Here is a 111,262-nt window from a genome sequence, read left to right as displayed (position 1 = left end):
AGCGCCGGTCGGATCACGAGCGCGACGGCGACGACGATGGCGATGCCGGCCAGACCCACGTCGATGAGCGCGTCGAGGCTGAGCTGGGCCGCCAGCGCGATGAACACGAACGAGAGCACCAGCAGCGTGATGTCGCCCTTGAACGACTCGATGTCCTCCTCGTAGGGGTGATCGACGTTGCCGAGCGCCATGCCGGCGGTGGCCGCCGCGGCCACGCCCGCTTCCGTCGCAATCGTGTTCGCGGCGGCGTAAGCGACCAGGGCCCCGGCGAGCACCAGCAGGCGGGAGTTCCGCGGGGCGTCGCCGGGCGAGAGGTCGATGTACTGGAGGAGGTAGTACAGCGCGCCCGCGACGATGAGACCGACCAGCAGCCCGGTCCCCAACCGGAGCGCGAACGCCTGCAACAGCCCGTCGCTCGTCGCGCCGGGGTTGACCGTCTCGAAGACGACGACGGCGATGATCGCCGCGGTCACGTCGTTGACGATCCCCTCCGTCTCTAAGGCCGTCGCAACCCGGTCTCTGACCGGCACGACGTTGAGGATGGGCGTGATGACCGTCGGACCGGTCGCCACCAGCAGCGCGCCGATGAGGAACGCGAGATTCCACGTCACCGCCGCGTCGGAGAAGGCGAACTTGACCGCGACCGCCGTGCCCACGAGGGCGATAGCCGCTCCGAGCGTGACCAGTCGGAACGTCGCGGTTGGGGCCTCGCGGATGCGCTCGAAGCGGAGGTGGTACGCCCCCTCGAAGACGATGATGGCGACGGCGAGCCCGACGATCGCGGTCAGCGCGGGACCGAAGGTATCGCTCGTGATAAGTCCGAGTCCGGGTTGGCCGATGACGACGCCGACCAGCAGATAGAAGATGATACTCGGTACCCGAAGGCGGGCGGCGAGAACCTGCGCGAGGACACCCAATCCGATGATACCGGCGACCAGCGGAATCAGGAGTCCGGAGCTACCAGCCACTGCTGTCCTCCATCTGTCTCGGACAAAGTATCCACCCCGTATAAACGCACTTACTCCCATCCGCGTTACCGTGTATCGGTACTGTAGGGCTCGGTTTCGAGCACCGGCGCTCAGTCGTCGCCGGCGGCCCGCACTCGCTCCTCGTCGGCGAAAGCCTGTTCGTCGTAGATGCTGCCGATGCGGTCGGCGTGGCGCTCTCTGATGGCCGGTCGTATCTTCTTCATCGTCGGCGTCAGCAGGTCGTTTTCCTCCGTGAACGCCTCCGTAAGTAGTTCGAACCGCTTGACCGTTTCGTGGGCCTCCAAGCTCTCGTTGGCTCGCTGAATCGCTCCCTCGACGACGTCTCTCGCGCCCTCGCTTGCGGGGAGGCGGTCGGGCTCGGCCGGGACCGATACGCCCTCACGTTCGGCCCGGGCCGCCAGCGCATCCTCGTCGGGGACGACCAGCGCACCGACGAACTTCTCGCCGTCGCCGAGTGCGAGTGCTTGGTCGACGACGGGGCGATTCTCCAGCGTCTCTTCGACGGCCTGCGGCGCGACGTTCTTCCCGGTCGAGAGGACGAGCAGTTGTTTGGCTCGCTCGCGGAAGACGAGGTAGCCGTCGGGTCGCTGGGTGACGATGTCGCCGGTCCGGAAGTAGCCGTCGTCGGTGAACGCCTCCTCGGTGGCCCGCTCTAAGTTCCAGTAGCCCTCGGTGACGTTCGGCCCCTGCACGAGCAACTCGCCGGTGTCGCCCATCACGCCGCCGAGGTTCTCCTCGGGCAGGACGTGGGTGTCGAGTTTCCAATCCAGAGCCGGGAGCGCCGTCCCGATGGTGCCGACCTTCGGCTCGGCGACGGGGTTGGTCGTGACCACCGGTGCGGCCTCGGTCAGGCCGTACCCCTCGTAGATGGGCAGGACCATGCCGTGGTACAGTTCGGCGAGTTCCTTCGAGAGGGTGCCGCCGCCGCTGACGAGCATCTCGACGTTGCCGCCAAGCGCCGCCCGAACCTTCGAGAAGACGAGTTTGTCGGCGACGGCGTACTTCGCCCGTAGCGGGACGCCGGGCAGTTCCTCGCGGTGGTAGCGCCGGCCGACGTCGACGGCCCACTCGAAGATTCGCTGGCCGACGGCGGACTCCTCGGCTTCCTCTCGAACGGCGTCGTAGATTTTCTCGTACACACGCGGAACGCTCGTCGCCGCCGTCGGCTGGACCAATTGGAAGTCCTCCTTGAGCGTGTCGACGCTCTCGGCGTAGGCGACGCAACCACCGACGTCGAAGATGAAGAAGTGGCCGGTCAATCGCTCGAAGACGTGGGCGAGGGGGAGATACGAGACGGTCTGCGTCGCCTCGTCGATCCGCGGAGCGCCGGCCGGGAGGTCGGCGTCCGGTCCGTAGCCTTCCGCGACCTGCGCTGCGTTGGCCGCGAAGTTCCGGTGAGTCAACTGGACGCCCTTCGGCTGTCCCGTCGTCCCCGACGTGTAGACGAGGCTGGCGAGGTCGTCCGGGTCGCGCTCGTCCAGCCACGACCGATAGGTCGCCTCGTCGTAGGCGGCGTCGCCGAGCTCGTAGACGTCTGCGAGACTGTGGACGTCATCGCGGTCGCTGTCGGTGTCGTCCATCACGACGAACTGCTCGACCGGCACCTCGTCCTCGACGGCCAGCACCCGCTCCAGCAACTCGTCGTTCTCGACGACGACGGCCGTCGCCGCGGGGTCGGCGAGCAGGTGTCTGGCCTGTTCGGACGAGGAACTCCTGTAGACGGTGGTCACCACCGCACCGGCCGCCAGCAGCGCGAAGTCCGTCTGTGCCCACTCCATGCGCGTCCCGGCGAACAGCCCGACCCGATCGCCCGCCCCGATACCGAGTTCGCGGAACCCGGTCGCCAGGCGGCGAACGACCTCTCGCATCTCGCCGTAGGTGAGCGCCGCGTAGTCGCCGGTCGGTGCCGCGTCGACGGCGACGCCCGCGAGCGACCGGCCGTACGCGCCGCCCTTGTACCGCTGTGCCGGTCGGTCGGTGTGTGACGCCGCGCTGTCCTCGAACAGTTTCGCCAGCGTCCTGTCGCCGACCGCGCGGCCAGCCCCGTCCCCACTGGTTGACATGACTATTATTTATTACAATATTGGTGAAAAGCGTACTGGTCCGCTCACCGCTCGAAATCAGTCGCCGCGGTCCAGCGAGACGAGGACGCCGCGGACGTTCATCGCCACCTCGGCGCCGGCCTTGCGCTCGCCCCATATCTCGGGCGTCTCCACCGTCTCGACGAAGTGGTCGGCGACGGCCTCGTCGTCGCCCAGTTCCGCGCGCTTCTCGGCGACGGCATCGACCCACTCGTCGAGCTTCTCGGCGTACTCGTCGAGTCGGTCAGCGGTCGACGCCGAACCGAAGTGGCCGTACAGCAGGGTCTCGGGGCCGAGCTCTCGAATCGTCTCCACGTCGGCGAGCGCCTGTTCCAGATCGAAGTTCACCGGCGGCGTCGTGACGTGGACCCCGTCGGTCGAGGGCGTGTAGATGCCCGCCGCGTCGGCCGTGAACACGCCGTCGATACTCGGGTCGTAGAACACCACCTGATGGGGGGCGTGGCCCGGTGCGTGGACCGCCTCGAACGTGTGGTCGCCGAGATCGATCTCGTCGCCGTCGGTCAGTTCGACGATGCGCTCCTCGGGGACGGGTTTCGGCTCGACGTAGAACTCGATCTGGTCGCCGACGGCCCCCTTCGTCCCCTCCCAGATCCGCTCGGGGTCGACGAGGTGGCGAGCGCCGAGCTCGTGGACGTACACCGTCGCGTTCGGACACTCCTCGACCAGATATCCCGCGCCGCCCGCGTGGTCCAGATGGATGTGCGTGAGCGCGATGACCTCCAACTCCTCGGGCGCGATTCCGATCTCGTCCATCGCGTCGAGGATGCGGTCGTAGTTCGTCCCCAGCCCCGTATCGACCAGCGCCGGGCGCTCGGCGTCTACGACGTAGACGGAGCCGTACTCCGGCACGTCGTACATCCCGGTATCGACGTAGTGGACGTCCTCGCACGCCTCGACCTCGTACACGTCACCGATTGCCATATCTAGGGTGGCGCTTGGTGGCGGGAAAACCGTTGTGACCGCTGGCAAATATCGGTCTACGTATTACCTGCGAGACGGTGAGGATTCAGAACAGCCAGAAAGCCCTGGTGCGCTACGCTCCCGCGGCTCGCTGTGGTCCTCACTCACTTCGTTCGTTGCGGTCCTTACATCGCCGGGGTTCGTGTAGCGCACCGCCCCTTTCAGTCCCACCCCGTGGAACAGCCGACCGGGTGGGGCTGAAAGGGGCCGGAAGCTCGATTAGCCCGGACGAAGCAAGCACTGGACTGAGCGAACGGAGTGAGCGAAGGAAGCGCGCAGCGAGTCCCGGCAATCGAGCTTCCGGGGGCTTTCTGGCTATTCTTGACTTCGATAGCGGACGAACCAACTGTTGCTATCGGGATTATAGATGCTAGGACCGACACGCCTAATTCCGCCCGTCGAGAACCGCCGGGCATGTTATCGAGACAGTTCGTCCGGGAGAACCCCGAGACGGTCCGGGACGCCATCGAGCGGAAGGGCGTCACGGGCGTGGACCTCGACGCGATCCTCGAGATCGACGAGGAGTGGCGGGAACTGAAGGCCAGAGGGGACGGCCTGCGACAGGAGCGAAACGAGGTCTCGAAGAAGATCGGGAAGCTCAAACAGGAGGGCCAAGAGGACGAGGCCCAGGCGGCCATCGACCGCTCGCAGGAGCTGAAAGACCAGTTGCAGGAGGTCGAAGACCGGGCCGACGAACTGGAGAGCGACCTCGAAGACGCCCTACTGGAACTGCCGAACATCCCCCACGACTCCGTGCCGACCGGCGAGGGGGAGGCGGACAACGTCGAGCGCTACCGACGCGGGTTCGACGACCTGCGCGAGTTGCCCGGCGAGGTGATTCCGCATTACGACCTCGGCGAGGAACTCGACGTGTTGGACTTCGAGCGCGGGGCGAAGGTCAGCGGCGGCGGCTACCAGTTCGTGAAGGGGGCCGGCGCGCGACTCGAACACGCGCTGATCCAGTTCATGCTCTCGATTCATCGCGAGCAGGGGTACTCCGACGTGCTGCCGCCGATTCCGGTCAACAGCGCGTCGATGCGCGGCACCGGCCAGCTGCCGAAGTTCGACGAGGACGCCTACCGCGTCGAGGCCCGGCAGGACGACGAGTACGACGACGACGACCTGTGGCTGCTGCCGACGGCGGAGGTGCCGGTCACCAACATGTACCGCGACGAGATCCTGCTGGACGACGATCTCCCGATCAAGCACCAGGCGTTCTCGCCGAACTTCCGCCGGGAGGCCGGCGAACACGGCACCGAGACGCGCGGCTACGTCCGCGTCCACCAGTTCCACAAGGTCGAACTCGTCAACTTCGTCCGGCCCGAGCACAGCTACGACCGACTGGAGGCCTTATTGGGCGAGGCCGAAGCGGTGCTGGACGAACTCGGCCTGCCCTACCGCGTGCTGGAGATGTGTACCGGCGACATGGGATTCACGCAGGCCAAGAAGTACGACATCGAGGTCTGGGCGCCCGGCGACGACATGGACGACGGTCCCGAGGTCGGCGGCCGCTGGCTCGAGGTCTCCTCCGTCTCGAACTTCGAGGAATTCCAGGCCCGCCGGGCGGGCATCCACTACCGACCGGAGCCCCACGAGTCCGCGCAGTACCTCCACACGCTCAACGGCTCCGGGCTGGCGGTGCCGCGTGTGATGGTCGCTATCATGGAGTACTATCAGAACGAGGACGGGACGATAACCGTGCCGGAACCGCTGCGTCCGTACATGGGCGGCCAGGAAGTCATCGAGGGGTCGGAGCCGGTCGGCGAGAGCGCGCTCGGCGAGGGCGAGTGAGAATCAGTCGTTGGCGATGACCGTCGCCGTCGGCAGGTCCGCGGCGTGCTGACAGACGTGGCGTACCTGCGGGAGCGTCGCCGAGGGCAGGGCCGACGGCGTGACCCAGCGGGCTTCGAAGACGCCTTCGTCCTCGTTGGGGACGGGATCCGAAAGTAGCGTGCAGTCGTAGACGGTGTACTCGGACACCGTGTTTTCGAGGCTATCGTGCGTGTACCAGAACTGGGTCACCGGCCCGTCGACGCGCGCTCGGCAGTCGAGTTCCTCGTCCAGTTCGCGGTGGAGGCCGTCGGTGGCGGACTCGCCGTCGTGAACGCCGCCGCCGGGGAGCGTCCAGAACGGGGTCCCGTCCGAGTGGCGCTCTTTGACGACGAGCACGCTGGACCCGGAGGTCACCAGGGCTTTCGCGCCGTTCCTGATCTGGAACTCGGTCTGCCGCTCGGTGACTGCGTTGTTGGGGGTGCTGGACGGCTTCGACATGTTCGTTCCCCACGGCCTTACGGCCCATTACTACACGCGGCCTAACTGGCGACCCGCCCGTCGCACCGCGATTTAGGTGGTCCGGGGTAAAACAGCGGTACCGTGGCTTAGTCAGACGTTATGCGTCAGACGCCTGTCAGCGTTTCGGACCCTCCCAACGGTTTCACCCTCCCGCGAAGGCCCACCGGCTGCATGAACTATCATGGACTACGTCCGCCTATCGCGTATACGTTTCGATACGCTGGATACACCCCTCGGAGATCTCGAAGATATCCACGAATCGAACGATACGCTCGCCGTCGGCCGAAAGCAGTCGGCCCCGAACGCCGACTTCGGGCGACCCCTCGTCGTCGCGGCGGTAGACGGCGGTTATCCGGTGGGTAGTGTCTTTCTGCGGCCGCTCCTCGCGCATGAACCGGACGAACCGGTCGCGACCCTCGATGGTCCGGTCGGGCCGGTCGTGGACGAACGACTCCGCGAGCAGTCGCGCCAGCAGGTCGTAGTCGTCCTCGTCCAGCGCGCGGTAGTACAGCTGTGCGCGTTCCGTCGGCGGCGTGTCGGGCGGGAGTTCACTCATCGTCGGGTCCTTCGGTCGGGTCGGTCAGTTCGAGCTCCGCCGGCGCGTCGTCGCCGCTCTCGCTCACCGACTCGTCGTCCCCGTCGCTGTCGGATTCGCCGTCGCGGGTTTTGCCGGTGTCGGTTCCGGCCTCGCTGTCCCGGCTCGCGTCTCCGTCGTCTTCGGCCGACGCGGCGGGCGGAGCGTCGACCATCGCCGTCGGCGCTTCGGTCACCGCCTCGGCCGGCGGCTCGGCGTCGGGACTGTTGGCGGCCAGCTCGGCCTGAATCTCGGCGAGTTCGTCGTCGTCGATACCGCCCTCGCCGTCTTCGTTCTCCCCGCCGGTCTCGGTCGCCGCGTCGCCGTTCGCGGTCCCGTCGGCTTCGGCCGCCGCCGGTTCTGGGTCGCTCGGCTGATTGGCCGACTCGTCCGACGCGCCCGTCCCGTCGCCGTCGGACGCCACCGCGTCGTCGATGTCCACGTCGAGGGCGGTATCTATCTCTTCGCTCTCGTCGGGCAGGATACTGCTCGTCTCGGGGCCGCTCTTCGCCAAGTCCGTCCGCTCCGGCGGCCACCGCTCGTCGGGGTCCGGCGGTTCCGCGTACGTCCGGGCGGTTTCGAGCGGTCCCTCCGCGTCGTCGCGGAGGGTCTGTCCCTCGGCACCGCTGCCGCCGGCGTAGGCGCTCGCCGCCGCCACCAGCCAGTCGGCGGCCTGCCAGAGCGCGCTCGCCTTCGCCTTCGAGCCGTCGTAGATCGGTTCGAGCGCCGGGTCGTCGACGAACCGAACCGCGGTGTCGAACTGGTCGCTGGCGGCGTCGAACGCCTCGCGGGCGCGCTGGAAGTCGCTCTGGGCCAGCATCCACTCGGAATCGCCGAACTCCCCCATCGCCGCGGTGAACGCCCGCCGACCCTCCGTGTAGTGGGCGTGGCCGACGCGGTACCGGGCGAAGGCGGTGTCGTCGCCGCCGGTGTCGGCGATGGCGTCTTTCAGTTCCTCGACACGCGGAAGTTCGGTCAGATCGCTCGTACTCCACGTGTACTGGACGACGCCGTCGTGGTCGACGACGGCGACGGCCCGTTCGAGCAGTCGCTGACCGATATCGTCGACGAACGCGACGTCGTACCGTTCGGCTACCTCGCCGGCGGTGTCGGCGAGAAGCGGAATCTTGAGGTCGTAGCGCTCGGCGAACGCCCGGTGGCTGTACACCGAGTCCGGACTGATGCCGAGGACCGTCACGTCCTTCTGCATCGTGAAGAGGTCGAGTTCGTCCAAGTCGCACGAGTCGGCGTCGCAGGCGGGATTGAAGTCGGCCGGGTAGAACGCGAGGATGATCACGTCCTCGCCGAGGAACTCCGAGAGTGCGACCCGACGGCGCTCGCCGTCGACTAGAGCCGGCAACTCGAACGTCGGCGCTCGTCCCCCCACCGAAAGCATAGTCGCACGTCGGACTACCAATACTTAACGGTAGCTGACATCGGCCGGACAGATATCGGCGGGCGGAACGAGCCGTTTTTGCCCCCGCGAGCGGTAGTTCGGGCGTGGAACTACACGTCCGCTACGAGGGCGACGACGACCCGAAGAAGTGCAGCGCCCGGAAGCTCGCCCGGTTCGACCTCGCCGAGCTCCACCGAGCGACGCGCTCGACGCCGCCGGGCATCGTCCTCAACCCCTTCGCCGAGCAGGCGATCTCGCCGGCCGACCGGGCCGACGCGGGCGACGGCGCACGCCACGACAGGCTGGTCGTCCTCGATTGCTCCTGGGAGACGGCCGAACGGGAGGCCTTCGACTTACAGGGCGTCCACCGCTCTCTTCCGTTCCTCGTCGCCGCCAACCCGGTTAACTACGGGACGCCGTTCCAGTTGAACACCGTCGAGGCCTTCGCCGGCGCGCTCTGCATCCTCGGGGAACGCGACCACGCCGAGCGCGTCCTCTCGAAGTTCTCGTGGGGTCACACCTTCCTCGAACTGAACGAGGAGCCCCTCGAACGGTACGCCGCTTGCGAGGATTCGAGCGACGTGATCGCCGTCCAGGACGACTACCTCGTCGAGGAGTGACCGCCCGGCCCGCTCATTCGAATCCCGTTCCGATACCGCGCGGGTCACTCGGCGGGGAAAGCGGCGTCCCCGGGACGTCGGCGGAGGGGTCGGGGTCGTTGTAACCGCCCGGCGCGACGTCGTTGGGCGAGTCGGGGTAGTACAGCGACGCCAGCGCCTGGATGTGGTCGCGGCCGACGCCGAGTTCGAACTGGCCGCCGCCGTACAGGCGGATACCCTCTCGCTCGCAGTGGGCGATGGTTTCGAGCACCGACTCGACGGTGCCACACCGCGACGGTTTCATGTTGAGCCAGACGGGTTCGAACGGCAGTTCCTCGATGCTCTCGATGCCCGTGATGGGGACGTCCCACGCGATACGCGCCTCGCGGTCGTCGAAGACGGGCCGGGTCTCGTCGGTCAGGCTCGGGTCCTCGACGAGTGCATCCGGGAGGCCGTCGACGACCCGGCGGTAGAACTCCGCGTCGACGGTCACCTCCATCCCTTCGGTGTCGTAGAGTCCCTTCAGATCGACGACGCGCACGTCGTAGGTCGTGAGCGACGCGATAAACTCCTCGTCCCACTCCGGCGTCGGGTCGAGTTTGAATCCGAGGTCGTCGTGTATCGAGAGCAGGTCGTCCAAGCGGTCGGTCGTCGGCGACTCCTCGCTCTCGGGGTCCGAGAGGCGCGTCGAGACGACGAACTCGACAGGGTCGTACTCGTGACCGACGGCCGTCCCGAGGTCGGTGTCGTCCTGTTTCAGCGCCAGATCGAGCGCCGCGCTCTCGAAGCCCCAGCGACGGTAGTGGTGAAACCGCTCCTCGTCTGGCGGTTCGGGCCACAGATCGGCGTCGTCGAGTGCATCGGAGAACGAATCGAGCGTGTACTCCCCCGAGAGGCCGGGGTCGTGATCGGCGAGCGCGTGGTGGGCCTCGTTCGTGTAGGTGACGTCCTCCCCTCGGCCGGTCTCGCCGTCACCGGAGAGGGAGATCGTCGTCGTGGCGCGGTCGAACCCGCTGGATGTGGCCCGTTCCTGCACCTCGAACGCGCAGTCCTCGACCGTCAGCGAGCGGTCCGCGACATGCTCGTACATACCGATTACCGACGGTCGCCGGCCTCAAAGTAGCGCCGGTCGGAAACTCAAAGCTTAAACGGCCACACCGGCAACCGACTCCCATGGCTAGCTTCGAGGCAGCGTCAGACCGACTCCTGAACAAGCAGATCTGCATGCGCTGTAACGCCCGCAACCCGCAGCGCGCCGACCAGTGCCGGAAGTGCGGCTACGGCAACCTCCGCCCGAAGGCGAAGGAAGTCCGCAGCGCGTAATTCGGTTCTCGTTTTCTCCCGACAGGGTACTCGCCCAGCGGCGGCGCTCTCGGCGCCGAACCGTCTCACTCGTCGGGATACTTCGGCTCGCGACGCTCGGCCCGTTCGAGGGCGCGTTCGACCACCTCGCGCACGTCGCCCTGGAAGACGCCGCCGTGGCCCGAGTACATGTGTTCGACGCTCTCCGGCAGCCGTTCTAAGAGGGCCTCGATGCTCTCGATGAGGCGCTCGCGGGACTGGTTCGGCGAGTCCGTGCGGCCGAACGAGCCGTCGTCGAACGCGCCGTCGTCGTGGACGACCACGTCGCCGGAGAACAGCGAGTTCTCGGAGACCAGCGAGACGTGGTCGTCGGCGTGGCCCGGCGTGTAGACGACCTCGCAGGTCTCGTCGCCGACCAGCATCTCGTCGCCGTCTCCGATGGCGTGGTCGCGGCGCGGGTGGTCGGCGTAGGCGTACAGCTCCGCGTCGAACGCGTCGAGGACGGCGTCGAGTTGCGCGACGTGGTCGCCGTGCTGGTGGGTCAGGACGACGGCGTCGACGGTATCGGTGTGCTCTCGGATCGCCTCGACCACGCCGCCCATCGCGCCGGCGTCGACGAGCGTCGTCCGCTCGCCGGTCGCGAGGTAGGCGTTACAGGTGAACGTCTCGGCGTCGGCGGTGACGTTGTGTACGTCCATATCCGGGCTGTGGGGGGCCGGCCGTTTGAGTGTACTGACAGCGCCAGCTTTAGACCGGCCGCCCGCGGACCTCACCTATGGTTTCCGTCACGGTCTGGAACGAGTTCATCCACGAGCGCGAAGACGACGCCGTCGCCGAGGTGTACCCCGACGGCATCCACGCGACCATCGCCGACGCCCTCGAGGACCGGGGCCACGACGCCCGCGCGGCGACGCTCGACGAACCGGAACACGGTCTCACCGAGGCCGTCCTCGACGACACCGACGTGCTGCTCTGGTGGGGCCACGCCGCCCACGACGAGGTCGACGACGAGGTCGTCGAACGGGTCGCAGAGCGCGTCCACGAGGGGATGGGGCTGCTCGTGCTCCACTCCGCGCACGCCTCCAAGCCGTTCAAGCGGTTGCTGGGGACGCCCTGTGACCTGACGTGGCGCGAGGACGGCGAGCGCGAGCGCTGCTGGGTCGTCGACCCCGGCCACCCGATCACCGACGGACTGGACGACTCGCTGGTCATCGACGAGGCGGAGATGTACGGCGAACCGTTCGGCGTCCCCGAGCCCGACCGGTTGGTGTTCACCTCGTGGTTCGAGGGCGGCGAGGTGTTCCGAAGCGGCTGTTGCTACGAGCGGGGCCGGGGCAGCATCTTCTACTTCCGACCGGGCCACGAGACCTATCCCATCTACCACCGCGACGACGTACAGCGGGTCCTCGATAACGCCGTCCGCTGGGCCGCCCCGAACGAGGGGGCCGACGCCACCGCCGGCAACCGGAACGTCGAGCCGCGCGAGTCGATATAGCGTCTCGCGGGCGCTCTCACGCACGCGAGTTCGACAGCGAACCGACGCCACCCCTCTCAGTATCAATCCGTAGAATCGGGGGATGCCTTTTTCATTCCGAACGTCATAGTTGTACACGTACTATGGGGTTCGGGAGCTACGACGAATCGGAACAAGACAACCAGGAGTACGACACAGACTTCGACGACGAGAGCGGTCTCAACTCGGAGGAAAACGCCCACGAAGGGGACGTAGAGTACGAGTTCACGGCATCGAACGACGAGCTACTCGACCGTCTCTCTGACATCAAGGAGTCTGAAACGAATACGTGAAAACCGGGGTTCGAGCGCTCGGCATCGCCGAGTCGTATCGAGCGGAAACGAGTCACCTCGCCGGAACGGTCGTTCGGGCGAGTCGCGTCGTGGACGGGTTCGTCTTTTCTTCGTGTACCGTCGGCGGGAGCGACGCCACCGACGCCGTCTGCGCGATGGTCGAGCGACTGGACCGCGAGGACGTCCGCTATCTCCTGCTCTCGGGCATCGCGCCGGCGTGGTTCAACGTCCTCGACCTCCGCGCCATCCGCGAGGAGACGGCGCTGCCGACGATCTCGGTCACGTTCGAGTCCTCGCCGGGCTTAGAGAGCGCTATCCGCGAGGCCTTCGACGACCCCGAAACCGTCGAGGCTCGACTCGAAACCTACCGCGCCCAACCCGACCGCCGCCGAGTCTCGGTCAACGACGAGACGGTGTACGTCCGCGCGGTCGGACTCGACGGCGACGCGGCCGCCGACGTGGTGCGCGGATTCACGCCCGAGGGCGGCCGTCCGGAGCCGCTACGGGTCGCACGGCTCGCCGCCCGGGGACTGGTCGAGGCGGAGCGCGACGGCTGACGAGCGACCGCCGCCCTTGATACGGTTCGGTCCCAACTGCGGATATGGGACAGATGGAGGGACTGGACGTCCTCGCCTGCGAGCGCTGTGAGGAACTGTGCGAGTCGCGGACCCAGATCGTCAACGGTGTCGGCCCGGCGGACGCGGACCTGCTGTTCGTCGGCGAGGCACCCGGAGCCAACGAGGACGAACGGGGCGAACCGTTCGTCGGCCGCAGCGGCGACGTCTTGGACGGGACGCTCCGCGAGGTCGGCCTCGACCGCGGCGACGTCCGCATCACGAACTGCGTGCGCTGTCGGCCGCCCGAGAACCGCGACCCGCACAAGGAGGAGCTGGCGAACTGCCGGGAGTACCTGGAGACCGAGATCGACCGCATCGACCCCGAAGTCGTCGTCACGCTGGGGAAGGTGCCCGCCCAGCATCTGCTGAATCGGGACGTCGCCGTCACCAGCGAAGCGGGCGACGTAGTGGACGTGACCATCGAGGGGTCGCCCCGGCCCGTGATGGTCTGTGTCCACCCCGCGGCGACGCTGTACGATTCGAGCCAGAAAGGGACGTTCGAGGACACGCTCCGGAAGGCCGCGGAGTTCACCGACGGCGAGAGCGGGCAGCGGCGCTTGGGCGACTTCTAGGAACCCGCTTTTTACGGTCGTTCGAGAGAGCGTCGCTCTCTCGTGATCCTCTCACGGGCGACTTCGACGCCCGTTAGCTCGGGAGACCGACGGCCTCCCGATGCGCGACGGAGCGCTCCCAGCCACGGCCTACGACCGGTGCTTTCGATAATCGCGTCGGAACGAGACAGTCATCGCTCCGGATGGGTCACGTCGTCGAAGCCGCCGCGGATCAGCGGTTTCGCGATGTGGCGGCGCGCCACCGGCGGCACCTCGTACCAGCCGGGTTCGAGCGAGCGGTCGAGCGGGCGGTCGACCTTTCCGTCGGTGCTCGTCCCGCAGTCCCGACAGCGATACCCTTGATTTCGACCCGCCGAGGACATCGACCGGCCGCAGTCGGGACAGTCGGGCGTGACGAGTTCGGTTCGGACGAGGTCACGAACGGCGAACTTCTCCAGTTTGAGCGTGCCGTCCGAGACCTCGCCGCAGACCGTGACGCGGTCGCCCTCGCGGAGCGCGCGAACCCGGTCGCGGAACCGCTTCGTGGGTTCGAAGGCGGCACAGCGGAGGCCGTCGTCGCCGTCGGCCAGCGTCAGGAAGACGTGTCCGCCCTCGCGGGTCTCGGGCGCGTCGGCCACCGCGCCGGTGACGCGGTAGGCGCTGTCGGCCGCCACGTCGGCTATCGCCGCGTCCCGTAGGTGGACGTCGGTCCCCTGGTTCGTCAGGAACGTCGCCCGCTCGGCGATGGGTTCGCTCTCGATGGCGTCGGCCACCGCTCGGCAGGCTTCGGGGTCGTCGCCGCGGACGCCATAGAGGATCGGACAGGGCGTGCGCGGGACACAGACCGGATACCCCGACTCGCGGTCGACCGTGTCCCACACCGCCGGATAGGTGGCGTCGGCGGCAGTACGGACGCTCTCGGCGTCCACCTCGCGGTCGGTTCCCCAGCGCTCCCGCTCGCGGTAGGCGATGTGCTCGTAGGTCCAGTCGTCGAGGGCCGCCCATGCACCCACGGCCGCGAGCGCCCCGACGAGGCCGCGGCCGTTGCCGCGTTCGACGCGGGCGAACCCGGCGAAGTCGGCGAGTTGCGTCGCGGTCACGCGGTCCTGTATCTCGCGGATGGCGTCGACGGTGAACTCGCTGACCTGCGGCGGCACGTCCTCGGGCGCGCAGTCGGCGACGACGGCACCGGGGTTCGTCATCGGGTCGTCGGTCCGGGCCAGCGAGAGCGTCTCGCGGACGAGGTCGGTCGCGCGGTCGGCCGCCAGATCGGTGTGAACCGAAAGCGCCGCGTTGCCCCGAGTCTTGTGTTCGACGGCGGGATTGAGCCGAATCAGGAGCAGTCGCTCGACGCGCCCGCCGGCCTCGCGGATCGCGTCGGCTAACTGCGCCGCGGCGTAAGTGGTGCACATCCCCGTCTCGCGCGAGTCCGTATCGTCCAGGCCGACGACGGTCACGATCGGACGTAACCGACTGTGGCTCAAACCAGTTTCGTCACCGTCGAGAGCGAAAACGGAGTCGAGAACAGCCGAGACCGGCACAACGCATATATGCTGTGACTGGCTTACGCCCCACTAGAGGAACCGAGAACTATGTCACGATCCGCACTGGTCGGTAACGTCACTGCCATGCTGGAGGACGCGGGGTTCATGGTGAGCGACCGGTGTGCGATTCGGCCGAAGAGCTTCGACGTCGCCGCCCGTCGCGGCGAGGACGTGTTGCTCGTGAAGATTCTCGGCAACATCGACGCCTTCGACGGGCACACCGGCGGCGAGATGCGCCGACTCGGCACCTACCTGAACGCGACCCCCATCGTCGTCGGCCTCAGGACCAGGGACGAGGAGCTGAAGCCGGGCGTCGTCTACTTCCGCCACGGCGTGCCCGTGCTCTCGCCCGATACCGCGCTGGACCTCTTCGTGGAGGAAGTGCCGCCGCTCATCTACGCCGCGCCGGGCGGCCTCTACGTCAACATCGACTCGGAGGTGCTCGCGGACGTCCGCGAGGAGAGGGAGTGGTCGCTGGGCCGACTCGCCAAGGAACTGGGCGTCTCCCGACGCACCGTCTCGAAGTACGAGGACGGCATGGACGCCTCCGTCGAGGTGGCCGCCGAGCTCGAGGACCTCTTCGACGCGCCGCTGACCTCGCCGGTCAGCGTCCTGGAGGGGACCGAGGACATCCGCGACGACGAGCCCGCGCCCGAAGACCCCGACGTGGCCCCGGAGGACGAGCCGATCGCCACCGTCTTCACCCGCATCGGCTTCGAGGTCCACCCGACCGACCGCGCGCCGTTCAAGACGGTCAACGAGAACGCGAACCGCCGGGAACAGCAGGTGTTGACCGGCCACTCCGCGTTCACCGAGGCCGCCGAGAAGCGGGCGCGCATCATGTCTTCGGTCGGCGAGGTCACCCGCACCCGCTCGGTGTACGTCGTCGACGAGCTCACCCGCGAGTCCGTCGAGGGGACGGCGCTCATCGAGCAGGCCGAGATGGAGGCCATCGAGGACGCCGACGACCTGCGCGACCTCATCATGGAGCGGGGCGACGACCCCGAAGAAGTGGCGTAGCGGACGCTTCTCCGGTCCGGATCGGAAAGCTCGGCGAGCGGTTACGCCGCCGCGCCGTCGCCGTACGTCTCGTTCCCACCTTTTTGCGCGTCGGGTTCGCTCCGCGAACCCGACGCGCAAAAATCTGGACCAAAAAGCCGCTCACTCGCTTCGTTCGTGAGCGGGACGAACCCCTACGCCGCCGCGCCGTCGCCGTACGTCTCTTCGAGATACTCCACGATGTCGTCGGACTCGGGCATCGCGTCGACGCCGTTGTCGGGGTCGACGAGGACCGGAACACCGGTCTGACCCGATACTTCCTTCACTTCGTCGCGCTCGTCGTGCGAGCGCGGGACCATGTGGGACTCGTAGTCGAGGCCGAGCTCGTCGAGTTTCGACGTGACCTTCGCGCAGTACGGACAGCCCTCCAGTTCGTAGAGTTCGAGGTTCGACATCTGGGCATGACTAGCGGAGCGATCGGAAAAAGGGCGTCGGTGCTGTGCGTGAGACGCGACGGCCGCCGGATCAGAGCGCGCCGGCGAGGATGCCGCTCGTGCGGACGAAGAAGTAGAAGACGAAGGCGGCGGCCAGCACCCACTGGCCGGCGTGGACGTCCCGATACTCGCCCTGTGCGGCCTTCACGACGGGGTAGGCGATGATCCCCGCGGCGATGCCGTAGGAGATGGAGTAGGTGAACGGCATGATGAACATCGTCAGGCCGGCGGGGACGGCGTGGCTGAGGTCGTTCCAACGGATGTCGACGATGTTGCGCAGCATCAGCACGGCGATGACGACCAGCGCGATGTGGGAGGCGTGAAGCGGCACCGCGGCCGCCAGCGGGACGAGCGCGAGCGAGGCCAGAAAGAGGAGCGCGACGACGAGCGCGGTCAGACCGGTTCGTCCGCCCTCCTCGACGCCCGTCGCGGACTCGATGTAGGTCGTCACCGTCGAGGTGCCGATGATGCCGCCGACGGTCGTCCCGACGGCGTCGGCCATCAGCGGCTTGTCGATGTCGGGGAGGTTGCCGTCCTCGTCCAGGAAGCCCGCGATCTGAGAGACGCCGGTGAGCGTGCCCGCGGTGTCGAAGAAGTCGACGAAGAAGAACGTGAAGACGATGAGCGAGAAGCCGAGCGCGTCGACGTTTTCGAACCCGGAGAGGAACGCCCCGACGAGCGGCGTGATGTCGTAACCCGCCGCGGAGTAGACCACGTCGGTCTGGCCGGTCAGCGAGGCGGGCGTGTAGAGGAAGACGCCGTCGAGGGCCGGAACGGAGGGATCGATCGCCGAGTAGCCTAGCGCCGCGGCGGCGTAGGAGGCCAGCGTCGTCAACGCGATGCCGAGGACGATAGAGCCCGGAACGTCCGCCGAGTACAGCGCGAACGTGACGAACAGGCCGAGAACGGAGATGATGGCGATCGGGTCGCTGGCGAAGACCGGGTTGAACTGCAGGAAGGTCGCGGGGTCCGAGGCGACGACGTGCATCGCCTCCAGCCCGATGATGGCCAGAAACAGGCCGATACCCGCGCCGACGGCGAACTTCACGGGTTCGGGAAAGAGTTTGATGATGTACTCCCGTGCGCCCACCGCCGTCAGGGCGATGAAGACGACGCCCTCGACGACGACGGCGGCCAGCGCGGTCTGCCACGGCACGCCGAGCCCGAGGACGACGGTGAACGCGAAGAAGGCGTTCAGTCCGAGTCCGGGCGCTTGCGCGAACGGCCGGTTGGCGTACAGCGCCATCACGAGCGTCGCCGTTGCCGCCGAGATGATGGTCACGACGGCGAGCATCTGGATCGTCTGTCCGGTCGTCCGACCGTCGACGGAGATGGCCGCGCTCAGTATCGCGGGATTGACGACGACGATGTAGCTCATCGTCAGGAACGTCGTCACGCCCGCGAGGATCTCGGTCGATACGTCGGTGTCGTGTTCGTCTAACTCGAAAAACTCAGCCAGCGTCCCAGCCATTGTCCGAGTCTCGCTACAGATTGGCTTAAGCGTGGCGAGAACGTCGAACAATGGTTGCCGTGACGAGAGGTCTCGAGATCGACCGTCGGCGATGCGGCCGCTGTCGGCGGTCGCTCAGGTGTCTCCGTCCACAGCTACGTCTTCGGGGGCGTCCGCGAGCAGGTCCGAGGCGGTCACCAGCGACTCCAGTTCGAGGTCGTGTTCGGCGAGGTTCTCTGCGGCGCCCTCCTCGCGGTCGACGACGACGAGGACCCGAGAGACGACCGCGCCGGCCTCTCGGAGCGCCTCGGCCGCGTCGATGGCGCTCTGGCCCGTCGTGGCGATGTCCTCGATGACGACGACCTCCTCGCCGTCGTCCAGTTCCCCTTCGACGAGGTTGGCCGTGCCGTACTCCTTCTGTTGCTTCCGCGCGATGACGTAGGGCAGACCCGTCTCGACGCTCGTGACCGCGACCAGCGGGACGCCCCCGAGCGCGACGCCCGCCAGTTTCGTGTCCGCGACCCGCTCCGCGAACGCCGCGGCGATGCGTTCGAGACAGGTCGGGTCCGTCTCGAAGACGTACTTATCGACGTAGTAGTTCGACGTACCGCCGTGGGAGAGTTCGAACTCGCCGTACTTGACCGCCTCAGCGTCCCGCAGCGCCGCGATGAGTTCCTCGTTGGCCATACGCCGTCTCCGCGGGCGCGTGGCTAATGGCTGTTGGAATCGCCCTCGATCACCGGGCGAATGCGGACCGGCCGTCGTCAGCGGAGCGAGCGAACAGAGCGAACAGTCATGTCGAATTGTGAACGTCTCCGGGCCAGCGGCGACACCCCTAAGCCAGTCGGCTACGGACACCCGTCTGAATGCACGTGTTCGGGTCGAGCGGCGTTCGAGGCGTCGCGGGCAAAGAGCTGACGCCGCGATACGTCCTCCAGGTCGCTGAGGGGGCGGGGAGCGTCTGGGCCGGCGAGTACGGTCGGGTCGCCGTCGCGCGAGACACGCGGATAACCGGACGCACCTACGCCAACGCGATGACGAGCGGGCTCACCGGCGCGGGCTTCGACGTCGACCGGCTCGGGGTCGTACCGATGCCGGCCTTACAGGCCTACTGCGACCGCGAGGGCGTCCCGGGCGTGATGATAACGGCGAGTCACAACCCGCCCGCGTACAACGGCATCAAGCTCGTCGGCCCCGACGGCGTCGAGTTCTCCCGCGGTCTGCTGAACCGCGTCGAGGCCGCGATGGCCGAAGACTCGACGCAGGCGGCGTGGGAGCAGGTCGGCGTCGACCGCGACGTCGAGGACGCACGGCAGTTCTACCGCGAAGAGGTCCGCGAGGCCGTCGACCGCGAACGCATCGCCGAGGCCGACCTGACCGTCGTCGTCGATCCCGGCCACGGCGCGGGGTCGCTCACCAGCCCCGACCTGTTCCGCGAGCTGGGCTGTACGGTCCACACGATCAACGCCCAGCCGGACGGTCACTTCCCCGGTCGCGATCCGGAACCGGTCGAGGCGAACTTAGGCGACCTGCGGGCGTACGTCGAATCGACGGACGCGGACCTCGGCATCGCTCACGACGGCGACGCCGACCGGGCGATGTTCGTCGACAGCGAGGGCGAACACGTCGAGGGCGACGAGGTGCTGGCGGCGCTTGCGGCCGCAGAGCTCGACCCCGGAGAGGGCGTCGTCTCGGCTGTCAACGCCTCACAGCGCCTCGTGGACGTGGTCGAAGACGTCGGCGCGGAACTCTCGTTGACGCCTATCGGCTCGACGCACATCGTCAGTCGCATCCACGATCTAGAGGCCGAGGGGACCCACGTCAGCATCGCCGGCGAGGGCAACGGCGGCATCCTCTTCCCCGAGTACCGCATCGCCCGCGACGGGGCCTACACCGCGGCGCGCTTCTGCGAACTCGTCGCGGAGGCGCCCGCCCGCGAACTGGTCGCGCCCTACGCCGACTACTACAACGACCGGCGCAACCTCCACATCGAGACCGAGAGCGAGCGCGAGGCGATGCTCGCGAGCATCGAGGCCTACGCCGACACCGTCGACGCCGACCTCGATACGACCGACGGCTGGCGGCTGGACTTCGGCGACGGGTGGGTGCTGGCCCGGCCCTCGGGGACCGAGCCGCTCGTTCGCGTCTACGCCGAGGCGCGGACGGCGGAACGAGCCGCGGAACTCGCAGAACGGATGGTCGAAGCCGCGAAAGCCGACCTGTAGCGGCTACAGCGACTCGTGCTCTTCGAGCGCCGCCTCGATAGCGTTCCGTTCCTCGCGGGCGCTCTCCAGTTCTCGCTCGACGGCCCCGCTCGCGAGTCGCTCTCGCTCCTCGCTCGATAGTTCCGAGCGGGCGAGCGCGCTCTCTCGAAGCCGAGCGTAGTCCTCGCGGGCGGCGAGGTCGCGAACCTCGCGCAGGCGGGCGACGACGGACTCGTCGGCGAACCCCGAAACGACCGGCCGGTACTCGCGGACGAGCCACGGCAGGCGCTCGGCGGGCGGCGGCGGCCACGAGACGGTGAGCGGGTCGGCGTCGAGGTTCCGGAGGTACGTCCGCCGCGTGGTGATCGCTCGCTTGAGCGCCGCGGTGTCCTCGACGTAGTGGTCGAGCTTCGACGCGGAGTAGTCGGCGTATTCGAGCAGTTTCGGGATCGGCTCGGTCCCGGCTTCGGCCGTCCGAACGTACGTCAGCAGCTCCTCGGGCGGCGACTGGAAGTCGACGAGCGGGTAGGCGTCGGCCCGTTCGACCGCCGAGAGCACGTCGCGGGCGGGCGAGTCGTCGCGGAACGCCCGAAACGCCTCGCGGACGGCGTCGTCGTACGCCTCGACGGGCTCCCGAAGATTCTCGACCGGTGCGTCGAGGTCGGCGTCGCCGAGTCGCCGGAGGCGTTCGAGGTCGGCGATGCGTTCGTCGAGTTCGCCTATCCGCCGGCGAGCCGCCCGCCGCGCCTCGGCGTAGCGCTCGCGAGCATCGTTCCACTCGGCCAGTCGCGCGACGAGGTCGCCGACGGGTTCGAGTTGCTCTCTGGCCCGCTCGAAGTCGCGCTCGGAGAGGCGGCGCTGCTGGAGAAAGTCGTCTACCTCCTCGAACGTCTCGCGTTCGGGCAGGTCCTCGGGCAGTTCGTCGGTCAGCGTGCCGACGGTCCCCTGAAACTCGGTGAACGCCTTGAAATCGCCGCTGCCGGTCGCCCTGCCCTCGTACCGGTCCAGCAGGTCGAGCAGTTTCCGGTAGGCCTCGCGGCACGTCCGCAGCTCGTCCTCGCCGACGGCTTCGACCCGCTCGCGGGCCCGTCGGCGCTCCTCGGCCGCCGTCTCCAGTTCGCGGGCGGCGTCGCTCATCAGTAGACGTCGTCGGGGTCGAACACCCGTTCGCCGACCTCCTCGCCGTCGACGGTCCGGTAGAAACAGGACTCGTAGCCGGTGTGACAGGCCCCGCCGGACTGGTCGACCAGATAGAGGAGCGCGTCGCCGTCACAGTCCACCCGAACCTCCTCGATCTCCTGGGTGTGCCCGCTGGTGCCGCCCTTCTTCCAGAGCTCGTCCCGGCTCCGGGAGTAGTAGTGCGCGTAGCCGGTCTCGCGGGTCCGTGCGAGCGCCTCCTCGGTGACGTAGGCGAGCATCAGCACCTCGCCGGAGTCGGCGTCCTGTGCGACCGCCGGGAGGTACTCCTGCTCGTCGAACGCCAGCGTCACGTCGGTCATACCCTAACGCTGGCCACAGCCCGAAATAGGTCTTTTGTCGTCAGGCCAGCCCGACGAGGGCGAGGACGGTGAACAGCACGTCGCCGTAGGTCAGCGCCGCGACGAGACCGAAGAACATCGGGACGAGGAAGGGGATGCCCGGCGAGATCCACACCTCTCGCTCGCTGACGGCCACCTCCAAGCCCTCGCGCAACTGCTCGGGAGAGGTGCCGTAGGCCGACCCCTCGATGTCGTCCAGGAAGCGCTCGGCTCCCCACGGGTCCGCCGGTCTCGGCGCGTCGGCGTCGTCGACCATCGCGCCCGCCGAGACGCCGCCGTCAGAACGGAGCCGCCTCGCGTCGCTCGGCTCCCCGCCGTCGGTGACGATCGCACCGTCGCCGGGATCGTTCGGGTTACTCGGGACCGATTCGGGGTGGCGGTATCGGGTGGAGTCTGCCCGGAGTTCGGCGAGCGTGACGCCGCGCCACTGGAGGTACATCCGGAGAGCGTCCAGGTCTAAGCCGCTCCGGGTGAACCCCGTCGTGGTTTCGAGCAGTCGGCCGTACTCCTCGGGCAGTTCCTCGACGGCGACCGGCCTGCCGATGAACATCGCCGGCGAGAACCGCCCCTGCGTGAGGTTAGTGGCCGCGACGCCGAGCGGGTAGAACAAACCGGCGACCACCGTGTTCGAGAGGACGGTCAGCGAGAAGACGCCCAGCGTCGAGGGTTCGAACGGCAGCGCCGCCGTCGGGAGGTAGTAGACGGGGTAGACCGGGAAGAGAACCGCGATGAGCATGAACGCCTTCGCGTCGGCCCCGCCGAACCCGCCGATGAGCCAGAAGCCGTAGGCGAGCGGCGCGACGAATCCGAGGCTGATCGCGACCCGAATCAGGTAGGCCTGCCCGCTCGTCGGCCCGGTGAGCACGGCATAGGTGTCCCAGACGAGCAAGACGACGGCCAGCGCCGCCAGCGGTACCCACGTCCGATTCGGAACCCGTCGCGTCTTCACGTCGCGATAGGCCGCCCACCCGAACACCGGCACCGCGAGCAGCCGCAACAGGTCCGGTATCGACCCCAACACGCATCGCAGTGTGACGTGAATCACCCTAATGGTTCCGGTGCGACGGACAGACGGGGCGTTCGGGCGAGCGGAAAGCGGGAGAGAAGCGCGAGCGAGACGGCACAGCGCCCGCTATGCGGTCGGTCTACGACGCGGCGAAACGACGGAAAGACCGCAGAACGGCGTTATATGACGCGGTTCTGCAGGTAGTCGAGGTGCTTGGCGTTGTAGACGATCTTGACCTCGTCGGCGTCGGCGCTACCGATGCAGGTCAGTCGGACGTTCTTCTCCTCGACCTCCTCGTCGGAGAGGATCTGCTGCATGTCCATGTCGATCTCGCCCTCGAGGACGATGGCAGCGCAGTTCGCACAGGCACCGGCGCGGCACGAGAAGGGCCAGTCGTAGCCCTGTGCCTCCGCCGCTTCGAGGATGTACTCGCCCTCGTTGACGTCGAGCGTTCCGTAGTCTTCGTCGTCGAGACCGAGGTCGTCGGCCTCGCTGAAGACGTCGTCCTCGTACATGTCCCAGCCGTTGTCGTCCACTACTTCGTAGTTAAGGTACTCTACCGTGGGCATCACCTGTCGGGTTCGAACCCCGACTTGTTAGACTTTGCCCTTCGGGGGCGAACCGTGAACGATTGTGAGAGACGGCGACCGAATCAGGCGACGGGGAGGAAGCGAAAGACGAGATAGGCGGCCACCGTCGCGATCGAGGGGACGACGTTCTGGAGGAAGATGACGCGGGCCGTCGTCCCCGGTTCGAAGAGGTCCGAGGCCGACGGGGCGTCCTCCCGGAACGTCTCGCCTCGTTCGGACTCGCGCAGTTCGGGACTGTGACTCGTCTCGCCGCCGACGGTGGGCGCGTCGTCGGCCGCGAGCGACTCGACGGGCGCGGTCGATGCCTCCCGCACCGACTCGGAGAGCTGGGTCGTCCGGGTCGCCCGTCCCCAGCCGAGCCCGACGATGCTCATCGTGGCGATGATGACGAAACTCGCGGGGATGCCCAGCGCCGAGAGGAAGGTGACGATGGTCGAGGAGACGGTGGCGACGACGATGGCGGCCACGAGCGGCAGGTCGGTGAGGTCGTTGCCGACGGTGTCCATCGTCCGGCGGGCGATGGTGAACGCGCCGAGACCGATCGCCGCGCCGCCCAGCGCGATGGCCGGGTACATCTCGAGCGAGCCGTTGCCGACCAGCGGCGCGACGGCGTTGGCGACGTTCGACGCCCCCGCCGAGAAGGCCATGTAACAGCCGATACCGACGACGACGGCGGTGCCGACGAACTCCCGCTCGGTCGTGTTCTCGCCGAGTCGCGGGCGTGGGATCGCACCGGAGTAGTCCATCGCGAGCAGCGATCCCTCGCTCTGGGAGACGGCGAACCACTCGACCAGCGTCGGGTAGAAGTAGCGGCCGATGACGCCGCTGACCCAGAAGGCGACGATGGGCGAGACGAGCCACCACGAGACGATCTCCAGCATCAGGCCGCCGTTGAGCGTCCGCTTTGCGAGGCCGAGACCGGCGATGGCGCCGACGGCCGTCATCGACGTCGAGGCGGGGACGCCGACGACGTTCGAGAGGAACAGCGCGACCCCGATGAAAAAGAGGACCACGATGCTGATGAGCGGCGAGAACGCCGTCTCGACGAGGTCGCTGCCCAGGCTCTCGACGACGGCCGGGCCGACGAGCAAGCCGCCGGCCAGCGCGAAGACGGTCATCAGCGCCGCCGCCGAGAGCTTCGAGAGCGTGTTGCTTCCGACGGCCGGGCCGAAGGCGACGCCGGTCGAGGACCCGCCGATGTTGAATCCCACGAAGACGGCGACGACGAGGCCGAGCGCGAAGAGAACCTCCACCATACGGTATGCAGGCCGGGCGGCGGGTAAAGGGTACCGTCTCGCGCGTTCAGAGGACGTACTGGAAGACGAGATACGACGCCACCGCCGAGATAGTCGGCGTCAGTATCCACAGCATCACGACGCGGCCGGTGGCCGAGGGGTCGAACAGGTCCGCGGCGGTCGTCACCGATTCGGGGTCCTCTTCGCCGATTTTGGCGACCGACTGCTTCTCGCCGGACCCCGAGGACGCGGGGTTCTCTTCGGCGTCGACGTTGAGTGCGCTGACCGAGATGCCCGTGCCGCCGCTCCCGCCGGCGGCCGTTCCCGCGACCGCGGCGCCCGCCGCGTCGGCCAACCGCGTCGTTCGAGTCGCTCGGCCCCATCCCAGCCCGACGACGCACATCGTCGCCGAGACGGCGAGGCTGGCGGGGATGCCGGCCAGCGACAGCAGGCTGATGATCGTCGCGCTCACCGTCTCGACGATGAGCGCCGCGAGGATCGGGAGTTCGGTGAGGTCGTTGCCGACGGTGTCGAGGGTCCGGCGGGCGATGGTGAACGCGCCGAGACCGATCGCGGTGCCGGCGAGCGCGACGCCCGGATACAGCGCGAGTTCGCCGCTCCCGACCAGCGGCGCGACGGCGTTGGCGACGTTCGACGCCCCCGCAGAGAAGGCCATGTAACAGCCGATGGCGACCACGAGGAACTGCCCCACTCGCTCCCGCCGAGACGTTCCGGGACCGTCGGTCTCGAAGACGATGCGGGCCGCCAGATGGGGGTAGAGGTACCGGCCGACGACCGCCGACAGCCAGAACGCGACGATGGGGGCGACCAGCCACCACGAGACGATGCGTCCCATCACTTCCCAGTCGAGCGTGCCGCTGGCGACGCCCAGCCCGGCGATGGCGCCGACGGCCGTCATCGACGTCGAGGCGGGGACGCCGAAGAGGTTCGAGACCAGCAAGGCGAGCCCGACGAAGAAGAGCACCGTGACGCTCGCCAGGAGCGTGAACTGGTCGCTCGGGACGATGCGTCCCCCCATCGTCTCGATGACCTCCGTGCCGACGGTCGCGCCCCCCAGCAGCGCGAACGCCGTCATCAGCCCGGCGGCCGTCGTCTTCGAGATGGTGTCGCTCCCGACGGCCGGGCCGAAGGCGACGCCGGTCGAGGACCCGCCGATGTTGAATCCCACGAAGACGGCGACGGCTAAGCCGACGAGAAATAACAACTCGACCATACGGTTGCCAGCCCCGCCGGCCGTTAAAGGCTACCGACAGCGGCTGGCGGGTTCGAAGCTACCGTTCGTCCTCGTCCTCGCCGTCGTCGGCGGCGTTCCGCAATCGCTCGCGTCGCTCCGCGGCCGTCTCCTCGACCTCGTTCGCCGTTTCCTTGGCGGCTTCGGCCTCCTCGGTGGCCGCTTCCGCGGTGGTCCTGGCGTCGGTAGTCTTGTCCTTTGCCGCTTCGGTCCGTTCAGTCGCCTCGGTCACTCGGTCGGCGGCGTCGTCGGCCCCCGCCCACTCGGCGGCCTCCTCGACGTCCCCGGCAGTTCGTTCCACGTCATCAGCGGCCTCGTCGACCGTTTCCGCCGCGTCCTCGACGGTGTCGGCGGTCTCCTCCAGTTCCTCGGCGGTCTCCTCTAACTGCTCGGCGGCGGCTTCGAGTTCGGCGGCCGTCCGTGCGACCTCCGTCGTGCCTCGCTGGTAGACCCGCCCGAGGACGACGAACTCGACGAGTCCCGCGAGGACGAAGATCGCCACAGCGACGCCCGCCGCCGTTCCGAGGGCTGCCGTCAGCCCTGCATCCAGGCCCACCGCTCCCGCTTGTGCGACTGCATAGGCGATTACCAGAACGGCCGTGACCGCGCCCGTCGCACGGACGAACCGGCGGTACAGGTCGGCTCGTTCGCCGAAGAGGAGCGATTCGAGTCCCGACGGCGCGGACCCACTGTCTGCCATGTGCCTCGATAAGGAGGGTCGCGTATAAGGGTTCTCCCGGTACCCGAGCGCGTTCACGTGGTCGCCTGCGCGACCCCTATTCGAGCGAGCGCCGCGAGCGAGAATATGTCGCACAGCGACCGCGCTCGGGCGGGGCCTTCCGGCTGCTTCGCTGGCCGCTCTGGTCGGCGCTACCGCTGTACGCGGTCCTTGGCTCCCCCGATAAAGTAACGCGACTGTGGTCGATGCGAGGACCGACACGCTTTCGCCGGCCGCCGTCCCAGCCTCGGCCATGTTCCCCGAGTTCGAGGTGGTTCCGGCCGTCGACATGCAGGACGGACAGGTCGTCCAATTGGTGGGCGGCGAACGCGGCACCGAGAAGACGTACGGCGACCCCGTCGAGGCCGCACGGCGGTGGGTCGAGGCGGGCGCGCGCACGCTCCACCTCGTCGACCTCGACGGGGCGTTCGAGGGCGAGCGCGAGAATGCCGACGCCATCGACGCCGTGCTCTCGGCCGTCGGCGACGACGCGGCGGTGCAGTTAGGCGGGGGCATCCGCACCGCCGAAGACGCCGTCTCGCTGCTCGACAGAGGCGTCGACCGCGTCATCCTCGGCACCGCCGCCGTCGAGAACCCCGACGTCGTCGCCGAAATCAGCGAGGAGCACCCCGAGAGCGTCCTCGTGAGCCTCGACGCGAAAGACGGGGAGGTCGTCGTCTCCGGGTGGACCGAGGGCACCGGGCTGGACCCCGCCGAGGCCGCGGCGCGCTACGAGGAGTTGGGTGCCGGCGGCATCCTCTTCACCGACGTGGACGTCGAGGGGCGACTTGAGGGGGTCAGGACCGAGCCCGTCCGGCGGCTGGTCGAGGCCGTCGACGTCCCCGTCGTCGCCAGCGGCGGCGTCGCCACCGTCGACGACGTGCTGGCGCTCGAAGACGCGGGCGCGGCCGCCGTCGTCGTCGGGAGCGCGCTCTACGAGGGGCGGTTCACGCTCGAATCGGCGATGGCCGCCGTCGAGTCGGGCGGAAACGCGGAGTAGCGAGCGAACGCTGAGAGGAGAAGAGCGCTGAGAAGAGAAGACAGAGAGATTCTACGGGCTGTTACTCACCGAGCGACACGAACGGCAGCGTCGCCTTCTCCGCGTCCGAGTACGCCAGCGCGTCGGTCTGGTCGACGCCCTCGGGCGTGATGAGGTCCATGACGAGCGGCGCGTTGTCGACCGCGCCGTCCTTCGCGCCGCCGAAGACGTAATCCTCGTTAGTGACGTCGACCGGGCGGAGCGTCCCGCGGTCCTCGGATTGGACCATCGGCACGACCTCCAGGTCGGCGGCGTCCGCGCCGTCGAAGGCCTCGCTGTCGACGCCCAGCGTCACCGTGCCGCCTTCGAAGTCGGTGGCGACCCGCGGCGTGACGGCGTTCCCGTCGTCGTCGAGCACCGCGCCGCCGTTGGCGTTGACGAGGTCGAGGTTGAACCCGTCGACGCGGAGCCGGTAGTGCCACTCCTCTTCGAACTCGACGTTCGCGCCGAGGTCGTCGAGGCTGGTGGTCGATCCGCCGCTCTTGTCGGGGTCGCGGATCCAGCAGACGAACATCTGCGGGGAGAACCGACCGCCGAAGACCTGCGTGAGGTTCTCCACCTCGAAAGCGTACTGCTGGAAGCTCGGCGTCTGGTTGACCGTGAACGAACGCAGGTCGAACGCGCCCGGTTTGAAGTCCGCTTCCGCGGCCGGGTAGGTGTACCCGCCCGGCCCGTAGTCGTCACCGAGGGGGTCCGAGATGGTGTCGACGGTCTCCGGCGGCTGGACCGTCACCGTCGAACTGGCGAGCACCGTGCCGTCGGCCCGCCGGACGACCACGTCGTAGTCGCCGGGGCTGTCGATAGTGTAATCGAACTCGACGGTCACGTCCGAGGAGTTCGGCGGCAGGCGGACGTTCGTGTTCGAGACGACGTCGCCGTCGACGACGAGTTCGACGTTCGTCCCGCCGATGAAGGCGCTGTCGTTCTCGCCGGTGGCGGTGACGAACGGTTCCTGCACGTAGAGGTCCGAGTCGATAGCGACGTCGAACTCCTGGGTCGGGCGCTCGTACTCGGGGAGGTCCCGGATCTCGCGGCCCTCGGCGCGGCGGAACCGGACAGCGGTCCCGCCGGACCGGGCCATCGAAGCGAGCAGCGTCGCACTCGGGTCGACGATGGCCTCGGAGATCTCGACCTCGGTGGCGTCGGCCGCGTTGCCCGCGCCGATGCCGTCGGTGTAGATCTCGGCGACGTACTTCGGACCGCGCGGGCCGCGACCGCCGTCGGATCCGCGGCCGTTGCCGGGACTGCACTGGCTCTTGCCGTTTCCGCGGCCGTTGCCGCGCCCGCTCTCCTCGCCGTCGCCGGGGCTGAGGAAGGAGAGCGGCACGTCGATGGCGCGGCCCTCCTCGTCGGTCATCGCGCCGAGGAACCACTCGTCGTCTTTCTTCCGGGCGGTGACGGAGTAGTCGGCGATAGCGGCGTCGACGACCTCGGTGTCGTCCCAGCCGCCGGCCGGGACGGCTTCGAGGAAGTCGAACTCCGGCACGGTGTCGAAGTTCTCGTTCTCCGGCGTGTAGCCGACGAACTCGGCCGGGACCGGCGAGGGCTCGCCGGCCTCGGTGACCGCGACCGTGTTGAGATTGAACCCGCCGACGTCGCCCTCGAAGGAGCCGCCGGAGTCCTCGTAGTTCAGTTCGACGGCGACGGTGTTGTCACCCGCCGAGAGCGAGACGGTCGTCGTGAATATCTCCCACTGGTCCCAGTACTCGGTGAACTCGGGATTGATGGTTCGCATGTCGCCGTCGACCGAGAGCGTGGCCTGCGGGCCGCCGGCGTCTTTCACGCGCTGGGCGTTCTCCTCGGCGTCGCTGGCGTAGCGCAGGTGGAGGTCGTACTCGCCCGCTTCGGGCACGTCGCGGACGGTGAAGGACACCGACGCGCCCGAGGGCTCGCTGTTGGGGTCGACGGGGACGTAGTGCCCGCCGAAGGCGTTGCGCCAGTCGTCGGCCGTTATCATCCCGTCGAGTTCGCCCGAGGTGGCCTGTAGCAGCTCGCCGACCTCGAACTCGGGGCTGACGTAGGCCTCGATGCGGTCGGCGGCCATCTGAATCCCGGCGTGGTACGTCGGGTACATGGCGAGTTGCTTCGCGCGCGTCGTCTGGATGCGCCCGCCCGTCGAGTCGTTGAACGTGATGTCGAAGATGCCGGGCTGGTAGCTCATCGGGCCGGCGAGCATCCGGGTGAAGGGCAGGGTGACGTGGTGGTCCTCGTCCACGTCGGAGCCGAGGGCGCCGAAGCCGTCGTACTCCTGTGCCTTGACCGTCTCCGTCGCCGCGCGGTTGGGGTAGGTGCGGTGCTTCCCCGTGGGCTTGTCGGCCTCGTGGCGTTCGAGCAGCTGGCGCTCGGCCATCGCCTCGCGGGCGACGAACTCGTGGTGATTGACCGCCAGTTGACTGTGGTGGTTGTGCGTCGGGAACGAGCCGTCGCCCTCGAAGCCGAGACCGCGGTTCGAGACGTAGCCGTTCTTGATCGAGTGGATCCCCTCGTCGTCGTAGCCGGCGAAGATGCCGTCTCGGATCTGCTCCTCGTAGTTGACGACGTTCCCGGCGGTCTCGTTGTGGATCGTGAACTCGGTCGCGGGGTCTAAGTTCGCGCCGTAGTCGGTGATCTCGAAGAGGTCGAAGTCGGGATAGGAGTCGTCGACGCCCATCTCCAGGCCCGTGCCGTCGCCGGGATAGGTGTCCCAGCCCTGGTTCCATCCCTCGGCGAGAACGCTGTCGATACTGTTCTGGCTGGCGAACTGCAGGTAGCGCTTCATCCGCTCGGTGCGCGCCCCGTGGATGTAGCTCGCCGGGTTGTTACCGCTATTCCGGATCTCCTCGTCGGTCTTGTACTGCCAGTTCGCGCTGCCGGCGATCATCAGCCACCAGATGCCGACGTACTTCTTGGGCTCGATCCAGTCCGTGTCGCCGTCGGCCGGCAGGGCGTCCTCGTTCAGGTCGTCGTTCAACAGCGGGATGAGCGAGGACTCCACCAGGTCGCCGGGGGTCGAGCCCACCTGCACGGTCCGCCACGGCGTCACGTGGGGCGCTTCCGCCGAGACTCTCGTCCCGTCGGGCAGCGGTGCCAGTTCCGCCGAGAAGTCCGTCCCGCCCTCGACGTCGGGCGCGATCGAGAGCGTCGCGTAATCGGTCAGATCGGCCTCGTGGACGCTCAGGTAGACGTCGTCGGCCTCTATCGTCAGCGGCGTGTGCGCGCCCTCGCGAGTCGGGGCCCCGCCCGGGATCTGCTCTTCGGTGTCCGACGCGATCTCGCTGAGCGGCGTCTCCTGATACTCCGCCTCGAAGCGGCCCGGCTCGCCCTCTGGCTGGGCGAAGCGGTTCTCGATCCACCAGCTGGTGTAATCGTCGGCGAAGTTGAACGCGGTGTTCTCCGACGTGATGACGAAGTCGCCCTCGCTATTGCCGAAGACCTCCGGAAAGACGACCCGGAAGCCCAGCCCGTCGTCGAAGACGCGGAGTTCCAGCGTCGCCTGTCGGCCCGGAATCGCCTCCTCTTCGAGTCCCACCCGGAGGTAGTTGTATTCCTCGCGCACGCTGTCGTACTGATCCCAGATGGGATCCCACCGCTCCACCTCGGACCCGCGCTCGCTGCCGGAGACCGTCAGGGCCGTCCCGTCCCCGTCGGCGCTCGCGCCGAAGGGCTGCTGGTTCTGGAAGTCGAAGCCGAGTTCGGACGGCGTCACGTAGGTGGTCCCGTCGACCGAGACGCTGTAGGTCGGGACGCCGTCGCCGACGTCCACCGTGACCGCGATCGAGTCGTCCGGCGACGTGACCGTCTGCGTCGCCGAGTCGTCCCCCGAAGTCACCGGTTCCGCCGTCGCCGCCGAGACTTCGCGAGAGAACGTCGCGGCCGCGAGTAGCGAGGCCAGTCCCCCTACGAACTGCCGTCTGCTATACGCCGAGGAGCGTGTCAGTCTATCCTCAGACATCGATTGGGTACAATACCCGGGGGTGCGTTACTAATGTGTCTCTAAATATTGTTCCAATCGTTTAACCGAATAGTTTCGACCATTTTACGGCCGATAGCCAGATTTTCCTAAACCCACTCGTTACCGAGTTAATCGCCGTAGAGCGTGACTACAGTCGCACCATACCCTTCGTAAAACGGGCTGATTCCCCCGCCGGCGTTGCCGGCGGCCACGCGGCCGTCGGGCGTCTCGAAGACGATGTTGTTCTCGAAGGGGAAGTCGTTGTTCGGGTCGCCGACGAGGTTCTGTCGCACCGCGACGACCGGCACCCGCTCGTAGCGCACCTCCTCGTCGTCTAAGTCCCGAAGCGTCACGTCCGCCAGCAGGTCCCGACCGGCCGCCCGATGGAGGGCCGCGTTGGTCGCGGCCGTCCGCAGGTGGTCGTAGGTCGTCGGGAGCGGGTCGGGGTCGGCCACGTAACAGTCCTCGCCCATCGGCCAGAAGTTGGCGACGGTGTTGCCCAGCAGGCCGCTGGCGATCTCGCGCTGGGCGAACGCCACCGCGTACTCCTCGCCGTGCCGGCCCGAGAGAATGCCGTGCGAGCCGATGAGTCCCGTCGTCTCGTCGGCGAGGACGAACGCCGGCGGGGTGGCGTCCCACGTCCGAACGACGTCGGCACACGCCGCCCAGTCGCGGTCGAGCGCGTCCTCGGTGAGCGGCGCGACCGCCAGCACGTAGACGAAGACGCCGCGCTCCCGGGCGGCCGCGAGGGCGTCCCGTAAACGGGTAACCTCCGGCGCGGGGAGGACGAGAAACGCCTCCTGCTCGGCCTCGCGGAGGTAGCGCTCGGCGCGCTTTCTGACCGTCGGCCGCGAGTGGACGACTTCGACGGTACCCGTCTCGGCGGCGGGTTCGGTGTACAGCGCCTCGACGCTCTCGCGGACCTCCTCCAGCCGGGAGGCGAACGACCCCATCGCCTCCTCGGGCGGGCGCGCCCGCAGGACGGTCGGGCTCGCCGTCTCGTCGATCGTCACCAGTCCCCGCTCGGTCAGCGCGCCCGCCAGTTCGTAGACGTACCCCTGCGAGACGTCGGCGGCCCGCGACACCTCGCTCGTCGTGGCCTCGCCCGCCCTGAGGACGGCCAGATACGCCTCGACCTCCTTCTCCGAGAGGCCGAAGGCCTCGAGGTGGTCACGCAGCCTGTCGGTCGCCATGAAATAAGATTGTACAAGTGGATACAAAATATTTTTCCACTTGTGGGGAGAGGCACACGTATGGGTGAGACCGCCACCGCGCGAGAGGGCGAGACGAACCGCGAGAGCGACACCCAGCGGGCGAGTCGGCGGTGGTGGACCGTGGTCGTCTTCGCGTACATGGCCTTGGAAGGGGCGGCGCTGCAGATGCGCGGCGCGGTCGTTCCAGCGCTCCGAGAGACGTTCACCGTCCCGGAGTGGCAGTTGGGACTCGTCGCGCCGGCCGGAACCATCAGCTTCCTCCTCGTGGTGATGCTCGTCGGCGCTATCGGCGGCCGTTTCGACACGCGCCGTCTCCTCTTGCTGGCCGTCGTCGGAACCGGCGTCGGCGTCCTCGTGATGGGCGTCGCCCCCTCGTTCCTGTTCTTCCTCGCCGCGGCGTTCGGCCGGGAGAGCTTCGTCGGCGTCGGCCGCGGGAGCGCACGGCCGCTGTTGAGCCACCTCTACCCCGCCCAGCGGGGCCGCCTGTTCGGCTATTACGACATGATGTGGGCGGTCGGAGCCACCATCGGTCCCCTCCTCGTCGCCGCCGCCCTCGTCGTCGGCGACTGGCGGCTCGCGTACTTCGCGCTCGTCGTCGCGTTCGTCCCCCTCCTCCTGCTGGTCCGCTCGCTCCCGACGCCGTCGGTCGGCGGCGGCGACGACCCGCTCGACCTGACGGCGGTCCGCGGACTGGCCCGCCGCCCGGAAGTGGTCGCGATGTCCGCCGCCGTCTTCCTCATCGCCGGCTTCGAGGGCGGCATCTTCACCTGGTTGACGACCTACGCCGAGGGTCGGCTCCCCGGTTCGGTGGCGACGGCGTCGCTGTCCGTGTTACTCGTGGCGTACATCCCCGGTCGGTTCCTCTCCGGGCGGCTCTCCGAGCGCTTCGGCTACGTCCGCCTCGCCACGGGGCTGGTCGCGCTAACGGTGCCCGCCTTCGCGTACGCGTTCTTCGTCGCCGAGGGGTACGGCCTCCTCGTCGGCTTCTTCGCCATCGGGCTCGGGCTCTCGGGCCTCTACCCGACGATGGTCGCCTACGGCGTCGAGAGCGTCCCCGAGTACAGCACCCCCGTCAACTCGACGGCCGCCGTCACGTCCTCCGCCGGGTTCGCCGCCGTCCCGGCGATAATGGGGTTCGTCATCAGCGGATCCGACGTCCTCCGGGCGATGCGCCTGCTCTTGCTCCCGCTCTGCGTGCTGCTGGCGCTCCTGCTCGTCACGTGGAGCGTCATCGGTACCGCGAACGACTAGCAGCGATGACGGGGAGGCAGACGGCAGCGACAGCACTGATAGCCAGAATGTCCCGCTAGCGATCGAGAAAAACGACAGGGTGGACTGGAAGAAGCTTTCCTGGCGGTTCTACGTCCGTTCGATCTCTGCGGCCAGAGTCCGATCAATCCCCGCTAGCGGTCACAATTCCCAAATAGACGGCCGATAGAGACACCGTATGAGCGACCGCACGGCGGCCGTCACCCGCGAGACGGCCGAGACGGACATCGAGGTGACGCTGGACATCGACGGCGACGGCGACAGCACCGTCGACACCGGCATCGGCTTCTTCGACCACATGCTCGACTCCTTCGCCACGCACGGGCTGTTCGACCTGACCGTCCAGTGCGACGGCGACTTGGAGATCGACGACCACCACACCGTCGAGGACGTGGCCATCACGCTCGGCGAGGCCTTCGAGGAGGCGCTCGGCGAGAAGCGCGGCATCGTCCGTTTCGCCGACCGGAAGGTGCCGCTGGACGAGGCTGTCGCCAGCGTCGTCGTAGACGTCTCGGGCCGGCCGTACTTCGGCTTCGACGGCGAGTTCTCGCAGGGCCGCGTCGGCGGACTGACCAGCAACATGGCGAAACACTTCGGGCGCTCGCTCGCCACGAACGCCGGGTTGACGCTGCACTGCGGCGTCACCGGCGAGAACGCCCACCACGAGATCGAGGCGCTGTTCAAGGGGTTAGCGCGGGCCTTAGACGACGCGACGCGCATCGACGAGCGGCGGAGCGACGTCGCCAGCACGAAGGGCGAACTGTAGCGTCGATGTTCGACGAGATAATGCGGAAGTTCGAGGACTCGCCGGGCCAGCAGGCGGTCATCCGACTGCTGCTCGAACGTGGGTTCTCGGTCAACGAGGAGGGTCGGGTCGTCTCCGGCGGCATCGAGATCCCGAACACGGGCATCGCCCGGGAGGTCGGCGTGGACCGGCGCGTGGTCAACGCGACGACCGACGCCATCCTCGAAGACGAGGAGTTGCGCCGCATCTTCCGGAACATCTCGGCGGTGCCCAGCCTCCTCGACCTCGCGCCGGTGCTCGACCTGACCGCCGTCACCGTCTCGGTTCGGGCGGCCGACGAGGCGGGCATCGTCTCGGCGGTGACCGACGCCATCGCGGACCGCGACATCACCATCCGGCAGGTGCTGAGCGAGGACCCCGAGTTCACCGACGAACCGCGGCTCTACGTCATCACCGACGAGGAACTGCCCGGCGAGTTGATAAACGAGATCCGGAACATGCCGTTCGTGCGGACCATCGAACTGGCCTGAGCTGACTCTTCGAGACGGGCGGCACTCGCCGAAGGACAAGCGCTATTCGCGCGCCGCGAGTACGACCGGCCGTGGCAGACAGCTACAGGACCGTCGCGGGCCGCGCCGAGGCCCGCTTCGAGGTGCGGGGCTCGGAGTTCGTCGGCCGCGTCGCGCCCGTCGAGACGGTCGAGGCCGCCGAGGCGTTCGTCGCGGAGGTTCGGGACGCCTACGCCGACGCGACTCACAACGTGCCGGCTTACCGCGTGCGGGCGTCGCCGTTCCGCGAGTACTCGAACGACGACGGCGAACCGAGCGGGAGCGCCGGCAAACCCGCGCTGAACGTCCTCCAACAGCGAGAGCTGGAGAACGTCGCGGCCGTGGTCACCCGCTACTACGGCGGGACGAACCTCGGCGTCGGCGGGCTGGCCCGGTCGTACTCGCGGGCGGTCAAGGAGGGCGTCGACGCCGCGGGCGTCGTCGAGTCGGTCCCCCACGAGCGCTTCGTCGTCACCGTCGAGTACGACGACTCGGGCAGCGTGCGGGGCTTGCTGGAGTCCGCGGGCGCCGAGTTCGACGCCGACTACGCGGCCGACGTCACGTTCGCGGTCAGGGTTCCCGAGACCGAGAGCGCGTCGCTCCGGGACCGCATCCGCAGCGCGACCAGCGGTCGGGCCGACATCGAGCGAGGCTGATTTCGCGATCGCTACCGCTCTCTACGTTCGTTTCCCGTGGAAGACACACCGCTCCGCAGTCCATTGTTCTCCAGTTGAAACGAAGGGGTTCGACGGCCGTCGAATCGCGGTGAAAAATCGCCGTGGCCTGCTGTTGTGCGACCCCGTATAAATCGCTTTCGAGTCGTCAGTCCGTCCGGAACGCTCGGTCCCCGGCGTCGCCCAGTCCGGGGACGATGAAGCCGTCCTCGTCGAGTTCGTCGTCGATGGCGACGGTCAGGAGGTCCACGTCCGGGAACGCCTCGGAGACGCGGACGATGCCCGGCGGCGCGGCGACGGCCGAGAGGACGATGAACTGCTCGGGGTCCGGCGATTCCTCGGTGATGTGCTCGACGACCTTCGTCATCGTCGATCCGGTCGCCAGCATCGGGTCGGCGACGATGACCGTGTCCTCGGGCCGGATCTCCGGGAGCTTCACGTAGTCGACGGAGATGGGGAACTCGCCGTCGTCGTTCATCCCCGCCGACTCGTCCCTGCTCGCCGAGATGACGCCCTGTCTGGCGCGCGGGAACGCCTTCAGCAGGCCCTCGACGAACGGCGTCGCCGCCCGCAGGACGTTGACGATGACCACGTCGTCGAGGCCCTTCACCCGCTCGCCCATCGTCGTCGTCATCGGCGTCTGAATCTCGACGTACTCGGTCTCGAGACGGCCGTCGGTTATCTCGTAGCCGCAGATGCGCCCGAGCCGGACCAGTCCCTTCCGGAAGGCGACCTGTTCCGTCTCGACGTCCCGTAGCTTCGAGAGTTCGTCCTTCGCGAGCGCGTGCGTGACGAGCGAGGCGTCGCCCCGCCGTTCTATTGTCATAGGCGAGGGGTCGGCACGCACCGATTAAACTGTGACGAAGGGAGGGTCAGCCTCGAAGCGAGACGGACGGAGCCGCGTTCAGGCGGGTTCGGGGCTACTGGTGGTCTCGGACACCGGTTCGCGGCGGCGTCGGTTCTCGACCAGCAGCGCGAGGAACAGCGCCAGGCCGACGGCCCGGAGCGCGACGTCGACGACGAGCGTCACCTCGCCGGCCCCCCCGAAGCCGACGAACCCGAGCACGTCGAAGGTGCCCGAGACGGCGAGCCCGGGGGCCATGAGCAGGAGCGAACTGAGCGCGAAGGCGGCCCGCTGCCCGCGCGAGACCGGCGCTTCGACGTACCCGATGACCGTCGCCGCCAGCGCCACGACGCCGATGAACACGCCGGCGACGGGGACGAACACCTCGAAGATGGCGAATCCGGGGTCGGCGAAGTCCGCGAGTTGGACGACCCGGTACTGCTCGCCGAGCGGCAGCTCGGCGGCGTTCTCCTTTTGCGTCAGGAGGACGATACCGGGCGAGAGGATGAACGCGAACGGGACGATGGCCTTGTTCAGCGACAGCGAGAACGCCTCGATGCCCGTCTGGAAGGCGTCCGACTTGGCCACCCCCGACGCCGCGTAGGCGGCCACCGCCACCGGCGGCGTGATGTCGGCGATGACCCCGAAGTAGAGGATGAACAGGTGCGCGGCCAGTTCCGGCACGCCGAACTGGACCAGCGCGGGCGCGAGCAGGGAGACGAGGATGATGTAGGTGACCGTCGTCGGCATCCCCATCCCGAGGATGATGGAGGCGACGGCGGTCACGAGCAGGAGCAGGACCAGGGACCCGCCGGCGACGGCCCGGATGAGCGCCACCAGGTTCGGGCCGAGCCCGGAGACGCTGATGACGCCGGGGATGATACCGGCGGCGGCGACGGCGATGACGACCGGGACGGCGGTTCGCGCGCCGCTCTCCATGGACTTCCCGAAGAAGACGCCGAGGCGGTAGAGCCCGTTTCGCGCCAGTTCCGATTCGCCGATGGCGTCGGCCGTCGTCTGGGCGGCGTCGTCGACGGCGCTGTCGAAGTTCAGGATGGGCGAGTCGAGGTACGGCCGCGTGGCGAGGGTGATGACGCCGGCGAGGATGGCGATGCCGCCCAGTCCGCCGACGGTGGCCGCGAAGGCCGCCCCTACCGACTGCCCGCCGGTCCCACCGCCGGCCAGCGCGCCGAGAACGTTCGCGCCGGTGAGCAGTTGGGCGAGGAACCGCCCGACGAACAGCGCGGCGAAGATGGCCCCGAGACGGCCCCGCGTCTCGTCGCTGTAGGCCGCGACGAGCGCGACGAGCGCGCCGATGGCGATGAGCGTGAACCACGCCGACCGCGCGACCGAGAGGCGCACGATGATGAGGTAGTACAGCAAGAGCCCGATGGGGACGAGATAGAACCACCCGGTCTTGAGGTGGGTGGGGATGTGGACCAGTTCTGAGGGGTCGAGACCGCCGATGCGCTCCTTGGTCGCCTCGAAGTGGACCATCACCCAGACGCCGAAGAAGAAGACGATGGCCGGGATGGTGGCGGCGATGATCACGTCGCGGAACGGCGTCGCCGTGTACTGGACGATGAGGAACGCGGCCGCGCCCATCACCGGCGGGAGAATCTGCCCGCCCGAGGACGCAGAGGCCTCGACGCCGCCGGCGAACTCCGGCCGGTAGCCCGAGCGCTTCATCAGCGGAATCGTGAACGCGCCGGTCGTCACCGTGTTGGCGATGGAGGACCCGGAGATGGTCCCCATGAAGCCGCTGGCGAGGATAGACGCCTTCGCCGGGCCGCCGCGGCGGGTCCCCGTCGCACCGTACGCGAGGTCGATGAACCACTGGCCGGCCCCGGACATCTCTAAGAACGCGCCGAAGAGGATGAAGATGTAGATGAACTGCACGGAGACGGTGACCGGAATCCCGAACACGCCGTTCTCGGTGTTGTACCAGAGGTTCTGGACGATGGAGTCCCATCCCAGCGGCGGGATAGAGAGGACGCCGACGTAGGCGGCCCCCTGCGGGATGAGATAGCCGTAGCGGGCGTAGACGACGAACGCGGCGACGATGACCATCAGGTAGAGGCTGATGGACCGCCGGGTCGCCTCTAGGACGAGCAACACGCCGACGACGCCCAGGACGAACGCGTAGGACGTGTTCGCGAGCGGCCCGAGCAGCCCCGCGACGGGTTCGAGGAACGTGAAGACCTCCTGAATCGGCCGCCCGGCCTCCAACCCGAGCGCACGCATCCGCTGGATCTCCTGAAAGTCGGTGATGAAGTACGCCGCCGACAGTATCGAGACGACTATCAACACCGCGTCGAGCGGCGTTATCCGTTCTAAGTCCCTGTCGACGAACAGCCACGCGAGCGCGCCGCCGACGGTCCGCGTGCTCTCCGTGACCGGGTGGTCCGCGCCGAGTTTCTCGTCCAACCAGTCCGCCAGCAGGATACAGCGCCGCGAAACCGGGCCGTCACCGGTGCTCGAAGGGTACAGCAGGAACGCGAGCACCAGACCGAAGGCGACGTGGACGGCGTTTATCTGGAGCAGTTGGAGCGACGCGAACTGGACCTCGCCGACGGCCGGAACGTCGATCGAGAGGACGAACCCCTTCGCCGCCAGCCACATCTGGAACAGCGAGAAGGAGATGCCGACGATCGCGACCACCACGGCCGCCCACCCCTGTAACGCCCGCTTTCGCTCTATCTCCTGGAGGACCTCGTCTACCTCCTCGTCGGAGACGGTGTCTTCGGTACCCTGCGCCGTCGAGTCGTCGGTGTTGGAACTCATGGGTCGAGTAGGTGTATCGCGGCCGCGAGTCCGGAGCGCTGCGTGACGTGGACGTCGACCGAGCGCTCGTCAGTCAGTGCGACTAGATCGTAGGTCCGGTTCCCGACGTGCAGCCGGTGGTCGGCGACGCTGCCGGGCGCGACGGTGAGTCGGGTGAGCGCGCCGGGCGGGTCGTAGACGAAGGTGCCGTTCTCGCGAGTGACGTTCGCGCCGCTCGGCAGTCCCCAGCCGTAGGATTCGAACTCCATGCGCGTCATCACGAGCCGGTCGCCGTCGACGGTGTAACCGTCGTAGACGCGCGTCTTCTCGACGCTGTGGGTGTATTCGAGCGCGACGGTCGTCCCGTTCTCGACCGGCGCCGTCAGATACGTTTCGCCGGTCTGTGCGTCTTCGACGACCAGCACCCGCTGTGCCGGCACTGCCGACGCGGTGCCGAGTGCCAACACCGCGAGGAGCGCGGCGGCGACGGCGAATTTCCGACTCATAGCGTGAGCGTCGTGTTCGGGAAACGGCGGTCGGTGGGCGATGCGGTCACCACGGTTTCGTTCAGGCGTCGAAGTACGCCGCCGCGCCCGGATGGAGTTCGATGGACATCCCGTCCTGCGCGGAGTCCTTGGTGATGAAGTCCGTCTTGATGGTGAGCTGGTCCGTGTTGTCGAAGATGGCCGCCGTGACCGTCTCGACGGTCGATTCCGACTGTTCGGAGTTCGTGGCGATCATCGCTTGGACCGCCACCGTCTGCACGTCGTTCTCGACGCCGGTGTAGGTCCCGCCGGGGATCGTGTCGTCGGAGAACCACGACGCCGCGTCCTTGACCGCCTGGCGGTTCTGGCCCTCGATGGGGACGAGGACGAGGTCGTTCGTGTTCGCTAAGTCCTCGATCGCACCGACCGGCCACCCGCCGACGACGAACGCCGCGTCGATGTCGCCGTTTCGCAACTGGTCGGCCGCCTGCGAGAACGAGGCGTTCTGCTCGTTGTAGTCGGAGATGCCGACGGCCTCCAGAATCTGGAGGGCGTTGACCTGCGTCCCCGAGCCGAGGTCGCCCGTGTTGATGGTCGCGCCCGAGAGGTCCGAGATCTGGGTGATGTCGGTGCTGCCCAGCGTGACGATGGTGATGGTCTCGGGGTACAGCGTCGCGACCCCCATCAGGTTCTCGACGGCGTTGCCCTTGAACGCGTCAATGCCGGTGCCGTTCTTCGCGAAGGACGCCACGTCGTTCTGGATGAGCGCGAAGTCGGCGTCCCCGCTCGCGAGGTTGCCCACGTTCTCGACGCTGGCCCCGGTCGACTGGACGTTCAGGCTGAAGTCCGTGTTGTCCTCGACGATCGTCTTGAACTCGTTCGAGAGCGGGAAGTACGTCCCACCGGTCCCGCCCGCGTGCCACGAGAGGCGAGTGTCGGTCGAGCCGCCACCGCCGTCGCCGCCCTCGGTTCCGGTACCGCCGTCGCCGCCGTCACCGGTCGTCTCGGTGGCGGCCCCGCCGTCGCCACCGTCGCCGCCGTCGCCACCGTCTCCGCCGTCGCCACCACAGCCGGCGAGGGCGGCGACGCCCGTGACGCCGGCCGCGCGGATGAACTGTCGTCTGCTCTGTCGTCGTCTGCTCTCTTCGTTCGACATGTCTCCGTGAGAGTACCGAGGAAAACGACTTAAAGCTATGGTCAGATCGACCGCGAGACCCGACGCTAAGGCGAGGTTTCGTTTCATATCTTCGGCCGGAAATTTAGCCGCTGCGACTGGGGTCACAGTACCCCCGTCTCGTCGCGTTCGGTTCGACTCCCTTCGCGTCGACGGTGCTTCCGCCGAGGACACGGGTAGCGAGGCCGGGCGGACGGGAAGCGGCGAGAAATCTAACAGTTCGGGGACGTCACCGATGTCGGCCGGTGTGACCCCGATTCAGGCCGTCTGCTCGATGCCCAGTTCCTCCAGCAGCGTCTGGGCGGCCGCCGCCGACGACTCGGGACCGCGGGCGGTCACGAGGTCGCCGTCGACGGTGACGCTCGCGTCGGCGTCGAGTTCGGCGTCCCAGTTCGCGCCGGCCGCCTTCGCCTCGTCTTCGACCCAGTAGGGGAGTTTCCGGCCGTCCGGCATCCGGCCGTCGTCGTCGACGATCCCCTCCTCCCACTCGTTCGGGAACCCGGTGACCGACCGGTCCGCCGCGAGGAAGCCGCCGTCGCTGTCGCGCGTGAAGCCGAGCAGGCCCGCGGCGTGACAGACGACGAGCGCTTTTCCGTCCTCGCCCTCGACGGCGTCCCGGAGGAGCCGCCGGGCGTCGCTGTCCTGGTTGATGTCCCACTCGGTGCCGTGACCGCCGGGGAAGACGACGACGTCGTAGTCGGCCGCCTCGGTCCGAGCGACCGGCGTCGGATCGTTGAGTCGCTCGTCGCTCTCGTGGACCTCCTTGACGTGTTCGGCCGTCTCCTCGCCGACCTCGTCGGGGTCGACCGACCGCTCGTCGACCTCCGGCGGATCGCCCGTAGGCGTCGCCACGGTGACGTCGACGCCCGCGTCGCTAAGCGTGGTCAGCGGTTCGATACATTCCTCGCCCCAGTAGCCGTGCTCGCTGACGACGAACAGTGCGGATGTCATCGCCTCCGAGTACGTGCGCGAGCGGGATAAGTGGCGGGCGAGTGTGCAGCGGCGGGCGCGAGGGGGAAACGTTATTCGCTCCGAGCGACAACTGTGGGACAGTACGGTAACAGGCCGTCCCCACGAATCGTTTTACAATGGCAGATATCGAAGAGAGCGTTTCCGGATTCAAGACACAGGGCGGATGGGTCGACGTCGTCGAACACGGCGAGCGCATCACGCAGGCGCTGAAAGACCTCCTCGTAGCGGAGGAGACGGCGGGCGACGTGGACGAAGACGCGCTGGCGGAGTTCGACGAGTGGCGGCCCAAGAGCCACGAGCGACTGGACGAGGACGTCAACGAGAAGACCGCGGAACAGGCGAGCGTCGACGAGGGGAAAGGAGAGCAAGCGGGGAAGAACCCCGACGAGGACCTCCAGACGGCCGGCGAGAAGCTCTCGGAGTCCTACGAGAGCTTAGACGAACCCGACGCGGCCATCGACAAGTGGGGCGAGTCGGTCGACTACGTCGCCCGCGCGGCCGACTCCGCCGGTCGGAAGGCCCTCCGAAAGGTCGAGGACGCCGTCTACCGCAACGTCATGACACAGATCGCCCCGTACTACTTCGACAACGAACTCGTCAGCGCGAACCTCCGGCGCATCAACGGCGAGGACCGCCCCGAGTACGTCTTCGAGGTCAACGTCAACGACGACGACCTGAAGATGCGCGTCTCGAACCGACTGGCCGATTTCGATCAGTCCGTCGACCGCTGGCACGTCGACACCGAGAAAGCGACCGGCCACGTCGAAGCGGCGGAGGGCGTCGAGGCGACGGAACCGGGGGAGGAGACCGATGCGAAGACGAACTGAGGCGGCGTTTATGCCGCCGATAGCGTCTTCCAGCATCGCCGACGCCAAAACGAACTAAGCTCGCCGCCGTGCGGGCGGTGTCGCCCGCGAAGGTCGACTCCCGTCCCTCGTTTCGAACAGCGAACACGCGACTCGGTACTCCGCCGGCGAGCGCTAAGAAACGAACTGTAGCGGCTTCCGTGCCATATGTCCGCATACCCCTTCGTTTCGGGTGGAGATAGCGGCTACTGCGAGCGGTAGGCTCATTGCGCGGTAGGGCAAACGCCGGGGTAGATGGTACGATGGTAGCGACGAGCGTGTTGGTGACGCTGGTGATCGCGTCGGCGGCCAGCCTGTTCATGGCGTGGACCATCGGTGCCGGCTCCTCCGGGTCGACGCCGTTCGCTCCCGCGGTCGGGGCGAACGCGATCTCGGTGATGCGGGCGGGCTTTTTCGTCGGCATCCTCGGACTGGCCGGCGCGGTGTTACAGGGCGCGAACGTCACGGAGACCGTCGGGAGCGGGCTCATCGTCTTTCCCGACGGGCAGGGGCTGACCGCGGTCGCGGCCATCGTCGCGTTGCTGACGGCGGCGGCGCTCGTCGCGGTCGGCATCTTCACCGGCTACCCGATCGCGACCGCCTTCACCGTCACCGGCGCCGTCGTCGGCGTCGGGTTGGCGATCGGCGGCGCGCCCGCGACCGACAAGTACGTCGAAATCCTCGCGCTGTGGACGGCGACGCCCTTCTTCGGCGGCGGGATGGCCTTCGGGACGGCGTGGCTGTTGCGCCACGAGAACACCGCCGAAGAGCGCATCGTCCCGCTGCTGGGCGGCCTCGTCGGGGCCATCCTCGCCAACATCGAGTTCGTCTTTCTCGCGCCGGGCAACGAACAGGCGTCCGTCGCCCGCGCGGTGGCTCGCTCGGCCGGAACGCCCGAACTGCCGACGATGGCCGCCGTCACGTTGCTGGCCGTCCTTCTCGGTGTCGGTCTCCTCTATCGCGATATGCACAACGACCCCGCGGCCGGCCAGCGGCACTTCTTACTGGTGCTCGGTGGACTGGTCGCGTTCTCGGCCGGCGGGAGCCAGGTCGGACTCGCGCTGGGGCCGCTCGTCCCGCTACTGGACACCGACCTCACCTCGGGCATCCCCATCACCGGCGTCCTCTTATTCGGCGGCGTCGGCCTGCTCGTCGGGTCGTGGACCGGCGCGCCGCGGATGATCAAGGCGCTGGCACAGGACTACTCCTCGCTCGGCCCCCGGCGCTCGATCGCCGCGCTCATCCCGAGTTTCATCATCGCCCAGGCCGCCGTCTTCTTCGGCATCCCCGTCTCGTTCAACGAGATCATCGTCTCGGCGATCGTCGGGTCGGGCGCGGCCGCCGGCGGCGGCGAAGTGAGCCGCGAGAAGATGGGCAAGACGGTGCTGGCGTGGCTCGGCTCGCTGTTGCTCGCCTTCGCCGTGAGTTACGGCGCGTTCCTCGCCGTCGACGCGCTCCTGTGAGCTACTCCGGTTGGGCTTCCTCGGCGTCGGTCTCGGCGGCCTCCTCGTCGTCCGGGTCCAACCTGACGACGCGGGCCTTCATGATGCGCGTGTTCTCGACCTGTTCGACGCGTATCTCGACGCCGTCGTAGGTGATGGTCTCGCCCTCCTCGACGAGGCGACCCGCGCGGTTGAAGATGAAGCCCGCGATGGTCTCGAACTCCTCGCCCTCGGGGAGTTCTAACTCCAGCGCCTCGTTGACCTCCTCGATGTTGACCTCGCCTTTGACCGTCACCGTGTCGTCGTCGACGTACTCGATGGGCTCGTCCTCCTCGCCTTCGAGGATCTCGCCGACGATCTCCTCGGTGAGGTCCTCCATCGTCACCAGCCCCTCCGTGGTCCCGAACTCGTCGATGACGATGACCATGTGCATGCGCTCTTTGCGCATCTCGGTCAGCAGGTCGTCGACGTTCTTCGACTCGGGGACGTGCAGCGTCGGTTCGATGAGGTCCTCCAGGACGATGTCCTCGGGGATGGCCTCGCCGTAGTTGAGGTCCCGAACCAGGTCGCGGATGTGGACGACGCCGATGACATTGTCCAGGCTCCCCTCGTAGACCGGCAGTCGCGCGTGCCCGCTCTGGATGCAGGTTTCGAGCGCCTCGCGCACGGAATCGCTCTTGGCCACGGCGGTCATGTCCAGCCGCGGCGTCATGACCTCCTTGGCGATGGTGTCGTTGAACCGCAGCGTGCGCTGGAGCATCTCCCGCTCTTCCTCGTCTAAGACGCCCTCGCGTTCGCCCGTCTCGATGATGTCCTGGATCTCCTCGCGGGTGACGTACGAGGTCTCGATGGCCGAGCGACCGCCGGTTATCTTGTTGACGACGCGAGTCAGGTAGTCGAACAGTAAGATGAGCGGGAGCAGCGCCTTCTCGGCGAACTTCAGCGGCCGAGCGATGCGAAGCGCCCACGACTCCGTGTTCTCGACCGCGTAGCTCTTGGGGGCGCTCTCGCCGAACAGGAGGACGATGGCGGTGATGCCGAACGTCGCGACCGCGACGGCCTGGCCCTGCGTGAGGTACATCGCGAGCAGTCCGGTCGCGATCGAGGACATCGCGATGTTGACCATGTTGTTCCCGACGAGGATGGTGACCAGCAGGCGGTGCGGGTCGGACTTGAGCTGTTTGAGCGTCTTCGACCCGGGAACGCCGTCCTCGACCAGCGCGTCCGTCCGGTGGGCTGGTAGGGAGAACATCGCGATCTCCGAGGAGGAGAAGAAGGCCGACAGCACGATGAGGAGAACTATCGAGACGATGCCACCGACCAACACGGCACTCTGCGGAATTGCGACGCCTACGACCTCGTAGGTCTGGAGCATCGCGGCGGACAGCGCGGACGACACAGGTGGGTCTAGGGCCATCGGACAGTCGAAGTTGTCATTCCCGGGGATTAAGGCTTGTTATGACCCCGCCGAAGCCCTTACCCGGCTCTCCCGCGTACCAGCGGCCGTATGAGCGATCCCGCCATCACACTCTACCGGTTGCAGGCGTGTCCGTTCTGTGAGCGCGTCGTCCGGAAACTGCGAGAACACGAACTGGCGTACCGCTCGCGGTTCATCGAGCCGATGCACTCGGAGCGAGACGTGGTCAAGCGGCTCTCCGGGAAGCGGACCGTCCCCGCCATCGTCGACGAGAACACGGGCGTCACGATGAGCGAGAGCGCCAACATCGTCGAGTATCTCGACCGGACGTACGGTGAGGGAGCCGAGGGCGAAGAGCGGGAGGTGGCCTGAATGGACCTCGACTTCGACGTCGTCGAGTTGGAGTCGGCCGACCACCCCGAAGAAGGCGAGACGGCCCCCGACTTCACGCGACCGCTGGTCAACGAGGAGTTCTGGGAGGACGTCGCGCTCTCCGAGGTCTGTGCCGACGGCGACGGTCCCGTCGTCCTCGTCTTTCACGCGATGGACGGCGCGTTCCCGGCGACGTACGTCTGGAACGAGATCCGCGACCGCGACTGGCACGAGGACGCGACGGTCGTCGGCCTCTCCATCTCGACGCCGTACGCCCACGAGGACCTCCTCGAAGCGCGCGACATCGAGGGCGACTACCGGCTCTACTCGGACCCCGCGAACGGCGTCGCCGAGCAGTACGGCATCGCCATGGACCTGGACGGGATGGGAGGCGTTGCGGAGCCGCGACCCGCCGTCTTCGTCCTCGACGAGGAACGCACCGTCGAGTACGCGTGGGTCGCCGAGGAGTGGCCCGACTTCCCCGACTACGACGCCGTCGAAGCCCAGCTATGAGCGAGGGAGCGCGCGAGGCGGACGTCGAGACCGCCGCCGAGGCGCTCCGCGAGGGCGAACTCGTCGTCTATCCGACCGAGACGGTGTACGGGTTGGCGGCCGACGCGACCGACACCCACGCGGTCGAAGCCGTCTTCGCCGCGAAGGGGCGCTCGCGGGAGAAGCCCGTCTCGCTCGCGGTGCCGGACGTGGATAGCGCGCTCGAGTACGTCGCCCCGACCGACCGCGAGGAGCGGTTCATGCGCGAGTTCCTGCCCGGCCCCGTCACCGTCGTCACCGAGCGACGCGACGGCGTGCCGGACGCGCTGACCGGCGGCGAACCGCGGGTCGGCGTCAGAGTGCCGGACCACCCCGTCGCGCTCGCGCTCCTCGATGCGGTCGCGCCGCTGACGGCGACGAGCGCGAACGTCTCCGGCAACCCCAGCGCGACCGCCGTCGCGGAACTGGACGAGATCCGCGAGCGAGCGGCGGTCGTGCTCGACGGCGGCGAGACCGGCGGCATGGGCTCGACCGTCGTCGACGTGCGAGCGGGGACGATACACCGGCGGGGCGCGAACGCCGACGCCGTCGAGGCGTGGCTGGCGGACGACTGAGCGGGGCCAGCGTGCGTCGCTGGCTCACAGCAGCGACCGCAGCGACCGCGTTCTGACGCCGCAGTTCTCCCGGTAATCGCAGGGGCCGCACTTCGCGTCGTTGTCCACGCGAGACGGCGGGCCGTCGACGCTGTCCGCGGTTCGAACCGCCCGGCGGTAGACGCCGGTTCGCCGGACCGTCAGGTCGACCTCGCGGACGACGCCGTGAGCGGGATACTCCGCGTACGCGCGCTCGACCGACCGCTCGCTCTCCCACGAGAGCGCCTTCGCGGCCGCGACCAGCCGGACGCTCTGTGGCTCCCAGACGCCCTGCTCGGGCGGTGCACCGGCGAAGACGAGAGCGGGGGCGGGGCCGTCCGCGGACGCGACGATCTTGTGGGCGATGCCGCGGGCGTCCTTCCCCGAGAGGAACACGTCTCGGGCCGTCGGGTCGGCGAGCGCGTCCCAGTCGTCGAGTCGGTCCCGGGCCGCCCGCAGTCGCTCGCGGACGGTGGTCGGGTCGGCCTCGATGGGCGCGGTCAGCAGCGTCGCGTCGTCGGTCAGCAGGCGCTCGTAGTCGAAGGCCAGTTCCCGGATGCGACCGACCTCGTCGGGCACGTCCGGCGGCCCCTCGCGCCGACGGTAGTAGAGCTTTCGCGGGCAGTAGGCCGCGGTTTCCAACTCGCGGAAGGTGTGCTCGGCCATAGCTCTCGCTGGCTCCGTCTTCGGGTATAAACCTTCAGCGCGAGTCGCGGCGGGCGAAAAGCGGGTCCGGCGGCGTCACATCGAGACGTCGGCGTCGGAGTCCAGCGAGTCGATGTCCTCGGTGGCCTCGTCCAGGCCGTCCTGCCGGAGCGACTCGGTCATGCGCGTCGAGAGGCCGGCGTCGGTCAGCACGTCCTCGAACTCGCTCTGGAAGCGGTGGCTGACCTGCCGGGCGGCGGCCTGCGCCTCCACGACGCGCCGGTAGTTGGCCACCTCGGCCTCGCTCACGTCGAAGGCGGCGACGAGTTCGTCGTCGGTCGGGTCGTCCTCCGCGATGCGGCGGCGGAACGCCGTCACGTCGAAGTCGGCGTCCGTATCCGAGTCGCGGAAGAGGTGCAGGTCCAGACGCGCGTCCGTCACCGTCGCGCCCGCGACGCCGAGTCCGTCGGCGATAGCGTCGTCCTCGCGGCCCTCGTAGAACCCGCGAACCACCGTCACCAGCGCGTCGTCGTCGAGGTCGGTCCGAAACTCGTAGCGCTCGCGCATCCGCGAGACCACGTCGGCGAGCCGGTCGTCTAACTCCGCCTCGTCGACGTCGGCCAACGTCCCGTGGGTGGCCTCCTGTGACTCAGTCACCGTCCCCTCCTCGGAGACGTCCATGAAGATGTCACGGAGTTCCTCTGTCTTCTCGTCCATCGGACCGAAATCTTCCGTCCGCGGCGTATATAGTTGTTGGGTAGGCGACGGAAAACTGTCGAAAACACACAACGGTTGCTAGATTGTCGGAGACGGCGGTGCTCCGTGACAATCTTCAAGTGGGCGCGCGCCCCGTGTGAGCGTATGTCACTCGCGCTCCAGACGACCACGCGGCCGACGTTCTGGCGCATCGGCCCCGTGGGGAAGGTCGTCTTCTACTACCTCGCCGCGCTCGCGATTCTGGTCTTCCTGTACGGCGTCTACGGCCGCGTGAGCCGGTATACGGAGGGCAGCGAGGACCCGTTCGACCGCCTCGACGACCTGCCCGAACGGGTCTTCGACGCGGCGCGACTCGCCCTCTCGAACCGCAAGCAACTGGACCGCGACGCCGTCGCGGGCGTGATGCACGCCTTCGTCGTCTGGGGGTTTCTCACCTTGCTCATCGGGACGACGATTCTCGGTATCGACATGGATCTCTACCGCCCGCTGACCGGCGAATCGTTCTTCGTCGGGGATTTCTACCTCTCCTACTCGTTCGTGATGGACGCGATGGGCCTGCTGTTCGTCGTCGGCGTCGGCGTGGCGCTGTGGCGGCGCTACGGCCGTCGGATGGAGCGACTCCACGACCGCCACACCTCCCGCGAGGACGACCTCTTCCTGGCGGCGCTGTTCGTCCTCGGCGTCGGCGGTTACCTCACCGAGGGCGTCCGCATCCTCGGCACCTCGACGGTGCGTGACGTGAGTTTCGAGACGATCAGCTTCGTCGGCTGGTTCGTCAGGGACGTCCTCCTCCTCGCGGGCGTGACCCCCCAGCAAGCCGCCGCGGCCTACCCCGCTGTCTGGTGGAGCCACTCGCTGGTCGCCCTGTGGTTCATCGCGTGGATTCCCTACGCCAAGCCGTTCCACATGTTCTCCTCGTTCGCGAACCTCGTGGCCCGCGACGAGAAAGCGGGCGTCCGACTCCCGAAAGTACCCGAAGACGCCGCCCCCGAGGACATCGGCCCCAGCGGGATCGACGACTTCTCCTGGAAGCAGTTGCTCGACCACGACGCCTGCACGAAGTGCGGCCGCTGTTCCGACGTCTGTCCGGCGAAGGCGGCTGGACGGCCGCTGGACCCCCGAAACGTGATTCTGGACCTGAAGGAGTACCGCGAGCAGCGGGACGCCGGCGGCGAGGAGGTGCCTATCGTTGCAGATGGTGGTACCTCCGTCATCGACGCCCGGACGATGGAGTCCTGCATGTCCTGTATGGCCTGCATGGACGCCTGCCCGGTGGACATCGAGCACGTCACGCAGTTCACGGAGCTGAACCGCCGCCTCACCGAGTCCGGCGAGATGGACGAGCACGTTCAGGACGCGATGATGAACGTCTTCCAGCACGGCAACACCTTCGGCGACCCCGAGCGCAAGCGCCCCGACTGGACCGAGGAACTGGACTTCGAGGTGCCCGACGCCCGCGACCGACCCGTCGAGTACCTCTGGTACGTCGGCGACTACCCGAGTTACGACGAGCGTAACAAGCGCGTGGCGCGGGCCTTAGCGCGGGTCTTCGAGGCCGCCGACGTGGAGTACGGCATCCTCTACGAGGCCGAACAGACCGCCGGCAACGACGTGCGCCGCGTCGGCGAGGAGGGCCTCTACGAGATGCTCGTCGAGGACAACGCCGCCGCCATCGGGGACTGCGAGTTCGAGTCCATCGTCACGACGGACCCCCACGCCTACAACACGTTCAAGAACGAGTACCCCGAGTTCGAGGACTGCGAATGGGACGCCGCTGACGTGTTCCACTACACGCAGGTCGCCGCCGACCTCGCGGAGTCCGGTGTATTGGGCCTCGCCGGCGACGAGCTCGACTACACGGTCACCTACCACGACCCCTGTCACCTCGGCCGGTTCAACGACGTGTTCGAGGCCCCGCGCGACCTCGTGGACGCGACCGGCTGCGAGCGCTACGAGATGCCGCGCAACCGCGACGACTCCTTCTGCTGTGGCGGGGGCGGCGGCGGCCTCTGGATGGACTTCGACGAGGACCCGAAACCAAGCGAAGATCGCCTGCGCGAGGCGCTGGAGGATACGGGGGCCGGCGAGCGAGTCGAGAAGTTCGTCGTCGCCTGCCCGATGTGCATGACGATGTACGAGGACGGCCGCAAGACGGGCGGCTACGAGGACGACATCGAGATCATCGGGCTGACGGAACTGCTCGCCGAGGCCGTTACGAACGGGGAGTTCGGGGCGAACGCCTCGTGACGAGTACGCGTCTCTGAACAAGCCAGTCGCCCCTTTCAGTAGCTGATTACCCGGCCGATACGGACGGGACTGAGCGGAATCTGTGATTCCGCGAGGGTCGGAAGACGCTCCGCGTCTTCCGGGACCGAAAGGGACCGCGCTCGGTCGGGGGCTTTCTGGCTGTTCTCCGTCCCGTCTCGTTCTCCGCCACCGACTCACTCGCCGACCGCCGCTAGCAAGAATCCTTACCCCGCTCGCGAACGAGCGATCGGTATGGACGTGGCGTTGCTCACCGTCGGTGACGAGTTGCTCTCGGGCGATACGGAGAACACGAACGCGACGTGGCTGGCCCGAGAGCTGAGCGACGCGGGCGCGACGGTCACGCGAATTCTGACCGTCCCCGACGAGGAATCGGTCATCGCCGACGCCGTGTCCCGGTATCACGAGGCCTTCGACGCGGTCGTCGTCACCGGCGGCATCGGCGGGACGCCGGACGACGTGACGAAGGCCGGCGTCGCCGAGGCGTTCGACCGCGAACTGGTCGTGCCGGAGGACGTGCGCGCCCACCTCGAAGCGAAGGCCGACCGCTTCGCCGAGGCGAACCCCGAGATGGTCGACCGCTACGACTTGGACCTCGATCTGGACGCGTGGGCGGCGATTCCGGAGGGCGCGAAGCCGCTGTTGACCGACGAGAGCTTCGCCGCCGGTTGCGTACTGGACGGGGTCTACGTCATGCCGGGCATCCCCGACGAACTGAAGGCCATGTACGCCGCCGTCGCCGCGGACTTTGGCGGCGACCGGACCACTGCGGTGCTCCGGACGCCCGCGCCCGAGGGAGCCGTCGTCGGCGTCGTCGCAGAAGCCGGCGAGCGCTTCGGCGTCGCCGTCGGGAGCTACCCGCGGAGCGACGACGCACCGGGGCGAATCAAGGTGACGGGCGAAGACAGCGAGACGGTCGCGGAAGCGATAGCGTGGCTCCGCGAGCGAGTGGAGACGGTCGATTAGAACAGTTCGAGGACGCCCATCGCGGCCGCCGCGAGCAGTATCTCGAAGGAGAGCGTGCCGAGCGCCGACAACGCGACGAACCGCCGCGTCGACATGCCGGCGACGCCGGCGGGCACCGTCAACATGCCGCGCGTGAACAGCAAGGTGTTGCTGAGCGGCACCGCCAGCACGCCGAAGCGGTCGAACAGGCGGCCGAAGCGGTCCAGTTGGGCCTCGCTCACGCGGAACCACGGTTTCGAGAGGAGCCACTCGCGGCCGCCGCGCTTCGTCAGCAGGAACAGCGCCGTCTGGCCGACCGTCGCGCCGGCGACGGCCACCCCGAGGATGGCCGCGATCGCCGGCAGGTCGTAGCCGCCGGTCGTCTGTGCGAGGGCGGCGACGGCGGCGGGGACCAGCGCCTCGCTCGGGGCGAAATACAGGAGCATCGCCCCCTCCAAGATGAAGACGAAGAAGAGCGCGGCCAGGCCGTACTCCCGCAGGAGCGCCTCGGCGTAGGCCGCGTCGCCGAAGACGTACAGCGCGATCCCCGCGACGCCGAGGGCGGCGAAGCAAGCGGCGACGACCAGCAGGCCGTAGTCCTCCGCGAAGGTTCGAACCGGGCCGCGCGCGGCGTTAGCGTCGGTCGCCATCTACTCGTGTAACCGACCAGCGCGGACATAGGCGTTCTGGCTGCGGCCGGCGAGCGGTGGGTTCATGGCTCCGACGGCCGGAGGTGAGATATGGACATGACACGTCGCCCGCGCCGGCTGCGAACCGACGGCGTGCGACCGCTCGTCCGCGAGACGGAGCTGTCGGCGTCGGACCTCATCGCGCCGGTGTTCGTCGACGCGACCGCCGACGAGCGCGTCCCCATCGAGACGATGCCGGGCCACGAGCGCGTGCCCGTCGCGGAGGCCGTCGACCGCGTCGAGGAAGTCCGCGAGACGGGCGTCGAGGCGGTGATGGTGTTCGGCATCCCCGAGTCGAAGGACGACCGCGGCTCGCGGGCGTGGGCCGAGGACGGCGTCGTCCAGCGGGCGGTGCGTGATATCGTCGCGGAGACGGACGCCTACGTCATCACGGACGTCTGCCTCTGTGAGTACACCAGCCACGGCCACTGCGGGGTTTTAGAGGAGACGGCCGAGACGGACCCGTCGCTCACCGTGCGCAACGACGAGACGCTGGAGTTACTGAGTCAGACCGCCGTGAGTCACGCGCGGGCGGGCGCGGACATGGTCGCCCCGTCCAGCATGACCGACAAGATGGTCGGCGCGATACGCGGGGCGCTGGACGAGGAGGGCCACAGCGAGATTCCGATAATGAGCTACGCAGCGAAGTTCGAATCGGCCTTCTACGGCCCGTTCCGGGACGCCGCCGACGGCGCGCCGGCCTTCGGCGACCGGCGGCACTACCAGATGGACCCCGCGAACGCCCGCGAGGCCCGCCGCGAGGTCGCCCTCGACGTCGAAGAGGGCGCGGACGTGCTGATGGTCAAGCCCGCGCTCCCGTATCTCGACATCGTTCGGCAGGTCCGCGAGGACTACGACCACCCCGTGGCCGCCTACAACGTCTCCGGCGAGTACGCGATGCTCCACGCCGCCGCCGAGAAGGGGTGGCTGGACTTAGAGGAGGTCGCCGCCGAGTCCCTGCTCTCGATCAAGCGAGCCGGCGCGGACCTGATTCTCACGTACTTCGCCGAGGACGTCGCCGACCGGTTGTAGCCCGAGTCATCGGTGCTCGTAGCCGAGTGGACCCCACAATCTATTCAAGCGGGAGGGACTGAAACTGCGGTATGCAGCGACAGTCCCTCCTCGTGGCGCTCGTCGCCGCGGTCGCCCTGCTGTCGTTCGCGCTCGGTGCCGCCGGTCTCGACGCCGCGACCGGCGGCGAGGACCCCGACGTGACGCCCGAGGACGGCGGTATCGAGAGCCAGGGACAGCGAGACGTCCCCTCGAACCCGGGCGGCGTCGACTCGCCCGAGTCGGGTACCGGCGCTCGCTCGCTGGTCCCCCCGCTGTCGCCGCCGGTGATCGGCGTCCTCGTCGCCGGTGTCGCCCTCGGCGTCGCCGGCCTCTGGTGGGCCGCCGGCCGCGGTTCAACGGTCGACGAGGCGGGCGGCGACCGGCCCACTTTCACGACGGGCGACGCCGCCGCCGGGTCGTCGTACTCGGCGACCGCCGCGGACGTGCCGCTGACGAATGACGTCTATCGAGCGTGGGCGGACCTGACCGAGCGGTTCGGCCCGGACGACGGTACCGCGACGCCCCGCGAGTTCGCCGAGCGAGCGACGGCCGCGGGCGCCGACGCCGAGGCGGTCGAGACGCTCCGCGACCTCTTCGAGCGGGTTCGCTACGGCTCCGAGACGCCGACGCCCGTGTACGAGACGCGCGCCCGCGACGCGCTCGACAGCGCGACCGGAGCGGACCGACAGCCGGGAGCGGAGGCAGCGACAGAGACCGAGTCGGGAGCAGAACCGGAGGGAGAACCGTGAACCTCCGGCCGTTTCCCTTAGCCGTCGGTGCCGGCGCGACGGCCCTCGCGGTCGGACTGGTCGCCGCCGGCGAACCGGCACTGCCCTCGGGAACCGTCTCGGACCTCCCGCTGATCGCCGTCTCGGTGATCGCCGGGGCCGTCGCCGTCCTCGCGTTCTTGGTCCGCTCGCTCGACGGCGAACGCGGGCCGCGGCTCCCCGACACCGACAGCCAGCACGCCGCGGTACCGGGTGACGACCTCGACACCGCGATGGCCGCGGGCAGAGGCCGAGAGACCGTCCGCGACCGCGTGAGGGCGGTGGGCGTCTCGGTTCTCGAACGCGAGGGGCGGTCACGCGACGACGCGAGAGCGACGCTCGAAGACGGGTCCTGGACCGACGACGGCGACGCGCGGGCGCTGCTCGACGGGACGCCGATTTCGGCGCTCGCTCGGCTTTCGGGGTGGCTCACCGGAAGTCGGCCGTTCCGCCGGCGGGTCGCCCACGCGACGGCCGAACTGCTCCGCCGGGACGAGCGATGACCGAGGTCCACCGAACCGGCCGCTGGTTCGGCCTCGGCGGGGCGGCGCTGGTCGCCGTCGCGGTCGGGCTCGTAGCACAGGTCCCGTCGCTGGTGCTGCTCGGCGGCGTCGGCGTCGCGCTGAGCGCGTACGACCGGGTCGCCGTCCCGCCGGCGGCCGGCGTCGCCCTCTCCCGTTCTCTCACCCCCGCCGACCCCGGCGTCGGCGAACCGGTGACCGTCGAACTGACCGTCCGCAACGACGGCCGGCGGACGATTCCCGACCTGCGGATCGCCGACGGCGTCCCGGATTCGGTCCGGGTGGTCGACGGGTCGGCGTCGCTGGGGACGACGCTCCGGCCGGGCGCACAGGCGACGATGACCTACGAGATCGCCAGCGGGAGCGGGCGCTGCGTCTTCGACCCGGCGACGGTGGTCGTCAGGGACGTCGTCGGCGTCGTTGCCCGCCGGGCGCGCGTCGAGGCCGAACCGGACGCGGTGACGTGGGACCGGCCGGCCGGGTCGGCGCTGCTCCCGCTGGTGCCGCAGTCGAAACACCGCCCCGGACAGGTCCCGATCGACGAGGGCGGCGAGGGGCTGTCCTTCTACGCGCTGCGAGAACACCGCCCGAACGACCCGCTCTCCCGGGTGGACTGGAACCGCTACGCCCGCACGGGCGACCTCACGACCGTCGAGTTCCGCCGCGAGCAGTCCGCGCGGGTCGTGGTCGTCGTGGACGCTCGAGAGGGAGCCGCGCTCGCCCCGCGGCCGGACGCACAGACGGCCGTCGAGCGCGGTGTCACGGCCGCGGTGGCGCTCGTCGAGGGCCTCCCCGAGGACGGCCACGCGGTCGGCGTCGCGGCGTACTCGCCCCACTGGGCGTGGCTCGACCCCGATACGAGCAGGGCACACCGGCGGCGGGCGCGCGAGCGGTTGCGGACCGACCGCGCGTTCGCCGTCTCGCCTGTCACCGAAACCCCGGACGTCGACCGCCTGCTGGCGCAGTTACCGAGCGGCGTCAACGTGGTGTTCGTCTCGCCGCTGTGCGACGACGACAGCGCGGCGGTCGTCCGCCGACTCGCCGCCCGGGACCATCCGGTGACGGTCGTCAGTCCGGACCCGACCGCGACCGACACCGGCGGCCGCCGACTGGCCCGATTGGAACGGCGTGACCGACTGCGGGGGCTCCGGGCCGTCGGCGTGGACGTCCACGACTGGGGGGCGGACGAGTCGCTCCAGCAGTTGACCGCCCGGGCGTGGAGGAGCCGCCGATGACGGCGCGCACGGGACTCGTCTGTGGCGGTGCGAGCGTCCTCGCCGCGCTCACGGCGCTGTTCGCCGCCGGTCTCGGGCTGTTCTCGACCGTCGCCGGCGTGGTCGGGGTGCTGTTGCTGGTCGGCGGGGGGACCCTCCGCTCGGGCAGGCTGATCGATCTCGCCGGGGGCGCGCTGTTCCTCGAAGTGGTGATCGCCGCGTTACAGGGCGCGACGACGGCGACGGTACTGGTCGCGGGGGCCGGGACGGTGCTGGCGTGGACGTTCGGGCACGCCGCGGTCGACCTCCGCGAGGACCTCGGAACGGCACCCGGCAGATCCGTCGAACTGGGTCACGTCGCCGGGACGACGGCGCTGGTCGGCGGGGCCGCGGCGCTGACGACGCTGCTCTTTCGCGTCGACGTGCCGGCGCTGTCGCCGCTCGCGCTGGCGAGCCTCGTCCTGGCCGGCGTCGCGCTGACGGCTGCGCTTCGTCGGTGAGCGCAGACCGATGGCGGTTCTCCGCCACGGGGGGCGCGCGCAAGCGAAATACCCCGTTTTCGCCCGTTTCGACCGAATCCGCGGTCGACGTTCGTCCAAAATCCTAGCGGACATGTGCGTATTTTCTTGACGGAGAACAACCTTATATCCATAATACTCTACTATAATCTGGACGGTCGTCTACCCTATCCCCTCTAATATCTACTTTCGTAAAGCCAATCCTTATGTAGTGGTGTTACCAGATGTTTCTCCGTGAACGAGTTGACGAAGTTGGCGCGAATCGAGATAAAGTTGGACGTTCAAACGCAATCATAAGGAAAACCAATACGAATCATGGTACTCGCACCACTCCAAGTCACCGCGGACGCGCTCAACTATACGTGGATACTGGTCGTATCGTTCCTCATCTTCTTCATGCACGCCGGCTTCGCCATGCTCGAAGCCGGGCAGGTGCGCTCGAAGAACGTCGCGAACCAACTCACGAAGAACCTGCTGACGTGGTCCGTCGGCGTGACGGTGTTCTTCCTCATCGGTGCCGGCGTCTCGTCGTTGGTCGGTGGGAGTGGGTTCGCCTCCGCCGCGTCGACCAGCGGCACGGGCTGGATCGACTGGCTCTACGGTGCCGTCTTCGCGATGACGGCCGCCACCATCGTCTCCGGGGCGGTGGCCGGTCGCGCGAAGCTCCGGGCGTACATCACCTACACGTTCCTGCTGGCGGCGGTCATCTACCCCGTCGTCACGGGCATCACGTGGGCCGGCGCGTACATCAGCTTCGGCGGCGCGGCCTTCACCGACTTCGCCGGCGGCATGATCGTCCACGGCATGGGCGGCATCGCCGGGCTGACGGCGGCGTACGTCCTCGGCCCGCGCATGGGCCGGTACAACGAGGACGGCAGCGTCAACGTCATCCCCGGCCACTCGCTGACCTTCGCCGTGCTGGGAACGCTCCTCCTCGCGTTCGGCTGGTACGGCTTCAACGTCGGCACCTCGGCCATCATCGGCGGCGACGGCGCGTTCCTCGGCGACCAGCTGGGTCGCGTCGCGATGACGACTACGCTCGCGATGGCCTGCGGTGCGATGGGTGCCGGACTCATGGCGTGGGTCCGCACCGGGAAAGTCGACACGCTCTACGTCGCCAACGGCCTGCTGGCCGGACTGGTCGGCATCACCGCGATTCCCCACACCACGTCGTGGTGGGGCGCGTTCGTCGTCGGCGGGCTCGCGGGCGTCCAGCTCCCGCTCGTGTTCGGCTTCGTCGAGAAGCGCCTCAAGATAGACGACGTCTGCGCGGTCTTCCCGGTCCACGGGAGCGCGGGCGTGCTGGGCACGCTGCTGTACCCGTTCGTCGCCGCTCCCGGCGTCGTCGATTCGGTCCTCAACGCGTTCGTCGCACAGGCTATCGGCGTCGCCGTCATCGCGGCGTGGACCGTCCTCGCGACCGGCGCGATCTGGGCCGTCCTCAAGGCGGTCGGACAGGCCCGCGTGACGCCCGAACACGAGCAGGAGGGCCTCGACGTCAGCGAACACGGCGTCGAGACCTACCCCGAGTTCGGCTCCGGCGACAGCGTCGTCGCCGACGGTGGTATGGTGAGTGAAAGTGTGCGTGCAGACGGAGGTTCCAAGGATGACTGACGAAGGAGAGATCAAGATGATCGTGGCGATGGTTCGACCGGACAAGCTCGGCGACGTCAAACAGGGGCTCGCGGAGGTCGGCGCGCCCTCGCTGACGGTGACGAACGTCTCCGGCCGCGGTTCACAGCCCGCGAAGAAGGGCCAATGGCGCGGCGAGGAGTACGTCGTCGACCTCCACCAGAAGGTCAAGATAGAGACCGTCGTCGCGGACATCCCCGCCGAGGACGTCGTCGAAGCCATCGCGGACGCGGCCCACACCGGCGAGAAGGGCGACGGGAAGATCTTCGTCCTGCCGGTCGACGACGCCTACCAGGTCCGGACGGGCAAGCGTGGACCAGAGGCCGTCTGAGCGGCCGGCGATGGTCGACGACATCGACAGGCGAGTCGTGAACGCGCTGTTGCGCGACGGCCGGGCCAGCGCCCGCGACGTCGCCGCCGAAACCGGCGTCGCCGCGACGACCGTCTCGCGCCGGATGGACCAACTGGCCGAGACGGGCGTCATCGAGGAGTACACCGCCCGCATCGACTACGCGGCGCTGGGCTACGACGTCACCGCCGTCTTCCAGCTCTCGGTAGAGGGCAGCGGTCTCGAGAGCGTGACCGAACGGTTGCGCGACCAGTCGAACATGGTCGCCGTCTACGAGGTGACGGGCAGTCACGACGTCGTCGCCGTCGGGAAGTTCCGCGACACCGGCGAGATGAACGCCCGCATCAAGGACCTGCTCACCGACCCCGACGTGCGGTCGGCCGCGACGTCGGTCGTGCTGAACACCGTCCGCGAACACGAGCAGTTCCCGGTCGAAGCGCCCGACGAGTGAGCGGGTTTCGCGATTCGCTTCCCGGTTGCGTCGTTTCGTCGATCGGTCCGCTATCTCGTCGGATCACCGGCTCGAAGTGCGAAAGGCGGCAAACGGCGTTTCTCGATAGTTGGGTGCCCGTAGTGGCCGCTGCCCGCAAACACGGTGGCGACCGACGCGCGCCGAGGCTACTCCGAAACGCGAGCGACGGCTGGGAGACGCGATCCGTCGAAATATCGTCTCGGTGAAACAGAAGCTGTCAATCGCGTTCTTCGTCAGCCGACACCGCTTCGCCGTCTTCCAGCGGCCACTCGAGTTCGACCTCGAACTCGGCCTCGTCGTCGGTGACCTCGTACTCGACTTCCAGTTCGAAGCGGTCTGGAACCGGCACCGTGAAGCCGTCCTCCCCTTCGATGTCGATCGTCCCGTCCTCGACGCCCTCGGCGACTTCACGTAGTATCGACGCCCCGTCTGCCCGACTCAGCACCCGCTCTCCTTCACGTTCCGTCTCGTCGTCTGCCGATTCCGCCTCGACCGCTGATTCCTCGTCGTTTTCCATACCGGACTTACGACGGGCTGTCGATAAAATATCTCGGGCAGCACACCGGCCTGTTCGACCCGCACAGTCACCAATAGAGGGAGTGTTTAGAATTTCTACTTGATAAGTCTCGGTGAAGGAACCGAGAAAAAGTGGCCCGAGAGAACCGGCACGAGCAGTATCAGTCGTCGGCCGACAGCGATACCCCTTCCGCGTCCGTCGGGGCCGGGCTCTCGCCGTCGTCGAAGGGGTACCAGGACTGCTTGCCGTCGGCGAGGCAGGGGTCCTCGTACCCCTCGACCTCCTCGGGTTCCGCGAGTTCGACGATGGTCTCGTGGCCCGTCGCGTCGACCCACTCGCGGAAGGTCTGGCCGTCCTCTCGGAGCGCGGCGTAGGCTTCGAGGAGGTTGGCGAGCATCCCCGGCACCTCGTCTGCGGGCACGCGCTGGCGGACCCAGTCGATGAACGCGGGGTCCTCGCCCATCCCGCCGCCGACGCCGACGTCCATCGCCTCGACCATCTCGCCGCCCTTGCGGGCGCGCATCCCCTGGAGACCGATGTCGGCGGTCATCGCCTGCCCGCAGTCGGCCGTACACCCGGAGAAGTGCATCTTGATCCGGTCGACGTCGTCGGGGACGTCGACGTTCTCGCCCAGCCAGCGGAGCGTCCGGGCCATCCGCGCTTTCGTCTCCGTCAGCGCGAGCGAGCAGAACTCCGTCCCGGTACAGGCCATCGCGCCCTGCACGAACGGGTTCGGTTCGGGCTTGTGCTTCGCCAGGAGCGGTTCCGCGAGCAGGTCGTCGAGTCGCTCGTCGGGCACGTCCATGAGAAGCGGGTTCTGCCGGCGGGTCAGTCGCACTTCGCCGGAGCCGTACTCGTCCGCCAGGTCCGCGAGTTCGATCGCCTCCTCGGCGGGGAGACGCCCGACGGGTACCGAGAGGCCGACGTAGTTCTCGCCGTCCGCCTGGTCGTAGACGCCGACGTGGTCGTGAGCGCCCTGCTGTGCGGATTTCCCGGCGTTGTAGCTGTACTCGCCGCGGAAGTCCGTCCCGGCGGACTCGAGCTCGAAGTCGAGTCGCTCGTCCAGTTCCTCGCGGATGGCGTCGGTGCCGCGCTCGTCGACGAAGAAGCGGGCGCGGTTCTTCGAGCGGTTCTGTCGGTTCCCCTCGTTGTGGTAGAGCTCCACGAACGCGCGCACCGTCTCGACGGCGTGTTCCGGTCGAACGAACAGGTCGAGCGGGCGCGCCTCGCGCGGTTCGCGGCCGCCGAGGCCGCCGCCCACGCGGACGTTGAACCCCTCGACGTCCTCCCCGTCGACGAACTTGTGGGCCGGTTCCAGCCCGACGTCGTTGATGGCGTCCTGTGCACACCCCTGCCGACAGCCCGACACCGAGATGTTGAACTTCCGGGGCATGTTCGAGAGGTCGTCGTCCCCGCGGATCGTCTCCTGAATCTCGTCTAAGATCGGGCGGGACTCGACGTACTCCTCGGCCTTCCCGGCGACCGGACAGCCCGAGATGTTTCGCATCGTGTCCCCGCCCGCGGAGCGAGAGGAGACGCCGACGGCTTCGAGTTTCTCCCAGATCTCGGGGACGTCTTCGAGTTTCAACCAGTGCAGTTGGACGGACTGACGCGTCGTGAGGTCGATCCAGCCGTTGCCGAACTCGGGGTTCTCGGCCGGACCCTTCGCGTAGTCGCGGGCGACCTCGCCGATCGTGCGGAGCTGTTCCGGTGCCAAAACCCCGCCGCAGTTGGTCAGGCGCATCATGAAGTACGACTCCTGCCCGCCGCGGTGGTGGAACACGCCCCAGAACTTGAAGCGGGTGAACCACTCCGAACGCTCCTCCTCGGGAATCGACTCCCAGCCGCGTTCCGCGAACTCCTCTAGCTTCTCCCTGACCTCGTCACCGTACAGTTCGCCTTTGACGTCCTCTTTCTTGTGTACCATCGTTAGGATCCTCTAGTATTATAGATCGATTACTTTTACCGCAATCTGATGTTCGAACGTCCTCCTATTCACAGATATATTGTTCATTCTGAGTACTAAAAGACTGCCTGTTGAATATATCTACAATAAGATGCGAATCTAGGACGAACGTCCAGCGGCTGTTTTTATTGCTTCCTCTCGTCTCCCGGATTGAACGAACGCCAGATATAGGCGCTCCATCGGACGAACGTCCACCGCGTCGCGAACGAGGACATCGACGCGCTCGTCGGGCGGAACGTCTGACCCGTCAGGTACTTTCAGACCGCGTTCGAAAGCCGCGCTATGAACCACGAGCAGTCGCGAGCGCTCTACGACCGGGCGCTCTCGGTGATGCCCGGCGGCGTCAACTCCTCAGTGCGTGCCATCCGTCCGTACCCCTTCTTCGTCCAGAAGGGCGACGGCGGCCACGTCGTCGACGCCGACGGTAACCGCTACCTCGACTTCGTGATGGGCTACGGTCCGCTGCTGTTGGGCCACGACATGCCCGAACAGGTCCAGTCGGCGGTCCAGCGACGCGCTTCGGAGGGGCCGATGTACGGCGCGCCCACCGAAGTCGAGGTCGAACTGGCGGAGTTCGTCGCGCGACACGTCCCGAGCGTCGAGATGGTCCGCTTCGTCAACAGCGGCACCGAGGCCACCGTCTCCGCGGTCCGGCTGGCGCGCGGGTACACGGGCCGGGACAAGATCGTCGTCATGCAGGGCGGCTACCACGGCGCACAGGAGTCCACGCTGGTCGAGGGCGAGGGTGACGACACTCACCCCTCCAGCCCCGGCATCCCCGAGCGCTTCGCCGAACACACGCTGACGGTACCGTTCAACGACGAGGAAGCCGCACACACCGTGTTCGCCAAGCACGGCGACGACATCGCCGCCGTCCTCACCGAACCCATCCTCGGCAACTACGGCATCGTCCACCCCGTCGAGGGGTACCACGAGACGCTTCGGAACCTCTGTGACGAGCACGGCTCGCTCCTCGTCTTCGACGAGGTCATCACCGGCTTCCGCGTCGGCGGCCTCCAGTGCGCACAGGGGAAGTTCGATATCGACCCCGACCTCACCACCTTCGGGAAGATCGTCGGCGGCGGGTTCCCCGTCGGCGCGATCGGCGGGAAGAGCGAGATAATCGAGCAGTTCACGCCCGCCGGAGACGTCTTCCAGTCCGGGACGTTCTCGGGCCACCCGGTGACGATGGCCGCCGGCCTCGAAACGCTGCGCTACGCGGCCGAAAACGACGTGTACGACCACGTCAACGGCCTCGGCGAGCAGTTGCGCTTGGGCCTGCAGGACATCCTCGAAGACCAGGCCCCCGAGTACACCGTCGTCGGCACGGACTCGATGTTCAAGGTCGTCTTCACGCGGAACGCGCCGGATTCCTTCGAGGGACACTGCGAGGCCGGCTGCCAACAGCGGGAGGACTGCCCCCGTTACGAGCACTGTCCGAAGAACGCCGGTGACATCAAGCGGGCCGAGACCGAACGCTGGGAGCGCCTCTTCTGGCCCGAGATGAAAGACCAGGGCGTGTTCCTGACGGCGAACCAGTTCGAGTCCCAGTTCGTCTGTGACGCCCACACCGGGGAAGACATCGAGGACGCCCTCGAAGCGTACAAAGAGGCGATATGAAGTGAGCGACGACGACATCTCCCTCTCCGAGAAGCGGATGTACGGCGAGACGCGCCCGGAGACCCACGCCTACGTCGCGTCGGGACTGGGCGTCACGCGCGTCGAAACCGCTGGCGGGCAGATCGGTCGCTTCAGCCTCGAAAAACGGTGTTCGGCCCGAGACGTCGCCGGGGCGAACGGCGAGATAGCGGTCGCCACCGACGAGTCGGTGCTGGTCGCGACGGACGACGGGTTCGCCGAAACGGGGTTCGGCCCGGCGACGGCGGTCGGCTACGACGTCGACGGCCTGCTGGCCGCCGGCGGCGGGCGGGTCGCTCGCTACGCCGACGGCGCGTGGCGAGAGCTGGACGCGGTCGAAGGCGTGCGCGCCATCGGCGGGAACCTGTTGGCCGCCGAAGACGGCGTCTACGCGCTCCCCGACTGCGAGCGCCTCGGCCTCTACGACGTGACCGACGTGGCACCGGGCTACGCGGCGACGGCGGACGGCCTCTACGAGCGAACGGGCGCGGAGTGGACCGAGGTCCGTTCGGGCGAGCATAGCGTCGTCGCCAGCGACGGCGAGCGAACTCACGCGGCCGACGACACGGAGCTCTTCGTCCTCGAAGGCGGCGAGTGGCGGCCCTGTGATCTCCCGGCCCGCGAACGCGTCGTCGACGTGACCTACGGCGAGGACACCTACGCCGTCACCGAGGACGGCACCTTCCTCGTCGACACCGCCGACGACGCCACCGCCGACGGCCGCGGCGGGTGGCGACAGCGCTCGCTCGGCCTCCCCGACGTCGTCGGCGTGGCCGTCGCGTAGCGCGACGGCCCGCCCTTCTGCCCGCGACACAGCCGACTGGTTCCTGCCAGTGGAACAGCCGCCGAGAGACGGCCAGTGAAACAGCCGAAGGATCTCTGCCGGCGAGACAGCCACGGGGTGGGAATGAAAGGGGCGGCGCGGTCGGGGACGCACGACGACGTAAGCACTGGACTGAGCGAGCGACGCGAGCGAAGGAAGCGCGAAGCGAGGCGCGAAGCGAGGCGCGCGACTCGACCGCGCCGGGGCTTTCAGTTGTTCTACGCTGTCACGTCCGCTTCGTCAGCGTAGCCCACAGTTGCTAACCCTCGAACCGAAAGGCCGTTTAGCCCGGCCAGCGACCCCTCGCACATGATTATCCCCGGGGCGGACACGCAGGCGTTCGCGGCGGCGCTGGCGGCGGAGACCGACGAGCGCCTCGCTCGCGTCGAGTACGAACGGTTCCCCGACGGCGAACACGTCGTCCGGCTTCCCGAGGCCGTGGCGGGCGAGCGGGCCGTCGTCGTCGCCTCGACGGTGGACAGCGACGCGCACGTCCAGGCGCTCCAGTTGCAGGACGCCGCCCGCGAGGCGGGGGCCGGCGAGGTCGTCACCGTCTTGCCGTACATGGGCTACGCGCGACAGGACGAGGCGTTCCGCGCGGGCGAACCGGTCTCCTCGCGGGCGATGGCGCGGGCCATCTCGACGGGGACCGACCGCGTGATCACGGTCAATCCCCACGAACCGGCCGTCTGTGAGTTCTTCGACGTGCCGACGACCGACGTCGACGCCGCCGGGGTGCTGGCCGATCCGCTTCCCGAGAACTTAGCGGACCCGCTCTTTCTCTCGCCGGACGAGGGCGCGATCGACCTCGCGGTCACGACCAGAGACGGCTACGGCGAGGGCGAGACGGACTACTTCGAGAAGGACCGCGACTACGACAGCGGCGACGTCCAGATAACGCCCAGCGACGCGCCGGTCGAGGGCCGCGACGTGGTGCTCGTCGACGACATCATCGCCACGGGCTCGACGATGAGCGAGTCCGTCGAGGTGCTGACGGAGCGGGACGCACGGCGCGTCTTCGTCACCTGCGTCCACCCGATGCTCGCGGGCAACGCGCTGACGAAGCTCTCGGTCGCCGGCGTCGAGGCCGTCTACGGCACCGACACGCTCGAACGCGCGGTCAGCGAGGTCAGCGCCGCGCCGGTCGTCGCCGCGGAGCTCTGATTCCCACCGCTCGGCCGGTCCGGTGACGCCGTATTCGATATCCGGCGGCGCGAAAAAACGGCGGGGCGGTCTCTCACTCCGTCGGAACGTCCACCGCGCCGACCTGCCGCATGAGGCCGAGCAGGTCCGGTTGGACCCACCGCTCGGCGATCCTCCCGTCTTCGATTCGGGTGAACACCATGTTGTCGATGGCGACGTCCGTCCCGGTCGGCTCGATGCCCAGGAACTCGCCGACGTGTCTCCCGCGCAGGGCCACGCGCATGGCGACGGTGTCGCCCTCGGCGACGACGTCCTCGACGGTCGCCGAGAAGCCCTCGAAGGACTCCCTGATGCCCGCTATCTGTGCTTTCAGTTCCTCACGACCCGATACCTCGCCCAGCGGACTGTGGTCGACGACGTCCGGCGCGCAGAGCTCGTCAATGAGTTCGACGTCGCCCGCCGTCGCGACCTCCTCCGGGAACCGCCGCGCGAGTTCCTTGTTCTCCGCGAGTGGTGCTGTTGCTGCCATCGGTTACTCCCGCGCTCGCTTCGACGTCTCCCTCGACCGCGTGACTTCGCAGTGAGCGCTACGGGCTAGTACGCCTTGTGAGACGTTAGCATTTGTTACCCGTTGCTCACGGTTCCTTTCGTTATCAGGTACGTTCGGACCGCTCATGCCCCTCGAAGTGCCGAAGCGAAAAAAGCGGAACCTCGGGTCGTCGACTCCGGCCGTCAGTCCGACGCCTCCGCCGCCGCGACCGGGGCGATGGCGATCTCCATCTCGGTGCCCTCGACGTCCCACGTCTTGCGGTGGCCGTCCTCGACGGTCCCGAGTTCGTCGGCGCGTACTTCTTCTCTAATTAGGGTCTCGTGCTCCCGAACCAGCGAGTCCACGCGGTCGTCGGCAATCGAGAGGTCCACGACGATACGCGCCTCGATGTCCAGTTCCAGTTCCTTGCGCATCTCCTGGATCCGGCGGACGACCTCGCGGGCGTACCCCTCGCTCTCGATGTCCTCCGTGAGCGTGGTGTCGACGTAGACGACGCCGCCGCCGCCCAGCGCGGTGAACTCCGTCCCGGTGACGCCCTCGGGCGTCTCGCGGCGGAACTCGACCATCTCCTCGGTCAGGTCGACGCGCTCGCCGAGCGCGTCCTCGACGGCTCCCTCGAGGGCATCGAGCGACGGCTCCTCGATTCGTGCGTCGTTGAGCGCGTTCATCACGCGGCCGGCGTCGTCGCCGAAGGCCGGGCCGAGTTCGCTCATGTCGGCGGCGGCCGAGTAGTGGAGTTCGCCCCACGCCGCGTCCGCGCCGACGACGTCGACGCTTCGGGCGTTGAGGCGGTCGGCGACGATGGCCGACTGCGAGCGGACGGCGTCGGCCACAGCGTCGCTGTCCGTGTCGACGACGACGCGCGTGACCGGCCAGCGCAGTTTCCGCTCGGCCTGCTGGCGGGCGTTCGAGCCCGCTTCCTCGACTTCTCGGACGACCTCGATCTCGTCTTCGAGTTCGGGGTCGTGCAGGTCCGCGGTCGGTTCCGGCCAGTCGCACATGTGAACCGTCGGGTGACCCGCGTCGCCGGTCAGCGAGCCGTAGATCTTCTCGGCGACGAACGGGGTGAACGGCGCGAACAGCGCGGCCACTTCCTCCAAGACTCGATAGAGCGTGGCGTAGGCCGCCCGCTTCGAGTCGCTGTCTTCCTCTTCCCACATCCGTTCGCGGACGACCTGGATGTAGAACCGGGAGACGTCTTCGACGACGAAGTCAAGCAGTTCGTGGGCGGCCTTGTCGTTCTCGAACTCGTCCATGTGCTCGGTCATCGCTTCCTCGACGCTCTGCAGGCGGGAGAGGACCCACTCGTCGGCGAGTTCGAGGTCCTCACGCACGGACTCGACCGTCGTAGCTTCGGGGTCGAAGTCGTCCGCTCGCATGTACGGCAGCGGGAACCGCGCGACGTTCCAGAGGATGTTGAGCCGGCGCTGCATCTCCTGGGTCTCCTCCCACGAGAAGTTCATGTCCTCGCCCTGCGCGGTCACCGAGAGCAGGAACAGGCGCATCGGGTCCCGGCCGTGCTTCTCGATGACCTCGTGGGGGTCGATGAGCACGCCCTTGGACTTGGACATCCCGCGGCCGTCGGGCATGTTGGCGTAGCCGTGCATCAGCACCTCCTTGTAGGGGATCTCGCCCGTCGCGGCGGTGCTCATCCCCAGTTGCGACCAGAACCAGCCGCGGGTCTGGTCGTGGGCCTCCATGATGAGGTCGGCGGGCCACAGCCGCTCGAAGTCCTCGGTCTGCTCGGGGTAGTCGAGCGTGCCCCACGTCGCTACCGAGGAGTCGAGCCAGACGTCGAAGACGTCGCCGACGCGGGTGTGGGTCGTGCCGTCCTCGGTGATGGTGAGGTCGTCGACGGTCCCCTTGTGCAGGTCGACCGTCTCGGGGTCGATGTCCTGATCGACTCGCTCGGCGAGTTCCTCGCGGTCGCCGACGACGATGGCGTTCTCCATCGACCCGTTCCAGTCTTCGGGCAACCAGATGGGGATCGGAATGCCCCAGTAGCGCTGTCGGGAGACGTTCCAGTCGGGGGCGTCCTCCACGAAGTCCCGGAAGCGGTTGTCCCGCGCCCACGAGGGGTGCCACTCGCTGTCCTCGATGTTCGCCAAGAGTTCGTCCTTGATGTCGGTGACCGTGATGAACCACTGGTCGGTAACGATGCGGACGATGCCCGTGTCGCACCGCCAGCAGTGGCCCTCGTTGACGGTGTAGCCCGACTCGCTGGCCAGCAGCGCGCCCTTCGCCTCTAAGTCGGCGATGACGTCGTCGTTGGCGTCCCGGACGAACGTGTCCGCGTACTCGCCGCCTTCTTCGGTGTAGACGCCGTCGCTTCCCACCGGACAGAATATCTCGAGGCCGAGTTCCCGCCCGCGCTCGAAGTCCTCCTCACCGTGGCCCGGCGCGGAGTGGACCAGACCGGTCTGGTCCTCGGCGTCGACGTAGTCGGCGGTGTAGACCTGCAGCGAGCCCTCGCCGCTGGCGTGGTCGGGGACCTCCTCGGCCAGCGGGTGGTCGTACGTCCAGCCGACCATCTCCTCGCCGGTGACCTCCTCGATCACCTCGTAGTCGTCGTAGCGACCCTTCGAGAGGACGTCCTCGACGCGCGGTTCCGCGACGTAGAGGACCTCGTCCTCGCCGTCCTTCGTCGCTCGCACGCCCTGATAGGTCACGTCGCCGTCGACGGCGACGAAAGTGTTGGCGGGGATGGTCCACGGCGTCGTCGTCCAGATGACCAGATACCTCTCACTGCTCGCGGCTTCGCCGCTCGCTTCGTCCGAGGCCTCCCCGTGGTCGGCCTCGCTAAGCGGGAACTTCACGTAGATAGAGGGCTTGCCGACCTCCTCGCGTTCGACCTCGTTGTTGGCGATGGCCGTCTCACAGCGCGGACACTGGTTGATCGAGCGCTGGCCCTGTTCGACGAGTCCGCGCTCGTGGGCGCGCTGGAAGCCCCACCACGCGGCCTCCATGTACTCGGGATTCACCGTCTTGTAGGGATCGTCCCAGTCCATCCAGACGCCGAAGTCCTGAAAGTCCGTCTGGAGGCCTTCGAGTTGCTCCTCGGCGAACTCCTTGCACTCCTCGATGAAGTTCTCCTCGCCGAAGCGCTCGATGTCCTTCTTGTTCTCGAAGTCCAGGCGCTCCTCGACTTTCGTCTCGATGGGGAGGCCGTGCATGTCGTAGCCCGGCCGGTCGGTCACGTCGTAGCCTTTCATCCGGTGGTAGCGGATGTAGAGGTCCTTCAGCGTCTTGTTCCACGTCGTCCCCATGTGCGCGGCCCCGGAGGTGTAGGGCGGGCCGTCGACGAAGAAGAACTCCTCGCCGTCGGCGCGGTGCGCTTTGGTCTGCTCGTAGGCGTCGACGTCGTCCCAGTAGGAGAAGACCCCCTCCTCGACGTCCTCGGGGTCGTACTGGTCGTCGACCGCGGCGAACCTGTCCATACCGGCACATTCGCTGCCGGGATTAAAGGACAATCGGTTAGCTACGCCGAGGACCCCGCCGCGCCCGACCGAAGTGGCCGCGTCGCCGCCAACGATTAGGCCGACCCTCGCCTTGCCGAGACTGTGCCCGAGTTTCCCGCAGAGTCGGAACGAAACCGGCAGGCCGCCGACTGTCAGCGCTGTCCCGCCCTCGCCGAGGCCCGCGAGTGCATCTCGTGGGGAAATGGTCCGCTCGACGCCGACGTGGTCGTCGTGGGCGAAGCGCCCGCCGAGGGCGACCCCGAGGCCGAGCGGTGGCGGGGCGGGAACCTGACCGGGATGGCCTACACCTCCCGGCGCTCCGGGCGGAAGGTCCGAACCCTGCTCGCCGACGCCGGGTTCGGTCACGGGGACTGCTACTACACGAACGCGGTGAAGTGTCACCCGCCGGAGAACCGCGACCCCACCGACGAGGAGCTGGCGAACTGCCGACCGTACCTCGTCGAGGAAGTCGAGACGGTGGCTCCGAAGGCGGTCGTTCCGACCGGGAGACACGCGACCGAGACGATTCTCGCTCTCGACGGCGATCGCGTCGACGGGTTCGTCGACAGCGTCTTGACCGTCCGCGAGAGCGAGGCCCTCGGCGTCCCGGTCGTCCCGCTGTTGCACCCCAGCTATCAGGAGGTGTGGCTGTCGCGGTTGGGTTACGAGTACGACGAGTACGCGGCCGAGCTGGCGGCCGCCGTTGCGCGGGCGGTCGAGTGAGACCGTCGGGGGAACCTTCATACGGCCGCCGGACCCACCGCCGAATATGTCCGACTGCGTCTTCTGTCAGATAGTCGCCGGCGACATCCCGAGCCGCACCGTCTACGAAGACGACGACGTACTGGCCTTCTTAGACGCCAATCCGCTGTCTCAGGGCCACACGCTCGTCATCCCGAAGGCCCACCACGAGACGTTAGAGGACTTACCAGCGGACGTCGGCAGCGACGTGTTCGCCGCGCTGCACGAACTCACGCCGGCCGTCGAGGCCGCCGTCGACGCCGACGGCAGCACGGTCGCGTTCAACAACGGCGAGGAGGCCGGCCAAGAGGTGCCACACGTCCACGGCCACATCGTCCCGCGCTTCGCCGAGGACGGCGGCCGCCCGATCCACTCGCTGTTCGGGAGTCGGCCGGACCTCTCCGAAGACGAGCTCGACGACATCGCGGCGGCCATCGAAGACGGGACCTAACCGGCCCCGGTTAGCGAACGACCAGCGCCTCGTCGACGGCGGCCGCGTTCGCGCGGTAGCCGTTCCGGGCCCGACTGAACGGGGTAGCCGCCTGCGGCGGCCGTATCGACGACGTCCGCTCGGTCGTCACCAGTCGGGAGGTTTTTATTCCATCACGGAAGCCACGTAGGCTATGGGGAGTTCGACGCTCGCGCTCGTGGGGGTGACCGGCGGCGCCGGAACGACCAGGACCGCGGTAGAGATGGCAGCGACGCTCGCACGGGCGGATCGGTCCGTAGCCGTATTCGACGCCGCCTTCGCCACGCAGGGGCTGGCGACGTTCGTCGCGGGGCGCATCGACGCCGACGTGACCGCCGTCGCGACCGGCGACGCAGCGCTTTCCGACGCGCTGTACGACTGGGACGTCGACGCGCCGGGCCGCGTCGCGCTCTGTCCGGCCCACGCGCCGTTCGAGCGCCTCGCCCGGGCGAAGACGCCCGAGAGCGCGCGCCTGTTCGAGACGGCGGTCGCCGACGCCGCCGAGCGGTTCGACCGCGTCCTGCTCGACGTCCCGCCGGTCGCCGCCAACCAGTCGGTCGCGGCGCTCGCGGCCGCTCGGCGTCGGGCGCTCGTCGTCCCGGCGACCCGGCGGGGAACCGACCTGCTGCCGCGACAGCGCGGCCGACTCCGCGACGTCGACGCGCCGGCGGACGCCGTCGTCGCCACGCGGACCGACGCGGACGGTGCACTCGCCGTCTCGGACGCGGACTACGCGATTCCGACGGCCGCGTCGGACGCGCGGATTCCGACCGCGCTCGACCTCGAATCGACGCTCGCGCCGGCCGTCGCCGCGGCGACGGAAGGGCTCCTCGACGCGGACCTCGACCTCTCGTTCCCGGAACCGGGCCTGTTCGACCGGTTCAGGGACGGCTGAAGCTCGGTAGCGGGACGACGACGACCGGACGGCGAAGCCGCCGCAGCAGTTCGGTCACCGTCGATCCGACGCCCTGGTCGGCCGCCCGCCCGCCGTTGGTCCCGACGACCACCTCGTCGGGGTCGTGTTCGTCGATGGCCGCCAGCAGTTCCGGAACGGTGTCGCCCTCGCGCGTCTCCACGGTCGGCGCCGGCGTCCCGAACCGCGCTCGCGCGACGTTGATCGCGTCCTCGGCGTCCCGCGTGAGACGACCGGGCTCTCGAACCGCGACGACGACGAGACTGTCCTCGTCCGGATCGAGATAGTCCTCCAAGTAATCGGCCGCCGCCGCGGTGACGTGAACCGACGACGTGGCGACGAGATACTCAGTCATATCACGGTGTGCGTTCCCCGGTGGCTTCGACGTTTCGGCGACAGAATCAAAGTTGACACTGGGAGAGAATCGCCACAGCACCGCGAGACGGTCGGCGCGCTGGGCGCGTGAGCGACGCACTTACGTACGCCGCCCCCTCTACCCGAGAGCGTGCGCGTCGAGAACAGTTTCATCGGGGTAGACGGCGTCGGCGAGAAGACCGAGCGGTCCATCTGGGAACAGGGGGTCACCCACTGGGACGCGTTCGAACCGGGCGTCGTCGGCGGGAAGCGCGGCGACAACATCCAGCAGTTCATCGACGAGGGTCGCGGCCGCCTCGACGCCGGTGACGTTCGCTACTTCGACCGGCAGTTCCCCAACAGCGAGCAGTGGCGGCTCTACGAGACGTTTCGAGACCGGGCGTGTTTCTTCGACATCGAGACGACGGGGCTGGACGAACACCGAAACCAGGTGACGACAGTCAGCCTCCATCAGGCCGGGGAGACGGAGACGCTGGTGGCCGGCGACGACCTCACCGCCGGTAACCTCAGGGCGGCGTTCGCCGACGCCGACCTGCTGGTGACGTTCAACGGCAAGCGCTTCGACGTTCCCTTTCTCGAAGCGAACTTCGACGTCGACCTCGACCGTCCCCACCTCGACCTGATGTACACCTGCAAGCAGGTCGGCCTCTCCGGCGGTCTGAAGCAGGTCGAACAGGACATCGGCATCGAACGCGACCGACCGGACATCTCCGGTCGGGACGCGGTCAGGCTCTGGCGCGAACACGAATCGGGCAGGGACGGCGCGCTGGAGACGCTGGTGTCGTACAACCGCGAGGACACCGTCAACCTCCGGACCCTGGCCGACGAGGTCTCGGGGACCCTCCACGACGACGTGTTCGTCGAGTAGGTCAGAACCGCGCCGGGTCGGTCGCGGGCGCGCCGTCGGCGGATCGCAACAGGTGCGCGCGGCCGGCGAGGAAGCCGAGCAAGAGACCGGTGAAGTGCGCCAGCAGCGCGACGCCGGGGTTGGCGGTCAGCAGCGTTATCACGGCGGCGAGGACGCCACCGAGTGCCAACTGGACTCTGGGGTCGAGTTCGAACCCGCCGACGACCGTCTCCGTGATTCGGTTGGCCGCGAGCAGATAGCCGAAGAGCCCGAAGATCGCGCCGCTGGCTCCGAGTACGCTGACGTGCGCGGGGATACCTGGAACGAACGAGCCGACGAGTCCGGCCATCGCGACCTGTGTCACGCCCGAGAGCGCGCCGACGGTGACGAAGAAACCGTGGAATCGGGCGTTCGTCGTCCGCCGTTCGAGCAGTAGCCCAGCCAGCGCGAGCGCGGCGGCGTTGGCGAGCAAGTGCGAGGGACCGGCGTGGGCGTAGACGCTGGTGACGAGCGTCCACGGCCGGTCCAGTAGCGGGTTCGACAGGGCGAACAGCGTCCGCTCGCCGCCGACGAACCCGGCGAGTTGCTGGAGGGCGAACACGCCGACGATGAGGCCGAGCGTGACCACCGTCGGGCTCTCGGCGGGGCGTCGCATGCCTCACTGTTGTCGGGCAGGCCACAAGAAACCGCGGGTGCCGGGGCGCTTCGCATCCAGAACGCCTACGTGAGTTCGCGGCCTGCACTCGCGTATGTCCGATCTGACCGACGAACTCGCCGACGCGTTCGCCGAGGAGACCGACGACGACACCGCGGGGACCGCCGCCGAGAACGTCGCGGCCTTCGCCGAACAGTACGACGAGGACCTCGCCGCCGAGGACGTCCTGAACACGTTCGAGGAAGCGCCGTACGGCGACTTCGGTCGCCGGTTCAACTGGCTGGTCGGCGAACTCGCCGCCGAGAACGAGGACTGTACGGACTCGCGGGAGTTCCGACTCGACGGCTTCGGCGACCAGGCCGCCGACCCCGAGATGAGCGCGTAGCGCCCGATGGACGGCGGGACGTACACGCTACTGCTCGACCGCGCCAGCGGCGGCACCGTTACGGTCGGCGCGCTCGGCGACCTGTCGCTCCCGGCGGGGTACTACGCCTACACCGGGAGCGCGCTGGGCGCGGGCGGGTTCGGCCGGGTGGAACGCCACCGCGTCGTCGCCCGCGGCGAGAACGACGCTCGCCACTGGCACGTCGATTACCTACTGGGCGCGGCCGAGACGCGCGTCGACCGCGCTGTCACCACGAGTGCGGGGATCGAGTGCGCCGTCGCTCGTCGACTGACCGAACGAGAGAACGCCGACGCCGTCGACGGATTCGGCTGTTCGGACTGCGACTGTCGCTCGCACCTACACTACGGCGAGGACCGCGAGGAACTGCTGTCGGCCGTCAAGCGCGCACACGCGGCCGCCGACTGAGTTACTTCGAGTCGTCTCCGTCGACGAGGTCGTAGCCCGCGTCGGTTATCGCATCCAGCAGCGATTGGTCCTCGACGTCGTCGTCCGATTCGACGGTGACTTCACCCGTCTCCCGGTCGGCGGCGGCCGACTCCACGCCGGCGACGCCGGTGAGCGCCCCCTCGACAGTGTTCTCGCACTCTGCACCTTCCATCCCGGTGACGGCGAGCGTACCCTGTCGCTTACGAGGACATAACCCAGCCAGTCGGAAAAGCGCGGGCCCGCAGAGAACTGTGGCGCGGTGACCGACCTCGAATCGAAACGGGCTCGCGCGCAGACCGGTAGTCAGCAGTCCTGCGGCTCGACGTGTGTCGTCGGCGACTCGCCGCCGGGGACGGCGAGGAACAGTACGTAGGCGACCGCACGCCGAGTGTCGCTCGCGTTCGTCGCGATCTCGGTGTGCCCGCCGGGGTCGACGAACGCCTCGCCAGCCGCGTAGGTGTGGGTAGTGCAGGTGTGTGAGAAGACGACGTCGAGTTCGCCTTCGGCGAGGTTGACGATGACTGGTCCCGGGTGCGTGTGCCAACCGGTCGTCCCGCCCGGGTCAAGCGTCACCCGAGCGAAGACGACAGTCGACGGGTCGCGAACGAAGGCCGCTTCGTCGCCGCCCTGCTCGAAGGTGACGCCGAGCGCCATCCCCACCTCGTCAGTGAAAGTCGCATGCGGGGCGAGTACGTCGACGCTCAGGCCCTCCGGCTGGTCGACCTGTCCGCCCTCCGTTTGGCCGCCCTCTGTCTGTCCATCGGCCTGCGCAGCCGCGACGCCCCCGGCAGACGAGAGCGCGAGCGCGCCGGCACCGAGTTTCGCGGAATCGGAGAGGAAATCGCGGCGCAAGAACGGAAGACGAGTGGACAAACCCGCGTCGGTGTCTCGGTCGCGTGACTCGGCGGTCGGAGCGTCGATGTCGGCGTGTGTCGGTGGATTATCGTCTCGTGTCATAGCGTCCTCCGGGCGAAGTCGCCCGAGTAGAACGGCGTCACCGTCGAGCGTAGTTATTTACTGACAGAGATCTCGGCGGCAGAGGTTGCTACGCGCTACCATTTGGCAAGCCGCTGTGACTATCGCTAAGGCGACGTTACCGTGACTGCCGCGGTCTGTGCGACCGCCGGCCAGAATTCGGGCGGCCGCGCTCGGATCCGTCTCAGGAGATGTGGATAGCCGGCTTGTTGGGCCGGGCTTTCCGGGCGAGCTCGCTCTCGCCGTCGGCCCGCCGCACGGTCACGTCGGCCCCGAACTCGTCTTCGAACAGCCACGCGGCCTGCGATAGCACGTCCAGTTCGCGCTCGCCGTCGACGATGGGTTCGAGGCTGGCTCCCCGGTCGGCGAGCGAGGCGGCGTAGTCGGCGGCGGCGTCGCCGTGACGCTGGATGGCCTCCTCGCCCATAATCTCGCCGACGATGGCGTCGCCGGGGTCGGCCTCCTCTGCCGTGTGGTACGCCCGGTACTTCCAGTCCTCGGCGACGACGATCTCGATCTCGTCGGGGTCCTCGATGTCGACCACGCCGGTGATGTCGCGCACGTCGTCGAGCGTCGTCCGGACGAGTTCGCGTTCGATGCGGTACCACTCGACGTCTCTGAGCGGTTCGGGCCAGGGGGCCTCGGCGACGAGACCGTCCTCTTCGAGTAAGTGCCACAGTTCCTCGGCCAGCGCCGGCGCGATGGGCGCGACGAGTTTCGTCAGGACGCGCAGGCCGCGAGCGTAGGCGAAGCGGTAGGGCGGTTCGTAGCCGGCGTACCGGCGGAGCAAGCGAGCGAAGCGCTGGAGTTCGCCGACGACGCGGTGGAACCGGAAGCGGTCGTACTCGTCGGTGACGGCGGCGATGGTCCGGTCGATCTCGCGTTCGAGGTAGGCGTCGTGCGGGACGCTCTCCGTTCGGTCCGCCGGCGGTCCGGACTCCTCACCGCTCGCTCGGTCCGAGCGACTCCGCATCGCCGTGTATCTCTCGACCATCTCGTGGAGCGTCTGCTGGAAGTCGTAGGCCGTCGAGACGTCCTTGACGGTCCACTCGAAGTCCTGTGCGGGGTGGGCCGCCGAGAGGACGAACAGGCGCGTCGTCTCCGCGCCGTACTCGTGGGGCGCGACGGCGTTGCCCTTCGATTTCGACATCTTCTCGCCGCCATGGAGCACCGTCCCCTGATTGATGAGTCGGTCGACGGGTTCCCGGCGATTCAGAAGGCCGAGGTCGGCCAGCGCCCGGGTGAAAAAGCGGATATAGAGGAGGTGGAGGACGGCGTGTTCCTCGCCGCCGACGTAGACGTCGACGGGGAGCCACTCGTCTGCGGTCTCCTGGTCGAAGGGAGCGTCCTCGAAGTCCGGAGAGAGATAGCGCAGGAAGTACCACGAGGAGTCGACGAACGTGTCCATCGTGTCGGTCTCGCGGGTCGCCTCGCCGCCGCAGTCCGGACAGGCAGTCCGCTTCCACTCCTCGGCGGCGTCCAGCGGGTTCCCGGTCGTCTGGACGTACTCGGGGAGTTCGACCGGCAGGTCCTCGTCGGGGACCGGAACGCGCCCGCAGTCCTCGCAGTGGACGATCGGGATCGGCGTCCCCCAGTAGCGCTGGCGGGAGATGAGCCAGTCCCGCAGGCGATAGGTCGTCGCCTCCGCGGCGGCGTCGGCGGCCAGCAGTCGGTCCCGAGCGGCCGTGCTCGCGAGGCCGTCGTACTCGCCGCTGTCGGTCAACATCCCGTCGTCGGTGTACGGTTCGTCGGGCAGGGCCGTCTCGCTGCCGTCGACGGGTTCGACGGCCTGTCGGACCGGCAGGTCCCGTTCGGCGGCGAAGGCGTGGTCGCGCTCGTTGTGGGCGGGCACGCCCATGACCGCGCCGGTCCCCACGTCGTCCAGGACGTAGGCGGCGACGTACACCGGGATCTCCTCGCCGGTGAACGGGTGGGTCGCCACGAGGTCCGTCTCGATACCGCTCAGGCCGGCGTCGTCCGTGCCGGCGACCGACTCGACGTATCTCGCCACCGATTCGTCGCGGTCGGCGAGCCCGCTGACGAGGTCGTGGCCCGGCGCGAGCGCGAGGTACGTCGCGCCGTAGACGGTGTCGAGACGGGTCGTGAACGCCTCGACGGTCTCGCCGTCTTCCGACGCCGAGGAGGCGCTCGCTCCGTCGATATCGAAGGCGACCGTCGCGCCCTCCTGTCGGCCGATCCAGTTGCGCTGGCTGTCCCGGACGCCCTCCGGCCATCCCTCTAGATCGTCCAGTCCGTCGTACAGTTCGTCGGCGTAGTCGGTGATGGCGAAGAACCACTGGTCCAGTTCGCGCTGGGTGACGGCGGTGCCACAGCGCCAGCAGACGCCGCCGGCGTGGTCGTGGCCGTGGGTTCGACCGCGTTCGTCGTCGCCGCCGGTGGACGTCTCGACCTGTGCGTCCGCCAGCACGGTCTCGCAGTCGGGACACCAGTTGACCGTCGCCGCGTCGTACTCGACGAGTCCCGCCTCGTGCAAGCGGGTGAACAGCCACTGGTTCCAGCGGTAGTACTCGGGGTCGCAGGTCGTTATCTCCCGGCTCCAGTCGTAGCCGAAACCCATCTCCCGGAGGTCGTCGCGCATCCGCTCGATGCAGGCGCGGGTCCACGACTCGGGGTCCGTATCGCGCTCGTAGGCGGCGTTCTCGGCGGGCAGTCCGAACGCGTCCCACCCCATCGGGTGAAGCACGTCGTCGCCGGCCATCCGTCGATACCGGGCGTAGGCGTCGGTGATGGCGTAGTTCCGGATGTGGCCCATGTGCAACGACCCGGAGGTGTAAGGGAACATCCCGAGGACGTACGTGGGGTTCTCGGCCGGGTCCGGGCACTCGAAGACCCCCTCTCGCTCCCAGACGTGCTGCCAGTACTCCTGGACCTTCGCGTGGTCGTAGCGGCGCGACATTCGATACCTCCGAGTGGGTCGCCGTCGCACATGAGTGTTCGGCCGGGCCGCCAGACGTGCGTTCGGCGGAGTAACACCCGTGTAACCCGGTGACAGCAGCGTCCGCGAGCGCTTTTCACGCTCCCCGGCGACCAGAGTATCGTGTCCCGGAACAAGGACGGCTACGCCGACAGCGTCTCCTACGACGAATCGCTCGACGAACGACCCAGCGACGAGGAACTCGACGCGGCGGTCGAGAACCTCCGGTCGCGCGGCTTCGACGTCGTCGTAGTCGAAGACGGTGACGCGGCGCTCGCCGAACTGCGAGAGCGCATCCCCGCCGGCGCGTCCGTGATGGACGGCCACTCGACGACGCTCGAAGAGATCGGCTTCATGGACTATCTCATGGAGGGCGACCACGACTGGGAGAACCGCCACGCCGAGGTGTACGGCATCGACGACGACGCCGAGCGCCAGCGCGCCCGCCGGGAGGCCCAGGCCAGCGACTACTTCCTCGGGAGCGTCAACGCCGTCGCCGCGACCGGCGAGCTCGTCGCCGCCGACGCCTCCGGCAGTCGTATCGGAGCCTACCCCTTCGCCGCCGAGAACCTCCTGTTGGTCGCCGGCACGAACAAGATCGTCGACGACCTCGACGCCGCGCTCGACCGACTGGAGGACGTCGCCTATCCGCTCGAAGACGCCCGCGCGGAGGACGCCTACGGCACCGGTAGCATGATCGGCAAGCAGCTCATCTACCGGCAGGAGGCCGAAGAAGGCCGGACGACGCTCGTCCTCGCAAAGGAATCGCTCGGATACTGAGTCGACGACACCGACCCGACGCTCGTCGCGACGGGTTTCGTGCGCGAACGTTTATCCGCGGTCAGCGTGAACGGGCACCAATGAGCGCGAGCGGACCGTCTCGGGGGGCCTGATTTCCCGGTGGCGGACGCGGTGTTCTGGGCGCTGGTCGCGTTGGCGACGGTGACCGGGCTGGTGACGGCGTGGGCGCTGGGAGCCAACAGCAACTCGCCGCCCTTCGCCCCGGCTATCGGCGCGAACGCCATCTCGACGATGCGGGCCGCTTTCCTCATCGGCATCCTCGCGGCGCTCGGCGCGCTCACGCAGGGCGGGAGCATCTCCGAGACCGTCGGTGCCGGGCTCATCGACGGCGTCCAGATTACGTCGCTCGCGGCCACCGCGGGTCTGCTGACCGCGACGCTCTTCATGGCCTTCGGCGTCTACACGGGCTATCCGGTCCCCGCGGCCTTCGCCACGACCGGCGCGATGGTCGGCGTCGGTCTCTCGCTGGGCGGGGCGCCGGTGTTCGACACCTACCGGCGGATCGCGACGTTCTGGGCGCTCGTCCCCCCGGTTTCGGGCGGGCTCGCCTACCTCACCGCGACGCTCTTGCGGCGGGACGACGTGCCGGAGACCGTCGGCGTCCCGCTGCTCGCGGCCGTCGTCGGCGGCATCGTCGCCAACGCGGAACTGAGCGTCATCCCCGCGCCGCCCGGCGCGACCCAGAACTCGCTGGCCGGCTTCGCCGCCATGCTCGTCCCGCTGCCGGGCGTCACCGTCGTCGCGTCCCTCCTCGTCGCCGCGCTGAGTTTCGCGTTCATCCGCAAGCGCACGCAGGAGTCCGTCGACCGCGGCATCAAGACCTTCCTCGTCGTCCTCGGGAGCGTCGTCGCCTTCTCCAGCGGCGGGAGCCAGGTCGGCCTGGCGACCGGTCCCCTCGAGAACCTCTACCGGGCGGAACTGGGACTGCCCGGCTTCGTCCTGCTGACGGTCGGCGCGGTCGGCATCCTCGGCGGCGCGTGGATGGGCGCGCCGCGGCTCCTGCAGGCGACCTCCCGCGAGTACGCCCAGCTCGGCGTCCGCCGCTCCATCGCGGCGCTCGTCCCGGGGTTCATCATCGCCCAGCTCGCCATCGCGCTCGGTATCCCCATCTCCTTCAACAACATCATCATCTCCGGCGTCATCGGCGGCGGCCTCGCCGGCGGGTCGGCGGGCGTCTCCCGGCGGAAGATCGGCGTGACGCTCGGCTTCTGGGTAATCACGCTCGTCACCTCCGTCGCCGTCGGGTTCGGCCTGTATCGCGTCTTCGAACTGGTGCTGGGTCCCGCCTAGCGGACGACGGTCACCGTCACCGGCGCTTCGCTGACGACCGCCGTCGCCACCGTCCCCAGCAACCGCCGCGCCAACTCGTTGCGCGACCCGCCGTGGCCGCCCATCACGACCTGGTCGACGCCGTGGGCCTCGACGTACTCGACGATGGTCTCGGCGGGGTCGCCCGTCTCGACCGACGTCTCGACGTTCCGCCCGACTTCCTCGGCCCGCCGCTTCGCTCGCTCGACTATCTCCTCGGCTCGCGAGCGCGCCTCCGTTTGGCGCTCGTCGCCGGGTTCGAGCACGCCGCCCTCGCTCATCCCGCTGTCCAGCGGCGCGACGACGTTCAACACCGTGACCCGGCAGTCGAAGGTATTGAGCGCGTGAACCAGCGCCTCGTCGGCCAGCGGCGACCCGTCGAGCGGGACGAGGACGTGTGCGGGAGCCATAGCGTACCTCGTGCGTGCAGGGACAAGTAGCCGTGTGGTGAGTTAGAGGAGAGAGTCGACGCTCGTCGGGAGTTCGCTGAGAAGTAGTTCCGGAAGGATTCGAACCTTCGTCGTTGCCCCCAGAAGGCAACAGGATTGGCCGCTACCCCACGGAACTTTGACACGTTCGCCACCGTCCGCGTCTGGTGGCTTACACGAGAGTATACCCGGCTGTCGTATTTCAGTGTTGCGGAGTCCGGTAGGCGTGTCAGCCGTCGGCATCCGACGATGATGTCTCTCGTGATCGAACGTGCGGAGGAATCTCGTAGTGCTCTTTGCGATGACAGTTGGCACAGAGAACGTCGCATTTCGCCATCTCCGCTCTGAGTTTCGCCTTCGAGTAGCCGTGTGTTACCATCTCGGAGACGGTCATCTCTTTGTCTACGTCGTCACGGTGATGGTAGTCGAGACAAGCCGGGTCGGTCTCGTCACAGCGAACGCAGCCATCGCCCTCTCGTTTCCGCGGCCGAACATCGATACGGCTTTGCCGCGGTGGCCGCCACCGTGACGTATGTACGTCGGACGCTTCGTCGTCGTCGGGCCGACCGTCGGCGCGTACCGGGTCTCCTCGCGGTCGTTCCCGAACCGGCAGGCAACCGAGCGCGGCGACGCCGTCACTATCGAACCGACGCCGGACGCCCCCGAGACGGACAACCCCTACATCTCCTACAACGGGGTCCGCGTCACCGAGCGCGGTGCCGTCGTGGGCAACGGGTCGCACGTCGATCCGATCGCCGAGAAGCTCGCACTGGGCTACCCGGCGCGGGACGCGCTGGCCGAACCGCTGCTCTCGCTGGACTTCGAGAAGGACGACTACGACACGCCGCGCATCGCCGGCATCGTCGGCGTCGAGGAGTCTGATCCGACGACGACCGCCGACGGACCGGGTGCAGTCATCGGCACCGTCCGCCGGGACGCCCTGCTCGTCGAGGAAGTCACGGAACCGACGCTGGTCGCCACCTACGAGGAGGACAGCCCCACGGCGTTCGATCTCGGTGCGAGCGACGCCGAGAGCGCGGCCCGCGAAGTGTACGACCACGAGTTCGAACACGCCGTCTGTTCGGCCGGCGTCTCCGGGTCGGCCGGCGATTTCGACGTCTCGGTGTACAACGGCGAGTGACGACGCGGTCGGCGACACACGGGAACTGAGTCGGTGGCGACACTCAAGGGCCTGCGTCCGTTAGGTGGACACAATGAGGCTTGGCGTCATCTCCGACATCCACGGCAACCGAGTCGCGCTGGCGGCGGTCCTCGCGGACATGCCACCGGTCGACGGGCTGGTCTGTGCCGGCGACGTCGTCGGCTACAACCCGTGGCACGCCGACTGCGTCGACGCGATGCGGGGCGAACCGAACGGCCTCCCCGAGGGCGTCCCGTGGCCCGACGAGGGCGTGCCGACGGTGATGGGCAACCACGACCGAGCGGTCGTCGAGGACAGCCCCTTCGCGTTCAACGACATGGCGCGGGCCGGCGTCGAACACGCCCGCGACCAACTCGACGAGGCGCAGCTCGACTGGCTCTCGGGACTGCCCGAGGAGCGCGTGGAGTGCGACGGCCGCGTGAAGCTCGTCCACGGCCACCCCGAGGACCCCGACCACTACACCTACCCCGAGGAGTTCGGGCCCGAGCTGCTGGACGATGAAGACGTGCTGGTGATGGGCCACACCCACCGCCAGCATCACGAGGTGTACGACGAGGGGGTCGTGATGAACCCCGGCAGCGTCGGCCAACCGCGCGACGGCGACCACCGGGCGGCCTACGCGGTCCTCGATCTGGACGAACTGACCGTCGAAGACCGCCGCGTCGAGTACGACACCGACGAGGTCATAGAGGCCGTCGAGGACGCCGGTCTCCCCCGCCAGATCGGGTTCCGGCTGACGCAAGGTCGGTAAGCGCCGAGAGACGAGCGCCTGCCACCCCGAAACGATTTGACAGGACGCCGCGAACCTCGCGTACGGACAGTCGCATCACCGAGACGGTAGCCGGCGGCGCGTTCGCGTTTCTCGTCGGAGCCCTCCTCGCCGTCGCCGCCGGTGCCGCCTTCGCCCGAGTGACCGAAATCCGCACTCCCCCACTCGCTGTCGGCGGCCTCCTCGCGTATCTGGTCGGGATGGCCCTCGTCGAACTCGCGGCGTCGCCGCGAGTTCGGCCTTTTTCATCGCCGGGAGAGCGAAGCTCTCCCGTGCTCGCACTCGCTTTGCGAGTGCGACCGACGTTCGCAAGCGCGACGCGCTTGCGAGCCCACAGAAGTCGAAGCCTTCTGCGGACGTTTTTCGAGGCGTGGTGGCCGCAGGCCACCCAACGGAGAAAAAGGTCGCTTAGAAAACGTCTTGGACCAGCTCTAGAACCTGCTCGCGGTCGTCCCACGGGACGAACACCGACACCGACGTGGCCGACGTGATGACGTCGTAGAGGTGGATGTGGGCGTCGGCGAGCGGCTCCATGACCTGGTAGGGAAGTGCGGCCTGTCCGGGGTCGCCGCCGGTGACGCGGATGACGGCGATGTCGTCCTCGACGGTGACGGAGGAGAGCGTCTCGTCGTCGACGATGCGGTCGTGGAGCAGCGCTTCCACGTCGTCGGCGTCGTCCTCGTCGACGTAGAAGGTCAGCGAGTCCATCCCCGAGGAGTTGGCCTCGATGTTGATGCCGGCGTCGCCCAGCGCCGAGGCGAGTTCGCCGAGGATGCCGGGGCTGTTGCGGATGGCGCGGCCGGCGACGGTGACGCAGGCGGTGGGTTCCTCCTGGAGGTCGATGAGGTTCTGGAACTCGCCCTCGATGGAGGTCCCGCCGGTCAGGAGGTCGCCGTGCTGGTAGTGCGTGACGCGAACGGAGAGGTCCGAGTCCTTGTAGGAGAGCGCCGAGGGGGCGACGACTTCGGCCCCGCGGAAGGAGAGCGAGCGGAGCTCGTCGACGCTGATCTCGCCGACGTTCCGCGCGCCCTCGACGACGCGGGGGTCGCCGGTCATGACGCCCTCGACGTCGGTGACGATGACGACCTCGTCGGCGTCCATGTAGTTGCCGAGCATGACGGCGGAGGTGTCGGAGCCGCCGCGGCCCAGCGTCGTCACGTTGCCCTCGTGGTCCTGTGCCAGGAAGCCGGTGATGACGGGGACGACGTCCCGCATCTGGCCGGCCAGCGCGTGGGCGCGCTTCTGCGTCTCCTCGACGTCGACTTCGCCGTACTCGTCGGTGATGATCGGCCAGTCGTCGCTGCCGGGTTCGAGGAATATCGCGTCGATGCCGCGGGCGGCCAGCGCGCCCTTGAGCATCCGGACGGAGGTGCGTTCGCCCATCGAGACGATCTCGGCTCGGTCGGCGGCTTGGGCGTCGTATTCGATGTCGTCGAGGAGTTCGTCGGTCGTGTTGCCCATCGCCGAGGCGACGACGCCGACCTCGTGGCCCTGTTCGACGGCGGCCGCGATGGAGTCTGCCGCTCGGTTAATGCGGTCGCCGCTGCCGAGACTCGTTCCGCCGAACTTGGCGATTACGCGCATCGTATCACCGAAACCGTGCGTGCGAATATCATTGCCGTCGCGTTAGCCGCCACCCGGGATAACTGTGTTCATCTTCCCGTCTGCCACCGGATGGTACAGACCGACACACCGTTTATTTGCGTGGGACACAGAGAGTCGGGCATGGAGATACGCGACGCCGTCGAAGCGGACGCCGAGCGTCTCGCGGACCTCGCGGACTTCCCGCCGGACGTGATGCGAAACCTGGTCCACGACCGGACCGTCCGCGTCGCCACCGAGAGCGAAGACGAGACGCTCGGCTTCGTGAGCTACGACGCCAAACGCGGCACCGTCCACGTCACGCAACTGGCCGGGTCCGCCGAGGCCTGCGAGCGACTGCTCGACGAACCGATCGCCTTCGCGAAGCGGGAACGCATGGCCGTCGAACTGCTCGTCCCGGACGGCGAGTCGACCGTCGAATCCGCCGTCGAAGCGACGGGTTTCACACGCGCGGGGGAGGGGCCGCGGTTCGAGGGGCAACCGACGGTCCGGTACCGGCTCGAACCCGGTCGCGCGGAGCAGTAGCGGTCCGACCACAAAACGGATTCTACCGGCCTATGAGTGGGTAGTATGGTCGATGCGGATAGCGTAGTTACCCCCACGTTGGCGACCCTTGCCGCCGCCGTCGCCGTCGGACTGCTGTTCCTCGGGCCTATCGGCTGGTTGTTCGTCATCGCGGCGGGAGCGTCGGAAGGGTGCGAATCGGACGGAGGTCCGGGCCGTCCTCGCGGTCGTCGCGCGCCTGCGTGAACGCGCCGCGGTAACTGAGGACGTGGCCGGCCAGCGCGTTCTCGACGGTGGCCAGCACGTGGTAGCGCCCGTCGGTCTCGTCGTAGCGGTCGCGCACCTCGACGCCGGCCGCGAGCGGTTCGGGAAGCCGGACGTACCGGTCGCCGGCGTGGAGCCACTGGCGACCCGCCTCGACGACGAGCGAGCCGGCCTCGACGCGGGGGTGCAGTTCCGTCGCGACGAGGCCGCCGCGACCCAGGAAGTCCAGCAGGCGCTCGCCGTCGGCGTCCCATACCGTCACGGAGTCGAAGTGCCGGCGGGTCTCGCCGAACTCGAAGGTCCGGCGGGTCGTCATCGCCTCGCGGCCGTCGAGCCGATAGCCGACCGTCGTCACGCCGAAGGGCACGTCGTGGCCCGCCTCGGGGAACAGCATGTCGCGGCTCGCCATCGCGTACAGCGCGGGGAGGACGTGCGTGCCCCGGGAGATGTCCATCCGGCCCGTCCCGACCGTGACGCCGTCGTCGGGGCCGATGCTGTAGCGCTCGCGGACCTTCGGATGGAGGTCGTCGGCCGCCTCGCCCAGTGCCCGCTCGTAGACGCCGGTCATACGTATCGACTCGATTTCCGGCCGTACGGTGATAAGAATTGCCCGAGAACCGGGTCGAGCGCCGAAAGATATTGGGAGAGCGGTCAGTTCTCGCCCAGCAGGTCCAGCACGGCCTCGGTGCTGTTGTCGACGGGTTCGGGGTCGTTGCCGGCCTCGGCGGCCGCGTCGGGGTCTTTCAGGAGGTGACCGGTCGTCAGGCAGACGACCGACTCGTCGTCTTCGATAACGCCTCGGTCCCGCAGTTTCCGGAGGCCCGCGATGGAGGCGGCGGAGGCCGGTTCGACGCCGACGCCCTCGCCGGCGAGGTCGCGCTGCGCTTCGGTGATCTCCTCGTCGGAGACGGCGACGGCGGTGCCGCCGGTCTCGCGGATTCCGGGGAGAGCCTTCGGGGCGTTGACCGGGTTGCCGATGCGGATGGCGGTCGCGCGGGTCTCGACCTCTTCCCAGCGGCGGGTCTCGTCGTTGCCTTCCTCGATAGCCTCGACCATCGGCGCGGCTCCCTCGGCCTGTGCGCCGGTGAGTTTCGGCACCTGCTCTTCGGTTATCTCGCCGGCCTTGACGAGTTCGCGGAAGCACTTATAGAGCGCCGCGGTGTTGCCGGCGTTACCGACCGGCAGGACGATGCGGTCGGGGTACTCGCCGTAGTCCTCGTAGTGTTCCTCCATGATCTCGAGGCCGATGGTCTTCTGGCCCTCCAGGCGGAAGGGGTTGAGCGAGTTCAGGAGGTACGCCTCGCCGCGATCCGCGAGGTCCTGGACGATGTCCAGACACTCGTCGAAGTTACCGTCGACTTCGAGGATGCGGGCCTTGTGGAGGGCGGCCTGTGCGATCTTCCCGGCGGCGACCTTGCCGGCGGGGAGCAAGACGAGCGTCTCCATGCCGCCGCGAGCGCCGTAGGCGGCCAGCGCCGCCGACGTGTTCCCCGTCGAGGCACAGGCGAGTCGGCCGACGCCGACCTCCTGTGCGACGCGGACGCCGACGGTCATGCCGCGGTCCTTGAACGACCCCGTGGGGTTCATCCCCTCGTGTTTCACCCGGAGACTCCGAACGCCGACTTCCTCTTCGAGGCGCGGGACGCGATGCAGCGGCGTGTGCCCCTCGGGGAGCGAGACGCCCTCCTCGAAAGGCAGGGCGGCGCTGTAGCGCCAGACGCCCTCGCCCTCGAACTCGTCGAAGGTCGGTAGGTCGGCGTAGCGGGCCTCCAGCAGTCCGTCGCAGTCGTCGCAGGTGTACCGGACCTCCTCGAAGGGGGCGAACGACTCGCCGCACTCGATGCAGGTGAGCCAGACGCCGTCGTCGGCCACCGCCGGGACGTCGTCGGTGAGTTGCAGATTAGCCATTGTCGGGGCGAACGCTCCCGGCGGGCAAAAGTGGGGCGATTGTCGTCAGGAGAGGGGTCGGGGAAGCCGAGAAGGAGACACACGGTTGAAGACGATTAGTCAGCCGAGCGGGTGGACTGAGCGGAATCGAAGATTCCGCGAGGATCGGAAGGCGCTCTGCGTCTTCGGGGACTGAAAGGGGCCGCTGGCTCGATTAGCCCGGGCGACGCAAGCACCGCAGGAGCGACCAGCGGGAGCGACGAGGCGCGCAGCGAGCCCCGGCAATCGAGCCAGCGGGGGCTTTCTGTGCTACTCGGTCGACGTTCCGCGGTTAGACGTTGCTAGCGTCGAACTCGTCGATTCGGTCGTGGACCGCCGCCGCCCACTCGTCGAGCGTCTCGTGCATCAGCTCGCGGGCCTCGTCGGGGGGTCTCGCCGTGTACTGATAGACGTGGCCGCCGCCGTCGAGCAGTCGGCGCTCGCGCGTCGCGAGGCCCTTCTCGCGGAGCGTCGAGAGCGAGCGATTGACGTTCGAGCGGTCGCGGTCGAGGACGTCGGCGAGTTCAGCGACGGTGCTGCCGGGGTTGTCGAGCAGCGTGTGATAGGTCCGCACTTCGTGTTCCTGGACGCCGAAGACGCAGGCCATCACCTCCGTCAGCGACGGTTCGTCGTCGACCATGAGCTCGCGGAATCCGTCTGTCGAGGGGTCGATTGCCATATCGGACGGATAGGCGCGCCCGACGCATAAACGGGGCCGTTACCCGTAGCTCACCGGGTGTCGTCCGCGTCACCGGCGTCGCGGCCGTATCCCTGTCGCTCCAGACAGGTCCGCATCTCCGCTCGCGAATCGTGCCTGTGCAGGCGCGTCGGCGTATCGCAGTACCAGATCCCGTCGTAGCGCAGCGTCACCTCGTGGGCGTCGCCGAGAAACTCCGTTCGAACGACGACGCGGCGACCGGATTCGAGCGTGTCCAGCAGGTCCTCGACGCTCGCCTCGCCGGCCTCGACGACCAGTGGCTCCATCGCCTGGGACTACGGCGGCTATCGGCTTATATCGTCGGGCGAAGGCGGGTTGTGCCAAACGTTGGCGAACTGTTCGAAAAGGCCACCGTTTCGAGTGGAACTCCGGCACAAGGACTATCGACACCTCGTGCGACACTCCGACTATGGTACGTGATTCGTTAGCGGAACGCTGTATCTTGGTCACCGGAGCGAGTTCGGGAATCGGGGCGGCGACCGTCCGTCGAGTCGCCAGCGACGGGGCGGACGTGGCACTGCTCGCCCGCCGCGAGGGCCGACTCAGAGAACTCGCGGACGACGTCGCCGAGGAGTTCGACGTGGCGACGCACGTCGTCCCGGCGGACGTCAGCGACCCCGCGCAGGTCGCGGCGGCGGTCGAATCGACCGTCGAGACGCTCGGCTCGCTCGACGGCGTGGTCGTCAACGCGGGCCTCGGGCGCGGCGACGACGTGGAGACGATGACCGACGACGAGTACCGGACGATGATGGACGTGAACGTCGACGGCGCGTTCTACACCGCCCGCGAGTCGCTCTCGTACCTCCGGGAGAGCGCCGGGATACTGGTCTTTATCGGGAGTTTCGCCGGGCAGTACCCCCGACCGTCTAACCCCGTCTACGCCGCCACGAAGTGGTGGCTCCGCGGCTTCGCGATGAGTCTCTCGGGACAGGTCGGCGGCGAGGAGGTCGGGGTCACCGTCGTCAACCCGACGGAGGTCCGCTCGGAGTTCGGCAGCGAGGAGGGGGAATCCTTCGAGGACCGCTTCGACCCCGGCGAAGTCACCGAGCCCGAGGAGGTGGCCGACGCCGTCGCCTTCGCGCTGGCCCAGGAACCGCCGACCATGATCAACGATATCGACGTCTACCGCCGGGACAAGTTCGGCGGCTTCTGAACTACTCGTTCGATATTCGACGCGTTCCGATAGTCGATCTGCGACCGAGACGCACCGGTAGCGCCCGCGATCGGAGGCCGCGCCCGACGAGACCGCCTCGTATCCTCGAACGTCCAGTCATGCCCATTCGTCCAAATATAATTCCTTTTTCCCATGTTTATCCTGTTTCTGTCGGCTTAGGGCAAAACTAGGACAGTATTTCCCACACTAGGTTTAATATCCAGCAACCCATCGCTATCACCGTAGCGAAAATGTCACGCAAATCGTTCACGGCCGCCCTGACACTGTACCGCAGCCGAACGTTCACGCTCGAACAGGCGGCGAGTCACAGCGGCGTCTCGCCGTCGCAGTTCGAATCGGCCCTCCGTTCGCGCGGGATTCCGGTACGCGAGCAGGTTCGCAGGTCCCCCGTTGACGCCGTAGAGTGATCGCGGCGGCTCATCGCGTAGCCGTGTGCTGCTGAGAGACGATACGAGGCGCGCGGAATCACGCGATATCGAGCGCGTCGTCGGCGTCCATCGTGAGTTCGAACGTCCGTAGCGCGTCGGGGTACGGCGACCGGGGGCGCGACGGGTCGCCCTCCTCGACCGCCTCGACGAAGGCCGCCAGTTCCTTCTCGTAGGGGCGCTGCTCCCCCTCGAACCGGACCGATTCGCCGTCGACGGTCCCGGTGAGCGTGTGGGCGACGAAGTCGAGTTCGAGCCGGCAGCCCTCGGCGACGAGTTCGAGGCTCACGTCCTTCTCCGGCGAGGCCGACGTCGAGGTGACCTGGCTGACGACGCCGGAGTCGTGGCGCATCGCGACGACCGAGGCGTCGGCGAAGTCTATCTCGTCCGTGACGACGCGGTGGCCGCCGAAGGCGGCGAGGTCGGCGACCTCGTCCCCGAAGTCCCGCACGAGGTCGAAGACGTGTGCGGACTGTTCGACGAGCTGGCCTCCCGACCGGTCTTTCCGGCTCCACCACGGCAGCGGCGAGACGGCGTCGACCCACCGCCCCTCTATCTGTGCGAGAGTGCGGTCGCCGAGGAGTTCGTGAGCCCGTTCGACGATATCGGCGTAGCGGAACTGGTGGCCGACCTGGGTGACGAGATCGGCCGCTTCGACGGCGTCGCGGACGTCGCGGGCGGTCTCCCGGGAGAGCGCGAGCGGTTTCTCGACGAAGAAGTCGACGCCGTGTTCCGCGGCCAATCGCTCGTATTCCCCGTGGGCGGACGGCGGAACGGTGACGAGGGCTGCATCGAGATCCCCCTTCCGGAACATCGTCTCCGCGTCCGGACACGTCTCCGCTCCGTGTGATTCGGCGAGTTCTCGGGCGCTCTCTTCGGTCCGCGAGCAGACGCCGACGAGTCTGGCGTCGACCGCGTCGAAATTGCCCGTATGGGTCTCCGCCATACCGCCAGCGCCGATCGCACCGATAGCAACTGTCACGTCCGCTCTTCGGGCGAGACGTCCATCAATGCCGTGGCCGGAGCGAAAGACGACGAGACAGCCGAGACCCGTGCCGGTCGTCGGACCGCGCGCTATTCGCCGGCCACGTCAGCAACCCGTTCTGCGCGTGCATCCGGTTCTTCGCCCGGTCCGGCAACCACCTTCTTCGGCGTCGGGTCTCCTCGCGGCGCGAAGCGCCGCTGTGGGAGGAGCGTGGCGGCGAAGCCGCCACGTCATTCGGTTGCAGGCCGTTGGCCCGCAACCCGCTCCTCGAAAAAGTCCGTAGAAGTCGAAGACTTCTGATGGGTGGTTCGAGAGAGCGACGCTCTAACGAACGGGGCGAGAAAAGCCGCGCTTCACCCCGTTCAGCGCGGGATTACTTTCTATCCGCCAGCCACGTCAGCAGCCCGTTCTGCGCGTGCATCCGGTTCTCCGCCTGGTCCCAGACGACGGCGTTCTCCGATTCGACGACGTCGTCGGTCACTTCCTCGCCGCGGTGAGCGGGCAGGCAGTGCATCAGCGTCCGGTCGCCGAGCAGGTCGGTGGTGACCTGGAACCCGTCGAAGTCGGCGAGTTTCGCCTCGCGGCGGTCCTCCTGGCCCATGCTGACGAAGACGTCCGTGTAAACCACGTCGGCGCCCTCGACGGCCGCCTCGGGGTCGTGAGTCGTCGCGGGCGCGTTGTCGAACTCGGCCGCGCGCTCCAGGACGTCGTCGGTCACTTCGTAGCCCTCGGGCGTGGCGACGGTGAGGTCGATGCCGGTCATCGCCGCGCCCAGCACGAACGACTGACAGACGTTGTTGCCGTCGCCGACCCACGCCACCGAGACGTCCTCGAACCCGCCGAACTCCTCGCGGATGGTCAGCAGGTCCGCGAGCGTCTGGCAGGGGTGGGCGTCGTCGGTCAGGGCGTTGATGACCGGCACGTCGGCGTACTCGGCCAGTTCCGCGGCGTCGGCGTGGTCGAAGACGCGGGCCATCACGAAGTCGACGTACCGCGACAGCGCCCGGGCGGTGTCCTTGACGGGTTCGCCGTGGCCCAGGTGGATGTCGTCCGGGCCGAGGAAGACGGCGTGACCTCCGAGTTTCGTCATCCCCGTCTCGAAGGAGACGCGGGTCCGCGTCGACGGCTTCTCGAAGATCATCCCCAGCGTCTGGCCGTCGAGCGCGTCGTCGTACGTCTCGGGGTCGGCCTTGATGTCGGCGGCGCGGTCGAGCACCGCGGTCAGTTCGTCGGTCGTGAGGTCGTCGACGTCGAGCAGGTCCATGGTTACAGCAGGCGTTCGGTCACGTCCGTGAGGACGCTCACCGCGCGGTCGTACTCCGCGAGGTGGATGTGTTCGTCGGGCGCGTGGTCCAGGTCGGAGTCGCCGGGACCGTAGGTCACCATCGGGCAGTCCCACGACTGGGCGAAGACGTTCATGTCGCTGGTCCCGGTCTTCCGCAGTAGCGTGGGGTCGCCGCCGTGTTGGCGGATGGCGGCCCGGAACGCCCGGGCGACGCTCGTCCGGGGGCTCTGCATCACGGGTTCGACCTTGTCGTCCCAGTTGACGGTGCCGTTACCGAGGTAGCCGTCGGCGATCTCCCGGATCTCGTCGGTGGTGTACTCCGGCGGGACGCGGAGCTGGACGTTCATCGTCGTCTCGACGCTCAGCCCGTCCTCGGAGATCCCGCCGTCGATGTCGACGGGTTTGCAGGTGACCCGCTCGAAGACCGGGACCCAGTCGTCGGGGTCGAACTCGGCTTCGACGGCCGACCACCAGTCGATGGCGTCCTGGATCGCGTTGTTCTCCGGGCGCGAGGAGTGACCGGATTCGCTGGTGGCGACGTAGGTGCCCGCCAGGAGTCCGCGGTAGCCCAGCGTGATGCCCTCCCAGCCGGAGGGTTCGCCGTTGACGACGGCGTCGGGGGCGTCCTCGCGGTCCTCGACGAGATAGCGCGCGCCCTCGGAGTCGACTTCCTCGCCGACGACGCCGACGAAGGACGCGCCGGTGCGGACGGCGGCGACGGCCATCGAGCACAGCGGCCCCTTCGCGTCGACGCTGCCGCGGCCCCACAGCACCTCGCCCTCGTCGCTCTCCTCGATGCGAACCGGGATGTCGCCCGGGACGGTGTCGATGTGCGACGTGAGGAGGACGCCGTCGTCGGCTGGCGCGCGGACGTTGCCGACCTCGTCCAGCCACGCCTCGCGGCCGTGGTCCTCGAAGAAGTCGACGAGTCGCTCCGCGGCCTCGCGTTCGTTCCGCGAGACCGAGGGGATGCGAACGACGGCTTCGAGCAGTTCGCGGGCTTCGGTGTCAGCGTCGACGGAGGCCGCTTCGCTCATCCGATGACCTCCGTCATGGCCTCGACCACCGCGTCGGCGTGGTCCTCGTCGATGGTCAGCGGCGGGAGCAGGCGCACGACGGTCCGGCCCGCCGGCAACGCGAGCACCTGATGGTGCAGCGCGAGTTGCTTCAGCGCCTCGTTCGCGCCACGGCCGACCTCGACGCCGACCATCAGGCCCTCGCCGCGAACGTCCCGCACCTCGTCGCCGATCGCGGATTCGAGTTCCGTCTGGAGGTACTCGCCCATCGCGGCGGCGTTCTCGGGGACCGACTCGTCCAGCATCGTCGAGACCGTCGCGCCCGCCGCGGCGGAGATGACCGGCCCCCCGGAGAACGTCGAGGCGTGCGAGCCGTAGTCCTCGGCGATCCAGTCGCGACAGAGCGTCGCGCCGACGGGGAAGCCGTTGCCCAGTCCCTTCGCCGACGTTATCATGTCGGGCGTCACGTCCGCTCGCTGGGAGTTCCACAGCGCGCCGGTCCGACCCATCCCGGTCTGCACTTCGTCGAAGATGAGCGCCGTACCCGTCTCCTCGGTTATCTCGCGGGCCGCTTCGAGGTACTCCGTCGAGGCCGGGTTGATGCCGCCCTCGCCCTGCACCGGTTCGACGATGAACGCGGCGGTGTCCTCGTCGACGGCCTCCGAGAGCGCCTCCGCGTCGTCGTAGGGGACGAACTCCACGTCGCCGATGAGCGGCTCGTAGGGCTTCTTGTACTTGCTCTTCCACGTCGTGGCGAGCGCGCCCATCGTCCGGCCGTGGAAGCCCTTCATCGTGGCGACGATCTTCGAGTTCCCGGTGGCCGAGCGGGCGAACTTCAGCGCCGCCTCGTTGGCCTCGGTCCCCGAGTTACAGAGCCACGTCTTGTCGATGGGGTCCGGCGCGGTGTCGGCGAGCAGTTCGTACAGCGCCGTCCGCTGGGCGTTCGGATAGGACGCCTGCACGTAGGTCAGTTTCTCGAACTGCTCGGTGACGGCCTCGTGAACGGCGTCGTGGCCGTGACCGAGCGGGACACAGGCGTACGACGCACCCATGTCGAGGTACTCGGTGCCGCCGTCGTCGTAGACGTACGCGCCGTCGCCGCGCTCGATCTGGATGGGTTTCTCGTTGAAGACGAATCCGGTCATACGTTGTCCTCCTGAACCGCGCTCGCGTGCATGTGCGTTCCGCTCCCTTCGAGGGCCGAGGTTATCGGCTCGTCGGCGTTGGCGTCGGCGACTACCGCCTCGCTCGCGCCGCCGGTCAGCGCCTCCTCGACGGCCATGATCTTCCGCCCCATGAACCCCTCGGCGGCGGCTTCGAGGGCGTCCCAGCCGTCGGCCGTCTCGACGGACTCGATGAGCGTCGAGGGGTCGTCGGCGTCGGCGTATACGCCCTCGACGTCCGTCAGCAGGACGAGCGTCGCGTCGAGTTCGGCGGCGATGGCGGCCGCCGAACGGTCGGCGTCGGTGTTGACCGGCACGATCTCGCCGTCGTCGTCTCCGGCCATGGGTGGGGCCGCAACAGGCGTGTAGCCGTCCGAAAGAAGCGATTCGAGCAGGTCGCCGTTGACCCGCTTGATGGTGCCGGAGTGGTCGCCGCGGCGAATCTTCTTCTTGCCGTCCTCGACGACCCGAACCGCGGACTTGCGCGGGCCGTAGAGCAACTTCCCGTCGACGCCGTTCAGGCCGACGGCGTCGACTCCCTCGCTCTGGAGGCCGGCGACGAGTTGAGTGTTGAGGTGGCCGAAAGCCATCTCGAACACCTCCATCGTGGCTTCGTCGGTGAAGCGGCCGACGACGCCGCTCGGCGTCTCGACGTACTCCGGTTCGATGCCGAGTCGTTCGAGCGTCTCGTCGACTTTGGTAGAGCCGCCGTGAACCACGACGACCTGTTCGCCCTGCTCGACGAGTGATGCGACATCCGCGAGCGCCCCTGCGGGGTCGACCGCACGAGCGCCACCGACTTTGATAACGACTGTCATAGAAAATCTCTCCAGGAGTTACGGTGCGCCGACGGGGTGGAGTCCCTGGAACTCCAGTCCCGCCGTCTCTTCGATGCCGAGGGCGACGTTCGCCGCGTGGACGGCCTGTCCGGCCGACCCCTTCATCATGTTGTCGATGGCCGAGAAGACGACCAGCCGCTTGTTCGCGGGGTCGAGTTCGAAGCCGACCTCCGCGCGATTGGTCCCCGCGACGGCCTTCGGTTCGGGGTAGCGGTAGACGCCGCCGCCGCCCGCGACCAGTTCGACGAACGGTTCGTCCTCGTAGCTCCCGCGATAGGCTCCCCAGAGGTCGCCCTTCGAGACGGGACCGTCGGGGAAGACGTGACAGGTCGCGCTCGCGCCGCGGACCATGTCCACCGCGTGGACGGTGAAGGAGACGTCGACGCCGAGGAACTGCTGGATCTCGGCCTCGTGACGGTGGCCCGTCGGGGCGTAGGGGCGGACGACGCCCGAGCGCTCGGGGTGGCTCGACGCCTCGCCGCCGCCGGCCCCGCCCTCGCTGGAGCCGACCTTCACGTCGACGACGATCCGCTCGTCGCCGGTGAGGACGTCCGCTTCGAAGAGGGGGAGCAGGCCCAGAATCGTCGCCGTGGCGTTACAGCCGCCGGAGGCGATCAGGTCCGCGCCCGCGAGGTCGTCGCGGTTGAGTTCGGGGAGCGCGTACTCGCTCGCTTCGAGCAGGTCCGGGCGCGTGTGCCCGTCGTACCACTCGTCGTACTGTTCTTCGGTGTTCAGGCGGAAATCGGCCGAGAGGTCCACGACGGTTCCGGCGGCGTCCTGGAACGCGTCGATTTGCTCCATCGAGACGCCGTGAGGCGTCGCGGCGAACAGCACGTCCACGGATTCCAGGTCCTCGGGCGAGGAGAAGCGCAGGTCCGAGTGCCGGAGGTTGGGGTGCTGGTGGCCGATGGTCTTGTTCGCCTTCGAGCGGCTCGTCGCCTGTTCGAGTTCGAACTCGGGGTGGCCGTCGAGCAGGCGGAGCAGCTCGCCGCCGGTGAATCCGGAGCCGCCGACGACGCTCGCGGAGTACGTCATGCGGTGACCTCCGCGTCGCTCTCGCTCGCCGCTTTCGATTCCAACCAGTCGACGACCGCAGCGGGGACGTCCACGTCGCTGACCTCGTTCAGCGCCTTGAACTCGACGGTGTGGTTGACCTCGTGGACCGTGTAGTCCTCGAACTCGCCGGTGTCGGCGTCGTAGCCGACCTCCATCAGGTCGACGCCGAGCAGCCCGCCGCCGACGGCGTCGGAGGCCTTCTCGACCAGTTCGAGCGCGCGGTCGTCCAGCTCGAAGGTGTTGGTCTCCGCGCCCTTCGCGGCGTTGGTGAGCCAGTGGTCCGAGGAACGGACCATCGCCGCCACGGGTTCGCCGTCGACGGCCAGCACGCGGATGTCCCGGCCGGGCTTCTCGACGAACTCCTGGACGTAGAAGATCTTGTGCTCGTAGTGACCGAGCGTCTCCTTGTGTTCGAGGATCGCCTCCGCGGCGTCGCGGGAGTCGATCTTGGCCATCAGGCGGCCCCACGACCCGACGACGGGTTTGAGGACGCAGGGGTAGCCGAACTCCTCGATGGATTCGAGGGCGGCGTCCTTCGTGAACGCCACGTCGGTGTCGGGCGTCGGGACGCCCGCCTCGACGAGTGCGAGGCTGTTCTTGACCTTGTCCGAACAGACCTCCGCGACGTCGGGCCCGTTGACGACCGGCACGTCGTAGGCCGCGGCGAACTTCGTCGCGTAGACGCTCCGAGAGGTCGCCAGACAGCGATCGACGACCAGATCCAGGCCCTCGAACTCCGCGGGCGCGTCGCTGATGTTGAACTGCTGTTTGCGGACGTCTATCTTCACGACCTCGTGATCGCGCTCGCGCAGCTCCGACAGCAGGAGCTTCTCGTCCTTGCGGATGCGCGAGTAGAGCATTCCGACCTTCATGCTGTGGTCTCCGCGTGTTCGCGGGTCGCGGCGTCACGGGTCACAGTCACGAGCGACGCAACGCGCCGCGCCACCGCGAACACCTCACTCACCCCAGTCCTCTTCGAGCTCGGGCGCGCTGTCGAGCTCGACGGGGTCCGTGGCGACGACTTCGAGTTCGGCACCACAGGTGGAACAGTCGACGATCTCTCCGACTTCGAGGTTGTCGTGCAGGGACACGTCGGCCCCGCACTCGATGCATTCTGCCATTGTACCTCACCCTCGCACACCCACTCACTTAAACCCTTCGAACCTATCAGAAAGGCTATCTAACCATACAGTGCTCTAACAGAGTGTTAATCCCGATATCCGCGCATGACTGAAATCCGTATCAGATTTATGGTATAATTTCCCCTCGCGGGGCTGGTCGTCGCTCATACATAGCGACTCGCCTCCGTCTGCCGGCGGTCTGTCGCGCGTTCGACGGCGTCTCGACGCGATTCGACCGTCTCTCGGTGAGTCGCGAGAACCTCTTTCGCTCTCGACACCTGTTCGGCGACGGCCGCGGGCGCGGGTCCGCCGCGGGAGTCGCGCATGGCGACGCTCTCGGTCGGGTCGAGCGCCCGCTCGACGGCGTCGCGCTCGACGTATTCGGAGAGCGGCTCGCCCAACACGTCCTCGGCGACCGCCGAGAGCGCCTCGTAATCCGGCGCGTTCTCGTCCGCGTCAAGTCCAGCGGCCGCCTCGGCGACCACCTCGTGGGCGGTGCGGAACGGGACGCCGGCCATCGCCAGCAAGTCGGCGACGCCGGTGGCGGTGGCAAAGCCCTCGCCGGCCGCGGCTTCGAGCGTCTCGGCGGGCCAGTCGGCCGTCGCCACCGCGCCCGCCGCGACCTCGACGCTGTCGGTGACGCTGTCGATGGCGTCCCACGCGTGCCGGCCCGCCCGTTGCAGGTCGCGGTTGTACGCGCGGGGCTGGCCCTTGAGGTTGGTCAGCAGGCCGTTCAACCCGGCGGTCGCGTCGCCGGTGCGACCCCGCACCAGTTCCAGCGTGTCGGGGTTCTTCTTCTGGGGCATGATGGAACTCGTCGAGGCGTAGTCGTCGTCCAACTCGACGTGGTCCTTGCTGGCCATCACGACCACGTCCTCGGCGAGACTCGACAGCGTCGTGGCGAGCGCGGCGACGGCGCTGGTCGTCTCTACCATGAAGTCACGGGTCGCCGAGGCGTCCATCGAGTTCTCCGCCACGGAGTCGAACCCGAGCAGTTCGGCGGTGCGTTCGCGGTCCACCTCGAACGGCGTCCCGGCGAAGGCGGCCGAACCCAGCGGGTTCTGGTTGATGCGTTCGTAGGCATCGAGCAGCCGACCGGTGTCGCGCTGGAGCGCCTGTTCGTAGGAGAGCGCCCAGTGAGCCACCGTCGTCGGCTGTGCGGGCTGGAGGTGCGTGTAACCCGGCATCACCGTCTCGCGCTGCTCGCTCGCGACCGCGAGCAACTGCTCGCGCGCGCCGACGAGCGTCGAGAGCAGGTCGAGGACGTCCTCGCGCAGGCGGTAGCGGATACACGCGGCCACCTCGTCGTTGCGCGAGCGAGCGGTGTGCATCTTCCCGCCCTCGGGACCGACTCGGTCGATGACCGCGCTCTCGACGGCCTCGTGGACGTCCTCGCCGTCGGAGAGGGCGGCGTGTCCCGCCCCCTCCACGTCGTCTAACGCGGCCAGGATCTCGCCGACCGTCTCGTCGTCGACGATGCCCTGTTCGGCGAGCATCACGACGTGCGCGCGGTCCACCGCGAGGTCGGCCGCGAAGATGCGCTCGTCGTCTGCGAGCGAGGAGAGGAACGACCGGGCCGGTCCGCCGGCGAAGCGGTCGCGGCGGACGACCGTCTCGTCGTCTGCGTTCGAGGTGGGGTCCTCTCCGTCGCTCATGGGTTATTCCTCCGACTCCGCGTTCGCGGCGTCGCCGCCGCTCACTTCCTCGCTTCCACCGTCCGTGACCGCCGTGCTCTTGCGCGCGTCGTCCAGAATCTTGTTCGCTAAACGGGACTGGAAGCCGTGGTACTTGGCGACGCCGGTGGCGTCCTGCTGGGTGATACCGCCGGTCACGTCCTCCTCGTCGAAGGAGGCCGCCGATTCGCTGTAGACGGCGTAGTCGGACTCGCGGGAGACCGGACGGCAGTGACCGCCTTCGAGTTTCACCGTCACGGAGCCAGTGACACGCTCGTTAGTGTCGTCGACGAACGCTTCGAGCGCGCTGACCAGCGGCGCGTCGACGAGGCCCTCGTAGGCCTTCTGGGACCACTGCTGGTCGACCTGCGCCTTGAACTGGCGCTCCTCCTGCGTGAGGACGAGCCCTTCCAGCGCCTCGTGGGCGGTCAGCAGGACGGTGGCCGCGGGGTGCTCGTAGTTCTCGCGGACCTTCAGCCCGAGCATGCGGTCTTCCATCATGTCCGTGCGGCCGATGCCGTGGGCGCCCGCCTGTTCGTTGAGCCGCTCGATGAGTTCGACCTTGCCCAGTTCCTCGCCGTCGACGGCGACGGCCTCGCCCTCCTCGAACTCGATGTCGACCAGTTCGGCGTCCTTGCCCGAGGGGTTCTCGGTCCACTTGTAGATGTCGTCCTCGGGAATCGTCGATGGGTCTTCGAGTTCGGAGCCCTCGATGGAGCGGCTCCAGAGGTTCGTGTCGATGGAGTAGCGGCCGCCGTCGCCGCCCTCGACGGGGAGGCCCTTCTCCTGTGCGTACTCGTTCTCCCACTCGCGGGTCAGGCCGAGTTCGCGCACGGGGGCGATGACTTCGAGGTCCGAATCGCGCCAGATGGCCTCGAAGCGCAGCTGGTCGTTGCCCTTGCCGGTACAGCCGTGGGCGATGCCGTTACAGCCCTCCTCCTCGGCGACCGAGAGGATGGCCTTGGCGATGACCGGGCGCGCGAGCGCCGTCCCGAGCGGGTAGCCCTGGTAGTCGGCGTTGGCCTTCACGGCCTTCAGACAGAGGTCGGCGAACTCCTCCTTGGCGTCGACGACGTACTGTTCGACGCCGAGGGCTTCGGCGGTCTCCTCGGCCTCCTCGAACTCGTAGTCGGGCTGGCCGACGTCGACGGTGACGCCGATGACCTCGTCGTAGCCGTACTCCTCTTTGAGCAGCGAGACGCAGACTGTCGTGTCGAGCCCGCCGGAGAAGGCGAGCGCGACGGTTCCGTTTCCTTCTGGCATAGTTGTGTACTCTGTGGGTTCCGTGGTGTGACTGTCGGTTTGGGATGACGCGCCGGACAGCCGACCGGCGGCGCTTGGGGACGAGACGAACCGTGAGACGGAGTGAAGATAGTAGTGGGCCTAGCAGAGGCCCGGTCGTCGCCGTCGGCTCGGCGTCTGAGCCGACTGCTCGTCGGACTCCGTCCGACGGTGTCGTCGGGGGGAAAAACGGGCGGACCCATCGCTCGCGGCGGCGAGCGAATCGGTGGCGTGGGTCCGCGTCATGTACTCCCGACTACTGTAGGTCGCCTACTAATAGCTTCCGTGTTCGGGCCGGTCGTGCGCCTGTATCGCACGCGAATCGGTCCCATCCACACGACATCGCGCCGCAAGCGGTTTCATCTCGCGCGGAGACGGCGACCATATGGACCGCGGAGACATCGACGCGGACGCGCTGTTGCGGATCGTCCTCGTCCTCCTCGTCGTCTGGATAGCCTTAGAGATCGTCGAGGGACTGCTCGGTATTCTCGGTTGGCTGTTGGGGCCGCTTCAGCCGCTCTTGGGACTGGCGCTCGTCGTCCTCGTCGTGCTGTATCTGACCGATCGGCTCTGAGTCCGTCCCCAGTTCTTTATTTTTCAGTTACATTTATCCAGCATCCTGGCGTAGCCGGCGGGTATGGAGCCCGTCAGAAGCAGCCTCGGCGGTGGCGTCGCCGCGACAGTCGCCCTCGGCATAATCCTGTCCATCGCGGATGCACTGCTCGGCGGGACCAGCCTCTTCGTCCTCGCTACCTTCACGAGCCTCTGTTCCATCGGCGGCCCACCGTACTGCGAACTGGGGACTCCACAGGCGACGCTCTTGACGCTGGTCGTGCTCGTCGGCCTGTTCACGCTCGCGTGGCCGCTGTTCTTCGCCGGATTCACGTGGGGCCTGCCCGGCGAGTCCGGTATCGTCCACGGCCTGGTGTTCGGACTCGTCGTCTGGTCGGGCTACGCCGTGGTCCTCTGGATCGGCGTGTGGCTCGGCTGGGAGACGCTGGCCGCCGGCGGGCCGATAGCGGCGGTCCTGTTGCTCGCGTACGCGGTTTACGGCGTCGTGCTGGGCGGCGTCTACGACTACCTCGCGGAACACCGAACGCTGCTCGTAACCGAATCGGCCTAACGCACGTCACCGACAGAGGCCACCGACGGTGTGACGTAACGAGCTACACCGACCGCACGCCTTTTCTCGCCCGCCCCACTCTCACCGACCGTGTACAGCCTGAACGTCCCGCTCCCGGCGGCCGTCACCTCGCTGTCCGGGCGGTTGGCCCGCGACCTCCCGTTGGCACAGGCCCGACGACGCGGCGAGCACACGCTGGTCGCCAAGCGCCTCGGCGGCGGCGACCACGCGGCCTACGCGAACATCGAAGCGCGGGCGCGGGACGCCCTGCGCGGGACGGCTCCCTTCTCGGTTCGCGTCACCGGCGTCGAGCAGTTCGCGGTGGCCGAGACGGGATCCTCGCCGGTCGTCTACCTCGCCGTCGAGAGCCCCGAACTGGTGGCGCTCCACGAGCGGCTCTGCGAGGCGTTCGACGCCGCCGAGGGACTGGAGGGCGACGAGTACGTCCCCCACGTCACGGTCGCCCGCGGGGGCGACGCGGCGGCGGCCGAGCGGCTGGTCGGCCGGGAGGTAGAGCCGGTCGAGTGGACCGTCGAGGAACTCGAGTTCTACGACGCCGAGCGCGGACAGTGGGTCAGCCGCGTGGCGCTGCCGGCGTGAGTCCGCCCGCGACCGAGGGCGGTACGTTTTTGCCGTCGCCTGCCATCCGGTTCCTGTATGGATTATCGGGAGGTCGACACGACTTCGGAGTACGTCTGCCGACTGGACCACGGCGCGGACTGGCGGGGACAGATAGAGGAGTTCGCGGCTGCACAGGACATCGACGCCGCCTTCTTCTACGGTCTCGGCGCGGTACAGGACGCCGAGGTGCTCTACTACGAGCAGGACCGACAGGAGTACGACGCGATCGAGTTCGACGAGCCGCTGGAAGTCGCGGCCTGCGTCGGGAACGTCTCGCATCTGAACGACGAGCGGTTCGCGCACACGCACGCGGTGCTCTCGCGACCCGACGGAACCGCGCTCGCGGGCCACTTGGACCGCGCGACGGTGTTCGCCGGGGAGCTGTACGTCCGGGCGTTCGACACGCACCTGGAGCGCGAACACGACGAGCCGACGGATCTGGACCTCTGGAACCTCTGAGATGCGCGAGGCCGACGAGCGGTACTTCGAGACGCTGGAGACGGAACTCGATAGGGCGATGGCCGTCGCCGAGCGCGCCCGCGAGCGCGGCGGCGACCCGAAGCCCGAAGTCGAGATCCCGACCGCGCGCGACATGGCCGACCGGGTGGAGAACATCCTCGGCATCGACGGCGTCGCCGAGCGCGTGCGCGAACTCGAAGGAGAGATGTCCCGCGAGGAGGCCGCGCTGGAACTCGTCGACGACTTCGTCGACGGCAGCGTCGGCGACTACGACACCCGCGAGGGGAAGATAGAAGGCGCGGTCCGGACCGCCGTCGCCCTCCTGACCGAAGGCGTGGTCGCCGCGCCCATCGAGGGCATCGACCGCGTCGAACTGCTCGAGAACGACGACGGGACGGAGTTCATCAACGTCTACTACGCCGGCCCGATCCGCTCGGCGGGCGGGACCGCACAGGCGCTCTCGGTGCTGGTCGCCGACTACGCCCGCGCGCTGCTCGGCATCGAACAGTACGAGGCCCGCGAGGAGGAGATCGGCCGCTACGCCGAGGAGATAGACCTCTACGACAAGGACACCGGCCTCCAGTACTCCCCGAAGGAGAAGGAGACGAAGTTCATCGCCGAGAACATGCCGATCATGCTCGACGGGGAGGCCACCGGCGACGAGGAGGTCTCGGGGTATCGGGACCTCGAACGGGTGGACTCGAACTCCGCTCGCGGCGGGATGTGTCTCGTCCTCGCGGAGGGGATAGCGCTGAAAGCGCCGAAGATTCAGCGCTACACGCGGAATCTCGACGAGGTCGACTGGCCGTGGTTGCAGGACCTCATCGACGGCACGATCGGGGAGGACGAGGCCGACGACGGGGAGATAGAGAGCGGGGGCGACGACGCCGCGAGCGATACGGACGGCGATAACGGAGACAGCGACGGCGACGAGGCGGCCGACGAGAGCGAGGAGCGGGCCGGTCCGCCGCGGGTCGACCCCGCCAAGAAGTACCTCCGGGACCTCATCGCCGGTCGGCCGGTGTTCTCGCACCCCTCGAAATCGGGCGGCTTCCGACTGCGCTACGGCCGGGCGCGCAACCACGGCTTCGCCACCGCCGGCGTCCATCCGGCGACGATGCACCTGGTCGACGACTTCCTCGCTACCGGGACCCAGATAAAGACCGAGCGGCCCGGGAAAGCCGCCGGGGTCGTCCCCGTCGACACCATCGAGGGGCCGACGGTGCGACTGGCCAACGGCGACGTGCGCCGCATCGACGACGCCGAGGAGGCGCTGGCGGTCCGCAACGGCGTCGAGAAGATCCTCGACCTGGGCGAGTACCTCGTCAACTTCGGCGAGTTCGTCGAGAACAACCACCCGCTCGCGCCGGCCTCCTACACCGTCGAGTGGTGGGAACAGGACTTCGAGGCCGCCGGCGCGGACGTCGCCGCGATGCGCGACTCCCCGCACGTCGACCTGGCCGACCCCAGCGCCGACGAGGCACTCGAATGGGCCACCGAGTACGACGCGCCGCTGCACCCGAAGTACACCTACGTCTGGCACGACGTGAGCGTCGAACAGATGGGAGCGCTCGCCGACGCCGTGGACGAGGCGGAGATTACCGCGACAGATGGTGCCGTGGTCGAGGGGCACGGGGCCACTACCGGCGACCTCGTTCTCCCGCGGAGCGACCCCGTTCAGACGGCCCTCGAACACCTGCTGGTCGAACACGCGCAGGAGGACGACCGGCTCGTCGTCTCGGACTGGCTGCCGCTGGTGCGCACGCTGGGCTTCTCGCGCTCGCTCGAACGCGACTGGACGCTCTCGGACATCTCCGAGCGCGCGAAGACCTACGGCGAGGGCGAGGCGGTCGACGCCATCGGCTACTCGCCGGAGGAGAACGACGGCGACGGCCTGAACGCGATCCTCGCGGTCAACGAGATCTCGCCCTTCGAAGTCCGGGAGCGGGCTCCGACCCGCATCGGCAACCGGATGGGGCGCCCGGAGAAGTCCGAGCGGCGGGACCTCTCACCGGCGGTCCACACGCTCTTTCCCATCGGCGAGGCCGGCGGCTCACAGCGCAGCGTCGCCGACGCGACCAAGCACGCCGACTCGATGAGCGAGACGCCGGGCCGCGTCGACGTGGAGGTCGCTCACCGGCGCTGTCCCGCCTGCAACACCGAGACCCACGAGGCCCGCTGTCCGGAGTGCGACGAAATCGCGGAGACGGTGTACGTCTGTCCAGATTGCGAGATGGAGGTCGAACCCGACGAGTCCGGCCGCGCCGAGTGCGGCCGCTGTGAGACGCTCGCCTCGCCGACGCAGTACAAAGAGCTCGACCTGCAAGCCATCTACCGCGACGCCCTCGGGAACGTCGGGGAGCGCGAGACGGCCTTCGACACGCTGAAAGCGGTCAAGGGGCTCACCTCCGCGGAGAAACTGCCCGAGCCGATGGAGAAGGGCGTCCTGCGGGCGAAACACGACGTCTCGGCGTTCAAGGACGGCACCGTCCGCTACGACATGACCGACCTCCCGGTGACGGCCGTTCGGCCCGCCGAACTCGACGTGGAACCGGACCGCCTTCGCCATCTGGGCTACGAGACGGACATCCACGGCGACCCGCTCACACGCGCCGACCAACTGGTCGAACTGAAAGTGCAGGACATCGTCCTCTCGGACGGCGCGGCCGAACACATGCTCAAGACCGCGGACTTCGTCGACGACCTCTTGGAGCAGTACTACGGCCTCGGGCCGTACTACGAGTTCGAGGAGCGCGAGGAACTGGTCGGCGAACTCGTCTTCGGGATGGCCCCGCACACCAGCGCCGCGACGGTCGGCCGAGTCGTCGGGTTCACGTCGGCCGCCGTCGGCTACGCGCATCCGTACTTTCACGCCGCGAAACGGCGGAACTGCGACGGCGACGAGGACTGCGTGATGCTCCTGATGGACGGCCTGCTCAACTTCAGCAAGTCCTACCTCCCCGACAAGCGCGGCGGGCAGATGGACGCCCCCCTCGTGATGTCCTCGCGCATCGACCCGAGCGAGATCGACGACGAGGCCCACAACATGGACATCATGGATTCGTATCCCCGCGAGTTCTACGAGGCCACCCGCGAACTCGCCGATCCCGCCGAGGTCGAGGACGTCATGAAGATAGCGGAGGAGACGCTGGGGACCGACCGCGAGTACACCGACTTCCGGCATACCCACGACACGACCAACATCGCCGCGGGGCCGGACCTCTCGGCGTACAAGACGCTGGGGTCGATGGAGGACAAGATGGACGCCCAGCTCTCCATCTCGCGGAAACTCCGCGCCGTCGTCGAATCGGACGTGGCCGAGCGCATCATCGAGTACCACTTCCTGCCGGACCTCATCGGCAACCTCCGGGCGTTCTCCCGGCAGGAGGTCCGCTGTCTGGACTGCGGAGAGTCGTATCGGCGGATGCCGCTCACGGGTGACTGCCGGGAGTGCGGCGGTCGCGTGAACCTCACGGTCCACGAGGGATCGGTCAACAAGTACATCGACACCGCCATCCGCGTCGCCGACGAGTTCGGTGCCCGGGACTACACGAAACAGCGCCTGAAGATCCTGGAGCGGTCCATCGAGTCCGTCTTCGAGAACGACCACAACAAGCAGTCCGGCATCGCCGACTTCATGTAGGGGTCGGCTGAGAACTCAGGGCGCAAGACGGGCGTGCGACGGCCGTCCGATGGGTGCTTTTGCTGGTAGGGGACGATTACCACACATGCCCACGCGACCCACCGGAGTGGTATCGCCCCGACCGCCGCCGGCCACCGAGAGCGGCATCGAGAGCGAACGCGTCACGCCGCATCGGCCGTCGACCGTCGCCTCGCAGAGCCACCTGTTGCTCCTGCGCTGTCAGATCGCGGCCTTAGAGATGGAGCTAGAGCGCGAGCAGCAGCGTCGACAGGAGATCATCGATCGGTACGAACGACTGCTGGCCGAGCGCTGATCACCGGACGACGACGTCGGTGAACTCGAAGCGCGCGCCGCCCGACTCGCTCTCTGTGGCGCGGACGGACCACCCGTGGGCGTCCGCGATGGCCTCGACGATGTAGAGACCGTACCCGGTCCCCCCATCGCTGTCCGTGTAGCCCATCTCGAACACCGCCTCGCGATCGCGCTCCGGGATCCCGACGCCGTCGTCTTCGACGTAGAACCCGTCTTCGAGCATCCCGACGGTGACCGTCACCGTATCGGTCTCGTCTGCCGGTCCGTGTTCGACGGCATTCCGAAACAGATTCTCCAGTAGCTCCACCAGTCGGGAGCGGTCCGCTTCGATGGTCCCCAGTTCCCCGGTGACCACGTCCGCGCGCTGGTCGGAGACGCCGCCGCGGGTGTCGAGGACGGCGTCCCGTAGCTGGAGCCGTTCGGTCTCGCCGACCGTCTGCCCCTTCTTCGCGAGCGTCAGCAGTTCCTCGGTCAGCTGTTCCATCCTGTCGAGGGCGCGGTCGACCTTCTCCAGATGCGACGGTTTCGGGTCGTCTTTCGCGAGTTCGATGGCGGAACTGGCGACGCTGAGCGGGTTGCGCAGGTCGTGGCTGACGATGCTCGCGAACTCCTCTAAGCGCTCGTTCTGGTGTTCGAGCTCGCGTTCGCGTTCGGCGCGGTCGAGCGCCGCCTCGACGTTCGCGGCGAAGATGTTCGCGAGCTCGTACGTGAACTCGTCGATCGTCCGCTCGCCCGTCGTGACGCCGAAGACGCCGTGGGAGCCGAGCGGGATGAGCGCCGCGGCCGGTCGCTCGATGGCGTCCCGGTCGGTGACCGCGTCGCTCCCGTCTTCGAGGATAAACAGCGTCTCGGCCCGCTCGTAGGCGCGTTCGCACCACTCGGCGTGCCGAGCGTAGATGGACGACTCTCCGTCGGACTCGGCCGGCCGTAGCTCCCCGGTCGTTCTGTCCGCGAGGACGAGTTGCACGCGCGGGAGCGCCGGGATACCCTCGGCGATGGAGGCGCTCACGTCGCCGATCTCGGTTCGGTCGCCCGCTCGGACGAGCTCTCGGCTGGCCTCGTGGACCGCCCGGACGACGTGCTCCTGTCGCTTCTCTTCGGTGACGTCGCGAGTGCCGCCGACGATTCCGGTCACGAGTCCCGCTCGGTCGTAACGCGGGGCTTTCGTCGTGTTGACCCACCGACTGCGGCCCGCTGGGTCGACGTAGTGTTCGACCTTGTTGAGCATCGGCTCTTCGGTCGCCATGATCCGCTGTTCCTCCTCGTAGAGGTCGTCGGCGAGGCTCATCGGCATGAGCTCGTAGTCCGTGAGTCCCGTCAGCCCCTCGCGGTCGAAGTCGTACTCCCGCGCCGTGACGGCGCTGGTGTCGACGAACCGTCCCACGTCGTCCTTGACGAACAGCTGGTGGGGAAAGGACTCTAAGAGCGAGTCCAACAGCGCCGCGTCCGACTGGAAGTGTTCTTCGAAGCCGACGACCTGCTTGATCCGCCGGACGATGAGTTCCGTTCGCTCGCCGGTCATCGTCATCGCGGCGTCGCCGCCGCGGTCGACCACCCGACGGGTGAACTCCCGGGTCGTCATCATCGCCGATTCGATGTCGACGCCGTAGACGGCGACCGGAACGTCCGGGTGAGCCTCGGCGAACTCGGCGAGCTGCGCCAGCCCGTCGACGGCGTCGCGCGTCTCGGTTTCGGGCGCATGCAACAACACGCAGCAGTCTGTATTTCCTTCGACGGCATACACGTCGTCGACGACGGAGACGGCGACGTCGTCGACCGCCCGAAGCGCGGTCACGACCGACCGGAGCCGCCCATCGGGGTCGACGCAGGAGACGTCTATGGGCGCGGTGGCCGTCATCGTTCGGTCGTCGCTATCGGCGGTCACTGGACCGTCATCCCCCGTATCTCGAAGCGCGTGTACCGGCCATCGGTGTCGGCGCTCGTCACGGTCCAGCCGTAGGCCTCCGCGATCGTCGAGACGATGTAGCGACCGTACTGCGTCCAGTCGTCGGTGTCGAGCGGGCGCGTCGCCGACGGGTCAGCCTCGGTCGATCCGTCGCCGCCGGCCTGTTCGATGTAGAGGCCGTCGTCGAGACGCCCGACACGGAGCGTGAGGCCGTCGGCCTGCCGCAGCAACACCCAGAAGAGGTTCTCGAACAGCTCGCGGAGGCGGTCGCGATCGGCGAGGACGGTCCCGGCGTCGTCCAGTTCCAACGTGGCGGTACCGGTATCGAGCGCGTTCCACGCGGTCTCGGCCAGCGAAGCGACCTCCACCGGCGTTCGTTCCCCGGCGATCTCGCCCTCGCGAGCGAGCGTCAGCAGCTCGTCGACGAGGCGGTTCATCTGGGAGAGTGCGGCATAGAGCCGCTCTCCGTGTTTATCTTCGGCGTCCAACATATCGGCCGCGCCGAACGCGATCTGCAGCGGGTTGCGCAGGTCGTGGCTGACCATCGTCGCGAACTCCTCCAGGCGCTGGTTCTGGCGCTCCAGTTCCGCCTCGCGCTCTCTGAGTTCCTGTTCTCGCTGTGCCCGGTCGAGCGACGCCTCGACGGTCGCGCCCAGCACGTTCGCCAACTCCAGCGTGAACTCGTCGAGCGGATCGTCCGGCCACATCCCCAGCGCGCCGTGTCGACCGAGCGGCAAGACGACGGCGTCGATCGCCGACGGGTCGGCCGCGTCGGTACGGACCGTCCGACCGTTCGACTCGGTCGTGACGTACTGCGGGTCGCCCGTCTCGAAGCTCCGCCAGAACCACCGCTCGTACCGGTCGAACGTCGATCCGCCGCTACCTGTCGGCTTCGACGGACGGAGCGTCGACCCGTCGTAGAGTGCGACCTGCACCGACGGCAGCGCGGCGATGTCGTCGGCGAGTTCCGTCGTCATCTGACAGACATCGGTCCGGGTTTCGGCCCGCATCAGGTCCCGGCTCCCCTCGTGGAGCGTCGCCAAGAGGCGTTCGCGGCGACGTGACTGCGTCACGTCCCGGGTCCCGCCGACGATGCCGGTCACGTTCCCCTCGGCGTCGTATCTCGGGACCTTCGTCGACGTCACCCACCGGTCTTGGCCGTCCTCGACGTAGTGTTCGACGACGTCGACCTGCGGCTCGCCCCGTTCGCGGATGCGGCGCTCTTGCTCGTAGAGCGCGTCGGCGAGGTCGGGATGGAGCAGTTCGTAGTCCGTGAGCCCCACCAGCTGGTCGCGGTTGTACCCCTGTGACCGTACCGTCGGACAGCTGGTGACGGCGAAGCGGCCGTGATCGTCCTTCACGTAGACGCCCTCGGGAAAGTACTCGAAGAAGTCCGCGAGCAACTGCTCTGGGGGATCGAACCCGTCGTCGCCGGTCGCCGCACAGCGCAGTCGATGCGCCAGCAGTTCGCCGCGTTCGGGCGGGACGTACACGGCGTCGGCGGCTCCCGCCCCGATGGCTTCGGCGGCGACCGCGGCCCCCGGAAAGCCGATAGCGTAGAGCGCGACCGGGCAGTCGACGGCCGCGAGCGCCGTCTCGACGCCGGCCACGCCGTCCCGTTTCGGCGTCGTCGTCTCGTCGTGGACGACGACCACGAGGTCGTACCCGTCGGTGTCGGTCTCGGCGAGCGATTCCGGGTCGGCCACGCGGTCTATCTCGAACCCGCGTTCGGCGAGCGGACCCGCTACGGCGTCGAGTCGTCCACTCCCGTCCGCGAACAGGGTCCGAACTACCTGTCTGTCGCCCGTTCCCATGCCACCACTTAGTTACCAGACAGTGACCACCCCGGCAGATAACCGTTCCCCTCGGAGAATCAGCGAGAAAAAACCCGACCCGTTCGCCGTCCGCTCGTCGCCGACTAGTCGTCGAGCGCGACGTAGGTCGTCTCGATGATGCGGTCGTCCCCGTTCAGGCGGTCGATGATATCCCGGCCCGGTTGGGAGTCGAGGTTGTACACCGAGAGGGCCTCCCCGCCGATGGTCTCGCGGCCGTTGAACATCCCCGCGATGTTTATCTCGGCGTCCCCGAGCACCGTGCCGATGAAGCCGATAGTGCCGAGTTCGTCCTTGTTGCGGACGACGAGCATGTGGCCGTGCGGAACGGCCTCGATGCGGTGGTCGTCGATGCGGACGATGCGGGACTCCTCGCCGCCGAACTGCGTTCCACAGACCGACACCGACTCCTCGCCGTCGGAGACGGTGACGGTGATGAGGCTCTGATAGTCCTCGGCGGAGCTCTTTTTCGACTCCGTGACGTCGATGCCCCGTCGTTCGGCTATCTGCGGGGCGTTGACCGCGTTGACCTGGATGTCCGAGGGGGCGAAGACGCCCTCCAGCGCGCTGGCGGTGACGTACTCGACGTCCTCCTCGGCGATGTCGCCGGCGTAGGTCACTTCGACGGAGCTCATGTGGCTTCCGAACAACTGGACGGCGATGCGGCCGGCGGTGCTCGCCAGTTCGAGGTACGGTTCGACCCGTTCGAAGGTTGCGCGGTCGAGCGAGGGCGCGTTCAGCGCGTTCGCCACCGGCTGGTGGTCGAAGGCGGCGACGACCTGGTCGGCCGTCGAGGTGGCGACGTTCTCCTGTGCCGCCTCCGTCGACGCGCCCAGATGCGGCGTGAGGATGACGTTCTCGACGTCGAGCAGAGGACTGTCCTCCGGGAGCGGTTCCTCGCCGAAGACGTCCAGCGCCGCGCCCTTGAGGACGCCGTCCTCGACGGCCTCGGCGAGCGCGGGCTCGTCGATGATGCCGCCGCGGGCGCAGTTGACGACGTAGCCGCCTTCCAGTTGGGCGAGTTCCTCCTCGCCGATCATGTTCTCGGTCTCGGGGGTCAGCGGCGTGTGGATGGTGACGAAGTCCGCGGCGTCGAGACAGTCGTCGAGGTCGTCGACCAGTTCCGCGCCGAACTGCTTCGCGCGGTCCTCGCTGATGTAGGGGTCGAACGTGACGATGTCCATCCCCAGGTTGCCGAGTCGCTTCGCGACTTCCTGGCCGACGCGGCCGAAGCCGACGACGCCCAGCGTCTTGTTGTTCACTTCGGTCCCGAGGAACTCGCCTTTCGCCCACTCGCCGTCTTTCATCCGGTCGTGGGCCTGCGGGATGGAGCGAGCGGTGGCGAAGGCCATCGCGACGGTGTGTTCGGCGGCGGCCCGGACGTTGCCCTCGGGGGCGTTGGCGACGATGACGCCGTGGTCGGTGGCGGCGTCGATGTCGATGTTGTCGACGCCGATGCCGGCCCGTCCGACGATGACCAGCTCGGGGGCGGCCGAGAGCACTTCCTCGGTGACTTCGGTGCCCGAGCGGACGATGAGCGCGTTCGCGTCCGACACCGCGTCGAGGAGCGCGTCGCCCTCGACGTCGTAGGCTGTCTCCACTTCGTGGCCCGCCTCGCGCAACCGGTCGAGACCGGCGTCGGCGATGGGGTCCGTGACGAGTACCTTCATATCGAGTCGAACTTACCGGGGGGGCATAACGCTTGTTTTCTCGGGACGTATCGACGGAAATCCGCGACGGTATCGGCCGCTTTTACCCGCTGGAACGTGCGTTGAAAAACTTCAAATCTTATTCAACTCATCTCCCAACAGGGGGGTATGGCAGACGACAGCATGGGACTCACCAGACGCCACCTCCTGGCGCCCTCGGCGCTCGCGGCGCTGGCCGGATGCCCCGGCGGGCGTCGCCGTCGAGACGGCCGCCGTCCTGCGAGCCGGCGCGCTGGCGAATAATGGCGAGGGAGACGCTTAGCTCCGATTCGAACGCCGTTCGGCGCGGACCGTTCTGCCGTCGCCGGCGGTTCGTTTCGGACTGCCAGCAGCTCGTCGCTGTGTCTCGCGGGGAGTCCGTACACCGAACGAGAGCAGCGTAGCTACAGTGATTAATGCGCGAAAAGGCGGCGGCCGCCGGGTCGGCGACTTACCGCCACTCCGGGAGCGACGCGGC

Annotated in this window: 111 protein-coding genes and 1 tRNA gene (2 of these 112 only partly in view); 52 read left to right on the top strand and 60 right to left on the bottom strand. The window is 68.1% G+C overall.

Annotation, left to right across the window (positions count from 1 at the left end; genetic code table 11):
• The 3 genes from EGH23_RS14330 to EGH23_RS14320 form a co-directional block, all read right to left on the bottom strand.
• Nucleotides 1-968, bottom strand: partial view of a cation:proton antiporter domain-containing protein gene (locus tag EGH23_RS14330; RefSeq protein ID WP_220580660.1) — the 5' portion only. It extends 982 nt beyond the left edge of the window; 968 of the gene's 1,950 nt are visible here — the first part of the coding sequence; it begins with the start codon at nt 966-968; the stop codon falls past the left edge of the window.
• Between the two features lie 110 nt (nt 969-1,078).
• Nucleotides 1,079-3,052, bottom strand: a complete 1,974-nt coding sequence (locus EGH23_RS14325) for an AMP-dependent synthetase/ligase (RefSeq protein WP_220580659.1) — start codon at nt 3,050-3,052, stop codon at nt 1,079-1,081.
• A gap of 57 nt (nt 3,053-3,109) precedes the next feature.
• Nucleotides 3,110-4,012 carry an MBL fold metallo-hydrolase gene (locus EGH23_RS14320; RefSeq protein WP_220580658.1) on the bottom strand — a complete coding sequence of 301 codons (903 nt, stop codon included), beginning with the start codon at nt 4,010-4,012 and terminating at the stop codon, nt 3,110-3,112.
• 453 nt (nt 4,013-4,465) lie between these two features.
• On the opposite strand from EGH23_RS14320, the gene serS reads away from it, so the two are divergent.
• Entirely contained in the window at nt 4,466-5,842 is a 1,377-nt protein-coding gene (gene serS / locus EGH23_RS14315) for a serine--tRNA ligase (RefSeq protein ID WP_220580657.1), read from the top strand.
• A 3-nt stretch (nt 5,843-5,845) separates the two neighbouring features.
• Here serS and EGH23_RS14310 read toward each other — a convergent pair whose 3' ends face one another.
• The 3 genes from EGH23_RS14310 to EGH23_RS14300 form a co-directional block, all read right to left on the bottom strand.
• The gene (locus tag EGH23_RS14310) at nt 5,846-6,322 is read right to left on the bottom strand and encodes an NUDIX hydrolase (protein WP_220580656.1); all 477 of its coding nucleotides are present in this window, start codon (nt 6,320-6,322) and stop codon (nt 5,846-5,848) included.
• Nucleotides 6,323-6,539: 217 nt separating this feature from the next.
• Nucleotides 6,540-6,899, bottom strand: a complete 360-nt coding sequence (locus EGH23_RS14305; RefSeq protein ID WP_220580655.1) for a nuclear transport factor 2 family protein — start codon at nt 6,897-6,899, stop codon at nt 6,540-6,542.
• Nucleotides 6,892-8,313, bottom strand: coding sequence for a redoxin domain-containing protein (locus tag EGH23_RS14300; RefSeq protein WP_220580654.1), 1,422 nt, complete (start codon nt 8,311-8,313; stop codon nt 6,892-6,894). The genes EGH23_RS14305 and EGH23_RS14300 overlap by 8 nt, the downstream gene beginning before the upstream one ends.
• A gap of 104 nt (nt 8,314-8,417) precedes the next feature.
• On the opposite strand from EGH23_RS14300, the gene EGH23_RS14295 reads away from it, so the two are divergent.
• A complete protein-coding gene (locus EGH23_RS14295; RefSeq protein WP_220580653.1) occupies nt 8,418-8,933 on the top strand; it encodes a DUF367 family protein in 516 nt (171 codons plus the stop codon).
• A 13-nt stretch (nt 8,934-8,946) separates the two neighbouring features.
• Here EGH23_RS14295 and EGH23_RS14290 read toward each other — a convergent pair whose 3' ends face one another.
• Complete coding sequence (locus EGH23_RS14290; RefSeq protein WP_220580652.1) at nt 8,947-10,002, bottom strand: enolase-like domain-containing protein; 1,056 nt, start codon at nt 10,000-10,002, stop codon at nt 8,947-8,949.
• Between the two features lie 83 nt (nt 10,003-10,085).
• Here EGH23_RS14290 and EGH23_RS14285 point away from each other — a divergent pair, with 83 nt between their 5' ends.
• A complete protein-coding gene (locus tag EGH23_RS14285; RefSeq protein ID WP_162318562.1) occupies nt 10,086-10,235 on the top strand; it encodes a 50S ribosomal protein L40e in 150 nt (49 codons plus the stop codon).
• A 65-nt stretch (nt 10,236-10,300) separates the two neighbouring features.
• On the opposite strand, the gene EGH23_RS14280 is transcribed toward EGH23_RS14285, so the two are convergent.
• Nucleotides 10,301-10,912, bottom strand: coding sequence for an MBL fold metallo-hydrolase (locus tag EGH23_RS14280; protein ID WP_220580651.1), 612 nt, complete (start codon nt 10,910-10,912; stop codon nt 10,301-10,303).
• A gap of 77 nt (nt 10,913-10,989) precedes the next feature.
• Between EGH23_RS14280 and EGH23_RS14275 the strand changes: the two genes are divergently transcribed.
• The 4 genes from EGH23_RS14275 (at nt 10,990) to EGH23_RS14260 (ending at nt 13,209) form a co-directional block, all read left to right on the top strand.
• A complete protein-coding gene (locus tag EGH23_RS14275) occupies nt 10,990-11,709 on the top strand; it encodes a ThuA domain-containing protein (RefSeq protein WP_220580650.1) in 720 nt (239 codons plus the stop codon).
• Between the two features lie 122 nt (nt 11,710-11,831).
• Complete coding sequence (locus EGH23_RS14270; protein ID WP_162318559.1) at nt 11,832-12,020, top strand: DUF5786 family protein; 189 nt, start codon at nt 11,832-11,834, stop codon at nt 12,018-12,020.
• Nucleotides 12,017-12,577 carry an endonuclease dU gene (locus EGH23_RS14265; RefSeq protein ID WP_220580649.1) on the top strand — a complete coding sequence of 187 codons (561 nt, stop codon included), beginning with the start codon at nt 12,017-12,019 and terminating at the stop codon, nt 12,575-12,577. Before EGH23_RS14270 ends, EGH23_RS14265 begins: the two co-directional genes overlap by 4 nt.
• A gap of 44 nt (nt 12,578-12,621) precedes the next feature.
• Nucleotides 12,622-13,209, top strand: coding sequence for a uracil-DNA glycosylase (locus EGH23_RS14260; protein ID WP_220580648.1), 588 nt, complete (start codon nt 12,622-12,624; stop codon nt 13,207-13,209).
• A 170-nt stretch (nt 13,210-13,379) separates the two neighbouring features.
• Here EGH23_RS14260 and EGH23_RS14255 read toward each other — a convergent pair whose 3' ends face one another.
• Nucleotides 13,380-14,645, bottom strand: a complete 1,266-nt coding sequence (locus EGH23_RS14255) for a tRNA(Ile)(2)-agmatinylcytidine synthase (protein WP_220580647.1) — start codon at nt 14,643-14,645, stop codon at nt 13,380-13,382.
• 135 nt (nt 14,646-14,780) lie between these two features.
• Between EGH23_RS14255 and EGH23_RS14250 the strand changes: the two genes are divergently transcribed.
• Nucleotides 14,781-15,752 carry a transcriptional regulator gene (locus EGH23_RS14250; RefSeq protein ID WP_220580646.1) on the top strand — a complete coding sequence of 324 codons (972 nt, stop codon included), beginning with the start codon at nt 14,781-14,783 and terminating at the stop codon, nt 15,750-15,752.
• A gap of 173 nt (nt 15,753-15,925) precedes the next feature.
• Here the strand turns inward: EGH23_RS14250 and EGH23_RS14245 are convergent, their stop codons facing one another.
• The 3 genes from EGH23_RS14245 to pyrE form a co-directional block, all read right to left on the bottom strand.
• A complete protein-coding gene (locus EGH23_RS14245) occupies nt 15,926-16,186 on the bottom strand; it encodes a glutathione S-transferase N-terminal domain-containing protein (RefSeq protein WP_220580645.1) in 261 nt (86 codons plus the stop codon).
• Between the two features lie 70 nt (nt 16,187-16,256).
• The gene (locus EGH23_RS14240; protein ID WP_220580644.1) at nt 16,257-17,696 is read right to left on the bottom strand and encodes an NCS2 family permease; all 1,440 of its coding nucleotides are present in this window, start codon (nt 17,694-17,696) and stop codon (nt 16,257-16,259) included.
• Nucleotides 17,697-17,810: 114 nt separating this feature from the next.
• Nucleotides 17,811-18,362, bottom strand: coding sequence for an orotate phosphoribosyltransferase (gene pyrE, locus EGH23_RS14235; protein WP_220580643.1), 552 nt, complete (start codon nt 18,360-18,362; stop codon nt 17,811-17,813).
• Nucleotides 18,363-18,541: 179 nt separating this feature from the next.
• Between pyrE and glmM the strand changes: the two genes are divergently transcribed.
• On the top strand, nt 18,542-19,900 hold the full coding sequence (glmM, locus tag EGH23_RS14230; protein ID WP_220580642.1) for a phosphoglucosamine mutase: 1,359 nt from the start codon (nt 18,542-18,544) through the stop codon (nt 19,898-19,900).
• A 3-nt stretch (nt 19,901-19,903) separates the two neighbouring features.
• Here the strand turns inward: glmM and EGH23_RS14225 are convergent, their stop codons facing one another.
• The 7 genes from EGH23_RS14225 to EGH23_RS14195 all read right to left on the bottom strand — a co-directional run bounded on the left by EGH23_RS14225 (nt 19,904) and on the right by EGH23_RS14195 (nt 26,200).
• The gene (locus tag EGH23_RS14225; RefSeq protein ID WP_220580641.1) at nt 19,904-21,016 is read right to left on the bottom strand and encodes a DUF7118 family protein; all 1,113 of its coding nucleotides are present in this window, start codon (nt 21,014-21,016) and stop codon (nt 19,904-19,906) included.
• A complete protein-coding gene (gene hisI, locus EGH23_RS14220; protein ID WP_220580640.1) occupies nt 21,016-21,378 on the bottom strand; it encodes a phosphoribosyl-AMP cyclohydrolase in 363 nt (120 codons plus the stop codon). The genes EGH23_RS14225 and hisI overlap by 1 nt, the downstream gene beginning before the upstream one ends.
• Nucleotides 21,379-21,418: 40 nt before the next feature.
• A complete protein-coding gene (locus EGH23_RS14215) occupies nt 21,419-22,438 on the bottom strand; it encodes an A24 family peptidase (protein ID WP_220580639.1) in 1,020 nt (339 codons plus the stop codon).
• Between the two features lie 164 nt (nt 22,439-22,602).
• Nucleotides 22,603-22,992 (bottom strand): ferredoxin Fer, encoded by a 390-nt coding sequence (gene fer, locus EGH23_RS14210; protein ID WP_220580638.1) that lies wholly within the window; start codon nt 22,990-22,992, stop codon nt 22,603-22,605.
• Between the two features lie 83 nt (nt 22,993-23,075).
• Complete coding sequence (locus EGH23_RS14205; RefSeq protein WP_220580637.1) at nt 23,076-24,269, bottom strand: inorganic phosphate transporter; 1,194 nt, start codon at nt 24,267-24,269, stop codon at nt 23,076-23,078.
• Nucleotides 24,270-24,315: 46 nt separating this feature from the next.
• Nucleotides 24,316-25,482 carry an inorganic phosphate transporter gene (locus tag EGH23_RS14200; protein ID WP_220580636.1) on the bottom strand — a complete coding sequence of 389 codons (1,167 nt, stop codon included), beginning with the start codon at nt 25,480-25,482 and terminating at the stop codon, nt 24,316-24,318.
• A 58-nt stretch (nt 25,483-25,540) separates the two neighbouring features.
• Nucleotides 25,541-26,200 carry a hypothetical protein gene (locus EGH23_RS14195; RefSeq protein ID WP_220580635.1) on the bottom strand — a complete coding sequence of 220 codons (660 nt, stop codon included), beginning with the start codon at nt 26,198-26,200 and terminating at the stop codon, nt 25,541-25,543.
• A 271-nt stretch (nt 26,201-26,471) separates the two neighbouring features.
• Between EGH23_RS14195 and hisA the strand changes: the two genes are divergently transcribed.
• Nucleotides 26,472-27,218: a 1-(5-phosphoribosyl)-5-[(5-phosphoribosylamino)methylideneamino]imidazole-4-carboxamide isomerase gene (gene hisA / locus EGH23_RS14190; RefSeq protein WP_220580634.1), complete on the top strand. Its 747-nt coding sequence runs from the start codon at nt 26,472-26,474 to the stop codon at nt 27,216-27,218.
• Nucleotides 27,219-27,279: 61 nt separating this feature from the next.
• On the opposite strand, the gene EGH23_RS14185 is transcribed toward hisA, so the two are convergent.
• Nucleotides 27,280-31,188, bottom strand: coding sequence for a glycoside hydrolase family 97 N-terminal domain-containing protein (locus tag EGH23_RS14185; protein ID WP_220580633.1), 3,909 nt, complete (start codon nt 31,186-31,188; stop codon nt 27,280-27,282).
• Between the two features lie 128 nt (nt 31,189-31,316).
• Entirely contained in the window at nt 31,317-32,381 is a 1,065-nt protein-coding gene (locus tag EGH23_RS14180; protein ID WP_220580632.1) for a TrmB family transcriptional regulator sugar-binding domain-containing protein, read from the bottom strand.
• A 60-nt stretch (nt 32,382-32,441) separates the two neighbouring features.
• Between EGH23_RS14180 and EGH23_RS14175 the strand changes: the two genes are divergently transcribed.
• The 4 genes from EGH23_RS14175 to EGH23_RS14160 all read left to right on the top strand — a co-directional run bounded on the left by EGH23_RS14175 (nt 32,442) and on the right by EGH23_RS14160 (nt 35,620).
• A complete protein-coding gene (locus EGH23_RS14175) occupies nt 32,442-33,653 on the top strand; it encodes an MFS transporter (RefSeq protein ID WP_220580631.1) in 1,212 nt (403 codons plus the stop codon).
• A 196-nt stretch (nt 33,654-33,849) separates the two neighbouring features.
• Complete coding sequence (gene hisB / locus EGH23_RS14170; RefSeq protein ID WP_220580630.1) at nt 33,850-34,437, top strand: imidazoleglycerol-phosphate dehydratase HisB; 588 nt, start codon at nt 33,850-33,852, stop codon at nt 34,435-34,437.
• A gap of 5 nt (nt 34,438-34,442) precedes the next feature.
• On the top strand, nt 34,443-34,946 hold the full coding sequence (gene trpY, locus EGH23_RS14165) for a TrpY family transcription regulator (protein ID WP_220580629.1): 504 nt from the start codon (nt 34,443-34,445) through the stop codon (nt 34,944-34,946).
• 71 nt (nt 34,947-35,017) lie between these two features.
• Nucleotides 35,018-35,620, top strand: a complete 603-nt coding sequence (locus EGH23_RS14160) for an IMPACT family protein (RefSeq protein ID WP_220580628.1) — start codon at nt 35,018-35,020, stop codon at nt 35,618-35,620.
• Nucleotides 35,621-35,786: 166 nt separating this feature from the next.
• On the opposite strand, the gene upp is transcribed toward EGH23_RS14160, so the two are convergent.
• The 5 genes from upp to EGH23_RS14135 form a co-directional block, all read right to left on the bottom strand.
• Nucleotides 35,787-36,464, bottom strand: coding sequence for a uracil phosphoribosyltransferase (gene upp / locus EGH23_RS14155; RefSeq protein ID WP_220580627.1), 678 nt, complete (start codon nt 36,462-36,464; stop codon nt 35,787-35,789).
• A gap of 78 nt (nt 36,465-36,542) precedes the next feature.
• A complete protein-coding gene (locus tag EGH23_RS14150; RefSeq protein ID WP_220580626.1) occupies nt 36,543-39,266 on the bottom strand; it encodes a TRAP transporter permease in 2,724 nt (907 codons plus the stop codon).
• Entirely contained in the window at nt 39,263-39,751 is a 489-nt protein-coding gene (locus EGH23_RS14145; RefSeq protein ID WP_220580625.1) for a DUF1850 domain-containing protein, read from the bottom strand. Before EGH23_RS14145 ends, EGH23_RS14150 begins: the two co-directional genes overlap by 4 nt.
• Nucleotides 39,752-39,812: 61 nt before the next feature.
• Nucleotides 39,813-40,886 carry a TAXI family TRAP transporter solute-binding subunit gene (locus tag EGH23_RS14140; protein WP_220580624.1) on the bottom strand — a complete coding sequence of 358 codons (1,074 nt, stop codon included), beginning with the start codon at nt 40,884-40,886 and terminating at the stop codon, nt 39,813-39,815.
• A gap of 276 nt (nt 40,887-41,162) precedes the next feature.
• Nucleotides 41,163-41,855 (bottom strand): type 1 glutamine amidotransferase domain-containing protein, encoded by a 693-nt coding sequence (locus EGH23_RS14135; RefSeq protein WP_220580623.1) that lies wholly within the window; start codon nt 41,853-41,855, stop codon nt 41,163-41,165.
• 137 nt (nt 41,856-41,992) lie between these two features.
• Here EGH23_RS14135 and EGH23_RS14130 point away from each other — a divergent pair, with 137 nt between their 5' ends.
• Both EGH23_RS14130 and EGH23_RS14125 read left to right on the top strand, forming a co-directional pair.
• Nucleotides 41,993-42,703, top strand: a complete 711-nt coding sequence (locus tag EGH23_RS14130; RefSeq protein ID WP_220580622.1) for a DUF5828 family protein — start codon at nt 41,993-41,995, stop codon at nt 42,701-42,703.
• Between the two features lie 281 nt (nt 42,704-42,984).
• A complete protein-coding gene (locus tag EGH23_RS14125; protein WP_220580621.1) occupies nt 42,985-44,184 on the top strand; it encodes an inorganic phosphate transporter in 1,200 nt (399 codons plus the stop codon).
• A gap of 1 nt (nt 44,185) precedes the next feature.
• Here the strand turns inward: EGH23_RS14125 and EGH23_RS14120 are convergent, their stop codons facing one another.
• A complete protein-coding gene (locus tag EGH23_RS14120) occupies nt 44,186-45,580 on the bottom strand; it encodes a hemolysin family protein (protein ID WP_220580620.1) in 1,395 nt (464 codons plus the stop codon).
• Nucleotides 45,581-45,670: 90 nt separating this feature from the next.
• Between EGH23_RS14120 and EGH23_RS14115 the strand changes: the two genes are divergently transcribed.
• From EGH23_RS14115 to EGH23_RS14105, 3 genes are read left to right on the top strand one after another with little or no spacing between them, the layout of a single operon-like run.
• Nucleotides 45,671-45,952: a glutathione S-transferase N-terminal domain-containing protein gene (locus EGH23_RS14115; RefSeq protein WP_220580619.1), complete on the top strand. Its 282-nt coding sequence runs from the start codon at nt 45,671-45,673 to the stop codon at nt 45,950-45,952.
• A complete protein-coding gene (locus tag EGH23_RS14110; RefSeq protein ID WP_220580618.1) occupies nt 45,953-46,465 on the top strand; it encodes a redoxin domain-containing protein in 513 nt (170 codons plus the stop codon).
• Nucleotides 46,462-47,058, top strand: coding sequence for an L-threonylcarbamoyladenylate synthase (locus tag EGH23_RS14105; RefSeq protein ID WP_220580617.1), 597 nt, complete (start codon nt 46,462-46,464; stop codon nt 47,056-47,058). The genes EGH23_RS14110 and EGH23_RS14105 overlap by 4 nt, the downstream gene beginning before the upstream one ends.
• 24 nt (nt 47,059-47,082) lie before the next feature.
• Here EGH23_RS14105 and EGH23_RS14100 read toward each other — a convergent pair whose 3' ends face one another.
• Nucleotides 47,083-47,742 carry a CRISPR-associated protein Cas4 gene (locus tag EGH23_RS14100; protein WP_220580616.1) on the bottom strand — a complete coding sequence of 220 codons (660 nt, stop codon included), beginning with the start codon at nt 47,740-47,742 and terminating at the stop codon, nt 47,083-47,085.
• Nucleotides 47,743-47,817: 75 nt separating this feature from the next.
• Nucleotides 47,818-48,438, bottom strand: a complete 621-nt coding sequence (locus tag EGH23_RS14095; RefSeq protein WP_220580615.1) for a conditioned medium-induced protein 4 — start codon at nt 48,436-48,438, stop codon at nt 47,818-47,820.
• A 144-nt stretch (nt 48,439-48,582) separates the two neighbouring features.
• Here EGH23_RS14095 and EGH23_RS14090 point away from each other — a divergent pair, with 144 nt between their 5' ends.
• The gene (locus tag EGH23_RS14090) at nt 48,583-50,685 is read left to right on the top strand and encodes a (Fe-S)-binding protein (RefSeq protein WP_220580614.1); all 2,103 of its coding nucleotides are present in this window, start codon (nt 48,583-48,585) and stop codon (nt 50,683-50,685) included.
• Nucleotides 50,686-50,937: 252 nt separating this feature from the next.
• Nucleotides 50,938-51,669 (top strand): competence/damage-inducible protein A, encoded by a 732-nt coding sequence (locus tag EGH23_RS14085; RefSeq protein WP_220580613.1) that lies wholly within the window; start codon nt 50,938-50,940, stop codon nt 51,667-51,669.
• On the opposite strand, the gene EGH23_RS14080 is transcribed toward EGH23_RS14085, so the two are convergent.
• Nucleotides 51,666-52,298, bottom strand: a complete 633-nt coding sequence (locus EGH23_RS14080; protein WP_220580612.1) for a DedA family protein — start codon at nt 52,296-52,298, stop codon at nt 51,666-51,668. The genes EGH23_RS14085 and EGH23_RS14080 overlap by 4 nt on opposite strands.
• A gap of 90 nt (nt 52,299-52,388) precedes the next feature.
• Here EGH23_RS14080 and hemB point away from each other — a divergent pair, with 90 nt between their 5' ends.
• The 8 genes from hemB to lrp all read left to right on the top strand — a co-directional run bounded on the left by hemB (nt 52,389) and on the right by lrp (nt 58,842).
• On the top strand, nt 52,389-53,369 hold the full coding sequence (hemB, locus tag EGH23_RS14075) for a porphobilinogen synthase (RefSeq protein ID WP_220580611.1): 981 nt from the start codon (nt 52,389-52,391) through the stop codon (nt 53,367-53,369).
• Nucleotides 53,370-53,440: 71 nt separating this feature from the next.
• A complete protein-coding gene (locus tag EGH23_RS14070; protein ID WP_220580610.1) occupies nt 53,441-54,139 on the top strand; it encodes a DUF4129 domain-containing protein in 699 nt (232 codons plus the stop codon).
• On the top strand, nt 54,136-54,660 hold the full coding sequence (locus EGH23_RS14065; RefSeq protein WP_220580609.1) for a DUF7269 family protein: 525 nt from the start codon (nt 54,136-54,138) through the stop codon (nt 54,658-54,660). Before EGH23_RS14070 ends, EGH23_RS14065 begins: the two co-directional genes overlap by 4 nt.
• Nucleotides 54,657-55,913: a DUF58 domain-containing protein gene (locus EGH23_RS14060; protein WP_220580608.1), complete on the top strand. Its 1,257-nt coding sequence runs from the start codon at nt 54,657-54,659 to the stop codon at nt 55,911-55,913. Before EGH23_RS14065 ends, EGH23_RS14060 begins: the two co-directional genes overlap by 4 nt.
• Nucleotides 55,910-56,392, top strand: coding sequence for a DUF7519 family protein (locus EGH23_RS14055; protein WP_220580607.1), 483 nt, complete (start codon nt 55,910-55,912; stop codon nt 56,390-56,392). Before EGH23_RS14060 ends, EGH23_RS14055 begins: the two co-directional genes overlap by 4 nt.
• 333 nt (nt 56,393-56,725) lie before the next feature.
• Nucleotides 56,726-58,024, top strand: a complete 1,299-nt coding sequence (locus EGH23_RS14050) for an ammonium transporter (protein ID WP_220580606.1) — start codon at nt 56,726-56,728, stop codon at nt 58,022-58,024.
• A complete protein-coding gene (gene glnK1 / locus EGH23_RS14045; RefSeq protein ID WP_236044822.1) occupies nt 58,017-58,373 on the top strand; it encodes a nitrogen regulatory protein GlnK1 in 357 nt (118 codons plus the stop codon). Before EGH23_RS14050 ends, glnK1 begins: the two co-directional genes overlap by 8 nt.
• A 10-nt stretch (nt 58,374-58,383) precedes the next feature.
• The gene (gene lrp / locus EGH23_RS14040) at nt 58,384-58,842 is read left to right on the top strand and encodes an HTH-type transcriptional regulator Lrp (RefSeq protein ID WP_220580605.1); all 459 of its coding nucleotides are present in this window, start codon (nt 58,384-58,386) and stop codon (nt 58,840-58,842) included.
• Between the two features lie 238 nt (nt 58,843-59,080).
• Here lrp and EGH23_RS14035 read toward each other — a convergent pair whose 3' ends face one another.
• Together EGH23_RS14035 and EGH23_RS14030 are read right to left on the bottom strand one after the other, a co-directional pair.
• Nucleotides 59,081-59,380: an amphi-Trp domain-containing protein gene (locus tag EGH23_RS14035; protein WP_220580604.1), complete on the bottom strand. Its 300-nt coding sequence runs from the start codon at nt 59,378-59,380 to the stop codon at nt 59,081-59,083.
• A gap of 160 nt (nt 59,381-59,540) precedes the next feature.
• Nucleotides 59,541-61,307, bottom strand: a complete 1,767-nt coding sequence (locus EGH23_RS14030) for a nitrite/sulfite reductase (RefSeq protein ID WP_220580603.1) — start codon at nt 61,305-61,307, stop codon at nt 59,541-59,543.
• Between the two features lie 321 nt (nt 61,308-61,628).
• Between EGH23_RS14030 and hemL the strand changes: the two genes are divergently transcribed.
• From hemL to prs, 3 genes are all read left to right on the top strand, one after another.
• Complete coding sequence (hemL, locus tag EGH23_RS14025) at nt 61,629-62,966, top strand: glutamate-1-semialdehyde 2,1-aminomutase (protein ID WP_220580602.1); 1,338 nt, start codon at nt 61,629-61,631, stop codon at nt 62,964-62,966.
• A gap of 1 nt (nt 62,967) precedes the next feature.
• Complete coding sequence (locus EGH23_RS14020; protein ID WP_220580601.1) at nt 62,968-63,768, top strand: HVO_0234 family beta-propeller protein; 801 nt, start codon at nt 62,968-62,970, stop codon at nt 63,766-63,768.
• A 348-nt stretch (nt 63,769-64,116) separates the two neighbouring features.
• Nucleotides 64,117-64,971: a ribose-phosphate diphosphokinase gene (gene prs / locus EGH23_RS14015; protein ID WP_220580600.1), complete on the top strand. Its 855-nt coding sequence runs from the start codon at nt 64,117-64,119 to the stop codon at nt 64,969-64,971.
• Between the two features lie 73 nt (nt 64,972-65,044).
• On the opposite strand, the gene EGH23_RS14010 is transcribed toward prs, so the two are convergent.
• A complete protein-coding gene (locus EGH23_RS14010; RefSeq protein ID WP_220580599.1) occupies nt 65,045-65,479 on the bottom strand; it encodes an ester cyclase in 435 nt (144 codons plus the stop codon).
• A 203-nt stretch (nt 65,480-65,682) separates the two neighbouring features.
• A complete protein-coding gene (ileS, locus tag EGH23_RS14005; protein WP_220580598.1) occupies nt 65,683-68,937 on the bottom strand; it encodes an isoleucine--tRNA ligase in 3,255 nt (1,084 codons plus the stop codon).
• Between the two features lie 123 nt (nt 68,938-69,060).
• Between ileS and EGH23_RS14000 the strand changes: the two genes are divergently transcribed.
• The 3 genes from EGH23_RS14000 to EGH23_RS13990 all read left to right on the top strand — a co-directional run bounded on the left by EGH23_RS14000 (nt 69,061) and on the right by EGH23_RS13990 (nt 71,063).
• Nucleotides 69,061-69,681, top strand: a complete 621-nt coding sequence (locus tag EGH23_RS14000; RefSeq protein ID WP_220580597.1) for a uracil-DNA glycosylase — start codon at nt 69,061-69,063, stop codon at nt 69,679-69,681.
• Between the two features lie 46 nt (nt 69,682-69,727).
• Nucleotides 69,728-70,150 carry an HIT family protein gene (locus tag EGH23_RS13995; RefSeq protein WP_220580596.1) on the top strand — a complete coding sequence of 141 codons (423 nt, stop codon included), beginning with the start codon at nt 69,728-69,730 and terminating at the stop codon, nt 70,148-70,150.
• A gap of 172 nt (nt 70,151-70,322) precedes the next feature.
• Nucleotides 70,323-71,063 carry a ParA family protein gene (locus EGH23_RS13990; RefSeq protein ID WP_220580595.1) on the top strand — a complete coding sequence of 247 codons (741 nt, stop codon included), beginning with the start codon at nt 70,323-70,325 and terminating at the stop codon, nt 71,061-71,063.
• Here EGH23_RS13990 and EGH23_RS13985 read toward each other — a convergent pair.
• Nucleotides 71,050-71,436, bottom strand: coding sequence for a universal stress protein (locus tag EGH23_RS13985; RefSeq protein WP_220580594.1), 387 nt, complete (start codon nt 71,434-71,436; stop codon nt 71,050-71,052). The two genes, EGH23_RS13990 and EGH23_RS13985, sit on opposite strands and share 14 nt — an antisense overlap.
• 150 nt (nt 71,437-71,586) lie before the next feature.
• Here EGH23_RS13985 and EGH23_RS13980 point away from each other — a divergent pair, with 150 nt between their 5' ends.
• The gene (locus EGH23_RS13980) at nt 71,587-72,324 is read left to right on the top strand and encodes a ribonuclease H-like domain-containing protein (protein ID WP_220580593.1); all 738 of its coding nucleotides are present in this window, start codon (nt 71,587-71,589) and stop codon (nt 72,322-72,324) included.
• A 1-nt stretch (nt 72,325) separates the two neighbouring features.
• Here EGH23_RS13980 and EGH23_RS13975 read toward each other — a convergent pair whose 3' ends face one another.
• Nucleotides 72,326-72,958 (bottom strand): rhomboid family intramembrane serine protease, encoded by a 633-nt coding sequence (locus EGH23_RS13975; RefSeq protein ID WP_220580592.1) that lies wholly within the window; start codon nt 72,956-72,958, stop codon nt 72,326-72,328.
• A 94-nt stretch (nt 72,959-73,052) separates the two neighbouring features.
• On the opposite strand from EGH23_RS13975, the gene EGH23_RS13970 reads away from it, so the two are divergent.
• Nucleotides 73,053-73,343 (top strand): hypothetical protein, encoded by a 291-nt coding sequence (locus EGH23_RS13970; RefSeq protein ID WP_220580591.1) that lies wholly within the window; start codon nt 73,053-73,055, stop codon nt 73,341-73,343.
• A 6-nt stretch (nt 73,344-73,349) separates the two neighbouring features.
• Nucleotides 73,350-73,769: a GIY-YIG nuclease family protein gene (locus EGH23_RS13965; protein WP_220580590.1), complete on the top strand. Its 420-nt coding sequence runs from the start codon at nt 73,350-73,352 to the stop codon at nt 73,767-73,769.
• Nucleotide 73,770: 1 nt separating this feature from the next.
• Here EGH23_RS13965 and EGH23_RS13960 read toward each other — a convergent pair whose 3' ends face one another.
• The 3 genes from EGH23_RS13960 to leuS form a co-directional block, all read right to left on the bottom strand.
• Nucleotides 73,771-74,013, bottom strand: a complete 243-nt coding sequence (locus tag EGH23_RS13960) for a heavy-metal-associated domain-containing protein (protein WP_268899450.1) — start codon at nt 74,011-74,013, stop codon at nt 73,771-73,773.
• A gap of 80 nt (nt 74,014-74,093) precedes the next feature.
• Complete coding sequence (locus EGH23_RS13955) at nt 74,094-74,747, bottom strand: cupin domain-containing protein (RefSeq protein WP_220580588.1); 654 nt, start codon at nt 74,745-74,747, stop codon at nt 74,094-74,096.
• Nucleotides 74,748-74,949: 202 nt separating this feature from the next.
• Nucleotides 74,950-77,682: a leucine--tRNA ligase gene (gene leuS, locus EGH23_RS13950; RefSeq protein ID WP_220580587.1), complete on the bottom strand. Its 2,733-nt coding sequence runs from the start codon at nt 77,680-77,682 to the stop codon at nt 74,950-74,952.
• A gap of 141 nt (nt 77,683-77,823) precedes the next feature.
• On the opposite strand from leuS, the gene EGH23_RS13945 reads away from it, so the two are divergent.
• Both EGH23_RS13945 and EGH23_RS13940 read left to right on the top strand, forming a co-directional pair.
• Nucleotides 77,824-78,480 (top strand): lactate utilization protein, encoded by a 657-nt coding sequence (locus tag EGH23_RS13945; RefSeq protein ID WP_220580586.1) that lies wholly within the window; start codon nt 77,824-77,826, stop codon nt 78,478-78,480.
• 120 nt (nt 78,481-78,600) lie between these two features.
• A complete protein-coding gene (locus tag EGH23_RS13940; RefSeq protein WP_220580585.1) occupies nt 78,601-79,791 on the top strand; it encodes an inorganic phosphate transporter in 1,191 nt (396 codons plus the stop codon).
• On the opposite strand, the gene EGH23_RS13935 is transcribed toward EGH23_RS13940, so the two are convergent.
• Complete coding sequence (locus EGH23_RS13935) at nt 79,788-80,219, bottom strand: universal stress protein (protein ID WP_220580584.1); 432 nt, start codon at nt 80,217-80,219, stop codon at nt 79,788-79,790. The two genes, EGH23_RS13940 and EGH23_RS13935, sit on opposite strands and share 4 nt — an antisense overlap.
• Nucleotides 80,220-80,303: 84 nt before the next feature.
• Nucleotides 80,304-80,376, bottom strand: a tRNA-Gln gene (locus EGH23_RS13930).
• Nucleotides 80,377-80,769: 393 nt separating this feature from the next.
• Between EGH23_RS13930 and EGH23_RS13925 the strand changes: the two genes are divergently transcribed.
• Together EGH23_RS13925 and EGH23_RS13920 are read left to right on the top strand one after the other, a co-directional pair.
• On the top strand, nt 80,770-81,378 hold the full coding sequence (locus EGH23_RS13925; RefSeq protein ID WP_220580583.1) for an IMP cyclohydrolase: 609 nt from the start codon (nt 80,770-80,772) through the stop codon (nt 81,376-81,378).
• Between the two features lie 73 nt (nt 81,379-81,451).
• Nucleotides 81,452-82,150, top strand: a complete 699-nt coding sequence (locus EGH23_RS13920) for a metallophosphoesterase family protein (RefSeq protein WP_220580582.1) — start codon at nt 81,452-81,454, stop codon at nt 82,148-82,150.
• Between the two features lie 426 nt (nt 82,151-82,576).
• Here the strand turns inward: EGH23_RS13920 and EGH23_RS13915 are convergent, their stop codons facing one another.
• On the bottom strand, nt 82,577-83,752 hold the full coding sequence (locus EGH23_RS13915; protein WP_220580581.1) for an aspartate kinase: 1,176 nt from the start codon (nt 83,750-83,752) through the stop codon (nt 82,577-82,579).
• A 141-nt stretch (nt 83,753-83,893) separates the two neighbouring features.
• On the opposite strand from EGH23_RS13915, the gene EGH23_RS13910 reads away from it, so the two are divergent.
• Nucleotides 83,894-84,295, top strand: a complete 402-nt coding sequence (locus EGH23_RS13910) for a hypothetical protein (RefSeq protein WP_220580580.1) — start codon at nt 83,894-83,896, stop codon at nt 84,293-84,295.
• 145 nt (nt 84,296-84,440) lie between these two features.
• Here EGH23_RS13910 and EGH23_RS13905 read toward each other — a convergent pair whose 3' ends face one another.
• The 4 genes from EGH23_RS13905 to EGH23_RS13890 form a co-directional block, all read right to left on the bottom strand.
• Nucleotides 84,441-85,106 (bottom strand): DUF4166 domain-containing protein, encoded by a 666-nt coding sequence (locus tag EGH23_RS13905; protein WP_220580579.1) that lies wholly within the window; start codon nt 85,104-85,106, stop codon nt 84,441-84,443.
• An 83-nt stretch (nt 85,107-85,189) separates the two neighbouring features.
• Complete coding sequence (gene thrC, locus EGH23_RS13900; RefSeq protein WP_220580578.1) at nt 85,190-86,446, bottom strand: threonine synthase; 1,257 nt, start codon at nt 86,444-86,446, stop codon at nt 85,190-85,192.
• Between the two features lie 310 nt (nt 86,447-86,756).
• Nucleotides 86,757-87,143 (bottom strand): helix-turn-helix domain-containing protein, encoded by a 387-nt coding sequence (locus EGH23_RS13895; RefSeq protein WP_220580577.1) that lies wholly within the window; start codon nt 87,141-87,143, stop codon nt 86,757-86,759.
• 50 nt (nt 87,144-87,193) lie between these two features.
• Nucleotides 87,194-87,448 carry a DUF8001 family protein gene (locus tag EGH23_RS13890; protein WP_220580576.1) on the bottom strand — a complete coding sequence of 85 codons (255 nt, stop codon included), beginning with the start codon at nt 87,446-87,448 and terminating at the stop codon, nt 87,194-87,196.
• A gap of 143 nt (nt 87,449-87,591) precedes the next feature.
• Between EGH23_RS13890 and EGH23_RS13885 the strand changes: the two genes are divergently transcribed.
• Entirely contained in the window at nt 87,592-88,335 is a 744-nt protein-coding gene (locus EGH23_RS13885) for an SDR family oxidoreductase (RefSeq protein WP_220580575.1), read from the top strand.
• A gap of 251 nt (nt 88,336-88,586) precedes the next feature.
• Nucleotides 88,587-88,763 (top strand): DUF7317 family protein, encoded by a 177-nt coding sequence (locus EGH23_RS13880; RefSeq protein ID WP_220580574.1) that lies wholly within the window; start codon nt 88,587-88,589, stop codon nt 88,761-88,763.
• Between the two features lie 58 nt (nt 88,764-88,821).
• Here the strand turns inward: EGH23_RS13880 and EGH23_RS13875 are convergent, their stop codons facing one another.
• The 10 genes from EGH23_RS13875 to EGH23_RS13830 form a co-directional block, all read right to left on the bottom strand.
• Nucleotides 88,822-89,763 (bottom strand): Gfo/Idh/MocA family protein, encoded by a 942-nt coding sequence (locus tag EGH23_RS13875; RefSeq protein WP_328765978.1) that lies wholly within the window; start codon nt 89,761-89,763, stop codon nt 88,822-88,824.
• A 376-nt stretch (nt 89,764-90,139) separates the two neighbouring features.
• Entirely contained in the window at nt 90,140-91,030 is an 891-nt protein-coding gene (gene argF / locus EGH23_RS13870) for an ornithine carbamoyltransferase (protein ID WP_220580572.1), read from the bottom strand.
• Nucleotides 91,031-91,032: 2 nt separating this feature from the next.
• Nucleotides 91,033-92,088: a [LysW]-lysine hydrolase gene (locus EGH23_RS13865; RefSeq protein WP_220580571.1), complete on the bottom strand. Its 1,056-nt coding sequence runs from the start codon at nt 92,086-92,088 to the stop codon at nt 91,033-91,035.
• Nucleotides 92,085-93,212, bottom strand: coding sequence for an aspartate aminotransferase family protein (locus tag EGH23_RS13860; protein WP_220580570.1), 1,128 nt, complete (start codon nt 93,210-93,212; stop codon nt 92,085-92,087). The genes EGH23_RS13865 and EGH23_RS13860 overlap by 4 nt, the downstream gene beginning before the upstream one ends.
• Nucleotides 93,209-94,048, bottom strand: coding sequence for an acetylglutamate/acetylaminoadipate kinase (locus EGH23_RS13855; RefSeq protein WP_220580569.1), 840 nt, complete (start codon nt 94,046-94,048; stop codon nt 93,209-93,211). Before EGH23_RS13855 ends, EGH23_RS13860 begins: the two co-directional genes overlap by 4 nt.
• Before the next feature lie 18 nt (nt 94,049-94,066).
• The gene (gene argC / locus EGH23_RS13850; RefSeq protein ID WP_220580568.1) at nt 94,067-95,104 is read right to left on the bottom strand and encodes an N-acetyl-gamma-glutamyl-phosphate reductase; all 1,038 of its coding nucleotides are present in this window, start codon (nt 95,102-95,104) and stop codon (nt 94,067-94,069) included.
• Nucleotides 95,101-95,997, bottom strand: coding sequence for a lysine biosynthesis protein LysX (lysX, locus tag EGH23_RS13845; protein ID WP_220580567.1), 897 nt, complete (start codon nt 95,995-95,997; stop codon nt 95,101-95,103). Before lysX ends, argC begins: the two co-directional genes overlap by 4 nt.
• 84 nt (nt 95,998-96,081) lie before the next feature.
• Nucleotides 96,082-96,246: a lysine biosynthesis protein LysW gene (gene lysW, locus EGH23_RS13840; protein WP_135303513.1), complete on the bottom strand. Its 165-nt coding sequence runs from the start codon at nt 96,244-96,246 to the stop codon at nt 96,082-96,084.
• Nucleotides 96,247-96,410: 164 nt separating this feature from the next.
• Nucleotides 96,411-97,901 (bottom strand): argininosuccinate lyase, encoded by a 1,491-nt coding sequence (gene argH, locus EGH23_RS13835; RefSeq protein WP_220580566.1) that lies wholly within the window; start codon nt 97,899-97,901, stop codon nt 96,411-96,413.
• 3 nt (nt 97,902-97,904) lie between these two features.
• Complete coding sequence (locus EGH23_RS13830) at nt 97,905-99,182, bottom strand: argininosuccinate synthase (RefSeq protein WP_220580565.1); 1,278 nt, start codon at nt 99,180-99,182, stop codon at nt 97,905-97,907.
• 403 nt (nt 99,183-99,585) lie between these two features.
• Here EGH23_RS13830 and EGH23_RS13825 point away from each other — a divergent pair, with 403 nt between their 5' ends.
• The 6 genes from EGH23_RS13825 to EGH23_RS13800 all read left to right on the top strand — a co-directional run bounded on the left by EGH23_RS13825 (nt 99,586) and on the right by EGH23_RS13800 (nt 105,359).
• Nucleotides 99,586-99,774, top strand: coding sequence for a DUF7554 family protein (locus EGH23_RS13825; protein WP_220580564.1), 189 nt, complete (start codon nt 99,586-99,588; stop codon nt 99,772-99,774).
• A gap of 63 nt (nt 99,775-99,837) precedes the next feature.
• Nucleotides 99,838-100,323: a DUF6789 family protein gene (locus EGH23_RS13820; protein WP_220580563.1), complete on the top strand. Its 486-nt coding sequence runs from the start codon at nt 99,838-99,840 to the stop codon at nt 100,321-100,323.
• A gap of 90 nt (nt 100,324-100,413) precedes the next feature.
• Nucleotides 100,414-100,923 (top strand): 2'-5' RNA ligase family protein, encoded by a 510-nt coding sequence (locus EGH23_RS13815; RefSeq protein ID WP_220580562.1) that lies wholly within the window; start codon nt 100,414-100,416, stop codon nt 100,921-100,923.
• Between the two features lie 57 nt (nt 100,924-100,980).
• Nucleotides 100,981-101,403 carry a PPC domain-containing DNA-binding protein gene (locus tag EGH23_RS13810; protein WP_220580561.1) on the top strand — a complete coding sequence of 141 codons (423 nt, stop codon included), beginning with the start codon at nt 100,981-100,983 and terminating at the stop codon, nt 101,401-101,403.
• 1 nt (nt 101,404) lies between these two features.
• Nucleotides 101,405-105,046 (top strand): DNA polymerase II large subunit, encoded by a 3,642-nt coding sequence (locus EGH23_RS13805; protein WP_220580560.1) that lies wholly within the window; start codon nt 101,405-101,407, stop codon nt 105,044-105,046.
• A gap of 85 nt (nt 105,047-105,131) precedes the next feature.
• Nucleotides 105,132-105,359, top strand: a complete 228-nt coding sequence (locus EGH23_RS13800; RefSeq protein ID WP_220580559.1) for a hypothetical protein — start codon at nt 105,132-105,134, stop codon at nt 105,357-105,359.
• Here EGH23_RS13800 and EGH23_RS13795 read toward each other — a convergent pair whose 3' ends face one another.
• From EGH23_RS13795 to serA, 3 genes are all read right to left on the bottom strand, one after another.
• Nucleotides 105,360-107,243 carry a PAS domain-containing sensor histidine kinase gene (locus EGH23_RS13795; RefSeq protein ID WP_220580558.1) on the bottom strand — a complete coding sequence of 628 codons (1,884 nt, stop codon included), beginning with the start codon at nt 107,241-107,243 and terminating at the stop codon, nt 105,360-105,362.
• Entirely contained in the window at nt 107,240-109,078 is a 1,839-nt protein-coding gene (locus EGH23_RS13790; RefSeq protein WP_220580557.1) for a PAS domain-containing sensor histidine kinase, read from the bottom strand. Before EGH23_RS13790 ends, EGH23_RS13795 begins: the two co-directional genes overlap by 4 nt.
• A gap of 104 nt (nt 109,079-109,182) precedes the next feature.
• Complete coding sequence (gene serA, locus EGH23_RS13785) at nt 109,183-110,766, bottom strand: phosphoglycerate dehydrogenase (RefSeq protein ID WP_220580556.1); 1,584 nt, start codon at nt 110,764-110,766, stop codon at nt 109,183-109,185.
• Between the two features lie 147 nt (nt 110,767-110,913).
• On the opposite strand from serA, the gene EGH23_RS26850 reads away from it, so the two are divergent.
• Nucleotides 110,914-111,048 (top strand): hypothetical protein, encoded by a 135-nt coding sequence (locus EGH23_RS26850; protein ID WP_268899445.1) that lies wholly within the window; start codon nt 110,914-110,916, stop codon nt 111,046-111,048.
• A gap of 187 nt (nt 111,049-111,235) precedes the next feature.
• Here the strand turns inward: EGH23_RS26850 and EGH23_RS13780 are convergent, their stop codons facing one another.
• Nucleotides 111,236-111,262, bottom strand: the end of a protein-coding gene (locus EGH23_RS13780) for a DUF7556 family protein (RefSeq protein ID WP_220580555.1). 141 nt of this gene lie beyond the right edge of the window; only the last 27 of its 168 coding nucleotides appear in the window; its start codon lies beyond the right edge, outside the window — the gene reads right to left on this strand; its stop codon occupies nt 111,236-111,238.

It is taken from the genome of Haloarcula nitratireducens (assembly GCF_019599505.1).
Note: the sequence above shows the minus strand (reverse complement) of the source record. Positions and strands in the feature narration are given on the sequence as shown.

Coding starts and splice junctions, on each gene's coding strand:
- EGH23_RS14325 (WP_220580659.1), bottom strand. CDS start 3,052: ATGTCAACCAGTGGGGACGGGGCTGGCCGCGCGGTCGGCGACAGGACG.
- EGH23_RS14320 (WP_220580658.1), bottom strand. CDS start 4,012: ATGGCAATCGGTGACGTGTACGAGGTCGAGGCGTGCGAGGACGTCCAC.
- serS (WP_220580657.1), top strand. CDS start 4,466: ATGTTATCGAGACAGTTCGTCCGGGAGAACCCCGAGACGGTCCGGGAC.
- EGH23_RS14310 (WP_220580656.1), bottom strand. CDS start 6,322: ATGTCGAAGCCGTCCAGCACCCCCAACAACGCAGTCACCGAGCGGCAG.
- EGH23_RS14305 (WP_220580655.1), bottom strand. CDS start 6,899: ATGAGTGAACTCCCGCCCGACACGCCGCCGACGGAACGCGCACAGCTG.
- EGH23_RS14300 (WP_220580654.1), bottom strand. CDS start 8,313: ATGCTTTCGGTGGGGGGACGAGCGCCGACGTTCGAGTTGCCGGCTCTA.
- EGH23_RS14290 (WP_220580652.1), bottom strand. CDS start 10,002: ATGTACGAGCATGTCGCGGACCGCTCGCTGACGGTCGAGGACTGCGCG.
- EGH23_RS14285 (WP_162318562.1), top strand. CDS start 10,086: ATGGCTAGCTTCGAGGCAGCGTCAGACCGACTCCTGAACAAGCAGATC.
- EGH23_RS14280 (WP_220580651.1), bottom strand. CDS start 10,912: ATGGACGTACACAACGTCACCGCCGACGCCGAGACGTTCACCTGTAAC.
- EGH23_RS14275 (WP_220580650.1), top strand. CDS start 10,990: ATGGTTTCCGTCACGGTCTGGAACGAGTTCATCCACGAGCGCGAAGAC.
- EGH23_RS14270 (WP_162318559.1), top strand. CDS start 11,832: ATGGGGTTCGGGAGCTACGACGAATCGGAACAAGACAACCAGGAGTAC.
- EGH23_RS14260 (WP_220580648.1), top strand. CDS start 12,622: ATGGGACAGATGGAGGGACTGGACGTCCTCGCCTGCGAGCGCTGTGAG.
- EGH23_RS14250 (WP_220580646.1), top strand. CDS start 14,781: ATGTCACGATCCGCACTGGTCGGTAACGTCACTGCCATGCTGGAGGAC.
- EGH23_RS14245 (WP_220580645.1), bottom strand. CDS start 16,186: ATGTCGAACCTCGAACTCTACGAACTGGAGGGCTGTCCGTACTGCGCG.
- EGH23_RS14240 (WP_220580644.1), bottom strand. CDS start 17,696: ATGGCTGGGACGCTGGCTGAGTTTTTCGAGTTAGACGAACACGACACC.
- pyrE (WP_220580643.1), bottom strand. CDS start 18,362: ATGGCCAACGAGGAACTCATCGCGGCGCTGCGGGACGCTGAGGCGGTC.
- glmM (WP_220580642.1), top strand. CDS start 18,542: ATGCACGTGTTCGGGTCGAGCGGCGTTCGAGGCGTCGCGGGCAAAGAG.
- EGH23_RS14225 (WP_220580641.1), bottom strand. CDS start 21,016: ATGAGCGACGCCGCCCGCGAACTGGAGACGGCGGCCGAGGAGCGCCGA.
- hisI (WP_220580640.1), bottom strand. CDS start 21,378: ATGACCGACGTGACGCTGGCGTTCGACGAGCAGGAGTACCTCCCGGCG.
- fer (WP_220580638.1), bottom strand. CDS start 22,992: ATGCCCACGGTAGAGTACCTTAACTACGAAGTAGTGGACGACAACGGC.
- EGH23_RS14205 (WP_220580637.1), bottom strand. CDS start 24,269: ATGGTGGAGGTTCTCTTCGCGCTCGGCCTCGTCGTCGCCGTCTTCGTG.
- EGH23_RS14200 (WP_220580636.1), bottom strand. CDS start 25,482: ATGGTCGAGTTGTTATTTCTCGTCGGCTTAGCCGTCGCCGTCTTCGTG.
- EGH23_RS14195 (WP_220580635.1), bottom strand. CDS start 26,200: ATGGCAGACAGTGGGTCCGCGCCGTCGGGACTCGAATCGCTCCTCTTC.
- hisA (WP_220580634.1), top strand. CDS start 26,472: ATGTTCCCCGAGTTCGAGGTGGTTCCGGCCGTCGACATGCAGGACGGA.
- EGH23_RS14185 (WP_220580633.1), bottom strand. CDS start 31,188: ATGTCTGAGGATAGACTGACACGCTCCTCGGCGTATAGCAGACGGCAG.
- EGH23_RS14180 (WP_220580632.1), bottom strand. CDS start 32,381: ATGGCGACCGACAGGCTGCGTGACCACCTCGAGGCCTTCGGCCTCTCG.
- EGH23_RS14175 (WP_220580631.1), top strand. CDS start 32,442: ATGGGTGAGACCGCCACCGCGCGAGAGGGCGAGACGAACCGCGAGAGC.
- hisB (WP_220580630.1), top strand. CDS start 33,850: ATGAGCGACCGCACGGCGGCCGTCACCCGCGAGACGGCCGAGACGGAC.
- trpY (WP_220580629.1), top strand. CDS start 34,443: ATGTTCGACGAGATAATGCGGAAGTTCGAGGACTCGCCGGGCCAGCAG.
- upp (WP_220580627.1), bottom strand. CDS start 36,464: ATGACAATAGAACGGCGGGGCGACGCCTCGCTCGTCACGCACGCGCTC.
- EGH23_RS14150 (WP_220580626.1), bottom strand. CDS start 39,266: ATGAGTTCCAACACCGACGACTCGACGGCGCAGGGTACCGAAGACACC.
- EGH23_RS14145 (WP_220580625.1), bottom strand. CDS start 39,751: ATGAGTCGGAAATTCGCCGTCGCCGCCGCGCTCCTCGCGGTGTTGGCA.
- EGH23_RS14140 (WP_220580624.1), bottom strand. CDS start 40,886: ATGTCGAACGAAGAGAGCAGACGACGACAGAGCAGACGACAGTTCATC.
- EGH23_RS14135 (WP_220580623.1), bottom strand. CDS start 41,855: ATGACATCCGCACTGTTCGTCGTCAGCGAGCACGGCTACTGGGGCGAG.
- EGH23_RS14130 (WP_220580622.1), top strand. CDS start 41,993: ATGGCAGATATCGAAGAGAGCGTTTCCGGATTCAAGACACAGGGCGGA.
- EGH23_RS14125 (WP_220580621.1), top strand. CDS start 42,985: ATGGTAGCGACGAGCGTGTTGGTGACGCTGGTGATCGCGTCGGCGGCC.
- EGH23_RS14120 (WP_220580620.1), bottom strand. CDS start 45,580: ATGGCCCTAGACCCACCTGTGTCGTCCGCGCTGTCCGCCGCGATGCTC.
- EGH23_RS14115 (WP_220580619.1), top strand. CDS start 45,671: ATGAGCGATCCCGCCATCACACTCTACCGGTTGCAGGCGTGTCCGTTC.
- EGH23_RS14110 (WP_220580618.1), top strand. CDS start 45,953: ATGGACCTCGACTTCGACGTCGTCGAGTTGGAGTCGGCCGACCACCCC.
- EGH23_RS14105 (WP_220580617.1), top strand. CDS start 46,462: ATGAGCGAGGGAGCGCGCGAGGCGGACGTCGAGACCGCCGCCGAGGCG.
- EGH23_RS14100 (WP_220580616.1), bottom strand. CDS start 47,742: ATGGCCGAGCACACCTTCCGCGAGTTGGAAACCGCGGCCTACTGCCCG.
- EGH23_RS14095 (WP_220580615.1), bottom strand. CDS start 48,438: ATGGACGAGAAGACAGAGGAACTCCGTGACATCTTCATGGACGTCTCC.
- EGH23_RS14090 (WP_220580614.1), top strand. CDS start 48,583: ATGTCACTCGCGCTCCAGACGACCACGCGGCCGACGTTCTGGCGCATC.
- EGH23_RS14085 (WP_220580613.1), top strand. CDS start 50,938: ATGGACGTGGCGTTGCTCACCGTCGGTGACGAGTTGCTCTCGGGCGAT.
- EGH23_RS14080 (WP_220580612.1), bottom strand. CDS start 52,298: ATGGCGACCGACGCTAACGCCGCGCGCGGCCCGGTTCGAACCTTCGCG.
- hemB (WP_220580611.1), top strand. CDS start 52,389: ATGGACATGACACGTCGCCCGCGCCGGCTGCGAACCGACGGCGTGCGA.
- EGH23_RS14070 (WP_220580610.1), top strand. CDS start 53,441: ATGCAGCGACAGTCCCTCCTCGTGGCGCTCGTCGCCGCGGTCGCCCTG.
- EGH23_RS14060 (WP_220580608.1), top strand. CDS start 54,657: ATGACCGAGGTCCACCGAACCGGCCGCTGGTTCGGCCTCGGCGGGGCG.
- EGH23_RS14055 (WP_220580607.1), top strand. CDS start 55,910: ATGACGGCGCGCACGGGACTCGTCTGTGGCGGTGCGAGCGTCCTCGCC.
- EGH23_RS14050 (WP_220580606.1), top strand. CDS start 56,726: ATGGTACTCGCACCACTCCAAGTCACCGCGGACGCGCTCAACTATACG.
- glnK1 (WP_236044822.1), top strand. CDS start 58,017: ATGACTGACGAAGGAGAGATCAAGATGATCGTGGCGATGGTTCGACCG.
- lrp (WP_220580605.1), top strand. CDS start 58,384: ATGGTCGACGACATCGACAGGCGAGTCGTGAACGCGCTGTTGCGCGAC.
- EGH23_RS14035 (WP_220580604.1), bottom strand. CDS start 59,380: ATGGAAAACGACGAGGAATCAGCGGTCGAGGCGGAATCGGCAGACGAC.
- EGH23_RS14030 (WP_220580603.1), bottom strand. CDS start 61,307: ATGGTACACAAGAAAGAGGACGTCAAAGGCGAACTGTACGGTGACGAG.
- hemL (WP_220580602.1), top strand. CDS start 61,629: ATGAACCACGAGCAGTCGCGAGCGCTCTACGACCGGGCGCTCTCGGTG.
- prs (WP_220580600.1), top strand. CDS start 64,117: ATGATTATCCCCGGGGCGGACACGCAGGCGTTCGCGGCGGCGCTGGCG.
- EGH23_RS14010 (WP_220580599.1), bottom strand. CDS start 65,479: ATGGCAGCAACAGCACCACTCGCGGAGAACAAGGAACTCGCGCGGCGG.
- ileS (WP_220580598.1), bottom strand. CDS start 68,937: ATGGACAGGTTCGCCGCGGTCGACGACCAGTACGACCCCGAGGACGTC.
- EGH23_RS13995 (WP_220580596.1), top strand. CDS start 69,728: ATGTCCGACTGCGTCTTCTGTCAGATAGTCGCCGGCGACATCCCGAGC.
- EGH23_RS13990 (WP_220580595.1), top strand. CDS start 70,323: ATGGGGAGTTCGACGCTCGCGCTCGTGGGGGTGACCGGCGGCGCCGGA.
- EGH23_RS13985 (WP_220580594.1), bottom strand. CDS start 71,436: ATGACTGAGTATCTCGTCGCCACGTCGTCGGTTCACGTCACCGCGGCG.
- EGH23_RS13975 (WP_220580592.1), bottom strand. CDS start 72,958: ATGCGACGCCCCGCCGAGAGCCCGACGGTGGTCACGCTCGGCCTCATC.
- EGH23_RS13970 (WP_220580591.1), top strand. CDS start 73,053: ATGTCCGATCTGACCGACGAACTCGCCGACGCGTTCGCCGAGGAGACC.
- EGH23_RS13965 (WP_220580590.1), top strand. CDS start 73,350: ATGGACGGCGGGACGTACACGCTACTGCTCGACCGCGCCAGCGGCGGC.
- EGH23_RS13955 (WP_220580588.1), bottom strand. CDS start 74,747: ATGACACGAGACGATAATCCACCGACACACGCCGACATCGACGCTCCG.
- leuS (WP_220580587.1), bottom strand. CDS start 77,682: ATGTCGCGCCGCTACGACCACGCGAAGGTCCAGGAGTACTGGCAGCAC.
- EGH23_RS13935 (WP_220580584.1), bottom strand. CDS start 80,219: ATGGCTCCCGCACACGTCCTCGTCCCGCTCGACGGGTCGCCGCTGGCC.
- EGH23_RS13925 (WP_220580583.1), top strand. CDS start 80,770: ATGTACGTCGGACGCTTCGTCGTCGTCGGGCCGACCGTCGGCGCGTAC.
- EGH23_RS13920 (WP_220580582.1), top strand. CDS start 81,452: ATGAGGCTTGGCGTCATCTCCGACATCCACGGCAACCGAGTCGCGCTG.
- EGH23_RS13915 (WP_220580581.1), bottom strand. CDS start 83,752: ATGCGCGTAATCGCCAAGTTCGGCGGAACGAGTCTCGGCAGCGGCGAC.
- EGH23_RS13910 (WP_220580580.1), top strand. CDS start 83,894: ATGGAGATACGCGACGCCGTCGAAGCGGACGCCGAGCGTCTCGCGGAC.
- EGH23_RS13905 (WP_220580579.1), bottom strand. CDS start 85,106: ATGACCGGCGTCTACGAGCGGGCACTGGGCGAGGCGGCCGACGACCTC.
- thrC (WP_220580578.1), bottom strand. CDS start 86,446: ATGGCTAATCTGCAACTCACCGACGACGTCCCGGCGGTGGCCGACGAC.
- EGH23_RS13895 (WP_220580577.1), bottom strand. CDS start 87,143: ATGGCAATCGACCCCTCGACAGACGGATTCCGCGAGCTCATGGTCGAC.
- EGH23_RS13890 (WP_220580576.1), bottom strand. CDS start 87,448: ATGGAGCCACTGGTCGTCGAGGCCGGCGAGGCGAGCGTCGAGGACCTG.
- EGH23_RS13885 (WP_220580575.1), top strand. CDS start 87,592: ATGGTACGTGATTCGTTAGCGGAACGCTGTATCTTGGTCACCGGAGCG.
- EGH23_RS13880 (WP_220580574.1), top strand. CDS start 88,587: ATGTCACGCAAATCGTTCACGGCCGCCCTGACACTGTACCGCAGCCGA.
- argF (WP_220580572.1), bottom strand. CDS start 91,030: ATGGACCTGCTCGACGTCGACGACCTCACGACCGACGAACTGACCGCG.
- EGH23_RS13865 (WP_220580571.1), bottom strand. CDS start 92,088: ATGAGCGAAGCGGCCTCCGTCGACGCTGACACCGAAGCCCGCGAACTG.
- EGH23_RS13860 (WP_220580570.1), bottom strand. CDS start 93,212: ATGACCGGATTCGTCTTCAACGAGAAACCCATCCAGATCGAGCGCGGC.
- EGH23_RS13855 (WP_220580569.1), bottom strand. CDS start 94,048: ATGACAGTCGTTATCAAAGTCGGTGGCGCTCGTGCGGTCGACCCCGCA.
- argC (WP_220580568.1), bottom strand. CDS start 95,104: ATGACGTACTCCGCGAGCGTCGTCGGCGGCTCCGGATTCACCGGCGGC.
- lysX (WP_220580567.1), bottom strand. CDS start 95,997: ATGAAGGTCGGAATGCTCTACTCGCGCATCCGCAAGGACGAGAAGCTC.
- lysW (WP_135303513.1), bottom strand. CDS start 96,246: ATGGCAGAATGCATCGAGTGCGGGGCCGACGTGTCCCTGCACGACAAC.
- argH (WP_220580566.1), bottom strand. CDS start 97,901: ATGAGCGACGGAGAGGACCCCACCTCGAACGCAGACGACGAGACGGTC.
- EGH23_RS13830 (WP_220580565.1), bottom strand. CDS start 99,182: ATGCCAGAAGGAAACGGAACCGTCGCGCTCGCCTTCTCCGGCGGGCTC.
- EGH23_RS13825 (WP_220580564.1), top strand. CDS start 99,586: ATGGACCGCGGAGACATCGACGCGGACGCGCTGTTGCGGATCGTCCTC.
- EGH23_RS13820 (WP_220580563.1), top strand. CDS start 99,838: ATGGAGCCCGTCAGAAGCAGCCTCGGCGGTGGCGTCGCCGCGACAGTC.
- EGH23_RS13810 (WP_220580561.1), top strand. CDS start 100,981: ATGGATTATCGGGAGGTCGACACGACTTCGGAGTACGTCTGCCGACTG.
- EGH23_RS13805 (WP_220580560.1), top strand. CDS start 101,405: ATGCGCGAGGCCGACGAGCGGTACTTCGAGACGCTGGAGACGGAACTC.
- EGH23_RS13800 (WP_220580559.1), top strand. CDS start 105,132: ATGCCCACGCGACCCACCGGAGTGGTATCGCCCCGACCGCCGCCGGCC.
- EGH23_RS13790 (WP_220580557.1), bottom strand. CDS start 109,078: ATGGGAACGGGCGACAGACAGGTAGTTCGGACCCTGTTCGCGGACGGG.
- serA (WP_220580556.1), bottom strand. CDS start 110,766: ATGAAGGTACTCGTCACGGACCCCATCGCCGACGCCGGTCTCGACCGG.
- EGH23_RS26850 (WP_268899445.1), top strand. CDS start 110,914: ATGGCAGACGACAGCATGGGACTCACCAGACGCCACCTCCTGGCGCCC.